Source organism: Calidithermus timidus DSM 17022, assembly GCF_000373205.1.
GTDB classification, from domain to species: domain Bacteria; phylum Deinococcota; class Deinococci; order Deinococcales; family Thermaceae; genus Calidithermus; species Calidithermus timidus.
In genome coordinates this window covers 530,596-640,033 of record NZ_KB890687.1, presented here as the reverse complement: position 1 = coordinate 640,033, position 109,438 = coordinate 530,596, and the positions used below count along the sequence as shown (strand labels likewise).

Genomic DNA, 109,438 nt, shown 5'->3' with positions numbered 1-109,438 from the left:
CACTCTTGGCCAGGGTAAAGCTACGGCCCTTGGTGCGGATGGAGGAACCGGATTTGTGGTAGTTGAGGTGGCGCTTGCCGGGCTTCTTGGCAATCACCTTGCCAGTGGCCGTGACCTTGACGCGGCCCTTGGCGCCCTTGTGGGTCTTCATCTTCGGCATCGTGCTTCTCCTTTTTCCCGGCGGGGTTCGCCGGCGGCTGCCTCGAGCGCCCGCGAGGGGTCTTGATGGCTCGGCAGCCTTGCGAGTATAGCACCGAGGGGAGTCCTCAGCCAAGCCCTCGAGCCCGTTTGCCGCCCTGGTAGGACAAAACAGGCCAGGCCTGGGATTTGGCGCGCTTGAGGGGGAAGCACTCTTAGCTGTGGGGGTTGGGATTGGAAGCTTGGGCCTGGGGCTGTGGCGAGGGCTTGGAGCCTGGGGCCATGACCATGTTCATGTCGCGACCCAGCATCTCCGGACGCATCTCCACGAAACCAATGCCCTCCAGGTCTTTGGCGACCCGCTCCAGGAGCTTGTAACCCAACTCGGGGTGGGCCATCTCGCGACCGCGGAACATGATGGTGATCTTGACCTTGTGGCCTTCCTCGAGAAAGCGCCGCACGTGCCCGACCTTCACGTTGTAGTCGTGGGTGTCAATCTTGGGGCGCAGCTTGATGCTCTTGACCTCGGTGCGCTTGGCCTTCTTGCGGGCTTCCTTTTCGGCTTGCTGCTGCTCGTAACGCCACTTGCCGTAGTCCAAGAGCCGGGCTACCGGCGGCACCGCCGTGGGCGAAACCAGCACCAGGTCGTACTCGCGCTCCCGGGCCATCTGCAGGGCCTCGCGGGTGTCTACGATGCCCACCTGCGTACCGTTTTCGTCGATCAGACGAACCTGCCGCACTCGAATTCGCTCGTTGATTGGAACGTCCCTTATACCTCACCTCCGGGCATACGCCCTGTCTTCGAGTCTACCATGCTGCTGAAGGGCAGAGGGCAGGAAAGTTGGAAAGCAAACCCGAACCCTATGCACAGCATCCCCCACCCCTCAACGCCCCGAGCAGCAACACCGCGGGCAAATGTGTAAGGATTGGGGCATGGTAACGAGCAGCGATCAAGATTCCATCCGAATCCTCACCCTCTCCGACCCCGAGCGACGCAACCCCCTCTCCCCTGCCATGGTCACCGGCCTGCTGGAAGCCCTGGAGCAGGCCGAAAAGGACAGCAACGTGCGCGCGGTCGTGCTCACCGGCGCGGGCCAGGCCTTCAGCGCGGGAGCCGACCTCGAGTTTCTCAAGAGCGTCACTCAGATGGGCGCCGAGGCCAACCTGGCCCACTCCCGCGAGCTGATGCGCCTCTTCCACCGCCTCTACACCTTCCCCAAGCCCACCGTGGCCGCCGTCAACGGCCCCGCCGTGGCCGGGGGCGCAGGCCTGGCGACGGCCTGCGACCTGGTGGTGATGAACGAGCAGGCCCGCATCGGCTACACCGAGGTCAAGATCGGCTTCGTGGCCGCGCTGGTGGGCGTGATCCTCATCCGCTCGGTGGGTGAGAAGCACGCGCGCGAACTGCTGCTCACCGGCAAGCTGGTCGGCGCGCAGGAAGCCTTCCGCATGGGCCTGGTCAACAAGGTGGTGCCCGCGGAGGGGGTGCTCGAGGAAGCCCTGGCCTTCGCCCGCGAGATCAGCGCCAACGCGCCCGCCTCGGTCTCGCTGACCAAGGAGCTGCTCAACGCGCTACCGGGGATGGGGCTCGAGGACGGCCTGCGCCTGGCCTCTATCGCCAACGCCTGGGTGCGCGAGACGGGCGACCTGGCCGAGGGCATCGCGGCCTTCTTCGAGAAGCGAGCGCCGCGCTTTGGCTAAGTACCCCACGGCGAGCGGAATTGAACCTATGGGTGTGGGGCGACAGTCCCCGACCAAACCGCCGTTGGGTTGGTCGGGGGTAGCTCGTGGTAGTTGACGCTTGATAGATTTGGGGTATGCCCGAGGAAAGCAAGCCCGCCGACGCCAAACCTGCACCCCAGGACAACCTCGTCATCAGCCGACACAGCGTCGGCATCGGTGATCAGAAGGTGAGCTACACCGCCACCTGCGGGACCATCGTGCTGAAGGAGGAGAGCGAGAAGGAGGGCACCAGCGAGGGCGAGAAGCCCAAGGCCAGCGTTTTCTTCATCGCCTACACCCGCGACGACGTGCCCGACAAGAGCCGCCGCCCCGTCACCTTCTCCTTCAACGGGGGACCGGGCTCCTCGTCGGTGTGGCTGCACCTGGGCCTGCTGGGCCCCCGGCGGGTGCTGATGGACGATGTCGGCAACCCACTCCCCCCACCCTACCGCTTAGTAGACAACGAACACTCCCTGCTCGACGTGAGCGACCTGGTGTTCATCGACCCGGTGGGCACGGGCTACAGCCGCATGGTGCCCGGCGAGAAGACCAAGGAGTACCACGGCTACAAGCGCGACGTCGAGAGCGTGGGCGAGTTCATCCGGCTCTACACCAGCCGCTACGGGCGCTGGACGAGCCCCAAGTTCCTCATCGGCGAGTCCTACGGCACCACCCGCGCCGCCGGACTCAGCGGCTACCTGCAGGAGCGCCACGGCATGTACCTCAACGGGATCATGCTCATCAGCAGCATCCTCGACTTCGCCACCGCCCGCTTCGCCCCCGGTCACGACCTACCCCACGTGCTCTTCCTGCCCACCTACGCCGCCACCGCGTGGTATCACAAGAAGTTGTCACCCGAGCTACAGAAGAAGCCCCTGCACGCTTTCCTGGAGGAGGTAGAGGCCTTCGCCGGTGGCGAGTACCTGAGAGCGCTGTTCAAGGGCAGCGCACTCCCCGAGGCCGAGCGCGAGGGGGTGCTCGAGAAGCTCTCGCGCTACAGCGGGCTATCGCGGGAGTACCTCGAGCAAACCAATCTACGCATCAACATCTACCGCTTCTGCAAGGAGTTGCTGCGCTCCGAGCGCAAGACGGTGGGTCGGCTGGATTCCCGCTTCACCGGGCACGACCGCGACGCGGCGGGCGAACACAGCGAGTACGACCCCAGCTACGCCACCATCCAGGGGCCCTATACCGCCACCTTCAACCAGTACGTGCGCGAGGAGCTGGGTTTCGAGAGCGACCTGCCCTATGAGGTGCTCACCGGGCTCTACCAGGACTGGAGCTACAAGGAGTACGAAAACCAGTACCTCAACGTAGCCGAGACCCTGCGCAAGGCCATGAACCTCAACCCCTACCTCAAGGTCTTTGTGGGCTCGGGCTATTACGACCTGGCCACGCCCTACTTTGCCACCGACTACACCTTCGCCCACCTGGGCTTAGAGCCCCACCTCCAGGCCAATATCCAGACCCGCTACTACGCGGCGGGCCACATGATGTATGTGCACCGGCCCAGCCTCGAGCAGATGAAGCAGGACCTCGCGGCCTTCGTGGCGGCAGCCGCGCCGGGCACGGCAAGCTCGAGTAAGGGCAAACCCCGGCCCTAAGGGCTCCCCCCGAGCAGGTCCCACGAATACCGCCTATGCACCGCGTGCAGCGTAAATGCGGGGAACGCAACGAGATCGCACACATCTTCAGCGAGCCAGGGGTGTATTCTGACGTTAGGTACGCGGACAGCTATTCGAAAGTGAGCGCCATGCACAGCCTCGAGACCGCCTGGGTAAAGCCACCTCGAGCCCCTCTGGAGCGCATTGATCGATGGCCTGGTCTCGAGAAACCCGCCGACCATTGGGGCGTGGGAGCCTGTTATACCAGATTCGGTCAGTTCGTTCCCATTCGGGAACGAACTGACCCGACCGAAGGGAGTGCTCTAGGATTCAAAAAGATAGCCTCTGAAGGTCTTTGGTTTGGGTGATTATCTTTTTGAATCCGGTATTAGGGGCAGTTGGGCAAACGCATGCGCTTGAGGCTGATCAAAAGCCGGTCTCCTCGAGCCGCCAACGTTGTTGAACGCCTCCGACAGGCGCTAAGGTAAGGCTCGTGGACGTGGCTTCGATTCTCCAACTCTACGCCCAGGGCTACTTCCTGATGGACAACGGCGACGGGCTACAGTGGTACTCCTCCCGCCGTCACGCGCTGATCCCGCTGGACGAGCGCTTCCACGTGCCCCGCAGCCTGCGCCGCGCGCTCAACTCGGGGGTCTTCGAGATTCGGATCAACCACGACTTCGCCGGGGTGGTCGAAGGCTGCGCCAGCGCACACCGGCGTGAGACCTGGATCTCCGACGAGCTGCGCCAGATCTACGCAGCCCTGCACCAAGCAGGCCACGCCCACAGCTTCGAGACCTGGTACGAGGGGCGGCTGGCCGGGGGTGTCCTGGGCGTCACCATTGGGGGAGCCTTCATCGGGGAGAGTATGTTCTACTACGTGCCCGAGGCCTCCAAGGTGGCGATGGTGCGCCTGGTGGAGCACCTGCGCAGGCGGGGCTTCGCGCTCTTCGACGCCCAGGTGCAGAACCCGCACCTCGAGCGCTTCGGGGCCTACGAGGTTTCCGAGGGGGAGTACCGGCGGCGGCTGCGCCAGGCGGTGAATCTGAAGGCGCGCTTCGCCTGAGCCCGAACCCCCCCCTAGGGCTGCCCTAACCGCCAACCACGCCCCTCTCGGCCTGCCGCCTGCCATCGGCGCTCGAGTCAAGCAGCACCGGTGGTCAGGAAGCCTGCAGCTCGAGCCCCTCCCCCTTCACCCCAATCCTCAGGTTCCCACCACCCTTGAGCGGCCCGAACAGGAGCAGGTCGGCCAGGGGTTTCTTGATGCGCTCTTGAATCAGGCGGGCCAGGGGGCGCGCCCCCATGAGGGGGTCGTAGCCCTTTTCGGCCAGCCATTGCCGGGCCTCGGGGGTGATGGCGAGGCGCACCTTGCGCTCTTTGAGCTGGGCCTCGAGGGCCCTGAGGTTCTTGTCCACGATCTGGCCCATGACCTCGGGAGAGAGGGGGGCGAAGTGCACGATGGCGTCGAGGCGGTTGCGAAACTCGGGGGTGAACAGCCGCCGGATGGCCTCGTCGGCGGCCTCGGCCTTGGACTCGCGGAAGAAGCCGATGCGGGCCTCGCTGGCCTCGGCGGCTCCGGCGTTGGTGGTCATGATGAGCACGGTGCTGCGGAAGTCCACGGTTTTGCCGTTGTGATCGGTAAGCTTGCCGTAATCCATGACCTGTAGGAGGATGGCGTAGAGGTCGGGGTGGGCCTTCTCGATCTCGTCCAAAAGCAGCACACAATGGGGGTTTTGCAGCACCGCGTCGGTGAGTAGGCCACCCTGCTCGAAGCCCACGTAGCCGGGAGGGGCGCCGATGAGGCGCGAGACGGTGTGCTTTTCCATGTACTCCGACATGTCGAAGCGGATCAGCGGCACGCCTAGCTTGAGGGCGAGCTGGCGGGAAAGCTCGGTCTTACCCACGCCCGTGGGCCCGGCGAAGAGGTAGGCCCCGATGGGTTTCTGCGGGTCGCGCAACCCGGCGCGGGCCATCTTGATGGCACCGGCCACCTCCTTCACGGCCCTTTCCTGCCCGTAGATCTCGGCGCAGAGCTCGGCCTCGAGGTTTTGCAGCAGCACCTGATCATCGCGCGAGAGGGACTTAGGGGGGATGCGGGCCATGCGGGCGACGGTGGCCTCCACCTCGGCCACCCCGATGCGGCTCCTGCGTTTGCCGGCGGGCTTGAGGGCCTCGCCGGCCCCGGCCTCGTCGAGCACGTCGAGGGCGCTGTCGGGCAGGCGGCGGTCGGAGAGGTGGCGGGCGGCGAGCTCGACGGCGCGCTCCAGGGCCTGACGGGTGTAGCCGAGCTTGTGATGGGCTTCGAGCTTGGGCCTGAGCCCCTCGAGGATCTGGATGGCTTCCTCGTGGGTGGGCTCGAGCACGTCGATCTTCTGGAAGCGCCGGGCGATGGCCCGGTCCTTCTCGAAGGACTTGTACTCGGCGAAGGTGGTGGCCCCGATGCACTTGAGCTTACCGGTGAGGGCAGGCTTGAGCAGGTTGGAGGCGTCGACGGTGGAGCCGGTGGTCGAGCCGGCCCCCACGATCATGTGGATCTCGTCGATGAAGAGGATGGCCCTGGGACGGGAAAAAAGCGCCTTGACCACCGCCTTGAGGCGCTCCTCGAAGTCGCCGCGGTAACGGGTTCCAGCCAGCAGGGCTCCCAGGTCCAGGGCGAAGATCTCGGCCTCGGCTAAGCCCTCGGGCACCTCGCCCCTCACGATGCGCTGGGCCAGACCCTCGACCAAAGCGGTCTTGCCCACGCCGGGATCGCCGACGAGCAGGGGGTTGTTCTTCTGGCGGCGCGAGAGCACGGTGAGGATGCGCTCGAGCTCGGCCCGCCGCCCCACCAACGGGTCGAGTTCCCCGGCGCGGGCGCGGGCGGTGAGGTCGGTGCAGTAGGCCTCGAGGGGGTTCTGCGCCACCCCGCCTTCTTCGAGTTCGGCGGGGATGCCCTCTTGGGGCTCCGGCTCGGTGCCGGTAGGTGGCGCCTCGCGCGAGATGGCGCTGGTGAGCTTGTAGCGCGAGAGCCCGAGGTCTTCGAGGATGCCGTAGACCCGCGACTGCCGCTCATCCATGATGCTCACCAGCACGTTAGCCCCGTTGGCCTGGTCCCGCCCGGCCGAGCGCATCTGGGCCACCGCCCGCTGCAACACCCGCTGGAAGGCGGTGGTGGGGACGGGCTGGACGCCGGGCAGGTTCTCCATCTCGGCCAGCACGGTCTCGAGCTGGCCCCGCAGGGCGGCGAGGTCCACCCCGCAGCGCAGCAGCACCCGCCTGGCGTCGGCGTCGTCGAGCAGGGCCAGCATGAGGTGCTCGAGCCCCGCGTACTCGTGCCCCCGGTCGAAGGCGCACTCGAGGGCGCGCTCGATGGATTTTTGCAGTTCGGAGGTGACCATAACAGCAGCGGCTTCCAGGCTACAGGATGTCAGCCCTCCCCCCGGCTGGCTAGGTACCCGTTCACCTTTCCCCTCACGCTGGTTCCATGATGCATTGCAGGGGATGGCCTTCCTCGGCGGCGGCCTGCATGACCTGGTTCACCTTGGTCTCGGCGATCTCGAAGGGGTAGACCCCACACACCCCCACCCCCTGGTGGTGCACCGCCAGCATGATGCGGGTGGCCTCGAGCTCGCTCTTGCGGAAGAAACGCATGAGCACGTCTACCACGAAGTCCATCGGGGTGTAGTCGTCGTTGAGGAGCAGCACCTTGTATAGCTGGGGCGTGCGGGTGTGGGTGTGGGTTTTGGTCTTGGTGTCGCCCGTGGTGCTCACAAGCTCGAGTTTAGCAAGGAGGAAGGCTCAATAGATTTTCTTCCCCAGCAGGCTGCTGGCGAGTTCGACCATGATGCGGGCGGTGCGGTTGGCGATGTCGAGGATGGGGTTGACCTCGACCAAGTCGAGGCTGGTCACCAAGCCGGTGTCGCAGAGGAGTTCCATGAGCAAATGGGCCTCGCGGTAGGTGAGGCCGCCGGGCACCGGGGTGCCCACACCGGGGGCGATCTCGGGGTCGAGCACGTCGGCGTCGAGGGAGACGTGGACACGCTCAAAGTTGCGGAACTTCTCGGCCACGGCCTGGGCGATGGCCGGGACGCGTAGGGTATCCACCTCCTTCATGGTGTAGACCATCACGCCGCGCTCGCGCAGCAGGCGCACCTCGCCGGGGTCGAGGCTACGGATGCCGATGAGCACTACGTCCTCCGGGCGCACCTTGGCCCCTTCCCAACCCAGGTTGATCAGGCGGGGATCACCCAGCCCGCATAGGTGAGCCAGCGGCATCCCGTGGATGTTGCCGCTGGGCGAGGTCGCGGGAGTGTTGAAGTCGGCGTGGGCATCTACCCAAACCACGCCAATACGCCGGTGGCGGCTGGCCCCGGTCACCGAGGCCATGGCTACGGAGTGATCGCCCCCCAGCAAGATGGGGAAGGTGCCCTCGGGCATGGTCTCGAGGTGGGCGATGGCATCCTGGCAGGCCCGGCGGATGGGCTCGAGGTAGCTCAGGCCGCCGCTTTCGCGCTCGTGGCGCAGGCTCTCAACGATGGGGATGCCCACGTCGCCGTAGTCGTGAACCTCGTGCCCCAGCTCCTCGAGCACCGCCTGCAACCGAGCATAGCGGATGGCGCTGGGGCCCATGTCCACCCCGCGCCTCCCCTGCCCCAAGTCCATGGGCATTCCCAGTACGCCTATGCGTTTCATGCCTCCATGCTATAGGCCAAAAACGCCGTTTGTATCTTGATTCATGCGTTATGCATAGTGCTTTGCATAAGCGTCAGTCTTTTCACCTTGACCCCGCCCCCGCCCGGTGCTAGGGTGGTTTGAATGGACTACGGTGAAATTCAAAGCATCAACCTGGCCCGCCTGCTGCGCGAGGGCGGCAGCACCGAGGCCAGGGGCCAGATCGCCGGCAAAATCGAGCTGGGCAACGACACCATCGTCTTGCAGGACGTGGTTTCGTGGAGGGTGAGCGTGACGGCGGTGGGCGAGAGCGAGCTGTGGCTCTCGGGCGAGATCGCCGGATACGCCATGATGGAGTGCCGCCGCTGCTTAGACCCCACTCCCACCCTGGTGCGGGCCTACTTTCAGCACATGCTGCGCTACCAACCGGGCCTGGAGCACCTCGAGGCCATCGAGGAGGACGACGAGGAGATTTTCCTCTTCGGCAAGCCCGACCTCGAGCTCTCCCCCTTCCTCTCCGAAGCCTTCGCCCTCGAGCTGCCCTACACTGCCCTCTGCCAGGAAGACTGCCCGGGCCTGTGTGAGTACTGCGGAGCCAACCTCAAACGCGCCCCCCAAGACTGCTGCCTCGAGCGCAGCCAAAAAGGCAGGGAGGGCAAGCTGGCCGTGCAGCTCAAGAAGCTCGACCTCGAGGGCATCGAATAAGAAGTTGACCAAATCGCCCCTGCCCAGTAGACTCGAGAGCGGTTTGCCTGGAGACCCCTGTCTCCACAATTGAAAGAGGTTCGCAATGGCGAAGCACCCTGTACCCAAGAAGAAGACCTCCAAGGCCCGGCGCGATTCCCGCCGCAGCCACTTTGCCCTCAAGGCTCCCACGCTGGGCGAATGCCCCGAGTGCAAGACCCTCATCCCTCCCCACACCGTTTGCAGCAACTGCGGCTACTACGCCGGACGCAAGGTACTCGAAGTCTGAGGCAGCACTGCTTGTGAACCCCCTCCTGTTGTGGAGGGGGTTTTCGTTTTGGGTAGCTGCGCAAAACGCCTTGTTCCCCTCTTATACCGGATGCAAAAAGATACTCTGCAAAACCAAAACCCAGAGCACACCCCTCCCTGACGGTCGACCGCCCCGCCAAGGCGGGGCGGCGTCATCTGGTATTGGCAAGGGGGGCTCCCGCGTGCGGGGAGGGCCGGGGTGGGGTCAACCTTTTCATCAGCTTGGGGTCTGGGGCGAGAGACCCCGACCAAACGGGAGTTTGGTCGGCGCTCCTTAGAGCGCGATACCCGCTCACCTCCTTCAAGGGTTGAGGGATTTGTGCCATACTGCGTTCGTGAAGCTCACCGCCAAGGTCAAGCTCCTGCCCACACCCGAACAGCGGGCGTACCTGCTGGACACCCTGCGGCGCTTCAACGCGACTTGCAACTACATCTCGGATGTAGCCTGGGAAACCCAAACCTTCAAACAGATTCCGTTGCATCACCTCCATTACCACGCCACCAAAGAGCGGTTCGGCCTCTCGTCGCAGATGGTGGTTCGGGCCAACGCCAAAGTGGTGGACGCCTACAAACTGGACAGGAAGGCCAAACGCTCCTTCCGCGAACTGGGGGCTATCACCTACGACGACCGGATACTTTCCTGGAACCTGACGGCCTCCAGGGTGTCCATCTGGACCGTGGCGGGACGGCAAAGCATCCCCTTTGCCGCTGGGGAATACCAGCGGAAGTTGCTCCAGACCCGGCAGGGCGAGACCGACCTGGCCTACGTAAGGGGCGAGTTTTACCTGTTCGCCACCGTCAACGTCGAGGAGCCTGACCCAGTAGAGGTCGAGGGGGTGCTGGGGGTTGACCTCGGTATCGTCCATATCGCCACCGACTCGGATGGCGAGGCATACAGCGGGAGGCGCCTGAACTCGGTGCGCCCTCGCCACCGGAGACTGAGGAGGAAGCTCCAGAGGAAGGGTACCAAGGGGGCCAAGCGGCGGCTGAGGAAGCTGTCGGGTAAAGAGCGGAGGTTTGCCCATGACGTGAACCACACCATCAGCAAGCGCATCGTGGAGAAGGCCCAACGCACGAATCGGGCGATTGCCCTGGAAGACGGTCAGGGTTAGACGGCCTCAGCGCTCCACGCTGCACGCTTGGGCTTTTCACGACTTGGCGCAGAAAATCGGCTACAAGGCCCAAAGGGCCGGGGTCCGGGTGGTGTGGGTTGACCCCCGAAACTCCAGCCGGGAATGCCCCCACTGTGGGCATACCGAGCGGGCCAACCGGCCCAACCAAAGCACCTTCCAATGCCGGGTCTGCGGGTTCGCTGACCATGTAGACAAGGTCGCAGCCTTGAACCTCTCGGTTCGGGGCTGGGCGGCTGTCAACCCGCCGAACGCGGGGGAAGCGAATCGTGCTCTGCATGGTTCTGTCCCTTGAGTACCGGCATCGCCGGGGGCCGGATGGCCCTTCACTGCAAGCTCTGGCCAGAACCCCTTAGGGTTTGGTCAGGGTAGTTGACTGAACACGGTTCACGACCGCACGGCGCCTCGAGCGGTAAACTTACAGGGTATGACTGCACACAGCACGACGTGCTTTGCCCGATGCGGAGGACAACCGTGAGCGTCGGCATACTGGCCCTTGGCACCTACGCGCCCCCCAGGGTGATGACCAATCACGACTTCGAGAAGTTCCTGGATACGACGGATGAGTGGATCACCACCCGCACCGGCATCAAGGAGCGACGCATCGCCGACGAGCACGAGTTCACCTCGGATCTGGCCTTTCGCGCGGTGGAGGACCTGATCCGGCGCCACGGAGAGAGCGCCCTCGAGGGCGTGGACCTGGTGATCGTGGCGACCAACACCCCCGACGCGCTCTTCCCGGCCACCGCCGCCCTGGTGCAGAACCGCTTCAAGCTCAAAGCCGGAGCCTACGACCTGCTGGCGGGCTGTCCTGGCTGGGGCTACGCCCTGGCCCAGGCCCACGCCATGGTCCGCAGCGGGCTTTCCAGGAAGGTGCTGGCCATCGGAGCCGAGGCGCTGACGAAGATCATCAACTGGCAGGACCGCTCTACGGCGGTGCTCTTCGGCGACGGGGCCGGGGCCGCGGTGGTGGGGCCAGTGCCCGAGGGCTATGGCTTCAAGTCCTTCGTGCTGGGTGCGGATGGCTCGGGTGCCAAGGAACTGGCCCTGGGCTGCCTCAACCCCCGACTGCCGGGCGACCTCCCCATGCCCAAGAGCATCTACATGAACGGACGCGAGGTCTTCAAGTTCGCGGTGCGGGTGATGAACGAGGCTTCGCTCGAAGCCATCCAGAAAGCTGGCCTCACCCCCGAGCAGATCAAGTTTTTCGTGCCCCACCAGGCCAATGCCCGCATCATCGAGTCGGCCAGGGAACGCCTGGGCCTGCCGGTCGAGCAGGTGTGGGTCAACGTGGACCGCTACGGCAACACCTCCACCGCTTCCATGCCCATCGCGCTGCAGGAGGCGCTGGACGCCGGGCAGATCCACGACGGGGACCACATCCTCTTCGTGACTTTCGGCGCGGGGCTGACTTGGGCCGCCAGCGTGATGACCTGGTGGCAACCGGATTGAAGCTGTGGGCTATGAGCCATCAACGATCGTTGATCGGCTCGTGTTAGCCTGCTTGCGATGCGCTTCTCCTCAGTTTGCCGTGGGCTAAACACAGCGGAGGTTTTGATGATCGCAGCCCTATTTCCCGGACAGGGATCACAAGAAATTGGTATGGGCAAAGCCCTTTACGAAGGCTCCAAGGCCGCACGCGACGTACTGGAACGCGCCGAGGCCACCTTGCCAGGGCTCTTGAAGCTGATGTGGGAAGGCCCCGAGGAAGAGCTCAAGCTCACCGCCAACCAGCAACCGGCCTTGCTGGCCGTGGGCTACGCGGCCTTTCAGGCTTACCTCGAGGCCGGCGGCACTCCCCCCAGCTTCGCCGCCGGGCACTCCCTGGGCGAGTGGACCGCCCACGTCGCAGCGGGTACGCTGTCGCTGGAGGACGGCCTGCGCCTGGTGCGCAAGCGCGGAGAGTACATGCAAGAAGCCGTTCCGGTGGGCCAAGGAGCCATGGCCGCCGTGCTGAAGATGCCGGCCCAGACCATCCAAGAGCTCATCGCGGGCCTCGACGGGGTGGAGGTGGCCAACTACAACTCCCCCGAGCAGACCGTGATCTCCGGCACCGCCCAGGGCGTGGCCCAGGCCTCCGAGCGGCTCAAGGAGCACCGGGCGCGGGTGGTGCCCCTGCCGGTCTCGGCCCCCTTCCACTCCTCGCTCATGCGCCCCGCCCGCGAGCGCCTGCACCACGACCTCTCCCAGGTCGAGCTGCGCGAGCCACGCTTCCCGGTCTTCTCCAACGTGCTGGCCCGGCCCGAGAAAGAGCCCGAGGCGATCCGGGAACTGCTGCTCGAGCAGATCACCCACCCGGTGCGCTGGGTCGAGATCCTGCAACACCTCCAAGAGCGGGGCGTAGCCCGCTTCCTCGAGTTCGGCTCAGGCAGGGTTCTCACCGGGCTGGTGGGGCGCACGCTAGAGGGCGTGGAAGCCCGGAGCCTGACCAATCCCGAGGAGATTGCCCAGAGCCTGAAGCTCGAGGCCTGAAGCCCCATCTCATGGCGTTCGACGGAGGTTCCATGCGTAAAGCACTCGTAACCGGCTCATCCCGTGGCATCGGTAAGGCAATCGCGCTCGAGCTGGCCTCCAGAGGCCACGCCCTAGCCATCCACTACGCCACCAACAAGGACGCCGCCGAGGCGGTGGCCGAGGAGGCCCGCGCAAAGGGCTCTCCCCAGGTCGTGGTCATCGGAGCCGACCTCAGCACCCCCCCAGCCGCCGCTGGGCTCGTGAGCGAGGCCAACGCCGCACTGGGAGGGCTGGAGATCCTGGTCAACAACGCCGGGATCACCCGCGACACCCTGCTCATCCGCATGAAGGACGAGGACTGGGAGGTGGTACTCCAGACCAACCTCTCGGCCATCTTCCACGCCACGCGCGAGGCAGTGAAGATCATGATGCGTGCGAAGTGGGGCCGCATCGTCAACATCAGCAGCGTGGTGGGCATCCTGGGCAACCCCGGCCAGGCCAACTACGTCGCGGCCAAGGCCGGGCTGATCGGCTTCACCAAGTCGGTGGCCAAGGAGTACGCCACCCGCGGCATCACCGTCAACGCCGTCGCACCAGGCTTTATCGAGTCGGACATGACCGCCAAGCTGCCCGAGAACGTGGTGGCCGAGTACCTCAAGCAGATCCCCGCAGGCCGCCTGGGTAAGCCCGAGGAGGTGGCCAAGGCGGTGGCCTTCCTGGTCTCCGACGACGCGGCCTACATCAACGGGCAGACCCTCTGCGTCGATGGGGGCATGACCCCCCACTGACCTCCCCGCTCGAGCGGCTTTGAAGAGCCCTTGTGGTAGAATCCCCCTTCGGAGGGTTTGAACCATGGATATCCTCGAGTCCGTTAAAGAAGTCATCATCGACAAACTCGGCGTGGAAGCCGAAAAAATCACCCCCGAGGCCCGCTTCATCGAAGACCTGGGCGCCGACAGCCTCGACACCGTCGAGCTCATCATGGGTCTGGAGGACAAGTTCGGGCTCGAGATCTCCGACGAAGAAGCCGAGAAGATCCGCACCGTCCAGGATGCAATTAACTTCATCCAGAGCAGGCAGTAGTTCCCAAATCAAGGCCCCCACCCGCAAAGGTGGGGGCTCGGCCCTTTTTGGGAGTTGCATCGCTCAACCAACTTCGTTGCCGAATGAGGACGCCACCCCGCCAAAGCGGGGCGGCCGACCGAAGGGAAGGCTCTAGGATTCCAAAAGATAGCCTCTGAAGGTCTTTGCTTTGGGGGATTATCTTTTCCGGTATCAATCCCGTAAAGAGCGCTATAGACTTGGCGGGCTAAGTGGGAAAAACCACTTCCCTGTTGGGGGGTGTGGAGTGTTGTGTGCAAACTCAAAACAACGGCAAAGGCTTGAAGTCGCCCATCAGCACGCTGCGGGCGTCGGCTTCGATCCAGCTCAGGGCCGAGGCATAGACGTTGCGGAAGTCGGTGCGGTACTTCAGGTCGCCGTCGTCGAGGTCCTCCAAGTCGGGCTCGCCGCCGTACAGCCCACCTTTGATGGCGCCCCCCAGCACCAGCATTAAGCCGCCCTTGCCGTGGTCGGTGCCATAGGAGGCGTTTTCCTCCACCCGGCGGCCAAACTCGCTGAAGACCATCACCATCACGTCCTTGTCGCGCCCGATGGCCCGCATGTCCTGGCGGAAAGCAGCCAGGGTCTGGGCCAGGTAGCCCAGCAATTCGGCCTGGCGGGGCGGCTGCGCGGCGTGGGTGTCCCAGCCGCCGAGGGTAGTGTAGTAAACCGAAGAGCCCAATCCCCCGGCGATCATGCGGGCCACGTCGGCCATGCTCTTGCCGAAGGCGTTGTCGGGATAGGCTACCTGGTTCTTCACCTCGCGCAACTGGCCGATCTTGTCGAGGGCTCCCCGCAAGCTCAGCATGGCCCGGCGCACCTCCTCGGCGGTGCCGCTGCGGGTCCGCCGGATCTCGCGGTTGAGCTCCTCCTCGAAGCCCCTGGGCAGTCGGATGCTGAAGGTTTCGATGCTGGAGATGGCCGGGGCCGTGCGCAGGTCGCCCTGAAGGGCCTGGGGCGAGGCCCCGCCGAGGAAGGTGTCGCAGAAGGGGTCGTCCTGGAGGTCGCCCCAGCGGCCCAGCCAGCCGTGCTCCTGCTTGCGGGTGGGGTCGGCGGTGTGCCAGATGGAGGTGGAGATGAAGTGGCTGCGGTTGGGGTTGGGGTAGCCCACCTGGGGCAGCAAGGCCAGCTCGCCGCTGTCCCATACGCTCATCAGGGGGCGCAGTTGCGGGTGCAGGCCGAGCTTCTCGCCGCGAGCCCCCAGCTCGAGCACCTCCTCACGCTTGATGGCGATGTTGGGCCGCTTGCGGTAGTACAGCTCGTTGCGGAAGGGTACGAGGGTGTTGAGCTGGTCGTTGCCCCCGAAGAGGTTGACCACCACCAGGATTCTGGACTTCGACTGCGCCGCCAGCGCGCTGCGCGAGAGCAAGGAGGGAGCCCCTTGGCCCAAAGCCAGCGCCAGCAGCGATTTCTTGATGAACTCACGGCGATCCATGCGCTTCCTCCTAGAGCAACTGGGCCTCGGGCCTGACCAGCGAAAGCGGCCCGCTGGCACCGTCCATGAAGACCTCGAGGTCCAATCCCACTTCCCTGCCTGCCAAGGCCCCGATGAGGTTGAGCCGGGCCAGGAAGGGCGACTCGGCCAACCAGCTCATGCCCCCGTCCCAGCCCTTGACATTGGGTGGGTCGAAGGGGATCTGGCCCATGGCGGCAAAGGCGGCAAGGGTGCGTCCCATGGCCTTCTCGTCGCCCTTGCCCAAAACGGGGTCGGTCTGGCGGGCAGCGTAGAGCAGGCCCACCACGTACTCGATGGGGCTCTTGACGATGGCACCCCGGTGCTGCGGGGCATAGAACGCCTCGTGGGTGAAGAGCCAGCGCAGCATCTCACGGGTACCACCCTCGCGCAAGACCCTGGCCCCCTCCTCCACCAGGGCTTGGGGAGGCTCGGGGGTGAGGTAGAAGGCCAGCAGCTTGCGCCCCACGAAGCGGTAGGTTTGGGGGTGGGCGATGAGGATGTCCAGTACGTCATCCCCGCTGCGGATACTGCGGCCCATGAAGGTCTTGGGGCCGGGGTCGTGCCACTCTGGGCGGAAAACGAATTCAAAGGGGACCGTGGCGGGCGCTTCCCTGAGCCGCTGGTTGCCCTTGAGCCGCACCGTCCAGCCGGTGAAGGCTCGAGCGGCCTCCTGGATGTCCTTCTCGGTGTAATTGCCGGGGCCGACGGTGTAGAGCTCCATCAGCTCGCGGGCCCAGTTCTCGTTGGGGTGTTCCTTGCGGCTTTCGGCGTTGTTGAGGTAGAGCAGCATCACCGGGTCTTTGGCGATGGCCCGCAGCAACTGGCCGTACGGACCGTAGCCCAGGGCGCGGAAGGTGGCAAGCTGATTGTAGAAGTCGATGCCCTGGGCCGCCCTGGTCTCGCGGTACTCCGAGGTGAGGTGCCCCTGCCAAAACAGCGCCAGCCGCTCGGCAGCCGGGGTGGGGGTGGTGAGCCAGTGGGAGAGCCACAACCGGGTGATCTGCTGAAGCTGCGGCCCCCGCTCGTTGCGGGTAAAGCTGGTGGTATAGGCCGGGGCCGGAACCGGATCGCGCAGCAGCGAGTCCACGGCGGCCTCAAGGCCCATCTCCGCCAGCTCCAGCGCCTCTTCCTTGCGCCCCCTGGCCGCAGCCCGGCGCAGCAGGTGGGTGGCCTCGCTGTAGCCAAAGCGAACAGGCATGTCTTCCCTCCTCGTTTGTCGAGGCTAAGGGATGTGCCTGAAACGAGGCTTAAGCGGATTCGGCTGCGTTCATGGTGGGAGCCCCCGCGCATGAACATCGAACTCAGCCTGAGGTGACCTCGAGGGCATCGGCCAGGTAGGCCAAGGCCAGCTTGTACGACAGCGCGCCGAAGCCGCTCACCAGCCCCTTGGCGGCGGCAGCCGTGAGGGAGTGGCGGCGGTATTCCTCACGGGCGTGGATGTTGGAGAGGTGCACCTCCACCACCGGCAGACTCTGGGCGCGTATCGCGTCCAGAAGGGCGATGGAATAGTGGGTCAGGGCTCCGGGGTTGAGCACGATAGCCTCGTAGCCCTCGCCCTGGGCCTGCTGGATCCACTCGATGATCTGTCCTTCGAAATTCGACTGGCGGCACACCACCTCCAGCCCCAGTTCTGCCCCCCAGCTCTGACACAGCTCCTCGAGCTCCTCCAGCGTCATGCGCCCGTAAACCTCGGGCTCGCGGGTGCCCAGCATGTTGAGGTTTGGCCCGTTCAACACCAGGATCATAGGATCTCCCCTTTGGCCCCAATCTAATGGGCGGGTAGGGCGAGATGCCAGGGGTGAGGTCAACCATAAGTCACAAGCTACGAGCCTCCCGCTGGCAGCTTAGATCGCTAGTAGACGGCATGCGATTTCGATAGCATGAACCCGATGAAGCGCTCCTGGATGGCTCTCACACTCGCGCTCGGGCTGGTTCTGGCCCAGAGCACCTATACTGTGCAGCCCGGCGACACGCTGTACTCCATCGCCAAGCGCTTCGGGACCACCGTGGAGGCCTTGCAGGCGCTCAACGGGCTCGAGGACCCCGGCAAGATCGCGGTGGGGCAGGTGCTCAAGCTCGATGGCCAACCCCCGGCTCCCGCACTCCAGCGGCTCAACGCGCCCTTCGGCACCCTCGAGCTGCCCCGCGAGGCCAGCCAGGGCCAGACCTTCCGGGTGCGTGTGCACAGCGACGCGGAGGTGACGGTGCGCTTCCTCAACCAGCGCTACGCACTGCAGGGCGACAGCCTGCTCATCGCCATCCCCCGACTGCAGGCGGCAGGGGTTTACACCATGGCCTTCGAGGCGGGGGGCTCGAGCTACTCGGCGAGGCTGCCGGTGCGGGCGGTCGAAAAGGGCCGCCAGGCCCTCACCCTCTCGCCGGACACCGCCGCTTTGCTCCAGCCGGAAAAGGTCGCCGCCGAGTTGGCCCGCCTGAGTGAGCTGTGCAAGAGCGGTCCCGCCAAGCAGCTCTGGCAGGGGGCTTGGAGAAAGCCCGTCGAATCCAACCGCATCACCACCATCTTCGGCATCCGCCGCAGCTACAACGGCGGTCCCTACCGCAGCTACCACGAGGGCCTGGACTACGCAGCCCCCACCGGAACCCCGGTCTTCGCCCCCGCTCCCGGCGTGGTGGGTCTAGCCGAGGCGCTGTTCGTGCGCGGCAACGCTGTCGTGCTCCAGCACGGGCTGGGGGTGTGCAGCGGCTACTGGCACCTCTCGAGCATCGCCGTCAAGCCGGGGCAGCAGGTCAGGGCCGGTGAGCTCATCGGCTACGTGGGCTCCACCGGGCTCTCCACCGGCCCTCACCTGCACTTCGAGGTGCGCGTTCACGGGGTTCCCACCGACCCGGCGGCCTGGCTGGTGCGGGCGCCGTGATGGGAGGGGGTTGGGGGGGATAAACCCTCCCCGAATCCTGGCTTTTGGCCGACGGCTCACCCCTTCTCGCTGCTGAGCCCGGCCAGCGCCTTGGCCCGCTCGAGCACCGCGTCGAACATGGGCGCGGTGAGCTTGCCGGTGTTGGTGTTCTGGCGCGAGACGTGGTAGCTGCTCAGGAGCACCCGCCCTCCCAGGTCGTGCTCGAGGCCGTGGGCAAAGGGGTAGGCCGCCTTACGCAGGCGGTGATGGGTCAGCAAGGCATCGTGGGCGATGCGGCCCAGCGCCAGGTAGACCCGCACTTGCCGCAAGAGCGACAGCTCGAGCTCGGTCCAGCTCGAGCAGCTGCGGATCTCCTCGGGCAGGGGCTGGTTGGCAGGCGGGGCGCAGCGCACCGCGGCGGTGATGTAGACGCCGTACAGCTCGAGGCCGTCCCCCCGGTGGCGGGAGAGGGGCTGGTTGGCGAGGCCAGCCCGGTAGAGCGCGGGGTAGAGAAAGTCGCCCGAGGCGTCGCCGGTGAAGGGCCGCCCGGTGCGGTTGGAGCCGTGGGCACCGGGGGCCAGGCCGAAGATCAGGATCTTTGCGTCGGGGTCGCCGAAGCCGGGAACGGGCTTGGCCCAATACTCCCACCCGCGGTAGGCCGCGCGCTTCTCCCGTCCCACCCGTTCGCGCCACTCGACCAAACGAGGACAGCGGTGGCACGTGACGAGTTCGGCGAGCGAAGCGGCTTGGGTGGATTCCACGCACAGCAGTGTATTACGCGCCTGCCATCCGAGGCGAAGGCGAACTCGAGGCCCTGCGCCGCTACGCCCGACGCAACCCCTTAGGCCGGGCCTCAGAGCGGGATGTTGCCGTGCTTCTTGTAGGGCCGCTCCTCCTGCTTGGTGGCGAGCATCTCGAGGTGCAGCGCCAGCAGGCGGCGGGTGTCGGTGGGGTCGATCACGTCGTCGATGTAGCCCCGTCCGGCGGCCACGTAGGGGTTGTCGAAGGCTTTTTTGTACTCCTCGATCTTGGCAGCGCGGGTGGCGGCGGGGTCGGGGGAGGACTGGATCTGCCTGCGGTAGATGATGTTGGCCGCCCCCTCGGCCCCCATCACCGCCACCGCGCCGGTGGGCCAGGCCAGCACCACGTCGGCGCCCATGTCCTTGGAATTCATCGCCAGGTAAGCCCCGCCGTAGGACTTGCGGGTGATGAGGGTGATCTTGGGCACCGTGGCCTCGGCATAGGCGTAGAGCATCTTAGCCCCGTGGCGAATGATGCCCTGGTGCTCTTGCCCCACCCCCGGCAGGAAGCCGGTCACGTCCACGAGGGTCAGGATGGGCACGTTGAAGCAATCGCAGGTGCGGATGAAGCGGGCGGCCTTGTCGGAGGCGTTGATGTCGAGGGCCCCGGCCATGAAGCGCGGGTTGTTGGCCACGATGCCCACGCTCTGCCCTCCCAGCCGCCCGAAGCCGATGATGATGTTCCTGGCGTAGGTGGGCTGAATCTCGAGGAATTCCCCGCCGTCGAGCAGGGTCCGAATGACCGCGTGCATGTTGTAGGGCTTCTTGGGGTCAGGGTTGACCATCTCGAGCAGCTCGGGCGTCTGCCGATCGATGGGGTCGCCGTTGGGCACGATGGGGGGCCGCTCTTTGGCGCTTTGCGGCAGGTAAGAGAGCAGTTGCTTGATCAGGTCCAGCACCGCCTCGTCGCCCTCGGCCTCGAGGTGGGCCACGCCGCTTCTGGCGGTGTGGACCTCCGAGCCGCCAAGCTGCTCGAAGCTCACCTCCTCGCGGGTCACGCTCTTGATGACCTCCGGTCCGGTGATGAACATGTAGCTCGTGCCCTTGCTCATGAGCACGAAGTCGGTCAGGGCCGGGCTATAGACCGCACCCCCCGCGCAGGGCCCTAAGATGGCCGAAATCTGCGGCACCACCCCGGAGTAGATGGCGTTGCGGTAGAAGACCTCGCCGTAGCCCGACAGCGAGTCCACGCCCTCCTGGATGCGGGCTCCCGCCGAGTCGTTGAGCCCGATGATGGGCGCGCCCACCTTGACCGCCATGTCCATCGTGCGGGCGATCTTCTGCCCATGGGTCTTGCCCAGGGAGCCGCCCAGGACGGTGAAGTCCTGGCTGAAGACGAACACCGTGCGACCGGCGATCTTGCCGTAGCCGGTGACCACCCCGTCCGCCGGGGCCTCCACCCCGGCCATGAGTCCGGTCTCGAGGTGTTCGGCGAAAGGCATGAGCTCGACGAAGCTACCCTCGTCGAGCAGGTAGTCGATGCGCTCACGGGCGGTCATCTTGCCGCCTTCATGCTGCTTCTTAATGCGCTCCGGGCCGCCTCCCAGCTCCACCGCCTTGCGGCGCTCCTCCATCTCGGCCAGGAGTTCCTCCATCAGCGCCCTGGTGTTGTCCGCCATAGTGAAGGCATCATACCCAAAGCTGAAGCGGAGCTTATCCCCGCGCGGATGCAACTCGAGGGGTTTTGGTGTTCAATGAAGCCGATGCCCCGTAGGCCCGCCAAGAAGTCCTGGCTCTCCAACCGCCGCGGCTGGTTGGTCGCCCTGGTGGTGGCCCTGGGCGGGTTGGTCATCTACCTCAACCCGAGCGCATCGCCCGCCCCGCGCAGCTCCCAACCGCCCCAGAGCGCCGCTCCCGCGACCCCCAATCGCGGGGTTCCTGTCGATCCCCAGCCCACGCCACCCCACCGCAGCACAAGCCCCCAGCGCACCTCCCCACCCGAGCCTCCCCCTGTCAGCAGAAAAAACACCCCTACCCCCCTGCCCCACTACCCCGAGGCCCGACCCCAACCCGCTGCCCCCTGGGCCGACCTGAAGGTCGCCAACGTCTTCGACCCCCGCATCGTGCGGCGGGTCAAGCCCGCCGGGGAGGCCAGGCCGGTGGCCCTGACCTTCGACGACGGACCCTGGCCCGGCACGACCCCGGCGGTGCTGGAGATCCTCGAGCGCAAGGGGATCAAGGCCACCTTCTTCTGGGTTGGGCGGCAGCTCGAGCGCTACCCCGACCTGGCCCGGCGGGTAGTGGCCGAAGGCCACGCCGTGGGCAACCACACCTACAGCCACCGCAGCGCCGCCAGCGAGCTCGAGGTCGCCGCCGACGAGCTCGAGCGCACCAACGCCCTCATCGAGCAGGTGACCGGGGTACGCACCACCCTCTTTCGGCCTCCGGGCGGGCACCTGGAAAACGGTCTGGCCAAGTACGCGCTCGAGCGGGGCTACGTGGTGGTGATGTGGTCGGCCCTCTCCGGCGATACCGACCCCAAGTACAGCGCGGCGGACATCGTGAACAACGTGCTCAGCCGCGTCCGTCCGGGCAGCATCGTCTTGCTGCACGACGGGGGCGGAGACCGCAGCCGCACCCTGGCCGCCCTGCCCGAGCTCATCGAGCGCCTGCAAGCCGAGGGCTACCGCTTCGTCACGGTGCCGCAGCTGCTGGAATCCGGCGAAGTCGATACCCACCCCTGGGCCACGACCGGCCCTTGAGGAAGCCTATGAGCCTTCGCCCGCAAGTGCTCGGAGCACCCGGCCACGACAACGCCCTCTTCGTCCGGGCGGACCTCGGCCACCGGCTCCAGCGCTTCCTCTTCGACTGCGGCCAGGACTGCACGGCGGATCTCCCCCTGGCCGAGGTCCAGGCCGTGGACTACCTGTGCTTTTCCCACCTACACATGGATCACATCGGCGGCTTCGACCCCTTCTTCCGCGCCACCTTCGAGCGGCCCCAGCCCATCACGGTCTGGGGCCCACCGGATACTGCCCGCATCCTGCACCACCGCTTCCAGGGCTACCTCTGGAACATGCCCGGCAACAGCAGCGGCTCCTGGTTGGTGCACGAGGTTCACCCTGGTCACTTGCACAGCTACCGCTTCGAGCTGCCCGAGGCTTTTACCATCGCCCACGACGAGGGCACCCGCCCCTCGCAGGGCACCCTGCTCGAGACCGAACAGCTCAGCCTCGAGGCCCTGGCCCTCGATCACCGCACCCCCTCGCTGGCCTACCTGCTGCGCGAGAAGCCCAAGCAGCACGTGGACGCGCGGAAGCTGCAAGCCCTGGGCCTGCCCTCGGGAGCCTGGATCAAACAGCTCAAAGAGCCCCTGCCGGGGCAGCGCAGCCTCGAGATCGAGGGCCGAAGCTACGACCTGCAGGCCCTCCGCGCCGAACTCCTGGTCAACGCCCCCGGCGACTCGGTGGCCTACCTGACCGACTTCCGGCTCGACGAAGCCGCCATGTGGCGATTGGTGCTCTGGCTCGAGGGGGTGCAAATCCTGGTCTGCGAGAGCCAGTACCGCCACGCCGACCTCGAGCTCGCCCGCAGGAACTACCACCTCACCAGCGTCCAGGCCGCCCTGCTCGCCAGGGAAGCCGGGGCGGGGGAACTCATCCTCTTCCACCTCTCCGACCGCTACGCCTCGAGGGAGCGCAGCCTGCTGCTACACGAGGCTCAGGCGATCTTCCCCAACACCCGCTTCCCCGAGCACTGGAAGCTCGCGCGGTAGAATTCCCCTTCATGGAGCGCCTCACGGCCATCTACCACCTCACCAGCAAGCCCGAGGACATCGAGGCTCGAGCAGTAGCCCTGGCGACCGAGCAGAGCCTCGAGATGCCCCTTTCAGCCTTGCGGAAAGACTGGGGGGTGCGGGATCTGCTGGGGCGGGTCGAGGGCATCGAGCCCCTGGGGGCAGGGCTTTTCCGGGTGCGGATCACGCTGGCCATCGCGACCACCGCCTTCGAAGCTGGGCAGCTGCTCAACATGCTCTTCGGCAACTGCGCCCTGCAGCAGGACGTCGAGCTCATCGACGTGGAGCTTCCGCCCGCGCTGCTGTCGGCTTTCCTGGGGCCCAGGTTTGGCATAGCCGGGCTGCGCGAACTCGTGGGAGCGCAGAACCGGCCTCTCACCTGCACCGCCCTCAAACCGCAGGGCCTGAGCCCAGCTCAGCTGGCCGAGCTGGCCCACACCTTCGCCCTGGCGGGCCTCGACTTCGTCAAGGACGACCACGGCCTGGGCAACCAACGCTTCGCCCCCTTCGCCCAGCGCGTGCAGGCGGTGAACAAAGCCGTGGAGAAGGCTAACCGGGTCAGCGGATACCGCACCTGCTACGTGCCCAACCTTCAGGGAGGCCCCAAGGAGGTGCTGAAGCAGGCCCGTATCGCCCGCGAAGAGGGCATCCGGGCCGTGATGGTCGAGCCCATGATCCTGGGTCTGCCCTTCTTCCACGAGCTGGTGGCGGAATTGGGCATGCCGGTGCTGGCCCACCCGGCTTTTGCCGGGCAGCGCATCGCGCCGGCGCTGCTGTTTGGTAAGCTGTTCCGCCTGTTCGGAGCCGACGCAGTGATCTACCCCAACTACGGCGGACGCTTCAGCTACAGCCGGCAGACCTGCTTGGAGCTCGCCGACAACGCCCGCAGGGCCTGGGGCCACCTGCGCCCGAGCTTGCCGGTCCCCGCCGGGGGGATGAGCCTCGAGCGGGTGGGCGAGATGAAGGAGGCCTACGGCCCCGACGCCATGCTCCTCATCGGCGGGGCGCTCTTATCGGCGGGGGAAAGGCTGCTCGAGCGCAGCCGGGAATTTGTCGAGAGGGTGGCTTCGCCGGGGTAAACTGTCCTTGGGATGATGGTCAGTAGCAAAGCCAAGCACAAAAGGGCCCACCTGGGCAACCAACGCTGGGACGGGGTGGAGGTGCTCGAGTACAAGGCCGAGGGGTCGGCGCCTTTTCGCGCCGTGACCCGCCAGGTGCTCTTCGAAGACCCCGAGCTGGCCGCGCAGTGGCGCTACTTCGAGGTGGCTCCGGGCGGGCACACCACGCTCGAGCGCCACCAACACGTCCACGCGGTGATGGTGATCCGGGGCCGGGGACGCTGCTTGGTGGGCGAGGAGATCCACGACCTGCAGCCGCACGACCTCATCTCCATCCCTCCCCTCACCTGGCACCAATTCCGCGCCACCGAGGACGAGCCGCTGGGCTTCTTGTGCCTGGTCAACGCCGAACGCGACCGGCCCCAACTGCCCAACGAGCAGGATTTGCTCGAGCTGCGCCGCCACCCCCACATCGCAGCCTTTATTCGCACGGGCGAGCTATAAGATCAAGCCCTCTGGCCCAGGGATAGGGCATGCCCCTGCTCCCGCAACCACTTCTACCCTGCACGGAGATAAAGGGCGCTCCGAGGCGTGTCCTCGCTGACGATTGCTCCCGTGGGCTACCGCTAGACTCAGGACGCCATGAGAGAACGCATGCACCCTCTCACCACGCCCGAGGAGGTGGATCGCTTCATCCACGACCACCCCGTGGCCGCCATCTTCAAGGCCGGAACCTGCCACAAGACCATGCAGGGTTGGGGCAACCTCGAGCGCATGTTGCGCGATCGCCCACAAATCCCGGTGGGCATCATCCGGGTCGTCGAACATCGCCCGGCTTCTAACCGCGTGGCCGAGCTCACCGGGATCACCCACCACTCCCCGCAGGTCATCGTATTCCGCGACGGCCAGCCAGTCTTCGATCTCGACAACTGGGACATCACCCTGGAAAAGCTCGAGCCCCTCTTCCAGCAACACCTCCCCGACGTGAAGGTCGAGCCGAGTCGGGGCCACGGCAGCAACCTCGAGCCCTACAAGCGCCTGCTCGACGCCTACCTCGGCGGTGCGGTGAGCGAGGCGCAGTTCCAGTGGGCCTACCTCAATATGTTCCGCGAGGACGCCTCGCTGCGCTCTCACGAAGAGTTCGATCTGCTCAACGCCCTCTTCGGCAACCCCGACGCACACCACGTTCACCCCGAGGGCGATCCCCTTCAGGACCGAGCAAGCCCGGCACACCGGAAGGCCATCCTGCAGCACGAGCAGCAGAACCCTCCGGCGCTTTCCCTCAGGGAACGGGCCGCGGCCTTGCGGGAGAAGCTAGAGGCGCTCGAGGCCTCAATGGCCGATAGCCGATAGCCGGTCGTACTTAGCCCTCGACCCCCAGCTGGGGGTTACCCAGCAGCCGTGCCGCAGCTTCCTCCGGGGTGAGTTCGCCACTGGCAACCTGGGCGATGAGGCCCTGGCCCTCGCGGGTGCGGCGGCGACCCCACTCCTGGATCACGCTCTCCACCTCGAAGCGGGCCCGCTCGAGCCGTCCTCCCTCCAGCAGGCCGTGCCCCTGGAGGTGGGCATAGTGTCGGTCGATGGCCTCCAGCACTTCGGTGATCCCCTCACCCCGCGAGCCCACCGCGCTCAGCACCGGGGGTTTCCAGCCGCCGGGTCGGGGGGGGGCGAGCTCGAGGGTGGTCTTGAGCTCCTGGATCACCCGCTCTCCGCCGGGGAGGTCGAACTTGTTGACCACGAACACGTCGGCGATCTCCATCACCCCCGCCTTGAAAGCCTGCACCGCGTCTCCGGCGGCAGGGGTCAGGACCAGCACGGTGGTGTCGGCCACGCGGGCGATGTCCACCTCGCTCTGGCCCACCCCCACGGTCTCGAGGAAGACCCGCTCGAAGCCGAAAGCCTCGAGCAGGGCCAGCGCCCCCACCACCGCTCCGGCCAGCCCGCCCAGCGCACCCCGGCTGGCCAGGGAGCGGATGAACACCCCCGAGTCGTGGTAGTGGCGCATCATGCGGATGCGGTCGCCCAGGATGGCCCCGCCGGTGAAAGGGCTGCTGGGGTCCACCGCCAGCACGGCCACCCGTTCGCCGCGCCTGCGGGCTTCCTCGATGAGCCGGTCGGTGAGGGTGCTCTTGCCCGCGCCAGGGCTGCCGGTGAGGCCAACCACGCGGCTGCTGCCCCGACCCCGCAGCTCGCGCAGAAGTTCGGCGCCCGCCGGGTGCCCCGACTCGACCCAGGTGATGGCCCTGGCCAGGGCCCGAAGGTCGCCGGAGATGAAGCGCTCGAGCATGGTCTGCGTATCCATCAGTGCGATTGTACCGTCCCCTCCTCCCATATGCGGGAAGGAAGGCACGCGTACGGCTTATCGCGGAAGCCTAGTAAATCCGCAGGTTCTCGAAGCCGTTGTCTCCCGCTCCCACCGAGCAGTCGTACAGCCCTACGCGGCCAACGCCGATGCGCTGCTCGTCGGCGGTGAGGGGGTGATAGAGGATGGGCTCGTCGCCCACCCACACCGCCACCCAGTCCCCGTCGCTCCAGAGGGTGGTGGCGTTGGTGGTACCGTGGCGAAGGGTGTCCTGCATGTTGATGCGCCGCCAGACGTACTCCGAGCGACCCGCGGGCTTGAGCCGTACCTCGACCTCGGTCGAATCCTCGCCCTGGCTGCCGTCGCGGAACTGCATGGCCACCAGGTAGCTGTCGGGAGGACCGGAACCGGCCCCACCGCTCAGGACTGCCGGGCCGGTGAAGGCGATGGTGTTGGGCGGGGTGCCCTGGTAGATGCTGGTCTCGAGCTGCACGGTGCTAGCGCTATGGGGTACGGCCTCCATCAGGCAGTCGGTGAGGGTGCTGCTGGCTTTGGCCCGACCCGAAGCCAGGCTGAAGGTCTGCGTACCGAAGACGTGCTCCCAGGTCTTGCCCGCGTTGCTGCGGCCCGGCAAGGAACCCGATCCGTCGAACTCATCGCTCCAGGTGGGGCTGCTGGCCTTGGGCGCGTTGGGGGAGTCGATCTTGAGCTTGGTGGGAATGGGCGCCTCGCGCTGGTGGGCGAAGAAGCGGCTCACCGCCGAGTCGCCGTCCCCCTCGAAGCCCAGGCCCACGTTCTTGAGGCTGCTGCGGGTGCCGTCGCGGGCGATGAGCGGATCGCGTCCCTCCAGCCAGGCCCAGATCTCGCTCCCCTCCAAGCGCACTTGCACGTCGTAGGTGCGGTTGGGCTCCAGGCTTTGCGAAGCGGTCTCGTTGAGCACGCTGAAGCTACCGCCGCTGACGCGGTAGATTTGCAAGCCACTTCTGGAAAAGCGTACGCCGTGGTAGTTGTTCGCGTCCTGAACGCGCAGCAAGAGGTCGACGCTCTTGGGGGCTCCCCCGGTCTTGATGCGGGCACCCAGCAAGTAGGGGGTGCTCGAGCCCACACTCACATATGCCCTGGCGGGGGCGCTCGAGAGCGCTTTGAGCCCATCGGCAGTGCGGGTGATCTCCCCGGTCAAGGGGTTCCACGGCTGGCCGGTGCTGGCGCTCCCACTCAGCACCCCCGAACCGGTGCCGGTCTCGGCCAAGAAGGCACTGAGCCACCAGTTACGGTAGCCCGAGTCGTCGATCTTGAGGCGGGGCACCACCAACGGGTGCGAGTAGCTGCCGTGGTTGTGCAAGCCAAAGTACATCTGCTGCCCGGTCCAGCCCGTACTCATCCCCAGCAAGCGCATGTTGGGATAGGCTACCCCGCCGGGCACCCCGCCCATGTCCACGGCGTAGAAGAAGGCCCCCATGTCGTTGACGATGGTGACAATCTGGCGGCGGGCATGGCGGAAGCTAACCCGGTCGCCCCGCAGCCCTCCGCCCACCCCGAGGTAGTAGCCCCCCAAGCCACGGCCCTCGTAGCCCAAGAACACGGCGTTGGAGTTGACGTAGGGGTTGGTGGGCGCCGAGGTGGAGAAAAAGCCCACAGCGAAGCCCTCGCCGACGTTGCTGGGCAACTGGATGTCCCCAGGGCTGAGGTCTACCACCGCCCCCAGACCGGTGACGCGCTCGAGGGCGCCCCGGCTGTAGCTCATGCGGCCCCAGCCCGCGCTTTCCGGTCGCGGCATCACCAGAAAGCTGTTGCGCTGCGCCATCTTGCCCTCAGCGTCGTTGCCCAGGACCTCACCCCCGATCACCGTTCCCGCCGCTTTATCGCTGTCGAAGCCCTCGTCCACCTTGCCGACGATGACGGTGGTCTCGGTCACGCTGAGGCTGGCCGAGCCCGCTTTGCCCAATTCGGCCTCACTGGCCCGAATCTGAGCCGTCCCCGGCGCAACTCCTGTCACAATCCCCGAGCTATTTACGCTGGCGATGGCCGTGTCCGAGGACGACCAGGTGAAGGCGAAGGCGGGGTCGTCGATCTGGCTGCCGGAGGCGGTTTTGGCTATGGCGAAAGCCTGGGTGACTTCGCCCGCTTCGATGGCGCTCTTGGCCAGGGTGACTTCGATGTGGTCGAGCACCTTCAGGCTCAGCTCGACCTGGTTCTTCTCCCCGGCGACGATCTGCTGTTGCGTGCTGCCCTTGGCCAGTACGCTGCCTTTCCCATCGGCCTGGTCGTAAGCCTTGGCCACGAACAGCGCCTGGCCCACCGGGGCCTTGATGCGGCCTTCGGCGGTGGGCTTGTTGAGGATCAGGGTGTCGTAGATGGCCTGGCTGTCGGCAGGCCGCACCGTCACCACGATGCTCTGGGCACTGGGGGGTATCTCCTGGGTCAGGGATTGGGGCCACAGCACGCGGATCAAGGCGGTAGCGGAGGGGGTTGGGGAAGTGCAGGCTGCGAATAAAAACACCAGCCCGGCCAGGGTCAGGCTGGTTTTGCGGCGGAATAGGAGGGCAGTGGTCCTCATGGGCCGCATTCTAGTGCGGCCATGGATGAGGGGAGCAGCAGAAATGGTTAAGCCCGGCCACCGCGCCCCCGCCCTGCCCGGAAGGCGATCGGTGTCAATGGCCCCCCTAGATCACGGCGATGCAGGCCACTTCCACCGCTACGTCGCGGGGCAGGCGGGCGGCCTGCACGGTCACGCGGGCTGGGTAGGGCTCGCTGAGGTACTGGCTGTAGACCTGGTTGAAGGCGGCGAAGTCGTTCATGTCGCGCAGGAAGCACGTGGCCGAGACCACCTTCGACAGCGAGGAGCCGGCGGCCTCGAGCACGGCCTTGAGGTTGCGCATGACCTGGTGGGTCTGGGCGGCGATATCGCCGTCCTCGAGGGTGCCATCGGGCCGCAGGGGGATCTGCCCCGAGCAAAACACCATCCCACCCGCCACGATGGCCTGGCTGTAGGGACCGACTGCCTGGGGAGCCTGATCGGTGTGTACTTTTTTCATGCCCCCTAGCTTACCTTCAACGCCTTGCGTTTAGCCATCAGCGGCTTCAGGACCTCAGGGAGCGCTCAGCCTACCCGACCCGAACTGGCTGTAGAGCACGTAGGCCAGCAGGCCACCCCACAGCAGCAGCAGTAGCCAGGTGCTCCAGCGCTGCCAAAAACCCCTGGGTCTTTCCGGCTCGATCACCTGGGTGGTGACCCCCTCGGGCTCCTGGCCCAGTTGCAGGCTAACCGGCCCCCCCTTGGCCGCCTCGACGGCCAGCGCATAAGGCCGCTGCTGCTGGGGGATGTGCGGCCCCACCGCCGCCACCACAACGCTGATGTTGTCGGGGCCGCCCCACTCGTTGGCCAGGGCGATGAGGCGGGGCACGGCCTGCTCGGGGGGGTAGTTGCGCAGAACCTCGGCGATGACGGGGTCGTCGAGCACGCTGGTCAGGCCATCGGAGCACAGCAAGAACAAGTCTCCGGGCTCGACCTTGAGGCCGATGAGGTCCACACGCACCTGAGGAAAGGAGCCCAGGGCGTTGGTGATGACGTTGCGCCAGCGGTGGTTGCGGGCTTCGGCCTCGGTGAGCACCCCCTGGCGCACCCGCTCGGCCACCCAGGAATGGTCGTTGGTGAGCTGGACCATCTCGCCCTTGCGGTAGAGGTAGGCTCTCGAGTCGCCCACGTGCCCCAAGAGGGCGTAGGGCAAATCGAGCCAGAGGGCGGTAGCAGTGGTGCCCATGCCGCGCGACTCGGGCGCTTGCCCGGCACTGTAGATCTCGCGGTTGGCAGCTTCAAAGGCCTTGACCAGGTTCTGCGGCGAGGGCAGGTCCTGGCGCAGGTTGACGGCAATGTGATCGACGGCCAGCCTCGAGGCCACCTCCCCGGTGCGGTGTCCCCCCATGCCATCGGCCACAACGAAGACCCCTCCGTAGGGGGTGAGCTCATAGAGGACGGCATCTTCGTTGAGGTCGCGCTTGCGTCCGGGATCGGTCTGGGCGGCTGCCAGCACCACCGGAGCGCTCTCGGGTCTCGCCATATCTATGGGGGATTATACGGTTGGGAGCGAGCGTCGTGGAGCGAATTTGAACGTCCGGCGACACCGCAGGGAGCAAGATAGCGCGTCGGGATGAGCGGTGAGCCCTAAGCAGTCAGCCACGGCTCGTGGTGAAAGGCCCCCCTCTCACCAATGGGAAGGGGGTATCCCCCAGCCCTCCTTGCCAAGGCGTCTTGCGTTCAGCCATCAATCGCATTTCATTCAACAAAAAATATTTTTCGCACACCATCTCGAGCCCGACTTCAAGGTGTAATCTGAAGCTTGGGAGAAAGCAAAATGATAACCGACCTAGAGCTGATCGAAGCACGGGCCAGGCTCTCGGCTGAAGAGCAAATCAGCCTGGAGGATCTGGAAAGCAAAGAATGGCTCGAGTCCCTGGAGTACGTGTTGCGCACCGCCGGGCGCGACCGGGTAGTGGCACTGGTGGAGGCCCTCGAGCGCTACGCCTACAAGCACGGGGTGATGCTGCCCTACAAGCTGCGTACCCCCTACATCAACACCATCCCCGCCGACCACGAACCCCCCTACCCCGGCGACCTCGAGCTCGAGCAGCGCATCGCCAACATCCTGCGCTGGAACACCATCGCCATCGTGCAGCAGGCCAACAAGAAGGCCGAGGGCATCGGGGGGCACATCGCCACCTACGCCTCCATCGCCGAGCTGATGGAAGTGGGCTTCAACCATTTCTTCCGCGGGCCCGACGCCGGGATGGACCGCGACCTGGTGTTCTACCAAGGCCACATGTCGCCCGGAATCTACGCCCGCAGCTTCCTGGAAGGGCGTTTCAGCGAGGATGACTTGGCCAAGTTCCGCCGCGACCTCACCCCGGGGCCGGGCCGCGTCGTCACCAGCTACCCCCACCCCTGGCTGATGCCCGACTACTGGGAGTTTCCCACCGTCTCGATGGGCCTGGGACCCTTGCAGGCCATCTATCAGGCTCGTTTCATGCGCTACCTGGAGGACCGGGGCCTCAAGCCCAGGTCCGACGCCAAGGTCTGGGCCTTCCTGGGTGACGGCGAACAGGACGAGGTGGAAACCCTGGGTGCGTTGCGGGTAGCTGCTACCGAGGAACTCGACAACCTGATCTTCGTCATCAACGCCAACCTCCAGCGTCTCGACGGCCCCGTGCGCGGCAACTCCAAGGTGATCCAGGAGCTCGAGTCGGTTTACCGGGGCAACGGCTGGAACGTGATCAAGGTGGTGTGGGGAAGTGCTTGGGACGAATTGCTGGCCAAAGACACCGAGGGTGTGCTCTTAGAGCGTTTCGAGCAGCTCGTCGACGGTGAGAGCCAACGCTACGCGGCCTACGGGGCCAAGGAGCTACGCGAGAAGTTCTTCAACACCCCCCAGCTCAAGGCCATGATCGAGGGCTATACCGACGAAGAGCTCGAGATCCTCACCCTCTCGCGCGGCGGGCACGATAAGAAGAAGGTCTACGCCGCTTACAAGGCGGCCACCGAGCACCGAGGCAGCCCCACCGTGATCATCGCCCGCACGGTCAAGGGCTATGGCCTAGGGCCTACCGCCCAAGCCAAGAACGTAGCCCACCAGGTCAAGAAGCTCACCCTCGAGGACCTGCGCGAGGCCCGCGACTTCCTGGGCATCCCCGTCTCGGACGAGGACCTCGAGAAAACCCCCTTCTACCACCCCGGCCCCGACTCGCCGGAAGTGCAGTACATGCTCGAGCGGCGCAAGGCCCTGGGCGGCCTGATCCCCGAGCGGCGGGTCAAGGCTGCCCCCTTAAACACCCCCGACGCCTCCTTCTTCGAGGAGTTCTACGCCGGGAGCGGGGGCCGCGAGATCTCCACCACCATGGCCTTCGTGCGCATGCTCACCAAGCTGGTGCGCCACCCCGAGGTGGGCAAGTTCATCGTGCCCATCGTGCCCGATGAGGCCCGCACCTTCGGCATGGAGGGCGTGATCTCCTCGGTGGGCATCTACAGCCCCAAGGGCCAGCTCTACGAGCCTGTAGACGCGGGAACCGTGACCGTCTACCGCGAGTCCAAGAGCGGTCAGCTTCTGCAGGAGGGCATCAACGAAGCCGGGGCCATGGCCAGCTTCATCGCCGCAGGTACCGCCTACGCCCACTACGGCATCCCCACCATTCCCTTCTACATCTACTACTCGATGTTCGGGCTGCAGCGGGTGGGCGACTTGGCCTGGGCCGCGGCCGACCAGCGCACCAAGGGCTTCTTGCTGGGGGCTACCGCCGGGCGCACCACCCTCAACGGCGAGGGGCTCCAGCACGAGGACGGCCACTCCCACGTGCAAGCCCTGCCTATCCCCAACCTGCTCGCCTACGACCCGGCCTTCGCCTACGAGCTGGCGGTGATCCTCGAGGACGGCATGCGGCGCATGTACAAGGAGGGCGAGGACATCTTCTACTACCTCACGCTGATGAACGAGAACTACCCTCAGCCCCCTATGCCCGAGCCGCGGGAGCAGACCCGCGAGGGCATTCTCAAGGGCCTTTATCTCTTCAAAAAGTCAGAGCTCAAGCGGCCCAAGGCCCGCGTGCAGCTGCTGGGCAGCGGCACCATCTTGAACGAGGTCATCAAGGCCGCCGAGGTGCTGGAGGGCTATGGCGTGGCCGCCGACGTGTGGAGCGTGACCAGCTACAAGGCGCTGTACTACGACGCCATCGAGACTGCCCGCCGCAACCGGCTCAACCCCCAGGGCATCGCGTCAGCGACCGGCAAAGCCGCAAGCCCCACAGCCAAGCCCGAGAAGCCCTACGCCGCCCAGATGCTCGACCCCACCGAGGGCCCTATCATCGCGGCCAGCGACTACATGAAGGCCCTGCCCGACCTGATCTCGGGCTACCTCGAGCGCCCCATCCACAGCCTGGGCACCGATGGCTTTGGCCGCAGCGACACCCGCGAGGCGTTGCGCGATTTCTTCGAGGTAGACGCCAAGTACATCAGCGCGGCTGCCCTCTCGGCCCTCAAGGACGAAGGAAAGCTCTCCGCCAAGGCCGTGAGCGAGGCCTTCAAGAAGCTCGGCATCGAAACCGACCGGGAGGCGCCGCACAAACGCTAAAGCAGCGCCCTACGCCTTAGGTCGTCTGCTCGAACCCAGGATACCTAAGACGTAGGGCATATGACGCGACTGAAAGGAGCACTATGGCTACCGAATTGAAATTACCCGAGCTGGGCGACAACGTTGCCTCCGCCGTGGTGGTGGGGGTGCTGGTCAAGGAAGGCGACAGGCTCGAGGCCGGAGCGCCCTTCCTCGAGCTCGAGACCGATAAAGCCGTCATGGAAGTGCCCGCCCCCTCCGGGGGCACGGTGGAGAAAGTGCTGGTCAAACCCGGTGACGAGGTCAAGAGCGGTCAGGTGGTGGTGATGCTGGGCGACGGCGCCTCGGCACCTGCCCCCACCCCCGCGCCCGAGGCGGCCAAGCCCGCCGCTGAAGAACCCAAACCCGTAGCCCCGGCCCCTCAACCCGCGCCCACCCCGACCCCGGCCAAACCCTCCAGCCCACAGGCTGTCCCTGCCCAGCCCGCCGCAACGCGCAGGCTGATTCCGGCCGCCCCCTCGGTACGCAGGCTGGCGCGGGAACTGGGCGTGGATCTGCTGCGGGTTGTCGGGTCAGGCCCGGCCTACCGCATCTCCGAAGGTGACGTGCGCCGCTACGCCGAAGGCGGCGCGGCCCCTGCGGCTTTAGCCGGTGCCCCCGTTACCGTCCCCGCCCCCACCCTACCCGACTTCAGCAAGTTCGGTCCTACCCGCCGCGAGGCCATGTCGGGCGTCCGCCGGGCCACGGTGCGCTCGATGACCCAAGCCTGGAGCACCATCCCCATGGTCACGCACTTCGACCAAGCCGACGTGAGCGAGATAGAAGCCCTGCGTAAGAAGTACGGGCCCAGGGCCGAGAAGAAGGGCGGCAAGCTGACCATGACCGCCATCCTGCTGAAAGTGGCGGCGGCAGCTCTCAAGGCCTTCCCCAAGTTCAACGCCTCCATCGACACCAGCGCCAACGAGGTGGTGTTCAAGGACTATATCCACATCGCCGTCGCCGTGGACACCCCCACGGGCCTGCTGGTGCCGGTGATCCGCGACGTGGACAAAAAGGGTGTGATCACGCTCGCCGTCGAGCTGGGCGAGGTCGCGGCCAAGGCTCGAGACCGCAAGCTCGCCCCCGAAGAGATGCAAGGCGCGAGCTTCACCATCTCCAACCTCGGTGGCATCGGCGGCAGCGGCTTCACCCCCATCGTCAACTGGCCCGAAGTCGCCATCATGGGCGTCTCCCGCTCGGAGATACGGCCGGTGTGGGACGCCGAAAAGGGCAGCTTCGAGCCCCGGCTGATCATGCCCTTCAGCCTCACCTACGACCACCGCCTCATCGACGGCGCCGACGCCGCCCGCTTCTGCCGCTTCGTCGCAGAGATGCTGGAAGACCCCTTCCTGCTGGGCTTTGAAGGCTGAGCCATCGGTGGATTCCCCTTGGAGCTGAACCCCAATGACAAGAGGGCGGCTGCGCTGCCCTCTTCCTCCTCGAGCAAGGCCGAATGGCGCAGGTGGGCCAAGAGAGCCCGCTCGAGGCTCTCCATCCCCGCGCTTTCCCAACAGATGAGCGCCCACCTGGCCGCGCTGTTGGCTCGGCACAAGGTGCAGCATGTCCTGCTCTACAGCGCTTTCGGCCACGAGCCCGACCCGGCTGGGGTAATGGAAGCTCACCCGGCGCGCTACTACCTGCCCCGCACCGAGGGATTGGAATTGCGGGTTCATCCCTTGCCCGCGCCGTTGGTCAAGCACCGCTACGGCTTCCTCGAGCCCTCCCCCACCGCTCCTCAGGTCGAGCCCGGCGTGCTCGAGGCGGTGGTGCTGCCGGGGTTGGCTTTCGATCTGCGGGGATATCGGCTGGGCTACGGGCAGGGGTTCTACGATCGCTTTTTGCCCACAGTCCCCCAAGCTCTCTGGATTGGATTCATTCCGCAGGATTTGATCGTAGCGGCGCTGCCTATCGACCCCTGGGACCTGCCCGCGCACTACCTGGTCAGCGAGCAGGGCGTAACCGCTTGTTAGCCCCGCATAAGCTAGGGCGACCCCCACGGCTTACATCGCTGAAGATACGCCCCAGACAATACAAGGGCAACACCCACAACCTATAGGTTGGCTGCCCCTCTCAAGCCCCAGCACTTGGGTAAGCCCCCTTACCAGATAACGCCTCCCCTTGTCAAATCTCACAGCGGGGGGTAATTGCGTGCCCCTAGACTGGCCTGGATGGTCATACGTGGCGTACTCTTCGATCGTGATGGGGTTCTGCTCGAGCCCAACGATGAAACCTACGACCACTTCGTGCACTGGCTGGCCAGCTACGGGCCCACCCCCAACCAGGTGATGCGCGAAGTCAGGCGGGTGTCGGAAAAGCAGCTCGAGAAGATCCGCAACCTAGAGATAACCACCCCCGAAGCCGAGAAGCAACACTGGCTGGAGTCTGCCCAGAGCCTGCTGGACAACCTGGACATCAGCTCCAAGGGGCCCACCCCACAGGAGATCGCGGTGCTGTGGCCGTACTACCGCTTCCTCAAGCCGGTGCGCGGCGTAGCGCGGGTGCTGCGGGAGCTACGCAGCCAGGGCCTGGTGCTGGGGGTGCTGTCCAACGCCCTGCCCTCGCTGCGGGAGAGCCTGGCCTACCACGGTCTGGACCTGAGCTTCCAGCACTTCTTCGCCTCCTGCCGCATGGGGGTCGCCAAGCCCGACCCCAGGGCCTTCGAGATGGCCGTAGCCCAGATGGGCCTGACCCTAGGCGAGGTGATCTACGTGGGGGATAACCCCCACCACGTTGAAACGGCACGGCGGCTGGGGATGCCGGCCTACTCGATGCAATCGCAGGGAATCCCCGATCCCCGCAACAGTCTTCACCTGCTGTGGCAGCTCGAGGACCTTTTGTCACTGGTTTCCTGATCGCCTCACGAATCGACGGGAGGCTGCCCAGCCTCCCGTCACGCTTTGCCGTGGCTTCAGGGCGAAGATCGGTCTGAGCTGAGGTCCACGGGTAACTCGGCTTCTTCCTTGTCGTCGGTCATGTAGATCTGGGTGTAGAAGACGGCCGCGATGGCGGTCCCCACCAATGGCCCCACCCAGTAAATCCAGTGGTCGGCCCAGCTCCCGCTGATGAGAGCCGGGCCCAGCACCCTAGCCGGGTTCATGGCCGCTCCCGAGATGGCCCCTCCGGCCATGATGGCCATGACGATGGTCAGGCCGATGGCGAAGGCCGCCACCGGCAGCTTCTGGTGCAGCGCTGTGGCGAAGATCACCAGCACCAAAAAGAAGGTCAGGACGATCTCGGCCACCAGGCCCTGCGGCGCGCTGAAGCCAAGCCCCACCGCCGGAGTGCCCTTGGCTACTGCCTCGCTGCCATACAGGCCCGCCAGCAAGGTTGCCGCAGCCAGCCCACCCAGGAACTGGCTGACCCAGTAAGCGATGGCCGGGCCAAGCTTGATGTTTCCCGTGATCAGCATGCCAAAGGTCACTGCCGGGTTGAAGTGCCCGCCCGAGGCGTGACCTACGGCCAGGATCATTAGGGCAATCGCCAGACCAGGGGCCAGGGCCACCACGATCAGCTCCCCACCCTCGGTAGCGTGAATGGCTCCAACCCCAGCGAAAACCAGAGCAAAAACCCCGATGAACTCCGCAATAAGCGCCTTCATCATCTCCTCCGGGTTAGTTCGTCACCGAATGGTGGCGAACTAACCGAATCTGGTATTACATCACAGCGGAACTATATCATGGGAGCGTGATCAGGCGATTCCGTCGGCTGATGCGAGCTTTTCTGCCCTCGCTGTGCCAGCCGGACGACGCCTGGGCACTCGAGCGCCTTTCCCCCGAGGAAGCCCCGCTCTACCGGGCCATGGACGCACGCGACCGCGAGCACGCCCTCGAGGTGGCGCAAACCCTGCTCTCCCGCCACCCCGACGCCCCGGACTACGCGGTGCGGGCCGCCCTGCTCCACGACAGCGGCAAGGCCTCGAGGCCCTACTACCCCCTCGAGCGCATCCTGGTGGGCCTCTACAGCCCGAAGGTCCCCGCCGAGCCCCTCAAGGGTGGCCTCTACGGCGCCTGGCAGGTGCGTCAGCACCACCCGGAGTACGCCGCGCGGCACATCCGCGACGAGCGGGTGGCCGCGATCGTGCTCGAGCACCACCGCCCCCAGAGCCTGTGGGGCAAGCGCCTGCACGAGGCCGACCAGGAATTCTAGAGCACTTCCCACGAATGCCGCCTACAGCGGCCTCGCGTGGTAAATGTGGGAGCGCAATAAGCGCCAATGGTCCATGGCTCGCGGCGTTTGGCGTGATCAGTAGCGCTCGGTGACGCTCTTCATCTGCAGGAAGTTGAGCAGGTAGTCGGGGCCGCCGGCCTTGGTGTCGGTGCCGGAGAGGTTGAAACCACCGAAGGGCTGCACGCCCACCAACGCACCGGTGATCTTGCGGTTGAAGTAGAGGTTGCCCACGTGGAACTCGCGGCGGGCCCGCTCGAGCCGCTCCCGGCTGCGCGAGTAGACCCCACCGGTGAGGCCGAAGCGGGTGCCATTGGCAACCTCGAGCGCGGCGTCGAAGTCGGGGACGCGGATCACCGAGAGCACCGGGCCAAAGATCTCCTCCTGGGCAATTCGGGCATCGGGGGATACGTGGTCGAAGACGGTGGGCTCGAAGAAGTAGCCGCTGCCCTCCAGGCGATGGCCGCCCAGCACCAGCTTACCCTCGTCCTGGCCGATTTCGAGGTACTTCCCGATGGTGTTTTCCTGCTGGGCGCTGGCGACGGGCCCCATGTCGGGGTTCTCCTCGGCGGGGCCCACCCTGAGCTTTTGGGCTCGTTCGACCACGCGCTCGACCATCAGGTCGGCCACCTTGTCCACCACGATCAGGCGGCTGGCCGCGCTGCACTTTTGCCCCTGGAAGCCGAAGGCGCTCTGCACGGTGCCCAGCGCGGCGGCCTCGAGGTCGGCGGTTTCGTCTACGATGATCCCATCCTTGCCGCCGAGCTCGAGGAAGACCCGCTTGAGCCAGATCTGGCCCGGCGCGAGCTTGGCGGCGGCCTCGTTGATCTTCAGGCCCACCTCGAGCGAGCCGGTGAAGTTGATGAAGCGGGTCTTGGGATGAGCCACCAGGTAAGCCCCCACCTCGGCCCCCTCACCCGGCAGGAAGTTGACCACCCCCGGCGGGAACCCGGCCTCCTCGAAGATCTCAAAGAGCTTGGCTGCGATGATCACAGTGTCCTCGGCGGGCTTGGCCACCACGGTGTTACCCACCGCCACCGGGCCCATGATCATGCCGCAGAGGATGGCGATGGGAAAGTTCCAGGGCGCAATCACCAAGCCCGCACCCAGGGGGATATAGAAGGCTTCGTTGTCCTCGCCGGGGAAGGGGGCCACGGGCGCGCCACCCGCGTATTTGAGCGCTTGGGTCGCGTAGTAGCGCAGGAAGTCGATGGCCTCGGCCACCTCGGCGGCGGCCTCGAGGTAGTTCTTGCCGATCTCGTAGACCAGCCAGGCCTCGAGTTCGCGCTGGCGACGCTTCATGATGTGTGCGGCCTTCATCAGCAGGCGGCTGCGGTCTTCCTGGGGCCACTTCTTCCAGCTTGCGAAGGCCCTCCAGGCGGCCTCGAGGGCGGCATCGGCCTCGGCGGCGGAAGCCATGGCCGTAGTGCCCACCACCTGCGCGGGGTCGGAGGGGTTGGTGGAGACTACCTTGCGCGCGGTGTCCACCTTCTGCCCACCGATGATGAGCGGGTAGTGGCGGCCCAGTTGGGCCTTCACCTCCACCAGCGCCTTGTGCATGGCGGCCAGGGGCTCGGGGGTCAGGAAGGTCTCTACGGGTTCGGGGCGGTAGGGTTCGGGGGTCATGATCAACTCCTTTGGGTCGTGTCGAGGGCTGAGGACCGAGGGTCAAGGCGTCTTTCGTCAGGCATCGCTCACCCCTGCACCAGGCTGCGGGCCACGAAGATCAGGTTCTCCGGGCGCTCGGCGATTCGGCGGGAGAGGTAGGGGTACCAGTCGGTGCCGTAGGGGACGTAGGCCCGTACGGTATACCCCTCGGCGGCGAGCCTCTTCTGTTCGTCGCGGCGCACGCCGTAGAGCAGCTGAAACTCGAAGCGCTCCTTGCCGATGCCTCGCTCAGCAGTCCAGCGCTTCATCTCGGCGATGATGCGGGGGTCGTGGCTGGCAATGGCGGTGTAAAGGCCGTGCTCGAGGGCCTTCTTGGCGAGCAATAGGTACTGGCTGTCGATGATGCGCTTGTCTTGGAAGGCCACCTCGGCGGGCTCCTTGTAAGCCCCCTTGACGATGCGCACGGCGGGCTTGAGCGGCAGCAGTTCCTCCAGGTCGCGCTCGGTGCGCTTGAGGTAGCTCTGCAACACCACCCCGGTGTTGTCGAAGCCCCCCTCACGCAGCCGTCGGTAGACCCGCAAGGTGGCATCGACGCGGGGGCTGTCCTCCATATCGATGCGCACGAAGCATTCGACCTTGCGGGCTTCGGCCAGGATATCGGCCATCAACGAAAAAGCTAGGTCTTCGGAGAGGTCGAGACCTAGCTGGGTGAGCTTGAGCGCCACGTAGCGCGGGTAAGGTCGAGCGCCCAAGGCCTGGACCAGCCGGATGATCTCGGCCTGGAAGCCGCGCGACTGTGCCTCGGAGGTGACCATCTCGCCCAGCAGGTCTAAGATGGCGTGCACACCGTCACGCTCGAGCGCATCCACCGCCGCCAGGGCTTCTTCGAGGGTATCCCCAGCCACGAAGCGGCGCGAGAAGTTCTTGCCGCGGGTCATGACGAGCTTCTTGAAGGTCTCGTTCTGGGCGATAGCCAACACGAACGAGCGGTAGCTTTGGGTTAGGTCCACTCTTTTCCTCCCTGCCGCTGGGCGGCCTCGAGCACGATCTCCATGAAGTAGAGCACGTGGGCCCGGGCAGCCCTTGCGGCTTGCTCGGCCTCGCGCTGCTGAAGGGCTTTGAGGATTTGATGGTGCTGCTCGCGGGTCTTGGGGTGCTGGGAGAGGGTCTGCTGGTGCGCGCGCACCAGCGCCAGCCCGGAACGCAGGTCCTGGTAGATCCGCGCCAACGTGCGGTTGTGGCTGGCCTCCATCAGCAGGCTGTGGAACTCGAAGTCCACGCGCATCTGCTCGGCGTACTCCTCGGCAGGGATGCGGTCGAGGGTTTGCAGCCGTTCTTCCAGGGCCTCGAGCTCGGCCCTCGTGGCGTTGAGGGCCGCCAGCCGGGCCCCCTCGGCCTCGAGCAAGGCCCGCACCTCGTAGACCTCGCGCACCTCCTGGGGCGTGATCACCCGCACACGGGCCCCCCGGCCCGGCGAGAGTTCGACCAGCCCCTCCTGGCTCAGGCGCTGCAGGGCCTCCCGCACCGGCGTGCGGCTGATGCCCAAGCTCTCGGCCAACCCCGGCTCGGAAATGCGTGTCCCCGGCGAGAGAATCCCGCTCAAGATGGACTCACGCAGGTGCAGGTAAGCCGCCTCGCGCACCGAGCTGGGACGCTGAAATTCGGTCACGTGTATACTGTATACACTTTTCGGGCGGAGCGCAAGCTCGTCGGTCTCGTGAACGCGCTTTCTCAGCCTCTGCCTAGGCTATCGGCCATCGACGTTTAGCGCCCCCTCAAAGCCGCGGCGACGGAACAGGCCGCTCACCCATTCCAGCGCCCGGCTCAAGGGGCCTCTGGGTGCAGTGCGCTGGGCCGAGAGGGTGGCCTCCTCCGCGCCGATGTCGTGGCCCAGGGCTTGCGAGAGGTAGTAGCGGTGATCGGAGACCCATAGGTAAAGGTCGGCTTCGTTGCGGCCAGGGAAATTCTTGAGCAGCTTCTGCTCGCGAATCTCCTGCACAGTAGGGGCGTAGAGCTTATCGTACCAGTCGACTACGGCCTCTTCCCAGGTCACGTGGCGCTTCTGGTCGAGGCCCATGAAGTACTGATGGGTGCGGATATGCTCGAGCAGCACGTCGTAGCGCCCAGCCTTGCTAAAGAGGATCGGCTCGTGGTCAGGGCGAAGCCGGTCGAGTTTGGTCTGCTCGAGGAAGTGGGCGTATTCGCCCTTGAGGATCACGTCCTTGAGGGTGTCTTCGGGGCTCAAGTCCACCGGCACGTCCAGGGCGATCACGTAAGCATCGATGTAGTGCTGCCCCTGGGCCTTAGCTAAAGCGGTGCGGTGGTTGCCATCCTTGACGAAGTAGGCCCCCCCCACCTGATAGACCTCGATGGGCGGGAACTCGGTGCCCTCGAGCTGGGCTTCGCGCAGGCGGGTCCAGCGCTCGATGGTGTGGGGCTCCTTGGGCAGAAAGTGCTCGTCGAAATCGCCGTAGCGGTCTACTGAGCCTACGATCTTGTCCACCTCGATGGTACGCAGGCCCAGGTAGTGCTCACCCTTGGGGCGCAGGCGGCTGACGGCGTCGAAGGGCAAAAGGTCGTTGGGCTGACCCCGCAGGCGGTGCAGGAAATCGTGAAAAAATACGCGCCGAGCCAGAGTCTCAGCCTCGCTGCTGGCCCGTTGCTTGGCGAAATTGTTGGGGTTAACAATTTCCCGCTCCACACGCCCAGTGTAGCCGGAGGCATGGGCGCAGAATGTAAGGGGTAGCCTCGCGCCGGATGGCCTAGACCAAACTTAGCTTGCCCGACGCCGTGGGGGGCTGGGCGATCCCCACCTAACGGGGGTTATCGAGACAAACACACCGTCACAGCTTAGCGATAAACCGGGCCGCGGTCTTGGCCCGCACCTCCTCCAGGCTCGCCCCCGGCATCAGCTCCAAAAGGGTGAGCTGCCCTTCCGGGTAACCAAACACCGCCAGCTCGGTGATCACCAAGTCCACCGCGTTGCGCGCGGTGAGGGGCAGGTCGCACTCGGGGACAATCTTGGGGGAGCCGTCGGGGTTGGTGTGGGTCATGGTGATGATGAGCTTCTTGGCCCCCGAGGCCAGATCCATTGCACCCCCTACCCCCAGCAAGGGCTTGCCCGGCACCGCCCAGTTGGCCAGGTTGGCCTGTTCATCTACCTGGAGCCCTCCCATGATGGCCACGTCCACGTGCCCGCCGCGGATCATGGCGAAGGAGTCGGCGCTGTCGAAGTAGCTGGCCCCGGGCAGGGCGGTGACGGGAATCTTCCCCGCGTTGACGGGGTAGTCCATGGCCCCGCCATCCTCCGGGGCCGGCCCCACCCCCAGCATGCCGTTCTCAGTGTGCAGGATGATGCCCATCTCGGGGGTGATCAGGTCGGCCACCAGGGTGGGAATCCCGATGCCCAGGTTGACCACGTCGCCCGGCTTGAGCTCCTGCAGGGCCCGGCGGGCCATGGCCAGGCGCTTGGGGTCGGCCTTTTTGCTCCCCTCCACCGAGGCCGAGGAGCCCAGCAGCTCCGGGGTCATCTTGGCCTCCACCAGGTAGTCCACGTAGCAGCCGGGGGTGTGGATGTGGTTGGGGTCCAGCGCGCCCACCGGCACAATCTGCTCCACCTCGGCGATGACCAAATCGGCGGCGGTGGCCATGGCCTTGTTGAAGTTCTGCTCGGTCATGCGGTAGACCAGGTTCCCCGCGGTATCGGCCTTCCAGGCCCGGATAAAGGCCACGTTGCCCCGGATGGGCTCGACGAAGACATATTCCTTCCCACCAATAACCCGGGTCTCGCGGCCTTTGGCCAGCAGGGTGCCAGCAGCGGTAGGGGTGTAAAACCCGCCAAGGCCCGCCCCCCCGGCCCGCAGGGCCTCGGCCAGGGAGCCCTGAGGTATGAGCTCCACCTCGAGCTCGCCCCGCAAGGCGGCCTGCACCGCCTCGGGGTTGGAGGTGAAGTAGGAGCCGATGGCCTTCTTGATCTGCCCGTTGCGCAAAAGCCGCCCTCCGCCCAGCCCGGCCTCGCCCACGTTGTTGGCCACGTAGACGAGGTTCTTCACCGGGCGCTCGGCTAAGGCGTGCAGCAGGTGCACCGGGTTGCCAGTCATGCCAAAGCCGCCCACCAGGAGCACATCGCCGTCCTTGACCATGGCGGCGGCCTCTTCGGGGGTAATCTGGGGTACCTTCTTCAAGCTTCCTCCCTGAGCAAATCCTGGGCCCAGGCCAGCACCCGCGCGGCAAAGTGCGGCCCGGCGCCCAGGTAGGCTTCTTCCCGGAACGAATCCCAAGGGAGGGGCACCTCGGCCCGCTCCCGCACCACCTCCACCAGGTGCCGCCCTTCGGCCCGGGCCACCCGCACTGCCTCGCGCAAGAGGGCCTTGGCCGGCTCCATCCCCAGGTGGGGGGCCAGGGCGAACTGCAGGGCCTCGGCCAGCAAGAGCCCCTGGGAGGCGGCCAGGTTGGCCCGCATCCGGGCCTCGTCCACCACCAGGTTTTGGCAGAGCTCGAGGGCCTGCTTCAAGGCGGCGGCGGCGTGGGCGAACATGGAGGGCAGAGTGAGCCACTCGAGCTGCCAGGCGTGGGTGGCCCGCTCGTGCTCGGCGATCTGGGCCTGGTGCAAGGCCGCCAAAAGCGCCGCGTTGGCCCGGGCCGCAGCCACCACCACCTCGCTTTGCACCGGGTTGCTCTTCTGCGGCAAGGTGGAGGAGCCGCCCCGCCCCTCCTGGGCGCTCTCGCGCACCTCGCCCACCTCGCTTTGGGCCAAAAGCAGGATGTCCTGGGCCATCTTGCCCAGGCTCCCGCTGAGCAAGGAGAGCCAGCCCGCCAGCTCGGCCAGGTTGTCGCGGGCGGTGTGCCAGGGGATGGGGGGCAGGCCCAGCCCCAGCCGCCGGGCCAGGGCCTCCTGCACCCGGGGCCCCTCCTCGCCCAAGGCGGCCAGGGTGCCCACCGCCCCCCCAAGCTGCACCACCAAAAGCCGCCCCTTTAGCTCCCCCAACCGCTCCAGGTGCCGCAGCAATGGGGCCATCCAGCCCGCCACCTTGAAGCCGAAGGGGATGGGCAGGGCCTGCTGGGCGTGGGTGCGCCCGGCCATGGGGGTGTGGAGGTGGCGCTGGGCCAGCTTTAGCAGGTGGCGAAGTACCCCGCGCAGGCGGCCCTCCAGAAGGGCCAGGGCCTCGCGCAGCCGCAGCACCAGGGCAGTGTCCAAGATGTCCTGGGTGGTGGCCCCGTAGTGCAGGTAGCGCTCGTAGGGGGCCCCCACCGCCCGCCGCAGCGCCGAGACCAGCCCAGCCACCGGCACCCCGTCGCGCTCGGTGGCCTGGGCCAGGGCCTCCCAGTCGGGGGTAAAGCCCGCGATGGCCCGCTCAATCGCCTGGGCGGCCTCCGGGGGAATCAGGCCCAGCTCGGCCTGGGCCCAGGCCAGGGCCCCTTCGACCTCGAGCATCGCCCCAAGCCCCCGCTCGTCCGAGAACAAGGCGGCCATCTCCGGATCGCCGAAGACCCGGCCCAAGAGTCGGCTTTCCTGGGGTAGGTAGGCCATACTAGAGGTCAAAGAAGATGGTCTCGTGCGGCCCCTGCAACCGGATGTCCCAGCGGTAGACCACGCCCGCGGGGGTGAGCTGGCGCTCGGCCACCAGGGTCTCCCGGCGCTCTGGGTCGAGGCTGGCGAAGAGGGGGTCTTGGGTGTTGTCGTGGTCGGAGAAGTAGACGCGGCTCACCGCGTGGATGAGCATCCCCCGGGCGAAGACCCGCACCGCGATGCAGGGCACCGGGCTGGGGGGCACCGGGCCGGGCTTGACGGTGCGGAACCAGAAGCCCCCCGAGGCGGTGCCCGAGCGGCCAAAGCCGCGGAAGTGGGGGTCGGCCAGGGCGTAGTTGGGGTCGGCGGGGTGGCGGAAGCGCCCCTGGGCGTCGGCCTGCCAGATCTCCACCAAGGCGTCGTCTACCGGTTGCTCGTCCCCATCCAGCACCTGCCCGCGCAGGAGGATGTGCTCGCCCTGGGTCTCCTCGTTCACCAGGATGTTGCCCCCCTCGCGCACCAGGGCGAAGGCGAAGAAGGGGCCCACGGTCTGACTGGGCGACTGGGGACGCATCAGTGCTCCTCCTCGAAGTAGGTGCGCTCAAAACCGGCCAGCACGATGTCGAAGCGGTAACCCAGGGCCCACTCGGGGCGGGTGGTCTCGAGGTCGAAGCTCGAGATGAGCCGCTCACGGGCCTTGATGTTCGGGATGCCCTGGTAGATGGGGTCGTACTTGAGCAAAGGATCGCCGGGGAAGTACATCTGGGTTACCAGCCGCTCGCTGAAGTTACGCCCAATCAGGGAAAAGTGGATGTGGGCGGGCCGCCAGGCGTTGTGGTGGTTGCGCCAGGGGTAGGCCCCCGGCTTGATGGTGATGAAGCGGTAGTAGCCCTGGTCGTCGGTCAGGGTGCGGCCGGCCCCCACGAAGTTGGGGTCGAGGGGGGCGTCGTGCTGGTCGTTCTTGTGGATGTAGCGACCGGCGGCGTTGGCCTGCCAGATCTCGATCAGAACCCCCGGCACCCCCCGGCCGCTCTCGTCGAGTACCCGGCCCGTCACGATGATCCGCTCACCCAAAGGTGCGCCGTTTTTGGCCGCGTTTTGGGTCAGGTCGTGGTCTAGAGGCCCGATATCCCCCTCGCCGTAGACCGGGCCGGTGCGCTCCAATAGCGAGGCCGGCAAGGGTACCAGAGGGTGGTGGGGGGCCCGGCGCACGGTGGCCACGTAGGGGCTGTAGAGGTAGGGGGGCTGGACGCTCCAGTCCAGCACGCGGCTTGGGCTCTCGTGGTGGCTCATATCTCCTCCTTCAAGACCTCCTTGGCAATGGCAAAGGCCCGGTTGGCCGCCGGGAGGCCGGCGTAGACCGCGACCTGCATGAACACCTCGCGCACCTCCTCGGGGCTCACCCCGGTGCGGGCGGTGGCCCTGAGGTGCATCTTTAGCTCGTGCTCGTGGCCCAAAGCCGCCAGCAGGGCCAGGGTGAGCAGGTGGCGGGTCTTGCGCGCCAGCCCCTCCCGCCCCCAGACCTCGCCCCAGGCGTACTCGGTGATGAAGCGCTGGAAATCGGCGTCGAAGGGGGTGGTGCGGGCCTGGGCCTGGTCCACGTACTCCGCCCCCAGCACCGCCCGGCGGTTGGCCAGCCCGCGTTCGTATTTATCGTCCACCGTAGACCTCCAAGAAGGCGCGGATCTCACTCAAGGTAGCCTCGGGCTGCTCGAGGCAGGGCAGGTGGGCGGCCCCCTCAATGAGCCGCAGGGGGGCCCTGAGCTCCTGGGCCAACGCCTCGGAGAGCGCGGGAGGGGTGGAGGGGTCCTGGGCCCCGCAGAGCACCAAGGCCGGGGCCCGCACCGCCCCTAGCTCCCCCCGAAAGTCGGCGTCGCGCAGGGCTGCGCAGGTGCCGATGTAGCCCTCCACCGGGGTGCGCGCGAGCATGTGGTAGTAGCCCTGGGCCGCGGCGGGCTTCTCTCGGAAGAAGGCCGGGGTGAACCAGCGGGCGATGACGCCCTTGGCCACCTCGGCCAGCGAGGCCTCCTCGATGGCCCGGATGCGCTCGTTCCAGCTCTCCACGCTCCCGATGCGGGCCCCGGTGTCCATCAGCACCAAAGCGCGGGTGCGCTCGGGGTAGGTGCGGGCGAAGTCGAGGGCGATCAGCCCCCCCACCGAGATGCCCACCAGGCTGACCTGCTCCAGGGCCAGGTGGTCGAGCAGGGCCTTGAGGTCCTGGGTGTGGTCGGCCAGGGCGTAGGGCGGGGGCGGGGCCTCGGAGAGGCCGTGGCCGCGCTTGTCGTAGCGCAGCACCTGGAAGTAGGGGACAAGCCCCTGGGCCTGGGCGTCCCAGATGCGCAGGTCGCTGCCCAGCGAGTTGATGAAGACCACCGGAGGGCCGGCCCCCTCGAGCCGGTAGTGCAGGACGATGCCGTTGACCTTAGCGAAGCGCGTCATAGCCACCTCTAGACCCCCAAAAGCGGCACCAGCGAGGCCGCAGCCTGGCGCAGCACCGGCAGCACCCGCTCGGCGAGCTCCTCCCGGCTCACCCGCCCGGCCTGCACCCCCACGTTCATGGCCGCCAGCACCCGGCCCCGGGCGTTGCGCACCGGCACCGCCACCGACCTGAGGCCGAGCTCGAGCTCCTGGTCTACCAGGGCGTACCCCTGCTGCCGCACCCGCTCCAGCTCCTGGCAGAGCCGGGCCGGGTCGGTGAGGGTGTGGGGGGTAAGGGGGCGCAGGGGGGTGCGGGCCAGGTAGGCCTCGAGGGCCTCCGGCTCCAGCGCCGCCAGCAAGACCCGCCCCATCGAGGTGCAGTAGGCCGGAAGGCGGCTGCCCACCCCCAGGCCCACCGAGATCACCCGTCGGGTGGCGGCCCGGGCGATGTAGACGATCTCCTCCCCGTCCAGGATGCTGGCCGAGCAGGACTCGTGCAGCTCGGCGCTCAGCTCCTCCAGCACCGGCTGGAGCAAACGGGGCAAAGGGGTGGAGGAAAGGTAGGCGTGGCCCAGGCTCAGGATCTTAGGAGTCAACCAGAACTGCTTGCCGTCGGTGGCCACGTAGCCCAGGGCGCTCAGCGTAAGGAGCGAGCGCCGAGCGGTGGCCCGGCTAAGGCCGGTGAGGCGGGCCACCTCGCTGATGGTCAGGCGCTCGTGGGCCTCGTCGAAGCAGCGGATCACCGCAAGCCCCCGGGCCAGGGCCTCCACGAAAAAGCCCTCCGCTTCGCTCCGGGCGGGCTCGGCCTCCAGGGTCGGGGCGTGGGCGTTCATGATGCTGCGCAGTGTAGCACAGTATGTTCGCTTTGTGAACATTGTGCGCTATACGCACAAAATGCCCCCTATCCTTCAGCGCCAATGAGGAGGGACTTAATCCGCAAGATGTGCTGGCTGATCAGGGCCACCGCCTCGGCCTGCCGCCCCTCGGCAATCAGGCGGCAGAGGGCCTGGTGCTCGGCAAAGCTCTGCTCGCGCCGGTCGGGGTACTTCTGGAAGATGCGCATGGCGATGCGGTAGAGCACCTCCTGCTGCCGCTCGAGGGCCTGCAAGATGGGCCGGTTGCCCCACAGGGCGGCCAGGAAGCGGTGAAAGGCCATATCCGCGCGCACCAGGGCCTGACGGGTGCTCTTGGGGTCGTGCACCACCCGGGCCTGTTCGGCGAGCTGGGCCTGCAGGGCCTCCGCCCGCTCGGGGCTGGGGGCTGTGGCCAGCCCCTTGACCACGAAGCTCTCCAGGGCCAGGCGGAAGTCTATGTAGTCCAGGATTTCCTCAAAGGTCAGGGCCAGTACCACGATGCCCTGTTGCGGTGAGACCCGCACATAGCCCTCGTGCTCGAGCCGGGCGATGGCCAGGCGTACCGGGGTCTTGCTCATGCCCAACTGCTCGGCCAGGGTGCGCTCGGAGAGGAAGCTGTTGGCCCGGATCTCCTCGTCGAGGATGAGCTGCTTGATGCGCAAATAGGCCTGCTCGCGCAGAGGGAGGGTCTCGAGGTCGGGGGAGCCGATCACAAAGCCAGTCTAGCTCAAATCGAACTGAGATGCCAGTTGAATTTTGAGTGGCACCTCGGTTATAGTGACCCTGCTTCTCTTACAACCAAGGCATCAGCTCCTGTAGGTCTTGCTGTAAGTGAAGAAGGGAGGAACGCGATGAAAAGGTGGTTTGCGCTGCTGGCAATTCTGGGGATGGTGCTGTTCGCGATAATGGGGATGGCGCAAAAATACCCTACCCGTCCCATCACCATGATCGTGCCCTGGTCGGCAGGAGGCTCCACGGACCTCACGGCCCGAGCCCTGGCCCCGGTGCTGGAGAAGTCCCTTGGCGTGCCGGTCCAGGTGGTCAACCGCACCGGTGGCGGTGGCGCGGTGGGACACGGAGCCATTGCCCAGGGGCGCCCGGACGGCTACACCATCGGCATCATCACCCTGGAGGTGGTGCTACCGCCCTGGGTAGCCCAGACCAAGATCGACGCCAGCGCCTTTGCCCCCATCTCCCTGCTGGTGCTCAATCCCGTGGCCATCGTAGTGCGCAAGGACGCCCCCTGGAAGACGGCCCAGGAACTCGTCGCCGACCTCAAGCAGAACCCCGGCAAGTACAAAGCCTCGGGTACGGCCAAGTGGGGCTCCTACGACTTCGCCCGCCTAGGTTTCCTCAAGAGCATCGGGCTCAAGGACACCGCGCTGCCCTGGGTGCCCACGCAGGGAGCGGCTGCCGCCTTACAAGAGCTGATCTCCGGTGGAATTAACGTGGCCTTCGTCTCCATCGGCGAGGCCAGCGCCCTGGTCAAGGCCGGCGAGGCCCGCTTTCTGGCCTTCATGACCGAAAAGCGCTTCGCGAATTTCCCGGACATCCCCACCCTGAAGGAGCTGGGCATCGACTGGACCTTCGCCTCCTTCCTGATGGCGGCGGCTCCCAAGTTTGCCCTGCCCTCTGTGGTAGACCAACTCGACAAAGCCTTCGCCAAGGCCGTGCAGGACCCAGAGTTCGTGCGCTTCATGAACAACGCCAACCTGGTCATCAACCACCTTGACCGCAAGGCCAGCCTGGCCTTCCTAGAGGAACGCACCAAGGCCATGCAGCAGATTGTGCAGCAGCTCGAGCTCAAGTTCTAAAAGGGGCTTGGTGTGAACGCAATGCAGGTCTGGGAACGGGTAGCAGCCCTGCTGGCAGCAGCCCTGGGCGTACTGGCCCTTCTCCTGAGCCGGGGTCTGCCCCAGATGGAGGGGGGCTATCCCGGCCCGGCCCTCTTCCCCAGCATTCTGGGCGTGGTGCTGCTTGTAAGCGGGCTGGGGCTTTTGTGGCAGGAACGGAGCAAGAAGGGCAAGCTGCAGGGGGGCGAGGGTCGGGTTCTGCTAGCCCTTCTAGCTCTGGCTCTGGCCCCTTGGCTCCTGGGCCAGCTTAGGCTGGCCCCAACCGCCGGCATATATACCTTGATGGGAGCCCTTTTGCTAGGAGTGCGCCCTGGGGTGGCTCTGCTCAGCGGCGGGGTGGTGACCTTTGTAGTCTACGTGCTCTTTCAGCGCTTCCTAGGAGTGTATGGATGAGCTTCCTGAGTCCAGAAGCCCTTCTGGCCCTCGTCTTGGGCTCGCTATACGGGGCCATCTTTGGGGCCATCCCCGGCCTCACCGCCACCTTGGCCATCAGCCTGGCCATCCCCGTTTTGCTGTTTTTAGGCCCCCAGGTAGCCCTAGCGGCCCTGATCGGTATCACCGCTACGGCCATCTTCGCCGGAGACATCGGCTCAGTACTGATGCGGATGCCCGGCACTCCGGCCTCGGCAGCCTATACCGAGGAGCTACACGAGGTGGCCAAGAAGCGCTCCCCGGCCTTCGCTCTGGGGCTTGCCTCTCTACCCTCCGCCGTCGGCAGCCTGATTGGGCTGGGGTTTTTGGTGGTGGGCTCGCTGGGGCTGGTGGCCTTGGCCAAGCAGTTTTCCTCCTTCGAGTACTTCTGGCTGGTGCTGCTGGGCATTCTAAGCGGCATCCTGGCGGTACCCCGGGTGCTCAAGGGGGCCATCGCCTTTGGTCTAGGAATGCTTCTGGCCACCATCGGCTATGATCCTGCCCTAGGCAACCCCCGCTTCACCTTCGGCCAGCCAAGCCTGCTGGGAGGCATAGACTTCATCGTGGCCCTGATCGCCTTTTTTGGAGTAAGCGAGGTCTTGCACCACCTGCTCCAGCAAAACCAAAGCCGCCCGCCCCAGGCTCAGGCCGAGGGGCTGGGGGGGAGGGCCATCTTCCGGGAATACTTCCAGGAAGCCGGTAAGTTCTGCTGGGAGGAGCGCATTTCGCTGCTGCGATCATCGGTCTTGGGCACCTTTGTGGGCTTTCTGCCGGGAGCCGGCTCAGACATTGCGGCCTGGATTTCCAGCAATCTGCGGCGCATGCAGAAGGGACGTCCGGAGCAGGTAGCCCTGGACGGAACCACCGCTAACAACGCCGCGGTGGCGGGAGCCTGGATCCCGGCCATGGCCCTGGGGCTGCCTGGCGATACCCTCACGGCTATTCTGCTGGGGATGTTCTTGGCAATGGGCATCACTCCTGGCCCCGAGCTTTTTAGCAAGCACGGCGCGTTGGTGGCCCAGATTTACCTGGCCTTTTTCCTGGTAAGCGCAGTTGTCATGCCCTTGGGCGGCTACCTGAGCGCTTTGATCGTGAACGCCTTGCTGAAAATTCCCACGCGGGTGCTCATGGGGGCGGTGCTGGGGCTGTGCGTGGTGGGGACCTATGCCGTCAACAGCAACCCCTTCGATCTCTACCTGTTGGCGGCATTGGGGGCTTTGGGCTTCGTGTTGCGGCAGGGAGATTTTCCCCTAGGGCTGGTGGTGCTAGGGATGGTGCTGGGGCCTTTGCTCGAGCAGCACTTCATGGTGAGCATGATCAAGACTCACTGGAGCTTCGCGAGCTTCTTCGAGCGTCCCGTGGCCATCCTTCTGGCTTTGGCCAACGTGCTCCTCGTTGCGTTGGTGCTAAGCATCCGCTACCGGCAGTGGCGCAAACTCAACCAGCTCAGGATGCTCGCCAGCCTGGCCAAGCCGGAGGAGTGAGCCCCATGCGCGCAGTAGTGCTCGAGGACTTTGGACGGCTGGTGGTACGCGAGCTCGAGCCCCCCCAGGAAGGGGAAGTGCTTTTGCGGGTCGCCGCCTGTGGCGTTTGCGGTAGTGACCTCAGCGTCTACAAGGGCACCTCCGCCATGCGGGCCCGCTGGAGCCCACCGCTGGTGCTGGGGCACGAGATCGCCGCCACGGTGCAAGAAGGCCCGCCGGAGTGGCTGGGCCGGGCAGTGACGGTGAACCCTTTGGTGGCTTGCGGACGCTGCGACCCTTGCCGCCGAGGGCTTTCCAACCTCTGCACCGAACGCGGCAACGTAGGCTTCCACTACCCCGGGGGCTTCGCCCAGCAGATCAGGCTGCCCCTGGCCCAGCTCTACCCCCTGCCCGAGGGGCTTCCCATCTGGAAAGGAGCGCTGTGCGAGCCGCTGGCCGTAGCGCTGCGGGCGGTGGAGCTGGCCGGGGGGATGTTGGGTCGCAACGTGCTGGTGATCGGGGGCGGGGCCATCGGAACCCTGGCGGCCTGGCTGGCCGCACGGGCCGGGGCGGAGGTCTGGGTGGTCGAGCGTAACCCCCTGCGGCGGGCCTGGCTGGAGGAGCTGGGCTTTGTGCGGGGGGTGCTCGAGGCCCCCAGCGGCTTCTACGACCTAGCCCTCGACTGCGTGGGCGCCCAAGCCACCCCTGACCTGGCCGCCTCGCACGTCCGACCCGGAGGACAAGTGGTGCTGGTCGGGCTGGAGGCGGTGGAGGCCGCCCTCCCCCTCCAGCGCCTGGTCTTGCAGGAGATCGGCCTCAAGGGGGCCTACGTCTTCACCCACGACGATTTTTCCCGCGCCACCCGCCTGCTGGCCGAGCTACCCGATGAGCTAGCGGTGGTGCGCCCCTTCACCCAAGTGCAGGAAACCTTCGACCTGCTGCTGAGCGGGCGGCTACCCCAGGCCAAGGCGGTGCTGCTCTGGTAGGGAGGAAGCATGCGCACATCCATCGCCACGGTATCTCTCAGCGGTGACCTGCGGAGCAAGCTCGAGGCCATCGCCGCGGCGGGCTTCGAAGGAGTGGAGCTCTTCGAGAACGATCTGCTGAGCTTCGAGGGCAGCCCCCGCGCGTTGGGAGCCTTCGCGCGCGAGTTGGGTCTAGAGATCGTGGCCTTCCAGCCCTTTCGCGACTTCGAAGGGATGCCCGAGCCCGAGCGCAGCCAGGCTCTGGAGCGGGCCGAGCGCAAGTTCGACCTGATGGAAGAGCTGGGCACGAATTTGCTCTTGGTGTGCTCGAACGTCTCCCCCCATAGCCAGGGGGGCCTCGAGCGGGCCGCCGAGGACCTCTACGAGCTGGGTGAGCGGGCCCGGCGACGGGGCCTGCGGGTGGGTTTTGAGGCTTTGGCCTGGGGCCGGCACATCCACGACTACCGCGACGCCTGGGAGGTGGTGCGCCGGGCCGACCACCCCGCGGTGGGCACCATCCTCGACAGCTTCCACATCCTCGCTCAGGATTTGCCGCTCTCGACGATCCCCCGCATCCCCAAGGAGAAGATCTTCTTGGTGCAAGTGGCCGACGCACCCCGGCTGGAGATGGGCCTGCTGCCCTGGAGCCGTCACTTCCGCAACCTCCCCGGACAGGGCCAGCTTCCCCTGGCGGAGTTCATGCAGGCGCTGGTCGCTACCCGCTACGCGGGCTTTGTCTCCCTGGAAATCTTCAACGACCAGTTCCGCTCCATCCCCCCACGGGAGGTAGCCTTGGACGGCTATCGCTCGCTGGTGTACCTGCGGGAGCTGGCCAATCCCCAAAGCCTGCCGCCGCCGCCGGAGTGCCGCGGGGTGGGCTTCATCGAGTTTTGCGCCAGCGAGGCAGAGGCGGTAGAGCTGGAAGAGTTTCTACGGCGCATGGGGTTTCGCCGCACCCGAAAGCACCGCTCCAGGCAGGTGAGCCTGTGGCAACAGGGGCGCATCAAGCTGGTGGTCAACGCCGAGAAGGAGGGCTTTGCCCACGCCTACAATCTGGTACACGGCACCTCGGTGTGCGCCTTGGCCCTCGAGGTCACCGCGCTGCAAGCAGCTCTGGCCAGGGCCGAGGCCTACCGCGCAGTCCCCACCGTACTGCCAGAGCAGCCCCTGCCCGCGCTGCGCGGCCTGGAGGGTAGCCTGCTGTACCTGTTGGAGTCCCATTCCTCTTGGGGCGAAGACCTCGAGCCACTGGAGACCGCGGGGCCAGGAGTGGGCCTGGAGGCGGTAGACCACGTAGCCCAGGTGATGCCCCCCGCCCGGCTCCTCTCCTGGAGGCTCTTCTACCGCACGGTGCTGGGCCTGGAGGCCTCCGACCTCACCGAGATTCCCGATCCCAGCGGCCTGATCCAGAGCCAAGCCATGCAAAACCCCCAACGCTCCTTGCGGCTGGTACTCAACGCCTCACAGAACACCGGCACCCTGGCCTCGCGCTTTCTGAGCGCCTATTACGGGGGCGGGGTGCAGCATATCGCCTTCGCCACCTCGGACATCTTCGCCACCCTGGCGGCGCTGGAGGCCAACGGGGTGAAGCTTCTGCCCATCCCAGAGAACTACTACCTCGACCTCGAGGCCCGCTACGCGCTGGAGAGCGAATTGCTGGAATCCATGCGTCGCTACAACGTGCTCTACGACCAAAGCACAGAGGGGGAGTTCTTTCACGCCTATACCCAAACCTTCGCCGACCTGTTCTTTTTCGAGATCACACAGCGGCGCAACTACGATGGCTTCGGCGCGGTGAACGCGCCCGTTCGTATAGCGGCTCAGGTACGTCAGATTCGTCAGGCGCTGCGCAGTCTGGAGGTAGAATTTTAGATAGATTCCATCAGTGTCGCCTAAGGGGCAAAACCGCGGTGCCCCGGTGGCGCTTTGTGGGCTCGCTTTATCCGAAGTTCATCTCGAGGAGACACACTGTACGAGGATGACCTTCGAGCGCTTCCTCGAGACAGCTTATCGCCTGTGGGACCAGATCCCCGAGCCCTTCAAGCGCGGCTTGCAGGGGATGCACGTCCTCGAGCGTTCCAAGCGCGACCCCGACGAGCCGGAGCTGTTCCGCCTGGGCGAGTACCTGAGCCCCGGCTACCCCACGGTGCTGGGCGGCTTCGAGGGCTTGGGTCGTCACATCGCGCTCTATTACGGCTCTTTCTGCGCCGTTGCTTACCCCGGCTTCGATTGGGAGGGAGAAATTTGGGAGACCCTCCTCCACGAGCTGCGCCACCACCTCGAGTTCTTGGCTGGGCGCGACGACCTGGTGGCAGAGGACCTCGAGTACCTGCGCCAGTACCGGCAGGGAAAGCGGTGAATGGGTGACCCCTCGTCATCGGCTATCCGCTCATCGCCGTCCGGCACTTCTCTAGCCCAACTCCACGCTCGACAGATCCCCCAGCACCAGCTTGTGGGCGCGGGGCAGGCCATTGCGGCTGCCCACCTTGGCGCCTACCCCCAGGATGCACTCGTGCAGCCGCAGGGGCACGTCTTCTAGCGTCGCAGCTTCCTCGAGGATGGAAAACTCCACCTCGGCCCGCCGCACCGTCGCCCCCGGCCCCACCGAGGTGAAGGGGCCGATGTAGGCACTCTCGACATGAGCTCCGGCGGCGATGTGGGCCGGCCCCAGGATGGTCGAATTGCGCACCACCGCCCCCTCCTCGACCACCACCCGCCCCGTGATCTGGCTGTCGCTGACATGGCCCTTGAGCACGGGAAGGGGGCTGGGCTGCTCCACCAGCAACAGGCGGTTGGCATCGAGCAGGTCGCCGGGCCGCCCGGTGTCCTTCCACCAGCCCTCGATCTCGCGGCCCAGCACCTCTCGGCCCCGGTCGATGAGGCCCTGGATGGCATCGGTGATCTCGTATTCTCCACGCGCGCTGGGCTTGAGGGCAGCGATGACCTCCATGATCTCCGGCCCGAACACGTAGACCCCGGCCACGGCCAGGTCGGAAGGAGGGTCCTTAGGCTTCTCCAGCAACCTCACGACGCGTCCCTGAGGGTCCAGCACCGCCACCCCGAACTGGCGGGGATCGGACACCTTGACCAGGGCGATCACCGCGCTCACCCCCGGCTGGAAAGCCTGGGTGAAGGGGGTGATGCCTCGCTGAAACAGGTTGTCCCCCAGGTAGAGCACAAAGGGGCTGCCATCCAGCCACTCCCGCGCCACCCCAACGGCGTGAGCCAACCCCAGCGCTTCCTCCTGCACGATGTACTCGAGGTCGATGCCGGGAAAGTCGTTGAGGGAGAGCTGGAAATCCTCCTTGTTGTAGGGGGAGACCACGATCCCTACCTCGCGAATCCCGGCTTCGCGGAGATTCTCGAGGGCGTAGTGAATAATCGGCTTGCCTGCAATGCGAAAAAGATGCTTGGGCCGGGTATGGGTCAGAGGGCGCAAGCGAGTACCGCGCCCGGCTGCGAGAACGAGGCCTTTCATGCTCATGCCCCTACGATACCAAGAGCTTGGCTTGGGGGGGTTGGAGGAGATTTCGTAAACGCTTTCGCATTCAAAATACGCCTCGAGATTTTGAACGAATTGCCATATCAAAGAACTCCCTTAATGAGGGGATTGACAATCATGGGTGGGCAGAATAAAGTACCAATCGTCGGTTTGTAAACGCTTACAAGTTCCATGAGTCGCAAGCGTATACCCACCATTCACGACGTGGCGCGCCTGGCCGGGGTATCCACCGGCACGGTGAGCCGGGCCCTCAACGCCCGTTCGGGGGTGCATCCGGTCACCCGCCAGCGGGTGATGGAGGCGGTTAACCAGCTGGGCTATGTCCCCTCGGTAGCCGCTAGGGAGCTCGCCGGGCGCATCGAGTCGGTGGGGGTGATGGTGACACCGAGGATCTGGAAATACTCGCCCTACTTCATCCTCATGTTCGAAGCCCTCAGCGAGGCTTTGTGGCAGGAGGGCTACCAACTCGTCGAGGTGTCCATGAGCCCCGCCGGAGAACCCCTCCAAGCGGCGGCGGGCTACATCGTGCTGGGAGCCCACGACCACGATCCCCGCCTCGAGCGCATGAGCCGAAATCACCCCAACAGCGTGCTGGTGGGGGTTCACCCGAACATGTTCTGGGTGGCCCCCGACGACCCCGGCGGGGCCTACGCCGCCACGCAGCACCTGCTCGAGCTGGGCCACCGGGAAATCGCCCACCTGGGTGCAGCCGGGCAGGTAGGGCGCGAGCGCTTCGAGGGTTATCGCCAGGCCCTCCAGGATTACGGGGTGCCCTACCGCCCCGAGCTGGTGCTCAACGGGGCCTTCACCATCCTTCCGGCCTATCGGGCGGTACGGCGGGCCTGGGAGGGTGGCCTGCGCTTCAGCGGCCTGTTCGCCGCCTCCGACGAGATGGCCCTGGGGGCCATTGCTGCGCTGGAAGATCTAGGCTTAGACGTCCCCCATGACGTCTCGGTGGTCGGCTTCGACGACCTGCCCGATCTCGAGCGCCCCCTCACCACCGTGCGCCAGGAAATTCCCGCCATCGCCTCCACCGCGGTGGCGCTGCTGAAAGAGGCCATCTCCCGTACCCCCCCCAGGGGGGTGCGGGTTGGAGTGCAGTTGGTGGTTCGGGAGACCACGGCCCGCAAGCGTTGACCGTGGTGAGGAGGAAGGGCATGAAGAAGTTGTGTTTGGCAGCATTGGCAGTAGCGGGGCTCAGCAGCGGGCTGGCCCAGACCGTGGTCAAACTGCAAGGCTTCGGCGGCAACGACACCGCGATCATGTCGAGCCTGGTGAGGGAGGTCGTGAACCCGGCGCTGGAAAAAGACGGCATCCGCGCCGAGTACCAGGGCATCGAGGGCGACTACAAGGCCGCTTTGCTCAACGCCCTGGCCGCCGGCACCGCAGGCGACTTGTTCTACGTCGACATCTTCTGGTCGGAGCCGGTGTTCGCCTCGGGCAAAGTCGAGCCGCTGGACGCCTACTTCAGCAAGCAGGAATTGGGCGTGTTCGTGCCCAGCCTGCTCAATGCCTTCAGCTTCAAGGGCAAGATCTACGGCCTGCCCAAGGACTTCAACACCCTGGCGCTACAGTTCAACAAGGACCTCTTCGACGAGGCCGGGGTGAAGTACCCCAACCAGGCCGACACCTGGGAGACCTTCAAGGCCAAGCTCCAGCAGGTGCAGAGCAAGCTGAAGGACGTAGCCGGCATGTGCGTGGTGGCCGACTTCGCTCGCTTTGGGGCCTTCGCCTATGCCACCGGCTGGAAGCCCTTCAACGCTCAGGGCAAGACCGTGCTGGATGCCAATTTCAAGCGAGCCTTCGAGTTTTACACCAGCCTGGTCAAGGATGGCGCGGGCAAGTACGCCCAGGACCTGGGTGAAGGCTGGACTGGAGGCTGCTTCGGCAGTGAGAAAGCCGCGGTGGCCATCGAAGGTAACTGGATCGGCGGCTTCCTCAAGGACAAGGCCCCCAACATGAAGTTCGGCACCACCTTCCTGCCCCTCGACCCCGTGACCAAGCAGCGCGGCAATTTCATCTACACCGTGTCCTGGAGCATGAACGCCGCCTCCAAGAACAAGCAGGCCGCGGCCAAGGTGCTCAGGGCCCTCGCCAGCCCCGAGGCCCAGAATTGGATCCTCTCTCGCGGCCTGGCCCTGCCCAGCCGCAGCGCGCTCGCCGGCAGCCCGGTGTTCCAGCGCGCCGACAAGTACGGCGAGCTCAGCCGGGTGGTCTTCAACGGCTCGACCCGGCAGGGCGGAAACGTGCTACCCTTCAAGTTCGGCTCCTACGATGGCGGCGACTGGATGCGGCCTATCAACGAGGCCCTGCAGGCGGTGATCACCGGCAAGAAGTCGGTAGATCAGGCCATCGCCGATGCCCAAACCGAGCTCAACAAGCTGGTGAAATAGGCCATGCAAAGCGCGAGGAGCGGGGACGAAGGCCCCAAAGGCCCCCTGCTCCTCGCGCCCAGTTCGGGGTGAACCATGCCGAGCTCCAAACGCACTGAGGCGCTGTACGCGCTGCTGTTCATATCCCCGTTTCTGCTGCACCTGCTGATTTTTTTTATCTTCGCTTTCGTCCGCACCATCTGGTTCAGCTTCACCGACAAAACCACCCTCAGGGATAGCTACAACTTCGTGGGGTTGCAAAACTTCATCAACCTGTTTGGCGAAGAGCGGTTTTTGCTGGCCCTGCAACACTCCATCGGCTTCATGCTGGTCGTGACCACCATCCAGACCTTCCTGGCCCTGGCCACGGCGGCGGTGCTCAACCAGCGCCTGCGCGGGATCACCTTCTTCCGCACGGTCTACTACATCCCCAGCGTGCTCTCCTCGGCCGCGGTGACGGTGATCGCCATCTGGTTTTTCCAGAAAACCGGCTTTCTCAACACCTTCATCGGCTGGGTGAGCGCCCATTCCCCGGTGATCCTGGCCCTGGTGGGTAGCTTCGTCCTGGCCCAGGCGGTGCAGGTGGGCCTCGAGCGCATGCGCGGCCTGCCGGTAGCCCCCACCGACCCTGCCCTGGCCGCCATCTCTGCGGTGGTGGCCATCGCCCTGACCTGGCTGCTGGGCGCTATGGGCCTGGTCGGGCCGCGCGAGGCGCGGCCCCCGGAGTTCACCTGGCTCACCAACCCCGACTCCTTCCTGGGGCTGCCCATCCCGCTGTGGAGCATCGTGATGCTCAACATCTTCACCACCATCCCCACCCTGATGCTGATCTTCTTGGCCGGGCTGCAGGACATTCCCAAAAGCGTCTACGAGGCGGCGGCCATCGACGGGGCCTCGCCTGTGCAGCAGTTCTTCTGGGTGACGGTGCCCATGCTGCGCCCGGTGACTTTTCTGGTGGTCACCCTCTCGCTCATCGGCACCCTACAGATGTTCGACCAGGTAGCCCTGATGGGCGACTCTGCCCCCCTCAACTCCATCATCGTGATGGCTTACTACGTCTACAACAGCGTCTTCAGCGGAGAGGGGCAGATCGGCATGGCTTCGGCAGCGGCCCTGGTCCTGGCCGTGCTGACCTTCGTGGTGGTCTTCCTGCAGCGGACTTTTGGCATCTCGGAGAAGGCCCACTAGGGGGTGAGCCATGGCGACGCAAGCGATGAAACCCCAAGGCAAACTGGACGAGCGTCACCTGGCAAGACAGCGCTGGGCCAGGGCAGGCTGGATCTACGGGGCCATGCTGGCGTTGGGCGTCTTTTTCGTCGGCCCCTTCTACGTAGCCTTCCTGGGCAGCCTCAAGGACAACCCCCTCGAGTGGCCCTTCCGCACCACCTTCGCCCAGGTGCTGCCCAAGAACTGGCTCGCCGCCTGGAAGCTGGGCCAGCAGGGGGCAGGCAACCCCTGGCTGGGCGGCTTCGCGCCGGGAGCCAACATTCCCTTCGAGGTCAGCTACTTCGTGCCCGAGGGCACCGAGCCCACGCCCCCCACCGTGACCGTCCCCGAGCGCCGGGCTGGGGCCGGCCTGGGGGCTATCTTCGACGAGGTGCAGGCCAGCCGCTACGCCCGGGTCTCGCCCGTAGAGGAGGTGAGTCGTCGCCCAGAGCGCATCGGCGATGAAGTTGGGCAGATCGTGACCTACCGCTTCACCATCAGCTACCCCAGGAGCGATGCCGCTCAGGAGCTCCCCACCGCTGCGCGCCTGCCGCTCGACGTCGAAGCTCCCCGTGGCCAGACCTTCCTCACCGCCACCCTCGACCCCAACCGCCTCGAGCGCCGCGGAAGGGTGGCAAGCTGGGACTCCGCCGCCCCGGGCTTCTTCGGCTATACCTTCAAGAACTACGTGCGGGTCTTCCGCGAGGCCCGCGACCCCAACACGGGCTCGAGCTTCTTCCTGCGCTGGACCGCCAACAGCTTCTTCGTCAGCCTGATGGCGGTGCTGATCAACCTGGTCTTCGCCTCGTTGGCCGGTTATGCCCTCGCCCGCATGTACCTGCCGGGCAAGGGCCTGCTCTTCGCGCTGATCATCCTGCTGATGGCGGTACCACAGCAGGCGATGTTCATCTCCAACTACCTGGTGCTGCGCGACCTGAGCCTCTTGGGCAGCCTGTGGGGCATGATCGTGTGGATCGGCATCGACATGGCCAAAGTGTTCTTGATGAAGCAGTTCTTCGAGTCCATCCCGCGCGAGATCGAGGAAGCGGCCCTCATCGACGGGGCCAACCCCATCACCACCTTCTTCCGCATCATCTTGCCCATGGCCACGCCCGCGCTGGGGGCCCTGACCATCATGACCTTCCAGGGGATCTGGAACGAGTTCTTCAAGGCCGCGGTGGTGCTGTCGGGCCAGCAGGGCAACTACACCCTGCCGCTGGGCCTGTCCTTCTTCCGCAGTGCCTACGGCGCGGCGGGCGACTGGGGCCTGATGCTGGCGAGCGCCTTCCTCTCGATGATCCCCATCGTCATCCTCTTCGTCGTGTTCCAGCGCTATTTCGTCGAGGGGGTTTCGACGAGTGCTTTGAAAGGCTGATGGTCAGCAGTAAAGCTGCGGGGCTACCGGCTATCCGCTGCAAATGAGGTTTTTTCATGCTGCCACTCAAAGAAGACGACACCTACGCCGTTTTGTCCGATCAAGGCATGATCGATGGCGGGGAGCGGGGGTTCTACCGCCACGACACCCGCTACCTCTCGCGCTACGTGTGGAGGCTGCCGGGGTTCAGCCTGCTGGTCTCCGAGACCCCCCGCCCCGACCGGCTGGTGCAGCACTGGAGCCACATCGAAGGACCCTCGCAGGTGGTGGGGCTACGCCGGGAGTTGGTGCTGGAGCGCGGGGGCTTTCGCGAGCGCCTCGAGCTGGAGAACACCTCGTTGCAGCCCCAGAGCGTGGAGATCGGCCTGGAAGCCGCCGCCGACTTCATGGACCTCTTCGAAGCGCGGGGCTGGCATCGCGCACAGCGCGCCGTGAGCGGCTTCACCTACACCGCCGAGGACGGCCTCGAGGTCGCCACCCGCCTCGACTTCACCCCCGACTCACCCAATCGCATCTGGCGCTTCGCCCTAAAGCCCAAGGAGCAGGCCCACGTCGAGGTCAGGGGCACTTTCGACAGCCCCTTCCACACCCACGGCCCCGAGCTGCCAAGCTACGAGGAGTGGGCCCGCCGCTTCCCGCTGCACCTCGAGGGCGGCCACAGCCAAAGGGTGCTCGAGCAGGCCATCCGCGATCTCAGGGCCTTGCTGTTCTCGCTGCCCGAGGGCTACTTCCCCGCCGCCGGCATCCCCTGGTTCGTCTGCCCCTTCGGGCGCGACTCGCTCATCAGCGCCTACATGCTGCTGCCCTGGGGTGCCGACGTGGCCAGGGGCGTGCTGAGCTACCTGGCCAAGCACCAGGGGCAGGTGGTAGACCCCTTCCGCGACGAGGAACCCGGCAAGATCCTGCACGAGGTGCGACAGGGAGAGCTCTCTCGCACTGGCAAAGTGCCCTTTGGCCGCTACTATGGCACCGTCGACGCCACTCCACTGTTCGTAATGCTGCTGCACGAGTACTGGTGCACCTGTGGGGACTTCGAGCTGGTGAAGGCGCTGAAGCCCAACTGGGAGGCGGCGCTGGAGTGGATGAGCACCTACGCCGACCCCGACGGCGACGGGCTGCTGGAGTTCTTCCCCAACGAGAGGGGCCTGACGGTGCAGTCGTGGAAGGACTCAGGCGACTCGCAAAGTCATCGCGACGGCTCGCTGGCCAAAGGGGCGCTCAGCGTTTGCGAGGTGCAGGGCTACGCCTACGCCGCCTATCAGGCCGCCGCGCAGTTCTACCGCGCCCTGGGCCAACCGAGCCAGGCCGAGCGCTGGCAGGCCCGGGCCGCGCGGCTGAGGGCGCTGTTCCATCAGAAGTTTTGGCTGGAGGAGCTGGGCACCTACGCCATGGCCCTCGACGGGGAGAAAAAGCCCCTCGAGGTGCTCTCCTCCAACCCCGGCCACCTGCTGTGGAGCGGCATCGTGCCCGAGGAGATAGCCCCCCGGCTGGTGCGCACGCTCTTTTCCGAAGCGCTGTGGAGCGGCTGGGGCCTGCGTACCCTGGGTGCGGGCGAAGTCCGCTACAACCCCCTCTCCTACCACAACGGCTCGGTCTGGCCTCACGACACCGCCATCTTCGCGGGGGGCTTGGCGCGTTATGGCTTCTACGACGAAGCCCTGAAGGTTTGTGAGGCCCTGTTCCGCCTGGCCATGACCCAGCCCGACCTGCGCCTGCCCGAGCTGGTCGGGGGTTACCCCAGGCACGAGGGCGAGCCCCCGGTCCCCTACCCCGCCGCCTGCCGCCCTCAGGCCTGGGACGCGGCCTCGGTGGTCTACCTGCTGCGGTTGGCGCTCGAGATCGGCAAGAAGCACCCGGTGCAAGGGCTGCTCGAGATCACGCCACCGACGAAAGGCTAGCAGCCCAAGGCGGTTGGCGTCCTACGGCTACGTAGGACGTACGAGCCACGCTGGACTATCGACGATCGACCAGCGACCAGTACTCTGTAATACCAGATTCGGTTAGTTCGTCACCGAATGGTGACGAACTAACCCGACCGAAGGGAGTGCTCTGGGATTCAAAAAGATAGCCTCTGGGTTTTGGTTTTGAAGAGTATCTTTTTGAATCTGGTATAACCGTTGGCGCCGACGATGAAAGACTACCGCGAAGTCATGCAACTGCTCGGTTTTCTACCCGACTTGTACCTGGTCGGAGGCGCAGTGCGCGACATCCTGTATGGCCACGAACCCGAAGACCTCGACTTCGCCACCTCGGCTCCCCCGGAGGAGACCCTGCGGCTGGCCAAGGCACACGGGCTCGAGGCCGTACCCACCGGGATTGAGCACGGCACCGTCACCGTGCTCATCGAACACCACCCCTTCGAGGTCACCACCTTTCGCCGCGACGTGGAGACCTACGGGCGCCGGGCCAAGGTGGCCTGGGGACGGAGCATCCTCGAGGACCTCTCCCGCCGTGACTTCACCATTGGGGCCATCGCCATGAGCGCTAAGGGGGAGGTGGTGGACCCCTTCGAGGGGCAGCGCGACTACGAGGCCGGGCTGATCCGAGCGGTGGGCGACCCACGCCAGCGCTTCCGTGAGGACTACCTGCGGGTGATCCGGGCTGGACGCTTTGCCGCCCGCTACGGCTTCGAGATCGAGGCCGAGACCCTCGAGGCCGCCCGCGAGGCCGCGCCCGAGGTGCTCAGCCACGTGGCGGTGGAGCGGGTCACCGCCGAACTCGACAAGGCCTTCAAGGACCCCACCCCCAGCCGCTTCCTGCGCTACCTCTACGACCTCGAGATCCTCCAGCGGCTCATCCCCGAGTTCGAGGACACCCACCTGCTGCGGCAGAACCCGCGCTGGCACCCCGAGGGCGACGTGTTCACCCACGTCATGCAGGTGGTGGACCGGGCCCCGCCCCCCTACCGCTGGCACGCCCTGCTGCACGACATCGGCAAGAAGGACACCGCGAAGTGGAAGGAGGAGGGCTGGTACAGCTTCCACGGCCACGAGCTCGTGGGCTCGAGGCTCATCCCCCGCATCGCCCGCGACCTGCGGCTGTCCACCGCCCTGCGCGACGAGCTGGTGATTACCACCGCGCTGCACATGGTCCCAGCCCTCACCAAGCCCACCCCCAAAGCCATCCGCCGCTTCCAGGCCGAGGCCGGGAGCCACCTGGCCGCACTCGAGGCCCTCTGCCGAGCCGACGCCGGCGAGCGCCGCCCCGAAGAAGCCTGGAAGTTTTTCGAGCCCCAGCCCGTACCCATCAAGCCCCTGCTACAAGGCCGCGACCTGATCGCACGGGGTCACCGCCCAGGCCCCGAATTCGGGCGTATCCTGCGGGCGGCTTACCAGTACCAGCTCGAATTCGGGGAAACCGATCTGGAGAAGCTCTACCAGGCGGGGCTCGAGGGCCTCACCCCACCAACCTCACGCCCTCGCCAAAGGGAAGGTTCTCGAGGTCCACACCACCCGGCGTAATGGCCCACAGCACCGGAAGCTCGGGGGGCTCAGGGGGGAAGTCGCCGTAGCCGTCGGTCAGGTAGACGCACACCCCGCCCAGGTAGTCCTCGTGGACCTCGTGTACGGCCTGGAAGAAGGGGCGAAAGTCGGTGCCGCCACCGCCTCGAGGGGTGGGGATGGGGTCGCCCGGACCCAGGACGTAGGGACCGTAGATGGCGGCATCGGCATAGTAAAGCCAGCACTCGAGCTGGGGATAAGCCCACAGGATGCCCTGCACCTCGGCCAGGAAAGCCCGCACCTGAGCGTCATCGACCGAAGCCGAGGTGTCTACGGCCAGGTAAAGGCGCAGTTTGTGGCCCTGCAAAGCGTCGAGGTAAAGCCCCCGACCGATGTAGCGCCGGTCGAAACCCTCGAAGTCGGTGGGGGTGGCGGTGAGGAAGCGCCAGAGCATGGCCCGCCAGTCTAGCCGGGGCGGGCTGGCCGCCGCCAGCAGGCGCTCGAGCCCCGCCGGGGTATCCCCTTTGTGCAGGCCCCGCGCCAAGGCGGCAGCCTGCTGGTTGGCCCGCGCCCAGTGGGCCTCGAGTCGGCTTTTCCTGGCCTCGCTCATCGAGTCATCGCCCAGTCCTCCGGCCCGCGAACGCCGGGATTCCTCCTCGGCCCCCTCGGCGTCGGCAGGAGCGGCCTCGAGCAGGTCCAGGCCAGGTAGCTCGTATTTTTGGCTGTGCTTGAGCAATAGGGCATAGACCTCCTCCACGCTGTAGCGCTCGAGGGCTGGGTCGAACAGCGCTCCTTGCGGCAGTTCGAAGCCATGATCGCGCAGGATGCCGTTGACCACGATATCGGCAGCGATGTTCCAGAGCTGGGGATTGCGCAGCGAGCGCCGGGTGACGTGCAGGTGAGCGGCGTGCAGGACCTCGTGCAGCAAGACCCCCTCGAGTTCGCGCTCGGAGAGCTTGTTCATGAAAGCCGGGTTGTAGTACACGTCGTGCCCGTCGGTGGCGGCAGTGATCACTTCGCGCGAGGGGCGAAAGCGGGCAAACAGCGCCAGGGTGGCGAAGAAGGGCGAGCGGCTGCGAATGCGCAACAGGGCTGCCGAGAGGCGGCGCTCTAGGGTGTCGCTCATGGGACCTCCTTGCTGCGCAGGCGCTCCCGTGCGGCCTGTCGCACGACCCGGTTACCGTCGAAGGTCGCCAGGTAGCGCAGGATCTCGAGCGGCGTGGAGGGGTTGGAGGCCAGCGCGTAGCGCACCAGCCACTCCCCCGCCGCCCAATTGCGCACCTTGCGCAGCTCGGCCACCGGGACCTCGGGGTGGGCCAGGGCTACCGCCCGGTTGAGGCTGTAGCGCGAGCGACAAGCCTCCCGCAGCAGGCGTTCCCGGCTGGCCCGGCGCAGGCTCTCGTCCGCGCGGGGGTTGCGCCAGGCGCTGCGCCGCACCAGCTCATCGGGATCAGATAGCAAGCCCTCGAGCGCCTCCCGCGCCACCGCAGGATGAGCGGCCACCGCCTGCCGCACGTCGCGGTCGGTATCGGTGGCCAGCGTGGCGAGGAGCTCGGGCGGGGTGGCGGGGTTGTGGGCTACGGCTTGGCGCACCCGCCAGTCGGTGTCACAGGCCAGTCGCTCCAACGCCGCCCGCGGCACCGACGGGTTGGCCGCGGCCAGGCGGCGGCAGTTGGCCGAGCCCCTGGCGAGTTGCTCGAGCACCATCGGCTCGAGCGGCTGCAGCGCCAGGGCCCGGCGGGCGAGCTCGAGGGTTCGGGAACAGAGGCTGGGATTGCGCCGCACGACCGCCTGCAGACTCTCGTCCTCGTCGAGCAGCAACCACAACTGGGCCTCCACGGGCAGGGCGGGGTTCTGGGCCGCTTTCCGGCGCACCTCGAGGTGCTCGTCGCGGGCCAGAGCCAGCAGCACCTCGCCGGGGGCCGAGGGGTGCAGGGCTACCCCCTGGCGTACGTCAGCGTCGCTATCCTGAGCCAGCAAGGCCAGCAGCTCCGCGGGCAGGGCGGGATTGTGGGTGAGGGCCTGGCGCACCCGCCAGTTCTCATCGGAGAGCAGCTCGAGCAGGGTTTGCAGGGGAGTGTCGGGGTGACGGGCCGCCAGCTGGCGGCTCCACTCCTCTCCCCGCCCCAGGTGGGCCAGCACCGCCGGATCCACGGGGGAGCGCTGAGCGCGGATGCGCCGGTAGAGCAGGGGAGCCGAGGGCAGGGCCTCCAGAAGCGGGGCAAACAGGGCCTGGATGGCCGAGAGGGGAAGGGCAGGGTTGTCCCCCGCCGCCTGCCGCACGTCGCGGTCGGCATCCTCGAAGAGCCGGCGCAGGACGTGGGGTGGGGTGGCGGGGTTCTGGGCCACGGCCTGGCGCACCATCCAGTGGGCGTCTTCGGCCATCCGCTCCAACAGCACCGGTGAAATCCCCGGGCGGCGGGCCACCCGGATGCGCACCTCGGGGTTTTCGTCCTGGGAGAGCGCGGCCAGGGTTTCAGGCGGCGTGCGCGGGTGCTGGGCCACCGCCTGGCGCACGTCGTGGTCGAGGTCGGCGCCCAGCAGGGCCAGAACCGAAGCCGGGGTATTGGGGTTGTGCGCCACCGCTTGCCGGATCTGCCACTCCGCGTCCTTAGCGCAGCTCTCCAGCACCCCCTCGGGCAGGGCCGGGTGGAGCGCCGCCCATCGCCGGGCCCAGGGCTTCTCCAGCGCCAAACGGGCCAGCAACTCGGGGCTCAGGCTGGGGTCGGCCCGGCGCAGGCGCTCGAGCCAGGCCAGGGTCTGGCGCGGCACCGCGGGATTGGAGAGAGCGGCCCGTCGCACCTCCTCGTCGCCGTCACACAGCAGGCGCTCGAGCAGGTCGGGAGGGGTCCTGGGGTTGGCGGCCACCGCCTGGCGCACGTCACGGTCGGGGTCCTGAGCCAGGCGGCGTAGCAAACGCCTGTCCAGATGGGGATTCCGCGCTACCGCCTGCCGTATGCGCCAGTCCTCGTCGAAGGCCAAGCCCTGCAGGGCCCTGGAGGGGAAGCTGGGGTGGGACAGGAGCAGCGGGCGCAACCCCGGAACTCGCTCGGACAGCTCGAGCAGCCGCTCGGGGGGTAGGGGTCGGCCTACCAGCAGGTCGTGGGCGAAGCGCCGGGCCGAGCGGGGGGTGCGGGGGTTCTCCGCCGCCGCCCGCCGCACCTCCTCCACCTCGTCCAGCAGCAACTGGGCCAGGGTCTCGGGTGGGGTCTGGGGGTGGGCAGCCACCGCCTGCCGCAGGGCGTAGTCCGGGGCCCGGGCGATACGTCCCAGCAACCACGGCGGCACCAGTCCCAGCGCCAGGGCATCGAAGAGCTGGGTGCCATCGGCCTCGGTGGACAGCTCGCGTAAAGCAAGCTCAGCAGGGACCTCCTCCCCCGAGAAAGCAAGGTGAAGGCGGGCGGCCTGCTGCACCTTCTCGCTGGGGTGGCTCCGCAGGGCCTCGAGCACTTCGGGCGAGAGCAAGGGGTTGCGGCACAGCGCCAGCAGCGCCTCCTCCTCTGCATACTTCAAGGCCCAGCGCACGAACTCAGGCCAGCAGGCCGGGCTGCCCAGCAGGCGGTCGCGGCTCTCCGGGCGCATCTCGGCCAACAAGTTGGGGTTCTCCAGCAGCAGCAGCTCGAGCACCGGGTTGCGCAGCACCTCCTCGGGGAAGTGCACCGCCAGCCGCAGCAGCACCTGGGTAGGGGTGTTGGGGTTGGCCGCCACCGCCCGGCGCACCTCGGCGGCAGGGTGGGTCGCCAGCTGAGCCAATCGCCGGGGAGGGGTGGTGGCCTGGGTGGCCTCGAGCAGCGCGTTCATCCTAAAACACCAGCTCGCGGAACTTGCTCAAGAACTCCCCGAGTTTCGGTTCAGCCTGGCGCAGCTGCGCCAGCTCGCCCAACCGCCCGCGCTGGCGCAACCGGTTAAACAGGTCGCAGGCGAACAGCTGCACCCACTCGGGCGGAGCAACCTCCACCATCCAGCGGAAAGCGTGCAGGGCCTGCTGGGCGTTCTCGGCCCGCAGGGTCAGGCCCAGGGTCAGGGCGTAGCGGGCAGAGGGCTCGGCGGGGAAGGTCTTGTCGCTGCGGCCCTCGAGGATGTCGGTGAGCTGTGGCAGCGCCGCATAGACCTGCTCAAAGGCCGCAAACTCGGCAGCGGCTCCCTGGCCCACCACCGGGGCGATGTCTAGCCCGGCTCTGAGCAACTGCGAGGCCATCTCCCAGCTACGCGGGCTGGGCCAGGCCGGGTTCTTGGGGTCGAGCTGGTGCAGCAGCGCCGGGCGGAAGGCCAAAAAAGCCAGGATGCGCTCGTGGATCCCGTTGCGGAAGGCATAGGCTTTGAAGCTCTCGAAGTCGGGTTCGACCTCGAGGTGCAAAAAGCGGTTGGCCAGGGGTGCGGGCATATCGAAGACGGCGGCCCGGTCTTCCTTACGGTTGCCCGCGGCCCACACGTACCACCCCTCCGGCAACTCGTATGAGCCCACCTTGCGGTCGAGGATGAGTTGCTGAGCGATGCCCTGCAGGGTGGGTGGGGCCATGTTTAGCTCGTCGAGGAAGAGCACCCCCTCCCCTTCGCGGGGTAGAAACTCCGGCGGAAACCAGCGCGAAACGCCACGCTCAGGCACCGGCAGCCCGCGCAGGTCGGTGGGGGCCAGTTGTGAAAGCCGCAGGTCGATGAAATCCAGCCCATGAGCCCTGGCCGTCTGGGCTACAATGCTCGACTTCCCCACCCCCGGCGGCCCCCACAGCATCACCGAGAGCTTGATCCCGTGCTGGATGAGACCCCGCAGGTAGTGCTCGAGCGCATTGGGTGTCACGCTTGCAAGGTGAGGTTACTCGGCTGTGGCTGCTGTATGCCAGGTCACCTTCTGGGTCGGATGCCATAAGCTAAAGGTCGAAGGCCATTGGAGCCTTTGCTTCGCCCATCAGCCATGGGGCCTTCTTGTTATGGATTTCTCATTTCGCCCGGCTTATACTTCGAGGCGACGCGAGCAAGCTTCCTGCGGTACAATGCCTTTGTTACCCAGGAACTCCAAGGCGCAGGGGGACCGGAGGTTATGCGTTTTTTTGTTTTAGGGGACGTCTCCGTAGATCTGATCTACTTTCTCGAACGAATTCCTGAACCCGGCGAGGAGGTGCCCTCGCAGCGGGCTCTGATGAAACCCGGCGGAGCCGGGGCAACGCTGGCGGCGCAGCTGGCCAGCCTGGGGCACAGGGTATACCTGGCCGGGCGGGTGGGCAAAGACCCCTTTCGCCAACTAGCCCTGAGCGAGCTCGAGCGCGTCGGGGTGGACCTGCGCCACTTGCAAGAAGACCCCGAGCGGCAGACCTCGAGCGTGCTGATCCTGGTGGTGCCCGGTGGCGAGCGCTCGATGATCTCGGCGGGCGGGGCCAGCCGCTACCTCGACGCCGCCGAGTTCAAGAGCAAGCACCTGGACCAGGTAGACGCCCTGGTGCTCTCGGCTTACGCCCTGGTGGGCGGCCCCCAGCGGGAATACGCCGTCAAGGCGCTGGATACTGCCCGCAAGCGAGGGCTGCCCATCTTCGTAGACCTCGGCACGGGTGCGGTGCGTTCGGTGGGAAAGCCGCTGCTGGAGTACGTGCGTGGCGTACCCTACATCACCATGAACCAACAGGAACTCTTGGCCCTCACCCAGACCGACTCCATCAGCGAGGGGGTCGAAGCCCTCAAGGGCTATGGCCTCGAGAACGTGGTGATCAAGGTAGGTGCTCTGGGCTCGATCGTGGTCACTGCCAAGCAGCAAGAACTCGTCGAACCCTTCCCGGTGGAGAACGTCGTGGACACTACCGGGTCCGGTGATGCCTTCACCGCCGCCTTCGCCCACGCGGTGATGGAAGGCCGGGATCTGGTCACGGCGGCGCGGCTGGGCAACCTGGCCGGAGCGCTGGCCGCGACCGCGGTGGGCGCGCAAGGACAGCTGGTGACGCTGCAAGACTTGTTGCAGACGAAGTCGCTCTTCGATGGCTGATCGCCAAAGCTAAGCACCGAAGGCTAGACGCTAAACCCTGGACCCCCTCATACCGGATTCAAGAGGCTATCTCTTTGAATCCCAGAGCCCTCGGCCGCCGAGGCGTCGGGAACGAACCGACCGAACCTGGTATCAAAGCCTCCCGAAGTACTCCTGGATGGCCCGCAGCAGGCTCAAGCCGCTGTCGCCGCTCTTTTCAGGGTGGAACTGGGGTGCTACCAGGTTGTCCCTGGCGTACACCGCCGTAAAGCGGGTTCCTTCATAGTCGGTGATGCCCACGCTACCCTCGACGAGGGGCGCGTAGTAGGAGTGTACGAAATAGAAATAGCGCCCCGACAGCGCCTGGAAAAGGCCCTGGTATTCGACCGTGTTCCAACCCATCTGGGGCACGCGGCGTGCCCTGAAGCGGGCCAAAACCCCCGGCACCAGCCCTAAGCCGGCCACCTCAGGGGCCTCCTCGGAGCCTTCGAAGAGGATTTGCATCCCCACGCAGATGCCCAAAAAGGGCTTCCCGCTGGCGATATGCTCACGCACCACGCCCTCGAAACCCGAGGCCCGGAACGAGCGCATGACCTGGCCGAAGTGGCCCTGGCCGGGCAGCACCAGCAGGTCGGCTTTTTTGGCCTCGGCGGGGTCGGAGGAAACCCGCACCGCGTAACCGGTGGCCTCGAGCGCCTTGGCTGCGCTGCGCAGATTGCCCGAGCCGTAGTCGATGAGCAGGGTCTTCATAGGGCTTCCTTGGTGCTGGGTAAGTCGTCTCGGGTGAGACGGGTGGCGGTGTAAAGGGCCCGCGCCAGCGCCTTGAAACTGGCCTCGAGCACGTGGTGGGCTTCCCGACCCGCCAGCAAGCGCAGGTGCAGCGTCATACCCGCGTGGTTGCACAGCCCCCGCAGGAACTCGCGCAGGTGGTAGGCGCTCATGCCCCCCGGAGAGCCGTCAATGGCGAGTTCCTCGGGCGCAAAGGCCAGATGGGGTCGTCCGGAGAGGTCGAGCACGGCCTGCACCAGCGTCTCATCCATGGGCACGCTGGCCTCGCCGTAGCGCTCGAGCCCCCGCCCCTCGCCGATAGCCTGCTTCAGCGCCTGTCCCAACACGATGCCGGTGTCCTCGACGAGGTGGTGGGGCTCGACCTCGAGGTCTCCCTTGGCCTCCAACACCAGGTGGAAGCGTCCGTGGCGCTGGAAGGCGGCGAGCATGTGGTCGAAGAAGGGCAGCCCCGTGGCGATCCTGCCCTCCACGGGACCATCGAGGCCCAGGGTGAGCCGGATCCAGGTCTCGGCGGTGGCCCGCTCGACCGTCGCGCTACGCATGCCCCACCTCGGCCAGGGCAAAGGCGGCTTCCAAAAAGGCGTCGTTCTCGGCGGGCGTACCCACGCTCACCCGCAGAAAGCCCTCGAGCCCGGCGTAATGGTCCTGCCGCCGCACCAACACCCCGCGCCCCAGCAGCCCCGCGAAGGCCGCGGCAGCGTCCGGGGTGCGGACGAGCAGGAAGTTGGTGTGGCTGGGGTAGACCTCCCAGGTGGGGTGCTCGAGCAGGGCTTGGTACACGCGCTCGCGCTCGCGCACGATAGCCTGGGCGCGCTCGAGGGCGTAAGCGGGCTGCTCGAGCACGGTGAGCAGGATGGCGGCGGTATGGGCGGGCAGACCGAAGGGTGGGATCAGGTTCTGCAGCACTGCCGCCACCTCCGGCGAGGCCAGCAAGTACCCAGCGCGGATGCCCCCCAACCCCCAAGCCTTGGAGAAGGTGCGCAGCAGGGCCACGTTGGGGTTGGCCCTGGCCAAAGAACGATAGTCGGTGCCGGAGAACTGGTGATAGGCTTCGTCGAGCACCAGCAGCCAATCCCTCCGGGCGGCCTGCTCGGCCAGCGCCTCCACCTCGGCTTGGGCGAAGAGGGTGCCGGTAGGCGCGTGGGGCAGCGGCAAAAACAGCACGCCGGGCTCCCCTTCCATGGCCTCCAGCAGCTCCTCCAACGGCAGCCCGAAGCGCTCACCCAGCCGCACGGCACGGTAGGGCGTCGCGGCGATCTGCGCGGAAAAAGCATAGTGCGGGAAAGCCGGAGCCGTGTCCAGAACACGATTACCCGCCTGAGCCAGGCCCTGGATGATCAAGTTGGAACCAGGGCTCATCACGATGCCTTCGAAGGGCCACTCCAGCCACTCGGCCAGCCTCACCCGCACCTCCTCGGCGTGCAGCTCGGGGTAGCGGTTCCAGGGCAAGGCCGCCAGCCGCTCGAGCGCCCGCCGCTTGAGGGCTGGGGGAAGGTCGAGGGGGCTCTCGTTCTGGTCGAGCTTGATGCGGGCTTCCACCTTCTTGTAAGGGTAGCTGGGCAGGCCGCGCAGGTGCGGCTTGAAGGCATTCACAAGCGCGATTTTACCTTAGGAACGCGGGGGGGTAGATGCCGGGAGCCTGTAAAGCCTTTGCCTGTACATCGGCGTTTGACAAGCCTGCCACGGAGTGAATTAAACTGACTGCGGGTCGCCAGACCCATTCCTTCAGGGCGGAGTGCAAGTCTCCACCGGCGGTACAGCCCGCGAAGCCTGGAAATCTGCGGCACATCCAGGCCCGATTCGGTGAAATTCCGAAGCCGACCGTGAAAGTCGGGATGGGAGAAGGAGTGAAGCTCGAGTCACCTGGCTCGAGCGCAGAGCATGTCCAATACCTCATAACGCAAACCCCACACAACGCATGGCTTAAGGTAGCGTCGGTCGGTTCGTGCCTGACCGGGTTTCGCTTGGGTTGCACGTGTGGACCTGAGGTTTGCTCGAATGAAAAAGTGGGTTTTCGTCGTCGCTGCGCTACTGCTCTCGCTGGCTCAAGCCGAGAAGTTGCGGGTGGGGTTGGGCTACCTACCCGACGTGCAATTTGCACCGTTCTACGCGGGGGTGGTGGAGGGGATTTACGGGAAGAAGGGCCTCGAGATCGAGTTCCAGCACGGTTTTGCCAGCGAGCTTTACCCTCTGCTCGCGCAGGGCAAGCTCGACTTCGTGGTCGCCGACGCCGAGGACGTGATCGCGCTGCGGGCGCAGGGCATCCCGCTGAAGTACGTCATGGCGCTCTACCAGTCGGTGCCCAACGCCCTGTTCTCGCTGGCCGAGAAGAACATCAAGTCGGTGCGTGACCTCAAGGGCAAGACCATCGGCATGCCGGGGATGTTCGGGGTTTCGCTGACCTCGCTCCAGGCCATCCTGCGGGCAGCCGGGCTCAAGGAAAGCGACGTGAGGATCGTCAACATCGGCTTTACCCAGGCCGAAGCGGTGGTGCAGAAGCGGGTGGACGTGGCCATGGGCTTCATCAACAACGAGCCGGTCTTCCTGCAGAGCCAGGGGGTCAAGCTCAACGTGATCCCCGCCGGGCCCTACAACCGCTCGCCGGGCAACGGCATCATCAGCACAGATAGGGTGCTCGAGAACGCCGACCTCGCCCGACGCTTCCTTAGCGCCTCGCAGGAGGCCATGGCCTTCACCATCAGCAACCCGCGCAAGGCTTTCGAAGCCGCCAAAAAGTACGTGCAGAACCTCGACGAGGTGCGCTATGCGGTGCTCACCACCTCCATCCGGCTCTACGAATCGCCCTACAGCCGCCAGATGGGGCTAGGCTTCTCCAACCCCCAGGCCTGGGCCAGCAGCCTGAGCCTGCTCAAGGCCACCGGGCGCGTGAACACCACCCTCCCGGCGAGCGAGTTTTACACCAACGCCTTCCTGACGCCCAATTTGCAAGCGAGAAAGTAGGTTCTCGAGGAGGCAACGGTGGGCCTGAAGGGGCCCACCGTTGCTCACTTCTGCCTAGAGGTAAGTTTTGAACCACTCGAGCGTCATGCGCCAGGCATCTTCGGCGGCGTCCTTCTTGTAGTTGGCCCCCGTATCGTTGTGGAAGGCGTGGTTGGCTCCCTCATAGATCTTGATCTGGTAGCGGATGTTGGCCTTCTTGAGGGCTTCCTCGAGCGCAGGAATCCCCGCGTTGATGCGGGTGTCGTTACCCCCGTAGATGCCCAGCACTGCCGCTTTGATGCCCGGCACCTTGGCCAGGTCGGGGGCCGGGCCGTAGAAGGGCACCGCGGCCTTGAGTTCGGGCGCTTCGGTGGCCAGCCGCCAGGTGAGGCCGCCGCCGAAGCAGAAGCCCACCACCCCCAGCCGATCGGCCTGGACTCCCGGGGTGGCCTTGAGCACCTTGAGGGCCTCGAGCAAGTTGGCGACGTGCTCATCGCCAGAGGTCTGGGCCAAGAAGCTGGAGATCTGCGCGGTGTCGGTGATCCGGGCCGTTCCCCCGATCCTGGAGACGAGGTCGGGAGCGAGGGCAATATAGCCTGCCTTGGCGACCCTGCGAGCGACGTCTTGGATGTGGGGCTGCAACCCCCGGTTCTCGTGGATCACCAGGATGCCCGGAGCCGCCGTGACCCCTTTAGGCCTGACCCGGTAAGCCATGTGGGTAAAGCCGCGGGCCTGGTACTCGATCATCTCAGCCTCGATGGCCGGATCGTTGGGGTCTACCAGCGGCTGGCCCTGTGGAGGGGTAGCCTGGGCCACGACCTCCTGGGCCTGGGCCAGCTCCGCCGGGCTGGCAGCCATACCCAGCGAGCCCAGCAGGGCCTGCGCCCCCCCGACCCCGCCCCCCAGCAGCACCATGCGGCGCAGGAACTCCCGGCGCTCGAGTTCGCCTTCACGGTAATCCTCGGCAAATTCCTCGACGACGTAGCGGTACAGGTCCTGACGTCCCGATTCCATGCCCTACCTCCTTTTCCTCGCCACAACCAGAGGTCATTCAACACCACCACCCCCCCTGTAGCGCTAGGGCACAGGTTGCATTTACCCCCGGCGGAGACCATGCCGGGTTCAAAGCGGTTCTGTGGGTTACTTCCGCTCCACCTGCATCGCCTTACGCTGCGCCTCCTCGAGCGCGGCTTTGGCGCCGATCCCCCCCTTGAGGGCCCGCTCGAGGGCGTCCTCGAGGAAGCTGTACCAAAGCACGAACTCAGGGTCCTGCAGCCACACGTCGGCGTTCTCGACCTGGGAGAAGGCCACCCGGCGGCGAGGATCGGCTTTGTACCAGTCCTCCAGCAGCGGCTGGGCTGCACGGCGCATGGGCATGTAGTAGGTGGCCTTGACCCACTTGGCGATGTTCTCCGGCTCCATCAGGTACTTCCAAAAGGCCACGATACCCCTGACCTGCTCGGGGGAAACCCCCTTGAAGGGGATCAGCACGCCCCCGGCCAGGGGCACCTTGCCACCGGCCTCGCGGGGCACCGCCGTGACGCCGAGCTTGAAGGGGATGGGAGCGCGGTCTTCGATGAGGGGCCAGATGGTGATGGGGGCGACGCCCATGAAGGCCTTGGTGCGCAGGAAATCGGCCACCGAGAACTGGGCCTCGGCGATGTTGCGGCTCTGGGCGACGCCCTTCTTTACCAAGTCCTGGAGGTACTCCAGCGATTCTACCACCTTGGCGTCGGTGAAGTTGGGCTTGCCGTCCTTGCTCACCAGGCTCCCGCCCCGGCTCATCACCAGCACGTTGAAGCTGTAGATGTCAGAGGAGACGATGTACCCCTTGGCGGCCCGGCTGGTGAGTTTCTGGGCTGCGCTGGCCACCTCCTCCCAGCTCGTCGGAGCCTTGAGGCCCTTAGCGCCGAACTGGTCGGCGTTGTAGAAAAACACCGGCACCGACAAGCCGATGGGCAGGCCATAGGTCTGACCCCGTACCTTGCCGGTCTCGAGGAAGCCCGGATAGAAGTCGCCTGGAATCCCCGTGAGGTAGCCGTCCAGCGCTACCCCCAGTCCCTCCTGCACGATGCGGCCCAGGAAGGAAATCTCCCCGTGGAAGAGGTTGGGGGCTCCACCCGAGCGCAGCGCAGCCAGCAGCTTGATCCCACCCTCGCGGTAGTCACCCACGTAGCGGTAGGTGATGCGATAGTCCTTCTGCTGGGCGTTGAACTCCTTGATGAAGCCCTCGAAAAGTTCCTGGGCGGGCGGACCCGCCGTATGCCAGAAGACGATCTCGGTGGGGCGCTGGGCTAAGGCCGGCAAAGCCAGCAAAAACACAAACAGCATCACAACACGACGCATCTAGCCTCCAAGTCTGCCATAGTGTGCCACAGCGGCAGATTAAAACTTTGGGCATGCGTCACCACAGTCCTATCAACCCTTGAGCCCTTCCTCGAAGGTCTCCACGATGCGCCGTTCGTAGATCAGGTAGACCACGATGAGGGGAAGGGTGGCCGCCAGCGCCGCCGCCGAGAGGGGCCCCCAGTCGGCGGGGTTCTGCCGCTGGAGGTCGGTGATCCAGGTCTGGACTGTCTTGAGCTGCTCACTCCCGGCCACGATGCGAGGGTAGAGTACTAGGTTCCAGTGGGCGGCGAAGCTCAGCACCCCGGCGGCGATGAGCTGGGGCCGCAGCAGGGGCAGCAGGATCGCGCTCAGGATCACCCGGTTGCCCGCCCCGTCCAGTCGGGCGGCCTCGAGCAGCTCCGCCGGTACGGTCTTCATGCCCTGGTAGAGCAGGTAGACGATGAAGGGGCTGGCCGCGAAGGGCAGCACCAACGCCCACACCGTATCCAAGATGCCCAGCCCCTGCAGCAGTCCATACAGCGGTACCAGCAGCAATTCGGCGGGGATGGTCAGCATCACCAGGAAGAAGGGCAGCAGCCGCGCCCCCTCCCGGATGGCGTAGGCCGCCAGGAATCCGGTGAACAGTTGCAGCAGGGTGACGCTCCCCGACAGCAGCACCGAAAACAGCAATCGCCCCCAGAAACCCTCCCAGAACACCCCCCTCGAGAGCACCGCGAAGTTGGCAAGGCTGAAGTGCAAGCCGAAGAACTCCCCGGCGAAGACCTGCTCAGGCGGGATAAAGGCCGCGTAGGCCATCCAGAGAAAGGGCAGGCCCACCAGGAAGGCCACGGTGAAGACGAAGAGGTGACGGATCATGCGGGCCTCCAGGAAGGCCCAACGCCCAACGCCAAGGGCCGCAAACCCTGACCCCGAGCCGCCGGCGTTTGGTGTATTGTCTCTGGCCTCTTGCGCATAACCCTACTCATGCTCCCCCCCGCGCAGCAGCCGGGCCTGGGCCAGGGCGAAGAACAACGTCAGGAGCAGGATGATCACCGTTACAGCCGCAGCGTAGCCCAGGCGGAAGTTCTCGAAGCCGGTTTCGTAGAGGTAGTAGCCCAGTACCCGCGTTCCCCCAAAGGGACCACCCCGCGTCAGCAGGAACACCGCGCTGTAGGACTGCAAGGAAAGCACCGTGCCGATGACCACCAAGAAGGTGATGGCCGGGCGCAGCAGGGGCAGGGTGATGTAGCGAAAGGCCTCGGCGGGCGAGGCCCCGTCCACGGCGGCGGCCTCGAGCAGGGCCCTGGGGATGCCCTTCAAGCGCGCTGAGACCACCAGCACCCCGTAGCCGATGTGTCGCCAAAGGGTGAACAGCGCGATCAGCACCAGCGCCCAGAACACCTCCTGGTCCCAACGCGGGATGGGAAGCAAGCTGGCCAGCGCCCCGTACTCCGGCGAGAACAGCGTATACCAGGCCACCGAAGCCCCGCCTAGCGTGACCAAGCCCGGCAGAAACAGTAGCGCCTTGATGGCCCGCTCGTAGCGCTGGCCGTCGAGCGCCAGAGCCAGCAGCACCGAGAGGACGATGAAGGGTGGCAGGGTCAGCAGGGCCAGCACCAGCGTGGTCACCAGGCTGCGCCCGAAGTCGGGATCGCTGAGGATGTCGCGGTAGTTTTGCAGCCCCACCGGTTTGGGCTCAGAGAGCCCCGACCAATCCCACGTCGAAAAGCGCAGCACGTCCAGGAAGGGATAGAGCAAAAACAGCACCAAAAGCCCTGCCGCGGGCAGGGCAAAGAGGTGCGCTGGATTAAAACGAAATCTCATGCAGAGGTGGTGCGGCCTCGAGCCCTACCACAGGTAAAGCGCCGAGAGCTTGAGCCAGTAGCGGTCGGTGAGGGCGATCTCGAGGGCGATGGGGTCGAGGTAAGCACGGAAGCCCACCCCGTAGGCCAGGCTGAAGCCACCCTGGTAGCCCAGCCCCACGTAGGCCGAGAGGGCGCTGCCGGGCAGCTCGAGGGTGGCTGTGGGCCCCAAGTGGGCGCCGAAGGAGGGAGCGGTTGCCCCGTTCTTGGCCGCGTAGCGCAGCTCCAGGCCCGCCCCCACCGACATCGAGAGGTCGCCCACCACCAACGCCGGGATCAGGTTGAGGCGGCTGAGCGTCCAGACCTCGACCCCTCCGGCAGCCAGGGGGTTGAGCTCGAGGTCGAGCCCGGTGTCGAGGCCCAGCAGCGGCAGGTTGAATCCAGCCTGTACGGTCAGGTTCTTGCCCACGGTGAAGCCCAGCCCGGCGGTGTTCTCGGGGTAAGCCGGAACCTGGGCGAAAACCAATCCGCATAGCAACGTGAGGAGTGGGAGAATTCGCTTCATCCTGGAGACCTCCAAAACCCACGCCATCATAACAGGGCTCGCGTGAACCCTTCGCAAGCCCTGAGGGGTTAGTCGGGTGCGACATCGGGTAAGGTATGGTCTGATGCACCACCCACTCTTCCTCCCCTCCGAAGCCGCTCCCGCCGGGGCCAGACCCCTCCCCGAGCTACCCCTGCTGGTGCTGGTGGGCCTCACCGGCGTGGGCAAGAGCAGCCTGCTCGAGGCCCTGGCCTACCCCACCCTGCCCGACCGGCGCGAGGTGGTCGATCGCTACGTGCTGCCGCTGTTCGGGGTCGAGGGCAAAACCCTCGACCGCGCCGAACGCTTCGCCCTGACCCGGCGCTTCCGCCAGACGCACCCCGGCGGGGTGGCCGAGGCCCTGAGCCAAGCCCGCACCCTGCCCACCTGGCCGCTGCTCTTCGACGGCCTGCGGGGGGAAGCCGAGGTGGCCTATGCGCTAGAGCACCTCCCCCTGGCCCACTTCGTGGTGCTCGAGGCCCGCGACCTGACCCGCCTCTCGCGCCTGCTGGGACGCGGAGACCACTTCGACCGGGTGAAGCTGGACTCCGCCGACGAGGGCGAGCTTCGCGCCACAGCTCAGGGGGTGTTCTCGGCGGAGGAGCTCGAGCAGGCCCTGGGGTGGGGGTTCCCCGCCCAGGAGTTGCTGACCAAGCTCAAGATCGTGGTCGAGGAGCGCAAGAACTACGACCCCGAGGGGCCCCGGCGCTTACTGGAGGGCCACCCCCGTGCTCTCTTCCTCGACACCGAGGCCCTGAGCGTCGCGGAGGAAGCGCGGCAGATCGAGGAGTTCGTAGGGAGGATCCATGCCCAGCATTGACGCCATCCGAGCCCGACCCTTCCGCATCCCTTTGCGCGGGAGGCTGCGCTGGGGCAAGACCAGCGAGATGGAGGCTATGGAGCACGTGCTGCTGGAGGTCACCCTCTCCGACGGCTCGGTAGGCCGGGCGGAAATCCCGCCGCGCCCTACCATCTACGGCGAAACCCAGGCCACCGTGCTGGCCGCGCTGGAGTACCTCGCCCCCCGGCTGTTGGGCCTGGAGGTGGAGGACGCCGAGGCCATCCAGGCGGTGCTGCGGAGCTTTCCCGGCCACCTCACCACCAAGGGCGGGCTGGACATCGCGCTGTGGGAGGCCTGGGCTCACTCGCAGGGCCAGGAGCTGTGGCAGGCCCTCGAGCCCCACCATTCCCGAGTGCGGGTGAGCTACATCCTGGGCATCGCCGAACCCGAGGAGATGCTGCGCGATGCCGAGACGGTCTGGGAGGCGGGGGTGCGGGTGTTCAAGGTCAAGGTCGGGCGCGACCTCGAGGGTGACCTCAGGCGCCTGGAGCTGCTCAAGGAGCACTTCCCCGAAGCCGATCTCTACGCCGACGCCAACGAAACCCTCGAGCCCGAGAGCGGCGAGCGCTACCTCAAGGCCTGGGCCGCCGCCGGGCTGTCGTACGTGGAGGAACCCCTGCCCGTCGAGGAGGTCAGGGCCCGCAAGGCCCTGCGCGAGAGGCGCTGGCTGCGCTTCATCGCCGACGACTCCTGCTTCACCCCCCGCGACCTGCGCCGCGAGCTGCAACTCGACACCTTCGACATCCTCAACGTCAAGCCCGCCCGCAGCGGCTACACCCAGAGCCTGGCCATGATGGGCCTGGCCCAGCAAGCGGGCAAGGGGGTGATGGTGGGCTCGCAGGCACTGTCGAGCTTCGGCACCTACCACAGCGCGCTGCTGGCTTTCCTCGAGCCCGTGACCGAGCCCTGCGAGCTGGCCTTCCACCTCAAGGCCCAGGGCAGCTTCCTGGAGTTCCCTCCTCTGCGCGAGGGCTGGCTACACTGGGAAGACCTCCGGGCCTGCCGCTTCGAGCCTGAAGCCTTCGAGGGGTACGCCCTCTAAAGGCCCAGGCCAGGGCCACGCGAAGCCGATCGAGGGGCTACTGCGGCAAAGATAGCCGACAGTCACCTGCGTCTAATACCGGATTCAAAAAGATCATCACCCAAAGCAAAGACCTTCAGAGGCTATCTTTTTGAATCCTAGAGCACACCCTTCGGTCGACCGCCCCGCCAAAACGGGACGGCGTCCCCGAATGGGGACGAACTGACCGAATCTGGTATAAGTGTCCTCCATTTGATTTTCCCTCATCTGGGGCCCCCGCGGGGGGCGTTGATCCGCGCGCCGATGGGAAAACTTGGTAGACGCCAAGCCAAGATGCGAAGCTTCCCGCGGGGTACTTAATCCCTACCCCTCCCGGTAAAAACGGCTGTTGAGGTAGTAATCCGTGAACAGAACCTTGACGAACGCCACCGTAGGCACCGCCAGCAGCGCTCCGGGGATGCCGAAGAGGCCGGCAAAGATCAGGATGGCCGAGATGGCGGTCACGGGGTGGATGTTGACCGCCTTACCCACGATCTGGGGGCCAAAGAGGTTGCCCTCGAGCTGGTTGGCGATCCACAGAACCAGCACGGTCAGCAGCGCCTTGATCAGGGGTGGGTCTTGGGTCAGGGCCAGCAGGATGGCCGGGACCGAGGAGATGATGATCCCCACGAAGGGGATGAAGTTGAAGATGAAGGCCAGGAAGCCCAGGCTAGCCGCCAGCGGGATCCCCACGATCCACAGCCCGACCCCCACCACCGTTCCCACACACAGCGCCACCAGGATTTGACCGCGCACGTATCCGCCCACCGCCCGGTCGAGCTTGCCGGCGATCTCCAGGGCCAGCGGCTGGTAGGGAAGGGGCACGGCCCGCAGCATGGTCTGCCCAATCTTGGGGAGGTCGTAGAGCAGGTAGATGGAGATGGTAAGCGCCGTGAAAAGCTGGAAGACCCCACCCAACACCGAGGCGAAGAAACCGATGGCGTTGCCCCCCTGTGACAGCAGGGCCCGCAAGGCGTTGAGGAGGGTTTGGGTGAAGCCCTGGAGCAGCGTCTGCAGCGAGACCGAGGCCTGTTGCAGGGCTTGCTCGAGGGCCGGGGGCAGCTGGATGCGCCCGATCTGCTCGGGTAGACCGCCGACCCAGTTGAAGAAGGGGGCCAGGATGGCGGGCAGGCTGGCGACGAAGGCGGAGAGCTGGGCCACCATGTCGGCCAGCAGCACCGAGGCCAACGCCAGGAACAGCCCCAGGCCCGCGTAGACCGCGATGACACCGATGAAGCGAGGCAGTCTGCGCCGCTCGAACCATCGCACGATGGGGCTGGTCAGGTAGGAGAACACGAAAGCCAGCATCAGCGTGGTGACGGCGCTCTGGATCCGGCCCAGGGCCTGAAACAGCGCGACGAGCAAGAGCACATAAACGACGAGCCGCAGCCAGGGACTGCTCCACACCTGCTGAAAGGTCTGAATCACGGCGTTATTCTAAGCCAAACCTCAGCTTAGCCTGCGCCGGTAGGGCTTCGCGCCGCATATCCTGTCCGAAAAACCTGTCCTTGTCGGGTTCTCCGTCCCACAGCTCGAAGAGCAGGCGGGCGCCCGCGCGGCTTTTCTGGGCCGCGGCCTGGGTGCCCGAGTTGCCAACCTTCCCGATGAATTCGCCTTTCCTGACCCGCACCCCCACCCGTATTCCCGGCGCGATCTCCGAGAGGTGAGCATAGACGCTGACGAAGCCTTCGGCGTGGCGTATCCAAACCTCGCGCCCGCGCAGGCGGTCCATCTGGGCGGGGCTGGCCCCGTTCGCCACCGCCTTGATCAGTTCGGCGAACTCGGCAGGGGTGTTCTCCTTGTAGACGCTCTCGGCCTTGATCACCTCACCGCTCCCGGCAGCCAGCACCCCCATGCCGTAGACGATGGGCACGCAGGAGTCACCGTCGACGAAGACAAAGCCGGGGTTGAGCCCTTTACGGTACTCGCGCGGCGCTCCGGGCCAGTTGTTCTGATTTTTGGGCAGGCAAGCACCGGGGATAGGGAAGCTGAAGCCTTCAGGTCCCTGCGCCAGCTTAGCCTCGAGCTTCTCGATCTCCTGCCGCAAAGCCGTGACCTGACGCCGGTTTTGGTTGAGGGCAACGGTTGCAAACAGGGCATAGAGTGCGACCAGGGCCAGCACGATCCAGCCCGGCTTGATCTGCATGGGCTTAACTTACCGCACTCCACTGAGAACACAAAGGTGGGGAGCGCTTCGATGGGTGTAATACCAAAGTCTGGGTGCCAACTTTGCTGGCGTAATGGGCGGACGTCGCGTTTCGCGGCGGGTTTTGGCTCACATGCTTCACGCCCATCGCGGGCGATTTGCCGGGCATAACGTGGGCGATAACGCTTCGAAGCAGAAAGCCCGCAGGCTCTTGGGCTACAATCTTCACGATGGAACTCGAGCCCGCCGCCCAGAAAGCCTTGCGCTTTCAGCGCTACGACCCCCAACCCGACATCGTGGGGGTCTTCTACCAGCCCCTGCGCAAGCACCGCTCGTTGGAGGGAAGCTTCATGGAGTACCTGCGCTTGCAGGGGGGCAGGATAGAGGGCCTGCCCATCGCCTTCGATACCGCACAGATCTCGCTTTCCTGGGCGGTACCGGGACGCATCAACGCCTTTCACCTTCACCCCAAGCGCCCCCAGGATGAGCTGTGGTGCGTACTCGAGGGCGAGCTGTTGGTGTGGCTGGTCGATGTGCGCGAGGCTTCGCCCAGCCAGGGGGCTCGCCGCAAGTACGTGCTCTCGAGCGAGGCCCCAGGCCTGCTGCACATCCCCACCGGCGTCGCCCACGGCTACAAGGCTGGCTGCCGGGGAGCGCTGCTGCTGTACGCGATGAACAGCCAGTTCGATCCCTCTGACCCCAATGAAGGCCGCCTACCGTGGGATCATTTTGGAACAGAGTTGTGGGAAGAGGATCGGGGGTAGCGTGGGGCCTCTCGCGAGGGTGCATACGGGTCGCTCCGGCTTTTTGTGCTCGAGGCGGCTATCAACCACCGGCATAGGATCACGGAGGTATCACAGTGTCGTTTAAGCGCGTGCTGATTACGGGTGGAGCAGGGTTCATCGGTTCAAATTACATCTACTACGCTCTCGAGAAACACCCCGACTGGCAGATCGTCGTGCTGGACAAGCTGACCTATGCGGGCAACCTGGAAAACCTCGAGCCCATCATGGACCGCATCAGCTTCATTCAGGGCGACATCGCCGACCCCGCGGACGTGAAGCGGGCCATGGAGGGAGCCGACGCGGTGCTCAACTTCGCCGCCGAGAGCCACGTGGATCGCTCGCTCATGGACCCTCGCCCCTTCGTCAAAACCAATGTCGAGGGCACCCTGGTGCTGCTCGAGCAGGCCCGCAGGCAGGGACTCGGGCGCTTCCTGCACGTCTCCACCGACGAGGTCTACGGCGACTTGTGGGGCGTGGAGGGGCACTCCCTCGAGACCGACCCCTTCCGCCCGCGCAGCCCCTACGCCGCCAGCAAGGCCGCCGCCGAGCACCTGGTGTTCAGCTACGGCGTCAGCTACGGGCTCGAGGTGGTGGTAACGCGGGGATCGAACACCTATGGCCCCTACCAGTACCCCGAGAAGATCATCCCGCTGTTCATCACCAACGCGCTGGAGGACAAACCCTTGCCGGTCTACGGTCAAGGCCAGGCCCTGCGCGACTACATGCACGCCTACGATCACGCTGCCGGCATCGACCTGGTACTCCACCGCGGCAACAGCGGGGAGGCCTACAACCTCGGCGCCCGCGAGCAGATCCCCGGCAGCGAAGTGGCCGAGCGGGTGCTCGAAGCGTTGGGCAAGCCCCGTAGCCTCATCAAGTTCGTCGAGGACCGCCCCGGCCACGACTACCGCTACTCCGTCGACCCCTCCAAGGCCGAGGCGCTGGGCTGGGTGCGCAAGTACCGCTTCCCCGAGGGCCTGGCCGAAACCATCCGCTGGTTCCAGGCCAACGAGGGTTGGTGGCGACGGGTGCGCGCGAAGAAGGAACACCAGGAGCTGATGCAGTCCTGGTATGCCGGGCGCTGACGAGGCCACGCCGGAGCAGGTCGTTGACTTGAAATATCGGCCCTCCCCGGCTAAAGTAGGGTTCGCGGAAGAGGTCAAATCCTCTTCAGCGCATTGGCATCGATAAAGTGGGGGCCGTTAGCTCAGCCCGGTAGAGCACTCGTCTCCAAAACGAGGTGTCGGAGGTTCGAATCCTTCACGGCCCGCCAGACTATCCCGCTTCCACCATCGGGAAGCAGATGATCTCTAGCCGCCAATGCCCACCATCACCCGCTCGCGCAGGTGGGGTAGGGTGTTACCAAAAGCGGGTTTGCGGTCGGTGGCCAGCAGGATGGCATCGACCAGGGCCTCGAGCGGGTTGGGGGCCTCGAAGGCCCAGGCGATGTCCATCTCGAGGTCGGTGAGCAGGCAGGGCCGCAGTTTCTTGTCGGAGGTCAGGCGCAAGCGGGAGCAATTGGAGCAGAAGGGCTCTGTCACCGGGTTGATGAAGCCGATGGTGCCCAGCGCGCCCGGAATCTGGTAGACCCGTGCCGGAGCGGTGGGATCGGTGTCGAGCTTTTTCAAGGGGCCGAAGTGCCGCTCGAGGACGGCTTTGGTTTCGCGCCCGGCGATAAAGCGCTGCCGGTAGACCTCGGGGTTGGAGTTGTCAAGGTGCATGTACTCGAGGAAGCGCACGTGCAGCGGCTTGTCCAGCGAGAGCGAGGCCAGCGGAATCACCTCACCCTCGTTCATGCCCCTGATCATCACCGCGTTGAGCTTGACGGGCTCGAGGCCCAACTCAAAGGCGGTGTCGATGGCCTCCCAAACCTTCCCAACCTCTCCCCCACGGGTCATGGCGCGGAAGACCTCGGGGGTCACCGAGTCCATGGAGAGGTTTATGCGCCTCAGTCCAGCAGCTTTGAGCTCTTTGGCCTTACGCCTCAAGAGCATGCCGTTGGTGGTGATGGCGATATCCCCGATCCCCAGGTCGCGGGCCGCGGCGATCATCTCGGGCAATTCCTTGCGCACCAGCGGCTCCCCGCCCGTAAAGCGCACCGACTCGAGCCCCAGCAGCTGCATGGCCTCCAAGAAGTTGCGCACGTCCTCGACGGTGACGGTGCCAGGAGGCTCGGTCATCTCCCATCCCAGCGGATGGCAGTACAGGCAGTGCAGGTTGCAACGCGGCGTCACGGAGATGCGCAGGTCCTTGATGATGCGGCCATACTTATCGAGTAGTTTCATGCCGACAGTCCCCGGATCGTGCTGCATGATACTGCAACACGCTTAGCTTAAGCAGCCGGGGGGTTACAAATATCCCTGAGGGGGCCGAGGGCTGATGGTCGAACGCGGGGAGAGGGATGCCCCACTTTCCCCCGCCCCAAGCCGCGCTAAGCTCGAGCCATGAAGACCATCGTGCTGTTCGACGGGGTGTGCAACCTCTGTAACGGCATAGTGCGCTTCATCGTCCGGTGCGACCCGCAGGGACGCTTCCGCTTTGCCTCGCAGCAATCCGAAGTGGGGAGGGAGCTTTTGCGAAAGCACGGTCTGCTCGAGGCCCAAAGCATAGTGGTGCTCGAGGGGGGGCGGGTTTACCTCGAGTCCGACGCGGCTTTGCACATCTTTTACCGGCTGGGTGGGGCCTGGCGGCTGCTTTGTGCCCTGCGGGTCATCCCCAAGCCGCTGCGCGACCGGGCGTACCGCTTCGTAGCCGGCAAGCGCTACCGCCTCTTCGGTAGGCTCGAACAGTGCGCGACACCCACCCCCGAGCTGAGGCGGCGCTGCTTGTAAAGGGCGATTCAGGAATCGCCCTTGCCCGTCTTGTCTTTGGGCCCAATCGCGCCCAGGCGGCTCTTGAGGAAGAGCATAAGGTCCTCGAGCTGCGCCCGCAGGGCACGCTGCTCGCGGATGAGGGCCTCGATGCGGTCTTCGGGGGCACTGAAGGTGAGGGTCTTGTAGAGCAGGGTGGTGTTGCCACACTTGGGGCAGGGAAGCCCGCTTGCCGAGACGCCCGGAGCGTAGAACAGGCGGGTGTTGTCGCGAGGGCACAGCAGGTATTTGGCCCCCACCGCTTCCCCCTTGCGGATGGCCTCGGAAAGTTCGCGGGCTTCGTCGCGGCTGAAACCCAGAAAGAAATCCCCCCCGATCTCCTCGATTCCGCCCACCACCTCGCGGGTCGCGGTGAGGTCGGCCTTGAAGCCGCGGGGCGCCACCCAGGTGATGCCGTTCCACTTGAAGTGACGCAGGTGGCGACGGCGGCTCTTGTCTTCTACCTCGACGATCAGGGTGACCTCGGGGTCTTTGGGGTAGTAGAAGAAGCGCACCGCGTTGACCCCCTCCAGGCTGCTGTCCTTGGGCAGGCTGTAGGAGAGGGGGCCATCGCTGCGTCCGGGAAAACCCACCAGCTCTTGCAGGTCGTACAGGGTCAGACCGGGGTGCTCGAGGTCGCCCTCGAGGATCGCTCGGACCTTCTCAAAAGCCCGCTCCAGCCCGGCGTCCACCATAAGACCAGTCTAGCACGGTCATACGTCACACGCCGAAGGCAAGCACAAAGAAAGGCGGCCAATGGCCGCCTAAAGGGTCGCGCGGTGGCGCTCAGGGCTTGGCAGGGGTGGCGGGCTTCTCCTCCGGCTTGGACTGCTTGGAATCGGCGGGCTTCTCTTCCTTCTTGACCGGGGGCGGGGTGAGCTGCTTGAGCACTTCTTGCAGCTTGTTCTCGATCTTGGCCGCTTTCTTGAGGCTCTCCACCCACTTGCTGCTGGCCTCGACCTTCTTGGTGCGAATCACGTTATCGCGGGCCTCCTGGGCCACTTCCTCGAAAGGCTTGAGCCGCTCGGGGGTGCGGGCCTTGATCAGGAGCACCTGGAAGCTGCCGTCTTCGAGCTTGATCACCTCGCTGACCTCGCCCAGGTTGCTCTTGGGGAAAGTGGCCTTGCTCTCGAAGACCAGCTTGTTGGAAACCGGAGGCAGGGTTCCCGAGGTCACCACGCCGTAGTCCTGCACATTACCGCCCTGGGCCTTGGCCAAATCCTCGAGCTTGCCGCCCTTGAGGGCTGCAGCACGGAAAGCCTTGGCTTTGGCCTCCTGGTCCTTGGTGAAGTTGACAGCGGTGACGGTGGCGGTAGCCGCTTCGGTGAAGAGCACCTTGTTCTCGTTGTAGTACTTGCGGGCCTCCTCATCGGTGGCGGTAACGTCGCGCGTGTGATAGCTCTCGGCCTGCTGGACGATGGAGTCCTTGGTGCCGAAGAAGGGCTGGCCCATCTTCTTGGCCTCCGCCAGCACCACCTCGCGGGTGATGAGCTGGTCGAGGGTCTGGGGCAGGAAAAACTGGATGGCCAGCTCGCCTAGGCCCTGAGCCACGAAGCTGGGGAACTGCGGGTTGGCGAAGGCCGGCTGCAGCACCTGCGAGAGCCGGATCTCGCTGTCGCCCACTTTGGCCACCACGGGGTCCTGGAGCTTGATGTTTGAGCCCTTGGCCGCTTCGACCTTGACCTTGGCCCGCACCTCTTCAATGTAGCGCTCGAGGGCCCCCTCCTTGAGCAGGCTCTTGACGTCCTCGGTAACGCGGTCCTTGACCTCCTCGAAGGAGGATTCGCCCGCCGGGAGGTACTGCTCGACCTTGACGATGTAGAAGCGGCCCGCCGACTCGATGGGCTGGGTGATGCCACCCTGCTTGAGCTTGAACACCGCCTCGCCCACCGGGGTGGGGAAGATCACCTTGGTCACCGGCTTGGGCTCGCTCTTACCGCTCTCGGCCCCCAGAGCTCCGGCCTGGTCGGCACCCACCTTGGAGTTTTTCCTGGCCAGTTCGGCGAAGTCGGCTCCGGCCTTGGCTTCCTCGTAGAGCTTCTGGGCGATGGCCTTGTCATCGACGACGATCTGGCGGGCGATGACCCGCTCCTCGTTGCGGTAGTTGGCCTTGTTGAGCTCGTAGTAGAGCTTGAGCTGTTCCTCGGTGGGCTTGACTTCGCCCTGAACCTGCTCGATGCGCTTGTTGATGCGGATCTGATCGCGCAGCTCGTTACGCACCTGGGTCTCGGTGTAACCGATGCGCTGGAGGGTCTGATCCCACTGCTCCTTGGTGCTGAGGCCCAGTTGCTGCTTGATCCGGTCGAGCTCCTTACGCAGTTCGTTGCTGGAGACCCGAATGCGCGAGGCGTCCTGGGTGACGGCCTGGTAGAGCACCAGGTTGTTGTAGAAGTTTTGCTCGGCTAAAACCTTGAGCAAGCCTTCTTGATCGGCGGTGGCCGAGAGGATCTGGTCGTTGGCGCGGAAGCGGACCAAATCGACTTCGTAAATCGGTTTGCCGTTGACGGTGAGTTCTACCTTACCCCTGGCCTGCTGCTGGCCCTGGGGAGTGAAGAGCAGGATAGCCCCGATGGCAAAAGCCACCACGAGCAACCCAAAGATGATTGCGACGACCCTTTTACTGATTCCAAACACTTGACTGCCTCCTTGAGCGGTGCTACCCTACATTTCTGCGTGCGCCCGTAGCTCAGCTGGATAGAGCGTTGGCCTCCGGAGCCAAAGGTCACAGGTTCGAGTCCTGTCGGGCGCGCCACTCCTTTTTTAACCGTCCTTGCTTAGGTCCGGATTAGTGTGTCGAGTGGACCACATGCAGTAGCGCAACCTCCGGGATTGTAGCACAAACCCCCAGCGCGGGAATTGCCCAGCTCACGAGCAATTCCTCAGATGGGTCATTTTGGGGGAGGGGTGGTAGGTCGAGAATAGTCCTTCGTTGACAATCCCAACCCCTCCTTCAGGGGTATGCTCGGTCCCATGCTGCCCTTACTGCTCTCGTGGCTGCACGCCACCAACGACCTCTTCGGGGCCTTTCTCACGCCTTTGTTGCCCAAGCTGCAGGCCGCTTTTGGAGTGAGCTACGGGGCAGTGTCGCTGCTGGTAGCGGTGTACTCCCTCAGCAGCAGCCTGCTGCAACCCGTAGCCGGCCTGATCGCCGATCGCTTCGACCGCCGTCTGCTGGCGGCCTTGGGACCGGTGCTGGTAGCGCTGGGCGGGGGGCTGATGGGCTTCTTCCCTACCCCGCTGGCCCTGGCCGTGGCACTGGGTATCTCGGGAATGGGATCGGCGCTGTTTCACTCGGCAGGAGCCGCGTTGGTAGGGCAATACGCCAGCCCGGAGCGGCGGGGCTTCTGGTTGAGCACCTTCGGCTCAGGGGGCTATCTGGGTCTGTCGCTAGGGCCCATCGTCTCGCTGGGTGTGGTCAATGCCGGCGGGCTCAGGGCATTGGCCTGGCTGATTCCCATCGTTCTAATCCCGGCCATCCTGCTGCTGCGGCAGGCTCCGCCCGCCACCCTCAAGGCAAAGCCCTCGAGCTTCACCGACTTGGCGCGAGTCTTCCGCGGACAGGTGGCCCGGCTGTGGGCAGTCTCGACGCTGCGCAGCATCACCTTCATGAGCTTCTCCACCACCATCCCCTTCTGGTTCGCCCAGCGTAACCTCTCCGACGCCCAGACCGCGCTGGCGCTGTCGGCCTATAGCTTCTCAGCCACCGCCGGGGCCTTCCTAGGCGGCACCCTCTCCGATCGCTTCGGTCGGCGCAACGTGCTGGTGGGGACCATGGCCTTCGCCATCCCGCTCTACGTGGGGCTGCTCACCCTCCCGCCCGAGAACCTGCTCTACGTGCCGCTGCTGGCCGTGACCGGCGCCCTGATGAACGCGGGAATCCCGGTGGCGGTGGCGATGGCGCAGGAGCACGAGCCCACCCAGATGGCCACCGTCTCCGGGCTGCTGATGGGCTTCACCTGGGGTTTCGCCGGGCTGCTGTACGGGGCGGTGGGGCCGATCATCGAGCGGGTGGGGGTCATCCCCAGCCTCGCCGCCCTGGGCCTGCTGCTGATTCCCGCCCTACTCCTCTCGCTGGCAGTACGGGAAGCTAGGCCCCGCTCTGCGCCGCTTGCCCAGGGAACGGGGACGTGAGGGATTACGACCCTTTAAGCTACACTGTGAAGCAAAAGCCTGAGTTTTCAACCCTCCCCGAGGCTCACGGCCTTCCGTCGGATACACCGCTCAGGTTACGAGGAGGTTTTGGGTATGACCTCGAGTGTGCGGCAGCTCATCCTGGCCAAAGGCAACCGGGTCCACACCATCAGCCCCGAGGCTACCGTGTTTGAAGCCCTCGAGCGCATGGCCATGTACGACATCGGGGCGCTGGTGGTGGTCGAGGGCGAGCGGGTGGTGGGCATCTTCTCCGAGCGCGACTACGCCCGCAAGGTGGTGCTGGTGGGCCGGGTCTCGCGCGAGACCAAGGTACGGGAGATCATGACCGACGAGGTCATCACGGTCAGCCCCGATACCACCGTGGGCGAGTGCATGGCGATCATGACCGGCAAGCGTGTGCGCCACCTGCCGGTGATGGAGGGGGAAAAGCTGGCGGGCCTGATCTCTATCGGCGACGTGGTCAAGGCCATCATGAGCGAGCAGGAGCTCATGATCGCCGAGCTCGAGTCCTATATCACCGGATCGCGCTAAGCTTCAGCGCAGAAGCAGGTTCAGCAAGTAGCTCACGACCGTCAGCAGCAAGGCCCCGACCACAGCGCCCACGAAGCCGCTGACGTTGAGCGAGGTCAGAGCGGCGACGATCAGCAGCACGACCGCGTTGACCACCAGCGTGAACAGTCCCAGGCTCAGAAAGTTGATGGGCAGGGTCAGCACGAGCAGCACGGGTCGAATGAAAGTGTTGACCAGACCCAGCACCAGCCCCGCCAACAGGTAGTCCCCCAGGCCGCTGCCGGGAGCAAAAGTGATCCCACCGTACAACGAGCTGACGACCCATAAAGCCACCGTGTTGATGATCAGGCGAATCAAGAAGTTGCGCATGGCCCTTAGAGTAATACGGTCTGCGCAAAAGGGGATAAAGGGCGAAAGGCTCGTGCTCAGCTATCGGATTCCCCTTCCAGGTATTCCCACAGCCGCCCGTCGCTGAAATCGTCGATCAGCAAGAAGGCCCCAGCCTCGAGCAGGCCCCGGGGGTCGTGACCGGTGGTCAGGCCGATGGTGCGAATCCCCGCTCCCACCGCCGAGCGCACCCCCGAGGGGGAATCCTCGAAGGCCAGGGCCTCGGCGGGGTCTAGCCCCAGCCGCCCCAGGGCAGTGCGGTAGGGCAGGGGATCGGGCTTTCCGGCGGCCAGTTCCTCGGCCAGCACCACCAGGTCGAATTCCGCGCCCAGGGCCTGGAGCACGTGCTCGGCGTTAGGGCGAGGGGCGTTGGTCACCAAGGCCAGCGTCAGGCCCCGCTCCCTGGCCCAGCGCCACAACCCTTCCAACCCCGGCAGGGCCTTCAGGCCCTGAGCCAGCTCGCGGAAACGCCGCTCCTTGACCTCGATCAACGCGGTGCGCTCGAGCGGGGGAAGGTGAGGCAGCAACCGGGATACGATCTCGGGGTTGAGGTGGCCGCTGATGTGCTGCTGGTAGAAGGCATGATCCCCCCGGATGCCGTAGGGGAGCAGGACCTCGAGCCAAGCCTGCTCGTGCAGGCGGTCGGTGTCGGCTAGGGTGCCATCGAGATCAAACAGCAAGGCGCGCATCGTACCTCCTGAGGCGGTGGATCAGGGTCAGCATGGCCAGACCGACCAGGAGCAGGCCCCAGGGAATCCCCGTAAGCGGCAGCAGGGCAAACAGCGCAGGGATCAAGGTGCTGCCGCTGGCTCCCGCATACAGCGCGTAGGCCACAGCACCGATACCCATCCGCCCCTGACCCAGGGCCATGAGGGTGGTGAAAATCGGGCCGATCAGCAGCCCCGCCAGGGGAAACAGCAGGGGCAGTGGGGGCAGGAAGAACAGCAGCGCCACCCCCACCGCTCCGCAGATCAGCCAGGTCAGGTAGCGCAGGGGGTCGCGGGCCACCCAATAGCTCAAGAGCAAGCGCCCCACAACGAAGGCCACCCAGTACAGCGAGAGCAGAACTCCGGCTAATGCCGCAGGGTAGCCCAGCTTGGTCAGGTAAGTTCCGGAGAAGGTGGCAAAGCCCTGCTCGAGACCCGCGTATAACCCGATGGTAAGCACCAGTAACCACAGCCAACCGTTGGAGTAGCCCCTATCCGGCGCTGGGGGGCTGCTGGCGGGGGCCTTCCACACCAACGCCGCACCCAGGAACGCCAGCACGGCAAAGGCCATCAACACCTCCCGCCAGGGGAAGAAACTCACCAAGAAGGGCGTGGCGATGGCGCCCACCCCGAAAGCCGCGTTGACCTGACTCAACACGATCATACGCCGCTCGGGAAAGAGGTCGCCGGGCAGGCTGTTGCCGCTGAGGTTGATCGCGCCCACACCTAGGCCCAGCGGAAAAGCCGCCCACAAAATAGCGTCGAAGCTCTGCGCCGAAGTCACCAGCAAGAGCCCCAGCCCCGCTAGCCCCAGCGCCAGTGAAAACCACGGATGGCGCGCAGGGGTGAGGCGGGCAAGGGTGAGCCCCGCCAACAGCCCGGCCAGATACAAGTTGAAGTAGAGTGAGAGCCTCGAGCCCACCTCGAAATCCTCCTGCCACTGGGGTAGAAGGCCGCCGGGACTGGCGGCGATGATGCCCGAAAGCAGCAAGGAAAGCGCACTCCCAAAGGTCAGGCGAAGACGCATCGCGCCATTTTACCGAGTAGGCTAAAGCCCAATGTGATCAAAGCCGAATCCCGGCTCACACCCCCGACCCGCTTAGATCGACTTCTCCCGCAGCTTTCCTTTCCGAGCGAAGAGGCTCACGCCGGCGACATGGCAAAATCTTTCGGATAGACTCTGGAATCAGATGCTTGCTCAAGTGCGAACCTATAGCCTTTACGGGCTCGAGGCCCAGCCCGTCACCGTGGAAGTCGACGTTTCGCCGGGAATGCCCAGCTACACCGTCGTCGGCCTGCCCGACAAGGCAGTTGAGGAATCACGTGAACGGGTGCGCTCGGCACTCAAGAACTCGGGTTTCCCCTACCCCCAGGGGCGGGTGGTGGTCAACTTAGCCCCCGCCGAATTGCGCAAGGAAGGCAGCCATTACGATCTGCCCATCGCCTTGGGGCTGCTGTGCGCCCAGGGGGTGGTATCGCAGACCAGCCTCGAGGGAATTGCGGCTGCCGGGGAGCTGGGGCTGAACGGGGAACTGAGGATCGTGCTGGGCGGGGTCAACCTGGCCCTGGGAGCGCTGGCCGAGGGCTTCAAGCTGCTGATGCCTTCCACGTCGGCCCGGGAAGCGGCCCTGATCGAGGGCATCGAGGTGTATGGTCCGGAAAGCCTGCGGCAGGCGGTCGAATTCCTCATCGGGGAGCACCCCCTCGAACCCACCTCGCCCCCCGATGCCGTGGAGGCGCTCGAGACCGGCCCCGATCTGCTCGACGTCAAGGGGCAGGCCAAAGCCAAGCGGGCGCTCGAAATTGCCGCCGCTGGGGGTCACCACCTGCTGATGGTAGGCACGCCGGGTTCGGGTAAGACCATGCTGGCCAAGCGAATGCCGAGATTGCTGCCCCTGTTGGGGCGGGAGGAGGCGCTCGAGGTCACCCGCATCCACTCGGCTGCGGGCAAGCTCGTGGGCGGGGGGCTCATCCGCACACCCCCCTACCGCGCACCCCACGCCACCATCTCCGACGTCGGGCTCATCGGCGGGGGCTCGGTGCCCAAGCCGGGCGAGATCTCACTGGCTCACCGCGGCGTGCTGTTCATGGACGAGTTCCCCGAGTTCTCGCGCGACGCGCTGGAAGTCCTGCGCCAACCCCTGGAAGATGGCGTGGTCACCATCTCCCGTGCCCGGGCCAGCTTCACCTATCCCGCTCGGTTCCTCCTGGTGGCGGCCATGAACCCCTGCCCGTGTGAGGTGCAATCTGCCCGAACCGGTAACGCACCTCAACCTCGACCTCTCCCTTTCCGGGCCGCACCGTCACCCCCTCCACCAACTCCCGTGCCACGGCTTGCTTCTCTTCCGGGGTAAGGCGGTCTATCCGATCACGCAGGCGGGCCGAGAGGCTCTCCAGGGAGTGGAGGGCTTCCTTGCGCTGGCGCTCGGCGATGGAGCGCTGCCGGGCTGCTTCCACGCTCACCTGGACTTCCCGGACGCGGGTGTCCAGATCTTCGAGGCGGGCGTAGTAGGTTTCCTTTTCCACCCCTCCCTCCAGATAAAGATCCAGCAGGCGGGCCCGGGCTTCGAGGAGGGCCTGCAAGCGTCTTTCCAGCAGGGAGACTTCATTGCTTTCCGGGGACTCCTCATTTATGAAAGCCTGCAAGGCCTCACCAGGGTTGAGCAGGAAGGAGCGGATGTCGTGCCAGATCCTCTCTTCCAGCTCTCCTCTGCGCACGTGCGGAGCGGTACATCTCATCTCGGGAATGGGAGACGCCTGACGGTTGGTTCGCCCCACGCACGCATAGTAGCCGGCTGATCCGACATAGGCGCGCCCACACATCCCGCAGCGGATGAGTCCCTTGAGCAGGTACACGCTGCGGGCGTTGCGCAGGGCGAACAGGGCGTTGCGGGATAGCTGCTCCTGGGCTGCCTCGAAGAGGACAGGCTCTACAAGGGGGGGTACCGGCACCGACACCAGTTCAGGCTGAGGTTTGCGGGTGCGCTTGCCGTAGACGTACTCACCGATATAGGTACGGTTCTTGAGGATGCGCAGCACCCCACCCCCGCGCCAGACCCCAGCGGTGCGTTTACCCCGTACCCCGCGCCCCTCGCGGCGGTACTTCGGGGGGATGCCCAGGCGGTTGAGTTCCTGGGCTACCCGCTCGGTGCTCCAGCCCCGTTCGGCCACCCAGGCGAACATCTGCTGCACCACCGCCGCCTCCTCGGGCAAAGGAGCCAGGCGACCGTCTTCGACGGTGTAGCCATAGGGCACGATGCCACCGAGGTACTTTCCCATCCGGGCGGCCTTGTGCATGCCCAGACGGCTGCGTTCGGCGAAGGTGTCCCGCTCCCACTCGGCGAAGACGGCCATGATCCCCAGCACCGCCTTACCGATGGAGGTGGTGGTATTGATATTCGGCTCGGAGTAGCTCATGAGTCCCACCCCGCACCGCTCCAACCGCTCGATGAGGTCGTAGGCCAGACGCACCTTGCGGGCCAGCCGGTCGAGCCGGTAGACCAGCACCACCGCAAAACGTCCCTCCTGTGCATCCGCGAGCAGACGGGTCAGAGCGGGCCGATCCTCCTGAGCTCCCGAGTAGCCGGGGTCGGTGTAGGTGTCAGCGACCTCGTACCCCAGCGCCCCTGCCCAGCGCTCCAGGACCTCGCGCTGGGCCTCGAGGGAGTAGCGCTCGACCTGCTCCTCGGTGGAGACGCGGGTGTAGAGGGCACAGCGCTTCATAACGAGCGAAACTCCCCGTGGACGACGCCCACTGGGACGGGATATATGGCGGCTTTCTTACCGGCGGGGAGCTGGAGGGCGCCGTCCGGCAGGAGCCAATACACCTCTCCTACCCCACTAACCGGCCTTACCAGACAGGGCTCAGTGGGCAGGCGGTACAGTAGAGGCCGCCGGGTACCCTCGATAAGGCTGAGCAGGACGATGCCCCGCTCTCTGGCAGGCCTACGCTCTACTACCAAAACCGAGCCCTCTTTGATTGATAAATCCTCGCTACAGAGGGCATCCCGCCCCAGCTTGGCCAGGAAGAAGTCGGTATAGCTGGAACGGGTAGGAAGGAACCGGGCATCAATGTGACCATGACCGGGCGCTGCCTCTCCAACGCAGGCTGGAAGCAGCGCTGGGTAGTAGGACAGCAAAGCAACGCCAGGAGTGGAGGGTGTGAACTCATTGGAATTGTCTTCGCTGAGCAGGAAATCCACTGAAGGGAGGTGGAGCGCCTGCAGCAGCGAATGCAATCGGCCCACGCTCACATCACGAATGTCGTGAACACCGCGCTCCAGCTTGGCTACGAGGGAAGGGGAAATGCCCGCAGCCAGGGCTAACCCCTCACGTGAAAGGCCGAGCTTTTCTCGTCTTGTCTGTAGGAGGCGTGCCCAGTTGGGGGTTGTGAGTGAGGGGGTGGTGGAGGTGCGAAAGCTTTTTTTTGCCATGAGGGGATTCTATTACAAAGAGTTACCAGTAACTCATTACTGGTAATGTATTGTTTACAAAAAATAATAACGTATTGTAAAGTGAGCGCATGGCAAATGTTGTGCGGCAATTGCGGGTTCAGGCGGGTTTAAGTCGGGAAGCGTTGGCAAGGGCTTCCGGAATTACGGTCTCATTGCTGACCAAATGGGAGCGGGGGGAGGTACGCAGTCCATCGCTCGTGTACAGCCGTCAGTTAGCGAGGGTGCTGGCAGGGCGTTTGGGTGTGAGCGAGGAGCGGTTGCTGCTCCAGATCGCGGAGGGATTTGAGTGCCCGCCCAGCCACGGCGCATAGCTTTGGTGCGCCGGTTTTCTACAAACGAGGGGGACTTGACGGCTCAGGTGCGGGCAGTCGGGATTGTCCTCGGCAGAGAATGGCGCGCGAGTGGGTTTGCAAACCAGAACCAGGGTGCGTGTGACGCACCAAAAGAGCAAAAGGCGGTTTCTCATAAATCAAAAAAGATGAGAAGCCTTGAGGCTACATTGGAACTATGACCGAGCGAGAATTTTTCTTGGCATCCCCGCGTGAGTGCGGCATCGCGATCTCGCTGCCTGTGGGGACGGTTGAGGGGTTGCGGCGCTTTGCCAGGGAAGTTCCGTTCCCCGCGGAAGGTCCCAGGCTCGAGGTCGCCTTTGAACTCGAGGGAATGGGAGTCCGGCTGCACCCGCTGTCATTGCTCCCTGACCGCCTTCAGGACGTGCTGGAGATGACCGGCAGGGCCCAGTGGACCTCCCGGGGCATCTGCGGCATGGAGGCGGGCGGGCGGCTGCTGGTGGGCGAGGGGCTGGCCTGGATCGAGGTCCAGGTCTGGCGGGGGGAGAGCCTGGAGACGCTCTCGCACGAACTGGAGGAGGAAGCCGATGACAGACGATGCCCTGACACGCTCCATCGAGAGGGTTGACCTCCCCGGCCTGGTGGCCCGGCTGTGGCCGGAGTCGGGGGCGAGAGCGGGGCGGGCCGGGGTCTGCCGCGCGGCGTGGCGGGGGGATCGGAATCCCTCGCTCTCGCTCTTCCGGGCCCGAGGGATGTGGTTCTGGAAGGACCACGCCACCGGGGAAAGCGGCAACGCCTTCCACCTGCTGCTCAGGGCGGGGCTCTCCAAGGAGCAGGCGGCGGCGCTGATCAAGGAGGCCGCTGAAGGGGGGCTGGTCCCCCCTGCCCCGCACGCCAGGGCAGATTCCCCCCGGGACGGCGGGGCCATACGCCTGGGGGCAGATTCCCTTCGGGACGACCCCTCCAGGGTCGTACGCCCAGGGGCAGATTCTTTATGGGGACGGGCTGCGCCCCTGCACCCGAGGGAAAAGGCCGCGCTCCGGGCGGCCCAGATGCGCCTTGACGGGGAAAGCATTCGGGGACGGGGGATCACCCTGGCCCAGGCCCGGCGGGTAGGGCTGGGCAGGAGCCGGGAGGGCGACCTGGTGATCCCCATCCTGGGGCCCTCGGGTGAGCTCCAGGCCATCAAGGTCCGGCTCCGGGAGCCCAGGGGTTACCGCTACCGCTACCTCACCCCAGGCCGGGGAGCCCCCGCGTGGCACTCCCCCGGCTTCGGGCAGCACCCCGGCCGTCCGGTCCTGGTGGTGGAGGGCGAGCTCAACGCCATCGCCGCCTGGTTCGCCCTCGGAGGGGGCGGTGATGTGCTCGGGATGCCCGGCGTGGAGGGTCACATCCCCTGGGAACGCCTGAAGGGGCGGCATGTCTATTTGCTGGCCGACGACGATGAGGCCGGGCGGGAGGCCCGCGACCTGGCCCTGAAGGTGAGCCATAGGGTAGACACCCTCGCGCCTGCTTCCTCTTCCGAGGAAAAGTCCGCGCCTCCGGGCAAGAAGGAGATACGGGAGCTCCGGGCACGGATGGACGAGGAGCGCGGGCGGATACTGCTGGAGGTGGAGAACCGGCTGGAGGAGGCCGAGGAGCTCATGCGGCGCTCGACGGAGAGCCGCATCGCGGCGCTGGAGTCGTGGGTGCGGCGGGTGAGCCGGTATCTTGGAATGGGTAAGAAAGGAGGACTGTTCGGAAGGTAAACCACCCCACGCCTAAAGGCGGGGGCTTTCCGAGGGAAGACGATGCAGAGAAGACACCCTCAGAATACGGGCCGGTTTACAACGGCCCATGCCCGTCGAGCCTGCTCTCCGGGCAATGTTGGTAGCGGCTACCCAGTCGGCGTTGTGCTGGAAGCCGCACGCCGTGCAGCGGAAGAGGGCCTGGCTCCGCCGGTTGCCCCGCTCGGTGTGGCCGCAGCGGGGGCACTCCTGGCTGGTGTGCCTCGGGTCCACCGCCACCACCCGCACCCCCCTCAGGGCCGCCTTATACTCCAGCAGCGAACGGAAGCGGGCGTAGGGCCAGAGGTGGTGCAGGTGCCTTTCCACGCTCCCCCGCTTGGCGGTGCGGCTTCTGAGGTGGGTCAGGTCCTCGATGGCCAGCGTGTCCCCGGGCTCCAGACCGTCCACGATGTGCTTTGCCAGGGTGTGCAGGGTGTGGCTCAGGAAGCGGGCTTCCCTTCCCGTAAGCCGTTCCCAGAGGCGCACGACGCCTCTGGTGCGTTCGGTGTCGAGCCTGCTCCGTACCTCGGCGCGCTTGTTGCGGAGGTGGATGCGCCGAGACTTCACGCCCCCGCCCGAGACCTGGATGCCGCTGGACAGGGTAGCCATGTAGCGCTGCCCCATGTCCAAACCAACCACTTTACCGCCGCCTGTGGGCGGGGTGGGGACTTCCAACCTGAGTATCAGGTTGATGTACCACTTGCCCTTCGGCCCCCTGGTGAGCACCCCGCCCTGGACGCTCCTGGCCCGCTTCAGCATCCCCCGCTGGTAGTTCCCGAGCTTCATCGGGACGATGAGCCGCCCCGCCGTGGTGGTCAGCGAGACGCTCTCGTCTTCCCTTCGCAGGGAGAGGGTGCGCTGGTCGAAGGCGCAGGAGGTGGGCTGGTAGAACCTGGCCCGGCTGCCCTTCTTGCGCCCCACGCGGGCTATCGCCTGGACCGCCAGGTTAGCCGAAAGCCCCATCGAACGGAGGTCGTTATAGACCAGGTGATGCAGCTTGAACCTACGGAACTCTCCGTGCTCCCTGGCAACCCGCAAAGCATGGTTGCAGCCCTCGGCGAACAGCCGCACCGTCTCTTCCAAAGCCGCCGCCTGTTCAGGAGTGGGCTTGAGGGTGCAGCGGAGCGTGAGGGTCTGCATAAAGGCATTATAGCACATCATGCGAAAGGAGGAGCGGCGCTCCTCCCCCGCCCCGCCGTGGCGGGGCGGGAAGGCAGGGGTATCCGCGCCGCGAGTTACTGATGAGAAAGCCTATTTTGATCGGACTGGTGATCGCGGCAATGGGTACGGGTTTGGGTCTGGCGCAGAGCAGCGATAGGGCTTTCCATGTAGCCCCGCCGGGCATCCCCCTACCCTTTGCCAAGCCCCTGGCAGAGGGCGCGTGCAAGGGGTTGCTGGATCGCGCCGTCAAGCTTGTGGGCGCGGGGCCAAAGGATGTGGGTTGCTACAGCTTCTCCCGGAGAAAGGGCGACACCCTGGTCAATCAACTCGCGAGCGGGTGGGCGCTTAGCCTTCCGGCCACGCCTCTGCGCCTGGTTGCTGCCTACGAGGTGGAGGGAATCTTCGTGGCGTCCTTCGTGGATACCCTGAACCCTTCGCGCGGCTACTACCTGGCGGCGGGTGAGGTTGACTCCACCGCTGAGGCTCAGGTGGTGATCTGGTCCACCCCCCGGTAGGGCGGCGAGGACGATCTCCTTCGGGACGGGCGATAGCCACACACCAATATGACTCTCGAGCACGTGGCATTGGTCTGGCAGTCCGGCGTGGGCTTCGGCTTCAAGGCGGGCCTTGGGGTGGGCCTCGTGGCGGGGCTGGGGCTGGCCTGGCTGTGGCGGTGGGTGCGTTCGCAGGCCGGGCGCTGAACGACGCGGGCCTCCTCGGGGACAGGGATGCCCAGCCAGACCTTGGGGTGGACGAACTGAGCCCCGGGCACGGCCAGCCGGGTGGTGAAGGAGGGGTGGACCCAGGCAAGCCCCTCGAGCAGTTCCCCGAAGCCAGCCTGGATGGGGCTCACTGACCACCCCGGGTGACAGACACCTTTCCTCCCGCCCGCCGTTGGAGTGTCAACGCGGCTTGAACCTCACCCGGGTGAAGCCCAGGGTCTCGCTGTCGAAGGAGTAGCCCCGGCTCAGGTCGGCCTCCGGCTGGCTGGGGTCAGCGAACGTCATCAGGTCGATCAACGGCTCCAGAGTTCGGTCCAGCAAGACCGTCAGGCCCAGCCACTCCTCCCGCGCCCGCTCGAAGGCCACACGGTTGAGCAGGAGCTGCTCGAGTCCCATCACCCCCGCCCGCAGTCGGACCAGGTCCTTCAGGTAGCGCAGGTAGGCCTCATCCATTAGTCCCGTTGGTCGAGCGGCAAGACCCAACAGCAGGGCATTGACTTGTCCGTTCAGCTCCGAGACAGCCTGGGTTACTGCGGCCGCGAGCTCGAGGCCTCCTGGGCCAGGCTCCCGAGCCAGACGGCTCAGCGCCTCGGCTGCCTCGAGTAGGCTCCCCCGCAGCGCCTCCAGGTCGGGGTCAGACATGGGCTGCATGTTGCCAGTATAGACCTGGGACCTGTGCATACCGCCCAGCAGTGAGCCCTTCCGGATGCGGGCCTTAATCCAGCGGGGCGGCCCTACATAACACCTAGCCCCCCTTGCGGGGGGCTTCGGTGTAGGAAGTAAAACCACGACAGCTAGGCTGTCTGGTGCCTTCGCAGGCAGGCTCAGTATACAACGCACTGCACTTTATTGATCGTACATGGTAATCTGTTCCCAGGAGGTAAAACCATGTACGACAGCATCCGGCTGATGGTCGGCGGCCTCGGGCTTTTGTCGCGGGAGATGGTCATGCGGAACTACATCGCTTACAAGCACGGGGATGGCCAGGCTTTCGAGGCCCTGGTAGCGCATTACGGCTATCTGGCGTTCGAGAAGGCCTTCCGGCTGTTCCACCGCCTTGGCGACGAGGCCCGTGACCTGGCCCAGGAGCTTTTGTGTGAAGTGGTGGAGGTGCTGAAGAAGCCCCTCCCCTCCGGCTCCAAGAACCTCACCTTCTGGGTGAACGTGGCCCTCGACCGCAAGGTCCGGGAGCGGCTGACCCAGGACGGCGTGGGCACGTACCGCGAGAACCGGCTTCTCAAGAAGCTGGTGGCGGTGCGGCTGGAACTGGAAGGGGAAAAGGGACGCGCCCCCACCCACCCCGAGCTGGCGCAGGCCCTCGGGGTAGATGAGGAGACCCTCGAGCGCCTGCTCTACCTGGAGGAGGCGAACCGGATCCTCTCGCTGTCGGCCCCGCACCCGGAAACGGGAAGCCGGCTGGAGGAGCTGGTGGCCGTGGCATCCGAGGAGGATGCTCTCGAGGAGCTCGAGGAGGCCCTGGAGAAAGCCCGGCTGGGGTTGAAGGGTCAAGACCTGGACACCCTCGACCGCTTCCTGGCGGGTGAGGAGGTGGACCAGGCTGCCCTGGACGCCCTGGCGGTGACGCTCAAGGCCCGCATGGCCGCATAGCAGGCAAGTTTTTGCCTTCCGAGGATAGTCCTTGTCTTCGGGAGGTTCTTTTTTGGGCTGGTGGCTAGTTCATCGGGCCGCGCTCGCGCAGGGACATCCTGATCAAGCCGTCGGGGGCCTGTTCCACCTGGGGGACGAGCTTCCCCTCCCGCACCGCGAGCATCCCTTCAACGACCAGCCTCCAGGCTTCCGGGGCGCTGGAGTAGTCAACGCTCACATAGTCAGAGCCAGCCTCGAAGCGAAGCTCCTCACCGGTTTTTGTGAAGACCAGGCGGAGGAAGCTCAGCACGTCATCGGGACTGGCTTCCGGGGCCAGGTCGAAGTAGGTGACTACGCGGGATTCGCGACGAACGATAGCTTTGGACATAGTTCCATTTTAACGCAGAATGGCCGGGAAGGCCCGGCCACTTGCGGTCAGGAGGGGAAAAAGGTGTCCCCTTCCACGAAACATGGTACTCGAGGGGGCTTGAAGCGGTCAAGATTTAGACAATACAATATTGATGTCAGGAGGTAACAAATGAAAAAGGTGCTTTTCTTCAAGGACGAGGTGGCTGTGCAGAACGCGGTTAAGCTCTTCAACGAGTTCTTTGTCAAAAACTCCTACAGGCTTTTTGACGATGGGGATGTCTTGTTGGAGACTTATGTCCCGTTCACGCTTTACAGCGACAATGGCTGGTCGAAGCCTGCCCTGAGCATCGAGTACCGCTCGGCTGAAACCGAGTCCTCGATACGCGGCTTCATCGCCTGCGTTCAGCCCGAGTTCGTCCTCAACTGACCCTTCCGTCCTTCTTTGCCTTCTGGGGATCGTCCTTTTCCTCAGGGGGTTCTTTTTTGCCTAGCGCAGCAGGCGTGGGTCGAGGAAGAGCGGCTGGGGCTGGCCGACCCTCACCTCGGGCATCGCGGGGTGGCGGGGGTTGAGCAGCAGGTTGAACTCGCTGGGGACCACCGCCGAGGGGACACGCAGGGCCAGGGAGCGCAGGCTCAGGGCCCACTCGCTGCCCAGCCTCTGGGTGGACTCGGGGTAGGGCTCGGGCAACTGCCGCCAGTCGGGGGGCAGTTCGCTCAGCGCCTCGACGTGGGGATCGGGGATCTCCACCTCGATGGCCACGAACGCGGCCAGGTGAGCCCGGTCGTCCACGTGAACCAGCACCTCCAGGATGCCGGTGGAGAGGTGTTCGGCCAGGTACACCACCGGGACGATCCCCTTCGGGACGCTCTGCGAGCGTACACCCAGGGGGACCCCGAAGCGGTTCCAGCGTCCGGGGCTCTTGGCTGCCCCTTCCCCGGTGAAGGCGGTGTGGGCGTAGCTGCGCGAGGCGATGCGCCAGGCCCTCACGTCACCAGGCCGTCCTCCAGGCGGCCCAGGAGGTGCTCCACCGCCTGGAAGCCAGGTTCAGTGTCCAGGTACGCGAGGGGGCTCGAGCCGTGCAGGAACACCTTGGGGCTGTTCATCCAGGAGGCCGCCAGCTGGGGCGAGCCGAAGAGCTCCTCGGCACGGCGCAGCAGGTAGATCACCCGGTACAGGCGGTTGGACTGCTCCCGGTTCAGGCGTCCCAGGCCCTTGTAGCGGTGGACGCTGCTGCGGGGGATGCCGGCGGCTTCCAGCACGTCGTGCTGGCTGAGGCCGTAGTGCCGGGCCACCTCGGTGATGAGTTCGACCGGCAACCCCTCCCGGACGCTCGCCACGTCAGTGGGTGAGCCGTCGAAGCGGAGGGGGAGCACTGTTCCCATATGGGACATTATGGCGTTCCATCTTGAACAAGTCAACGCTCCAGCCCCAGCCTCCTCGCCGCCCGCAGGGTGCGGGGGGCCTGGGAGAGATCGGCCTCGAGGTAGTCCCGCCCCCGGCGGAAGCGGGCGGCTTCACCGTAGCGCTTCGCCAGCGCCCGGAAGTAGTCCTCGCTGAAGCGGAGGAAGGCGGTAGCAGCCTCTCCCCGCAGGGTACAGGGCGGGTAGAGGCGGAAGCCGTTCTCTCCATAGCGGATATGGGGCTTCATGTTTCGATGGTAGCAGAAATGCGTGTGGGTGGGGTCTTCTTGCCCCCGTCGTGGGATGGGAGGGGCAAAAGGGGAGGCAAGAACCAGGGGGCCTAGCGGCCCCAGATCGAAAGGCAACAACCCGTAAGTCCTGACTGCGCGGCGCACAGGCAGGTCGTAGACCCCATGGCTGAAGCCAGGGGCTTGGAGCCCGTCTATGACGAGGCCAAGCGATGGAGCCCATGGACAAGGCGCTGATGTCGCTACGTTGCGAACAGGTTCAAGACCCACTCCGGGGTGCTTCCCCAGCCCCGGACCCTGGCAGTCCCGGTTGCAGACAAGCTTTGGGGTGTGCGCGAAACGGATCGGGACGTGCACCGGTTCGCAACATGGCCGAGGGGAGCGGTACGGGAGCGTCCGCCCATATCCGTCACCAGCCCCGTAAGGGGTCCCGAAAGGGAAGGAGAAAACATGGTTTTCGTGCTGGACAAAAGAAAAAAGCCGCTCATGCCTTGCAGCGAGAAGCGTGCTCGGTTCCTGCTCACCCGAGGCCGGGCGTTTGTAGTTCTACCTATATTGTTAAGAGTCCCGAGTCATCTAAATTCGAGGCTATGCTGGAAGTTAACCGCCGATGCAACAGCATCGAAGAGCTCAGGCATGACCCTGAGCTTCTTGATAGTCCAGTCGGTCGTGTTTTTCCGGGCGTGAATCATTCACTCCGGGCGGTTCGCCCCGACCTACCCCCAACTTCAGCAGATATCGTGATTATTGGAGGCGGGATTATTGGCAGCGGCATAGCCTGCCACCTCTGGCACGTACCCAGCCTGCGGCGCCGGATGATCCTGCTGGAGAAACACTCCTTCCTCGCTGGGCAGTTCTTCCAGGCCATGAACGCCACCGGGCAAAGGGTCATGCGCAGCCCCTACGAGCACCACATCGCCCCGGACGGCGACATGCAGATGCTAGACTTCGCTCGTCTTCACCTCGACCAGTTGACGTCGCTCGAGCGCGAGCAGGTCTGGCTGGGCCTCTCGGGCCAGCGCGCCGTAGTCCCGCTCGACGTGTTCATCGGCCACTCGACCCACATGATCGGGGTACATCAGCTCCGCAAGATCGCCTACCGCGCGCGGGTAATCTCGGTTAGACCTGACCCGGGGCGGGACGGATATCTGATCGCTACCGCCGAGGGGCCGGTCATCCGGGCCAAGACAGTCATCCTGGCAGCGGGCAACCGCGAGGCTGTGTGGCCGCAGGTTTTCTCGGAGGCTGCCCGCCGCTATCCCGCGCAGGTGTGTTCGGTATACGCGAAGCCAGCGCTCAACCCGGGCCAGACGATCGCCGTCGTCGGTAGTGGGCTCAGCGCGGCCCACACCATCCTCCGGGCGCTCGAGGCCGGAGCACGGCCCGTGTGGATCCTACGCCGCGAGGAGCGTTACCGGTGTGCCGATTTCGACACGGCTTATTTCCGAACGGAGGGTATTGCGCGGTTCCGGCGGCTGCCTAGCCTGGCCCGGAAGGTCGGTACGTTGCTGGAGGAATCCCGTGGCAGCATCATGCTGGAGTTCCTGCCGCGGCTGGGCAGCCTAGAAGAAGCGGGCGTCTTACGGGTTCACCGTCATGCCACGGTGTTGGCTGTCCGAGCATCAGCCAGCGGCCGCCTCGAACTCAACCTGTCATCGGGCGCCGATGAGCATGTGGACTTGGTGATTTTGGCGACCGGCCTATCCCCTGACACGCAGCTTCTGCCGGATGAGGTCGAGCTCCTCGCCGATCGTTACCCGGTCCTGGAGGACGGCACGCTTGAGGTCAGCGGCCACCCAGGCCTCTTCGCAGCCGGGCCACTGGCCTCTTTGACGCTTGGTCCCGCCGCCAAGAACGTGGATGGGGCTAGGCTGGCCGCACAAGTGATCATCCCGGCACTCATCGAAAAATTCAGTGGCAGCCGTCCAGCTTCCTTCACGGTTCGGGGGAATTTCGCCGTCAGTTTCCCGCTGAAGGCAGGTGTGCGATGACCCAGCACCGGTCAGGCGCTTACTACCTCCCCGAGGAAGAGTTGGAGCGCGCCATGGTACTCATGCGCTACGGAACGTCCGAGCTCCACGCGGTCTTCGGGCTCTGCCACGTCGCCCAGGATCTGACCGCACAGCTGTGCTGGATCGAACGCGCAAGCCATAGCGAGCGGGCTGCTGAGCTGTTGGAGGATCTGGAGGCAGAGGGGCAGCGCGAGGCCGACAGCCTGATCCAGCTCTTGAAGTCCGCAATCTGTGAGGAATGGGGCTACTGCAGGCGCCGTGTGACGGATGGGCTCGGCGATCCCCGCCGCCTGGTTCAAGAGCTTTCCCGCCTCATTTACAACTACTTATGCTTAGACGAAAAGGGGGTGAGAGCCGTAGATCGATCTTGGGTACTCCTGGCAGCGGTAGTGCTTGCGAGATCAGACTTGGGAAAACTCTGCCGCTGTGCGGGTTGAGAGGAGTTAGGGTCTAGGTTTCCTTGCAGACACGACGGAGGGAAAGATGCTGAGGTCGAAGGACTTGCACATGGCGGCTACCATCGACATGGAGAGCCGCACCATCATGGTCTCAGGGGCGATTGATGTCAACCGGGTCACTATCGTCATGCGGGTGCCGATCCCGGAGCCCGGGGAATACACGCTGGTCAAGGCGGAGACCAACCTGACCGATGAGCCCTGGCTGTGCTGGCAGATCACCCTCGGAGAAGGGGTTTCGCTCCCGCTGCAAAACCCTACGAATCTGCTGCTTTCGCGCCAATTCCGCAAGGCCAAGTACCTGGCGGACCGGGGCGCGATCCTTTTCTGGGATGGCGAGGTCCGTCCGGGCGACGCCATCTTCAAGATGGCGCGGCTGAACATCTCCGGCAACTACATGATCCTGTCGCATAACCGCGGGGGGTTAACCGACGGCATCTTTGACGAAGACGAGGACGAGTCCGACGATACCGGGCTTGAGCAGGACACCCCGCGGATCGACCTGCCCGGGGCCTTGGACCGCTACTACGAGCACATCACGAGGCACGGCTTCGGTGACGATCTGCCCAAGATTGAGGTCGAAACACCGGTAAGGATCGTGCAGCCTGGGGAAATCGACATCCTCTCCTTCACGAACCTCCCCCAAGCCCATTCGGGCGGCATCCGGCCGCGGGAGCGAGCCTGAAGGAGTGCTGGTGCCGTTCAGAGGAGGCCTTATGGCCTCCGCTTTTGTAGGATCAGCCGGCTTATGATTGTCCTGGAGGGGGTTTCCAAACGCTACCGGGTGCTCGAGCCCGGGCGTGGCCTCGGGGGCTTCGTGCGGAGCCTGGTGAAGCCGCGTTACCGGGAAATTACCGCCCTGGACAACATCAGCCTCACCGTCCCGCAGGGGCAGGTGGTCGGCTACATCGGACCCAACGGGGCAGGCAAGTCCACAACCATCAAGATCATCGCGGGGATCGTCCGCCCCTCGGCGGGTCGGGTTGTTGTGGCGGGCCGAGACCCGTTCCGCCAGCGCACCGCCCACCAGCTGGAACTCGGGGTGGTGATGGGCCACCGCACCCGGCTTTTCTGGGACCTGCCGGTGCTGGAGTCGCTCCGCTACCACGCCAAGGTGTATCGCCTCAGCCAGAGTGGATTGGATCAGCGCATCGGTGCCATGGCCCGGCAATTCGGCATCGAGGGGTTGCTCTCGCAGCCGGTACGCCAGCTGAGCCTTGGACAGCGCGTCCGGTGCGACTTGGCCCTCGCCTTCCTCCACCACCCCAGGGTGCTCCTGCTCGATGAGCCTACCATCGGCCTGGACTTCGACAGCAAGGCGTTGCTGCGGTCCGCTATCCGTCAGGTGGCCTCTGATCTACAGACGACCGTCATCCTGACGTCGCACGACTTGGACGATGTTGAAGCCTTGAGCGATCGTATCGTCCTGCTCGACGAGGGCCGAGTCCTCTACGACGGAACCCTCCGACAACTCCGAGCCCAGCACGGCGTACTCCCCGAGCTCCGGCTAAGGCTCGAAGCCGGGGCGGATCAGGTGCGCGCTTGGCTTGAGGGGCTGGGCGGAGTACGGGAGGTCTACACCCACGACGGCTGGGTGTGCGTCGCCCATGAGGGGGGAGGAGCCCCTGCGGCTGTGCTTGCGCGCCTTCTTCCACAAACCCCGGTCAGGGAGATGACCACCCACGAACCCTCGATCGAGGAGGTACTCCGGCGGGTCTACCGGGGAGCAAGGTAGAGATGATCCCTTATACCGCCAACCTCCGTGTCGGATTTCAGCTGGCCCTCGCATACCGTAGAGCGGCCGCGGTCTGGGTCGTCGGAGAGCTGGCGCTCCTGGTGGCATTTTACTTTTTGTGGCGCGCGGTTTTCCTTTCCGTACCCGCAGGGTCATTTGCGGATCGGGACTTCGCTGCTTTCTACTTGTACTTATTGACCGCGCGACTCGCAGCGCGATTCACCGGCGGGCCTGCCTGGGGGTTCTTTGCCCAGCGCGTCCGTGTGGGAACCGTTGTGTACGACTTGGTACAGCCGGTCGAACTGGAGTATGCCCTCCTAGCCCGGTGGTTAGGGCAGAAGGCCGGACAGTTGGTCATGGCGCTGCCGGCCTACGCCACCGCAGCGTTCGTCTCCGGGGCCTGGAGCGCTGGCGAGTGGCGGTTGGGGTGGTTCTTCCTGAGCCTGGTGGTGGGTTTTGCCTGTGCCTACTTTTTCGAGTTCTTGATGAGCCTCTCGGCTTTCTACACTAGCGCGCAGCAGGGGATCAACGAAGCCAAGGCCCTGGTCGTGGCGCTCCTGAGCGGGGCATTTTTCCCCATTGACCTGCTGCCGGATCGCTACGCCCTTCTAGCCAGTCTGCTGCCTTTCCAGGCCTTTATCTACCTTCCTGCGCGCATGCTGCAGCCGTCCATGCCGGAGAGCGAGATCTTCCGCGGACTGGCGGTGCAGCTGTTCTGGCTCCTGGTGCTTGCTGCAAGCTCCCGCTTCCTCCTCGGACGAGTACGCCAGCGGTTCAACGTGCAAGGAGGATAAATGACCCACTACCTCGCCCTCGCGCTGGCCGCCCTGAGGCTGCAATTCGCGACCTGGAAGCAGTACCGGGTGGACTATACCGCTGGCGTGCTCACCGTGCTCCTGGAGCAGGCCCTGACCCTGGTGCTTTTCTCCGTCATCTTCACACACGTGCCGCAAGTCCGCGGCTGGACCTTCCCCGAGATGCTCGTGCTTTACGGGTTGAACCGAATGGCGCTCGGCCTTGCCGACACTCTGGGGGAGAGCCTATGGTGGGTCGGCAGCTACGCCCAGGACGGCAGCCTGCTGCTCTACAAGCTCCGTCCGCTCGGGGTACTCTTCCAGCTCCTCACTGAGCGGATCC

Annotated in this window: 112 protein-coding genes, 2 tRNA genes, 1 pseudogene and 1 riboswitch (2 of these 116 running past the window's edge); of the genes and pseudogenes, 60 read left to right on the top strand and 55 right to left on the bottom strand. The window is 65.7% G+C overall.

Annotation, left to right across the window (positions count from 1 at the left end; translation table 11 throughout):
• A protein-coding gene (gene rpmI, locus B047_RS0103170) for a 50S ribosomal protein L35 (RefSeq protein ID WP_026234532.1) crosses the window boundary here: on the bottom strand, positions 1-160 show its 5' portion. Its footprint begins 41 nt before the window's first position; only the first 160 of its 201 coding nucleotides appear in the window; the start codon lies at positions 158-160; the stop codon falls past the left edge of the window.
• A gap of 193 nt (positions 161-353) precedes the next feature.
• Positions 354-911, bottom strand: coding sequence for a translation initiation factor IF-3 (gene infC / locus B047_RS0103165; RefSeq protein WP_026234531.1), 558 nt, complete (start codon positions 909-911; stop codon positions 354-356).
• 160 nt (positions 912-1,071) lie between these two features.
• On the opposite strand from infC, the gene B047_RS0103160 reads away from it, so the two are divergent.
• The 3 genes from B047_RS0103160 to aat all read left to right on the top strand — a co-directional run bounded on the left by B047_RS0103160 (position 1,072) and on the right by aat (position 4,530).
• Positions 1,072-1,839, top strand: a complete 768-nt coding sequence (locus B047_RS0103160; RefSeq protein ID WP_018465505.1) for an enoyl-CoA hydratase/isomerase family protein — start codon at positions 1,072-1,074, stop codon at positions 1,837-1,839.
• Positions 1,840-1,955: 116 nt separating this feature from the next.
• Entirely contained in the window at positions 1,956-3,464 is a 1,509-nt protein-coding gene (locus B047_RS0103155; RefSeq protein WP_018465504.1) for a S10 family peptidase, read from the top strand.
• Positions 3,465-3,963: 499 nt separating this feature from the next.
• Positions 3,964-4,530: a leucyl/phenylalanyl-tRNA--protein transferase gene (gene aat, locus B047_RS0103150; protein WP_245533681.1), complete on the top strand. Its 567-nt coding sequence runs from the start codon at positions 3,964-3,966 to the stop codon at positions 4,528-4,530.
• 94 nt (positions 4,531-4,624) lie between these two features.
• Here the strand turns inward: aat and B047_RS0103145 are convergent, their stop codons facing one another.
• The 3 genes from B047_RS0103145 to rocF all read right to left on the bottom strand — a co-directional run bounded on the left by B047_RS0103145 (position 4,625) and on the right by rocF (position 8,135).
• Complete coding sequence (locus B047_RS0103145; RefSeq protein WP_018465502.1) at positions 4,625-6,841, bottom strand: AAA family ATPase; 2,217 nt, start codon at positions 6,839-6,841, stop codon at positions 4,625-4,627.
• Between the two features lie 73 nt (positions 6,842-6,914).
• Positions 6,915-7,214, bottom strand: a complete 300-nt coding sequence (gene clpS / locus B047_RS16150) for an ATP-dependent Clp protease adapter ClpS (RefSeq protein ID WP_018465501.1) — start codon at positions 7,212-7,214, stop codon at positions 6,915-6,917.
• A gap of 27 nt (positions 7,215-7,241) precedes the next feature.
• Positions 7,242-8,135, bottom strand: coding sequence for an arginase (gene rocF / locus B047_RS0103135; RefSeq protein ID WP_018465500.1), 894 nt, complete (start codon positions 8,133-8,135; stop codon positions 7,242-7,244).
• Positions 8,136-8,258: 123 nt separating this feature from the next.
• On the opposite strand from rocF, the gene B047_RS0103130 reads away from it, so the two are divergent.
• The 8 genes from B047_RS0103130 to acpP all read left to right on the top strand — a co-directional run bounded on the left by B047_RS0103130 (position 8,259) and on the right by acpP (position 13,774).
• Positions 8,259-8,819, top strand: coding sequence for a YceD family protein (locus B047_RS0103130; protein WP_018465499.1), 561 nt, complete (start codon positions 8,259-8,261; stop codon positions 8,817-8,819).
• An 85-nt stretch (positions 8,820-8,904) separates the two neighbouring features.
• Positions 8,905-9,087, top strand: a complete 183-nt coding sequence (gene rpmF / locus B047_RS0103125) for a 50S ribosomal protein L32 (protein WP_018465498.1) — start codon at positions 8,905-8,907, stop codon at positions 9,085-9,087.
• Positions 9,088-9,442: 355 nt separating this feature from the next.
• Positions 9,443-10,219: a transposase gene (locus B047_RS16145; RefSeq protein WP_018465497.1), complete on the top strand. Its 777-nt coding sequence runs from the start codon at positions 9,443-9,445 to the stop codon at positions 10,217-10,219.
• A gap of 88 nt (positions 10,220-10,307) precedes the next feature.
• The gene (locus tag B047_RS18655; RefSeq protein ID WP_420805364.1) at positions 10,308-10,532 is read left to right on the top strand and encodes a zinc ribbon domain-containing protein; all 225 of its coding nucleotides are present in this window, start codon (positions 10,308-10,310) and stop codon (positions 10,530-10,532) included.
• Between the two features lie 179 nt (positions 10,533-10,711).
• A complete protein-coding gene (locus B047_RS0103115; RefSeq protein ID WP_026234530.1) occupies positions 10,712-11,689 on the top strand; it encodes a beta-ketoacyl-ACP synthase III in 978 nt (325 codons plus the stop codon).
• 105 nt (positions 11,690-11,794) lie between these two features.
• The gene (gene fabD, locus B047_RS0103110; RefSeq protein ID WP_026234529.1) at positions 11,795-12,709 is read left to right on the top strand and encodes an ACP S-malonyltransferase; all 915 of its coding nucleotides are present in this window, start codon (positions 11,795-11,797) and stop codon (positions 12,707-12,709) included.
• Between the two features lie 32 nt (positions 12,710-12,741).
• A complete protein-coding gene (gene fabG, locus B047_RS0103105; protein WP_026234528.1) occupies positions 12,742-13,479 on the top strand; it encodes a 3-oxoacyl-[acyl-carrier-protein] reductase in 738 nt (245 codons plus the stop codon).
• A gap of 64 nt (positions 13,480-13,543) precedes the next feature.
• On the top strand, positions 13,544-13,774 hold the full coding sequence (gene acpP, locus B047_RS0103100; protein WP_018465493.1) for an acyl carrier protein: 231 nt from the start codon (positions 13,544-13,546) through the stop codon (positions 13,772-13,774).
• A gap of 280 nt (positions 13,775-14,054) precedes the next feature.
• Here the strand turns inward: acpP and B047_RS0103095 are convergent, their stop codons facing one another.
• The 3 genes from B047_RS0103095 to aroQ form a co-directional block, all read right to left on the bottom strand.
• A complete protein-coding gene (locus tag B047_RS0103095) occupies positions 14,055-15,227 on the bottom strand; it encodes a DUF1501 domain-containing protein (protein ID WP_018465492.1) in 1,173 nt (390 codons plus the stop codon).
• Positions 15,228-15,237: 10 nt separating this feature from the next.
• Positions 15,238-16,446, bottom strand: coding sequence for a DUF1800 domain-containing protein (locus B047_RS0103090; protein ID WP_018465491.1), 1,209 nt, complete (start codon positions 16,444-16,446; stop codon positions 15,238-15,240).
• Positions 16,447-16,549: 103 nt separating this feature from the next.
• Positions 16,550-16,993, bottom strand: coding sequence for a type II 3-dehydroquinate dehydratase (gene aroQ, locus B047_RS0103085; protein WP_018465490.1), 444 nt, complete (start codon positions 16,991-16,993; stop codon positions 16,550-16,552).
• A gap of 144 nt (positions 16,994-17,137) precedes the next feature.
• Between aroQ and B047_RS0103080 the strand changes: the two genes are divergently transcribed.
• On the top strand, positions 17,138-18,124 hold the full coding sequence (locus tag B047_RS0103080) for a LysM peptidoglycan-binding domain-containing M23 family metallopeptidase (protein ID WP_018465489.1): 987 nt from the start codon (positions 17,138-17,140) through the stop codon (positions 18,122-18,124).
• Positions 18,125-18,180: 56 nt separating this feature from the next.
• Here B047_RS0103080 and B047_RS0103075 read toward each other — a convergent pair whose 3' ends face one another.
• Entirely contained in the window at positions 18,181-18,864 is a 684-nt protein-coding gene (locus B047_RS0103075; protein WP_018465488.1) for a uracil-DNA glycosylase, read from the bottom strand.
• A gap of 92 nt (positions 18,865-18,956) precedes the next feature.
• Positions 18,957-20,522: an acyl-CoA carboxylase subunit beta gene (locus tag B047_RS0103070; RefSeq protein ID WP_018465487.1), complete on the bottom strand. Its 1,566-nt coding sequence runs from the start codon at positions 20,520-20,522 to the stop codon at positions 18,957-18,959.
• Between the two features lie 84 nt (positions 20,523-20,606).
• Here B047_RS0103070 and B047_RS17145 point away from each other — a divergent pair, with 84 nt between their 5' ends.
• The 5 genes from B047_RS17145 (at position 20,607) to B047_RS0103045 (ending at position 25,050) form a co-directional block, all read left to right on the top strand.
• The gene (locus B047_RS17145) at positions 20,607-21,605 is read left to right on the top strand and encodes a polysaccharide deacetylase family protein (protein ID WP_018465486.1); all 999 of its coding nucleotides are present in this window, start codon (positions 20,607-20,609) and stop codon (positions 21,603-21,605) included.
• 8 nt (positions 21,606-21,613) lie between these two features.
• A complete protein-coding gene (locus B047_RS0103060) occupies positions 21,614-22,618 on the top strand; it encodes an MBL fold metallo-hydrolase (protein ID WP_018465485.1) in 1,005 nt (334 codons plus the stop codon).
• Between the two features lie 11 nt (positions 22,619-22,629).
• Positions 22,630-23,718, top strand: coding sequence for a RuBisCO large subunit C-terminal-like domain-containing protein (locus tag B047_RS0103055; protein ID WP_018465484.1), 1,089 nt, complete (start codon positions 22,630-22,632; stop codon positions 23,716-23,718).
• Between the two features lie 15 nt (positions 23,719-23,733).
• A complete protein-coding gene (locus B047_RS0103050; protein WP_026234527.1) occupies positions 23,734-24,201 on the top strand; it encodes a cupin domain-containing protein in 468 nt (155 codons plus the stop codon).
• 138 nt (positions 24,202-24,339) lie between these two features.
• Positions 24,340-25,050, top strand: a complete 711-nt coding sequence (locus tag B047_RS0103045; protein WP_040778874.1) for a thioredoxin family protein — start codon at positions 24,340-24,342, stop codon at positions 25,048-25,050.
• 10 nt (positions 25,051-25,060) lie between these two features.
• Here B047_RS0103045 and meaB read toward each other — a convergent pair whose 3' ends face one another.
• From meaB to B047_RS0103025, 4 genes are all read right to left on the bottom strand, one after another.
• Positions 25,061-25,999 carry a methylmalonyl Co-A mutase-associated GTPase MeaB gene (meaB, locus tag B047_RS0103040; RefSeq protein ID WP_018465481.1) on the bottom strand — a complete coding sequence of 313 codons (939 nt, stop codon included), beginning with the start codon at positions 25,997-25,999 and terminating at the stop codon, positions 25,061-25,063.
• Between the two features lie 70 nt (positions 26,000-26,069).
• A complete protein-coding gene (locus B047_RS17140) occupies positions 26,070-28,556 on the bottom strand; it encodes an Ig-like domain-containing protein (RefSeq protein ID WP_018465480.1) in 2,487 nt (828 codons plus the stop codon).
• A 106-nt stretch (positions 28,557-28,662) separates the two neighbouring features.
• Positions 28,663-29,034 (bottom strand): RidA family protein, encoded by a 372-nt coding sequence (locus B047_RS0103030; protein ID WP_018465479.1) that lies wholly within the window; start codon positions 29,032-29,034, stop codon positions 28,663-28,665.
• Positions 29,035-29,088: 54 nt separating this feature from the next.
• Positions 29,089-30,057, bottom strand: a complete 969-nt coding sequence (locus B047_RS0103025; RefSeq protein ID WP_018465478.1) for a Stp1/IreP family PP2C-type Ser/Thr phosphatase — start codon at positions 30,055-30,057, stop codon at positions 29,089-29,091.
• A gap of 294 nt (positions 30,058-30,351) precedes the next feature.
• Here B047_RS0103025 and aceE point away from each other — a divergent pair, with 294 nt between their 5' ends.
• The 4 genes from aceE (at position 30,352) to B047_RS16130 (ending at position 35,984) form a co-directional block, all read left to right on the top strand.
• Positions 30,352-33,114 carry a pyruvate dehydrogenase (acetyl-transferring), homodimeric type gene (gene aceE, locus B047_RS0103020; protein ID WP_018465477.1) on the top strand — a complete coding sequence of 921 codons (2,763 nt, stop codon included), beginning with the start codon at positions 30,352-30,354 and terminating at the stop codon, positions 33,112-33,114.
• An 83-nt stretch (positions 33,115-33,197) separates the two neighbouring features.
• Positions 33,198-34,502 (top strand): 2-oxo acid dehydrogenase subunit E2, encoded by a 1,305-nt coding sequence (locus B047_RS0103015; protein ID WP_018465476.1) that lies wholly within the window; start codon positions 33,198-33,200, stop codon positions 34,500-34,502.
• 18 nt (positions 34,503-34,520) lie between these two features.
• Entirely contained in the window at positions 34,521-35,102 is a 582-nt protein-coding gene (locus B047_RS0103010; RefSeq protein ID WP_018465475.1) for a 5-formyltetrahydrofolate cyclo-ligase, read from the top strand.
• Positions 35,103-35,300: 198 nt separating this feature from the next.
• The gene (locus tag B047_RS16130) at positions 35,301-35,984 is read left to right on the top strand and encodes an HAD family hydrolase (protein ID WP_018465474.1); all 684 of its coding nucleotides are present in this window, start codon (positions 35,301-35,303) and stop codon (positions 35,982-35,984) included.
• A 56-nt stretch (positions 35,985-36,040) separates the two neighbouring features.
• Here the strand turns inward: B047_RS16130 and B047_RS16125 are convergent, their stop codons facing one another.
• Positions 36,041-36,730 carry an MIP/aquaporin family protein gene (locus B047_RS16125; protein ID WP_157205787.1) on the bottom strand — a complete coding sequence of 230 codons (690 nt, stop codon included), beginning with the start codon at positions 36,728-36,730 and terminating at the stop codon, positions 36,041-36,043.
• Between the two features lie 110 nt (positions 36,731-36,840).
• Here B047_RS16125 and B047_RS0102995 point away from each other — a divergent pair, with 110 nt between their 5' ends.
• Entirely contained in the window at positions 36,841-37,278 is a 438-nt protein-coding gene (locus B047_RS0102995; RefSeq protein WP_018465472.1) for an HD domain-containing protein, read from the top strand.
• Between the two features lie 96 nt (positions 37,279-37,374).
• Here the strand turns inward: B047_RS0102995 and pruA are convergent, their stop codons facing one another.
• The 12 genes from pruA to B047_RS0102935 all read right to left on the bottom strand — a co-directional run bounded on the left by pruA (position 37,375) and on the right by B047_RS0102935 (position 48,398).
• The gene (gene pruA, locus B047_RS0102990) at positions 37,375-38,922 is read right to left on the bottom strand and encodes an L-glutamate gamma-semialdehyde dehydrogenase (protein WP_018465471.1); all 1,548 of its coding nucleotides are present in this window, start codon (positions 38,920-38,922) and stop codon (positions 37,375-37,377) included.
• Positions 38,923-38,990: 68 nt separating this feature from the next.
• On the bottom strand, positions 38,991-39,914 hold the full coding sequence (locus B047_RS0102985; RefSeq protein ID WP_018465470.1) for a proline dehydrogenase: 924 nt from the start codon (positions 39,912-39,914) through the stop codon (positions 38,991-38,993).
• Complete coding sequence (locus B047_RS0102980; RefSeq protein ID WP_018465469.1) at positions 39,905-40,573, bottom strand: GntR family transcriptional regulator; 669 nt, start codon at positions 40,571-40,573, stop codon at positions 39,905-39,907. The genes B047_RS0102985 and B047_RS0102980 overlap by 10 nt, the downstream gene beginning before the upstream one ends.
• A gap of 78 nt (positions 40,574-40,651) precedes the next feature.
• Positions 40,652-41,605: a DUF4032 domain-containing protein gene (locus tag B047_RS0102975; protein WP_018465468.1), complete on the bottom strand. Its 954-nt coding sequence runs from the start codon at positions 41,603-41,605 to the stop codon at positions 40,652-40,654.
• Positions 41,606-41,747: 142 nt separating this feature from the next.
• Positions 41,748-43,088, bottom strand: coding sequence for a 3-oxoacid CoA-transferase (locus B047_RS18510; RefSeq protein ID WP_018465467.1), 1,341 nt, complete (start codon positions 43,086-43,088; stop codon positions 41,748-41,750).
• Positions 43,085-44,434 (bottom strand): 3-carboxy-cis,cis-muconate cycloisomerase, encoded by a 1,350-nt coding sequence (gene pcaB / locus B047_RS0102965; RefSeq protein ID WP_018465466.1) that lies wholly within the window; start codon positions 44,432-44,434, stop codon positions 43,085-43,087. The genes B047_RS18510 and pcaB overlap by 4 nt, the downstream gene beginning before the upstream one ends.
• 1 nt (position 44,435) lies before the next feature.
• Entirely contained in the window at positions 44,436-44,987 is a 552-nt protein-coding gene (gene pcaG, locus B047_RS0102960; protein ID WP_018465465.1) for a protocatechuate 3,4-dioxygenase subunit alpha, read from the bottom strand.
• Positions 44,987-45,706, bottom strand: a complete 720-nt coding sequence (pcaH, locus tag B047_RS0102955) for a protocatechuate 3,4-dioxygenase subunit beta (protein WP_018465464.1) — start codon at positions 45,704-45,706, stop codon at positions 44,987-44,989. The genes pcaG and pcaH overlap by 1 nt, the downstream gene beginning before the upstream one ends.
• Entirely contained in the window at positions 45,703-46,074 is a 372-nt protein-coding gene (gene pcaC / locus B047_RS0102950) for a 4-carboxymuconolactone decarboxylase (protein ID WP_018465463.1), read from the bottom strand. Before pcaC ends, pcaH begins: the two co-directional genes overlap by 4 nt.
• The gene (gene pcaD, locus B047_RS0102945; RefSeq protein WP_018465462.1) at positions 46,064-46,852 is read right to left on the bottom strand and encodes a 3-oxoadipate enol-lactonase; all 789 of its coding nucleotides are present in this window, start codon (positions 46,850-46,852) and stop codon (positions 46,064-46,066) included. Before pcaD ends, pcaC begins: the two co-directional genes overlap by 11 nt.
• Positions 46,853-46,860: 8 nt before the next feature.
• Positions 46,861-47,664: an IclR family transcriptional regulator gene (locus B047_RS0102940; RefSeq protein WP_018465461.1), complete on the bottom strand. Its 804-nt coding sequence runs from the start codon at positions 47,662-47,664 to the stop codon at positions 46,861-46,863.
• A 68-nt stretch (positions 47,665-47,732) separates the two neighbouring features.
• The gene (locus tag B047_RS0102935) at positions 47,733-48,398 is read right to left on the bottom strand and encodes a GntR family transcriptional regulator (protein WP_018465460.1); all 666 of its coding nucleotides are present in this window, start codon (positions 48,396-48,398) and stop codon (positions 47,733-47,735) included.
• 138 nt (positions 48,399-48,536) lie between these two features.
• Between B047_RS0102935 and B047_RS0102930 the strand changes: the two genes are divergently transcribed.
• The 6 genes from B047_RS0102930 (at position 48,537) to B047_RS0102905 (ending at position 54,736) form a co-directional block, all read left to right on the top strand.
• Entirely contained in the window at positions 48,537-49,499 is a 963-nt protein-coding gene (locus tag B047_RS0102930; protein ID WP_026234522.1) for a tripartite tricarboxylate transporter substrate binding protein, read from the top strand.
• 21 nt (positions 49,500-49,520) lie between these two features.
• Positions 49,521-49,931, top strand: coding sequence for a tripartite tricarboxylate transporter TctB family protein (locus tag B047_RS0102925; protein WP_018465458.1), 411 nt, complete (start codon positions 49,521-49,523; stop codon positions 49,929-49,931).
• Complete coding sequence (locus B047_RS0102920) at positions 49,928-51,433, top strand: tripartite tricarboxylate transporter permease (protein ID WP_018465457.1); 1,506 nt, start codon at positions 49,928-49,930, stop codon at positions 51,431-51,433. Before B047_RS0102925 ends, B047_RS0102920 begins: the two co-directional genes overlap by 4 nt.
• A gap of 5 nt (positions 51,434-51,438) precedes the next feature.
• Positions 51,439-52,398 carry an alcohol dehydrogenase catalytic domain-containing protein gene (locus B047_RS0102915; protein WP_018465456.1) on the top strand — a complete coding sequence of 320 codons (960 nt, stop codon included), beginning with the start codon at positions 51,439-51,441 and terminating at the stop codon, positions 52,396-52,398.
• 9 nt (positions 52,399-52,407) lie between these two features.
• Positions 52,408-54,249: a bifunctional sugar phosphate isomerase/epimerase/4-hydroxyphenylpyruvate dioxygenase family protein gene (locus B047_RS0102910; protein ID WP_018465455.1), complete on the top strand. Its 1,842-nt coding sequence runs from the start codon at positions 52,408-52,410 to the stop codon at positions 54,247-54,249.
• Between the two features lie 106 nt (positions 54,250-54,355).
• Entirely contained in the window at positions 54,356-54,736 is a 381-nt protein-coding gene (locus tag B047_RS0102905) for a metallopeptidase family protein (protein WP_018465454.1), read from the top strand.
• 51 nt (positions 54,737-54,787) lie between these two features.
• Here the strand turns inward: B047_RS0102905 and B047_RS0102900 are convergent, their stop codons facing one another.
• The gene (locus B047_RS0102900; protein ID WP_026234520.1) at positions 54,788-55,855 is read right to left on the bottom strand and encodes a glucose-1-phosphate thymidylyltransferase; all 1,068 of its coding nucleotides are present in this window, start codon (positions 55,853-55,855) and stop codon (positions 54,788-54,790) included.
• Between the two features lie 195 nt (positions 55,856-56,050).
• Here B047_RS0102900 and B047_RS0102895 point away from each other — a divergent pair, with 195 nt between their 5' ends.
• The 6 genes from B047_RS0102895 (at position 56,051) to B047_RS0102870 (ending at position 64,293) form a co-directional block, all read left to right on the top strand.
• Complete coding sequence (locus B047_RS0102895) at positions 56,051-57,016, top strand: LacI family DNA-binding transcriptional regulator (protein WP_018465452.1); 966 nt, start codon at positions 56,051-56,053, stop codon at positions 57,014-57,016.
• Positions 57,017-57,036: 20 nt separating this feature from the next.
• Entirely contained in the window at positions 57,037-58,272 is a 1,236-nt protein-coding gene (locus B047_RS0102890; protein ID WP_018465451.1) for an extracellular solute-binding protein, read from the top strand.
• Positions 58,273-58,347: 75 nt separating this feature from the next.
• Positions 58,348-59,439: a carbohydrate ABC transporter permease gene (locus B047_RS0102885; protein ID WP_018465450.1), complete on the top strand. Its 1,092-nt coding sequence runs from the start codon at positions 58,348-58,350 to the stop codon at positions 59,437-59,439.
• Between the two features lie 10 nt (positions 59,440-59,449).
• On the top strand, positions 59,450-60,832 hold the full coding sequence (locus B047_RS0102880) for a carbohydrate ABC transporter permease (RefSeq protein ID WP_040778869.1): 1,383 nt from the start codon (positions 59,450-59,452) through the stop codon (positions 60,830-60,832).
• A gap of 56 nt (positions 60,833-60,888) precedes the next feature.
• Positions 60,889-62,730: an amylo-alpha-1,6-glucosidase gene (locus B047_RS0102875; protein WP_018465448.1), complete on the top strand. Its 1,842-nt coding sequence runs from the start codon at positions 60,889-60,891 to the stop codon at positions 62,728-62,730.
• 231 nt (positions 62,731-62,961) lie between these two features.
• Positions 62,962-64,293, top strand: coding sequence for a CCA tRNA nucleotidyltransferase (locus tag B047_RS0102870; RefSeq protein ID WP_018465447.1), 1,332 nt, complete (start codon positions 62,962-62,964; stop codon positions 64,291-64,293).
• Here the strand turns inward: B047_RS0102870 and B047_RS0102865 are convergent.
• From B047_RS0102865 to B047_RS0102855, 3 genes are read right to left on the bottom strand one after another with little or no spacing between them, the layout of a single operon-like run.
• On the bottom strand, positions 64,229-65,398 hold the full coding sequence (locus B047_RS0102865) for a vWA domain-containing protein (RefSeq protein WP_018465446.1): 1,170 nt from the start codon (positions 65,396-65,398) through the stop codon (positions 64,229-64,231). The genes B047_RS0102870 and B047_RS0102865 overlap by 65 nt on opposite strands.
• Entirely contained in the window at positions 65,395-68,073 is a 2,679-nt protein-coding gene (locus B047_RS0102860; protein ID WP_018465445.1) for a variant leucine-rich repeat-containing protein, read from the bottom strand. Before B047_RS0102860 ends, B047_RS0102865 begins: the two co-directional genes overlap by 4 nt.
• A gap of 1 nt (position 68,074) precedes the next feature.
• Positions 68,075-69,070: an ATP-binding protein gene (locus B047_RS0102855; RefSeq protein ID WP_018465444.1), complete on the bottom strand. Its 996-nt coding sequence runs from the start codon at positions 69,068-69,070 to the stop codon at positions 68,075-68,077.
• A 240-nt stretch (positions 69,071-69,310) separates the two neighbouring features.
• Between B047_RS0102855 and B047_RS0102850 the strand changes: the two genes are divergently transcribed.
• Entirely contained in the window at positions 69,311-70,243 is a 933-nt protein-coding gene (locus B047_RS0102850) for a carbohydrate kinase family protein (protein ID WP_018465443.1), read from the top strand.
• Between the two features lie 132 nt (positions 70,244-70,375).
• On the opposite strand, the gene hisH is transcribed toward B047_RS0102850, so the two are convergent.
• The 3 genes from hisH to B047_RS0102835 are packed head-to-tail and all read right to left on the bottom strand — an operon-like array spanning position 70,376 to position 72,604.
• Positions 70,376-70,972, bottom strand: coding sequence for an imidazole glycerol phosphate synthase subunit HisH (hisH, locus tag B047_RS0102845; protein ID WP_018465442.1), 597 nt, complete (start codon positions 70,970-70,972; stop codon positions 70,376-70,378).
• Positions 70,969-71,553 (bottom strand): imidazoleglycerol-phosphate dehydratase HisB, encoded by a 585-nt coding sequence (hisB, locus tag B047_RS0102840; protein WP_018465441.1) that lies wholly within the window; start codon positions 71,551-71,553, stop codon positions 70,969-70,971. The genes hisH and hisB overlap by 4 nt, the downstream gene beginning before the upstream one ends.
• Positions 71,546-72,604 carry a pyridoxal phosphate-dependent aminotransferase gene (locus tag B047_RS0102835; protein WP_018465440.1) on the bottom strand — a complete coding sequence of 353 codons (1,059 nt, stop codon included), beginning with the start codon at positions 72,602-72,604 and terminating at the stop codon, positions 71,546-71,548. Before B047_RS0102835 ends, hisB begins: the two co-directional genes overlap by 8 nt.
• 124 nt (positions 72,605-72,728) lie before the next feature.
• A riboswitch (FMN riboswitch) is annotated at positions 72,729-72,862 on the top strand.
• A gap of 147 nt (positions 72,863-73,009) precedes the next feature.
• Between B047_RS0102835 and B047_RS0102830 the strand changes: the two genes are divergently transcribed.
• Positions 73,010-73,972, top strand: coding sequence for an ABC transporter substrate-binding protein (locus B047_RS0102830; RefSeq protein WP_018465439.1), 963 nt, complete (start codon positions 73,010-73,012; stop codon positions 73,970-73,972).
• A gap of 54 nt (positions 73,973-74,026) precedes the next feature.
• Here B047_RS0102830 and B047_RS0102825 read toward each other — a convergent pair whose 3' ends face one another.
• The 5 genes from B047_RS0102825 to B047_RS0102805 form a co-directional block, all read right to left on the bottom strand.
• The gene (locus B047_RS0102825; protein ID WP_018465438.1) at positions 74,027-74,965 is read right to left on the bottom strand and encodes a dienelactone hydrolase family protein; all 939 of its coding nucleotides are present in this window, start codon (positions 74,963-74,965) and stop codon (positions 74,027-74,029) included.
• 126 nt (positions 74,966-75,091) lie between these two features.
• Positions 75,092-76,297, bottom strand: a complete 1,206-nt coding sequence (locus B047_RS0102820; RefSeq protein ID WP_040778866.1) for an ABC transporter substrate-binding protein — start codon at positions 76,295-76,297, stop codon at positions 75,092-75,094.
• A 72-nt stretch (positions 76,298-76,369) separates the two neighbouring features.
• Entirely contained in the window at positions 76,370-77,155 is a 786-nt protein-coding gene (locus tag B047_RS0102815) for a carbohydrate ABC transporter permease (RefSeq protein ID WP_018465436.1), read from the bottom strand.
• 102 nt (positions 77,156-77,257) lie between these two features.
• Positions 77,258-78,103 (bottom strand): carbohydrate ABC transporter permease, encoded by an 846-nt coding sequence (locus tag B047_RS0102810; RefSeq protein WP_018465435.1) that lies wholly within the window; start codon positions 78,101-78,103, stop codon positions 77,258-77,260.
• 24 nt (positions 78,104-78,127) lie between these two features.
• Positions 78,128-78,646: a hypothetical protein gene (locus B047_RS0102805; protein WP_026234518.1), complete on the bottom strand. Its 519-nt coding sequence runs from the start codon at positions 78,644-78,646 to the stop codon at positions 78,128-78,130.
• A gap of 103 nt (positions 78,647-78,749) precedes the next feature.
• On the opposite strand from B047_RS0102805, the gene B047_RS0102800 reads away from it, so the two are divergent.
• Complete coding sequence (locus B047_RS0102800; RefSeq protein WP_018465433.1) at positions 78,750-79,484, top strand: AAA family ATPase; 735 nt, start codon at positions 78,750-78,752, stop codon at positions 79,482-79,484.
• Positions 79,471-80,547, top strand: a complete 1,077-nt coding sequence (locus tag B047_RS0102795) for an enolase C-terminal domain-like protein (RefSeq protein WP_018465432.1) — start codon at positions 79,471-79,473, stop codon at positions 80,545-80,547. The genes B047_RS0102800 and B047_RS0102795 overlap by 14 nt, the downstream gene beginning before the upstream one ends.
• A gap of 342 nt (positions 80,548-80,889) precedes the next feature.
• Here B047_RS0102795 and B047_RS0102790 read toward each other — a convergent pair whose 3' ends face one another.
• Together B047_RS0102790 and B047_RS0102785 are read right to left on the bottom strand one after the other, a co-directional pair.
• Positions 80,890-81,993: an AI-2E family transporter gene (locus B047_RS0102790; RefSeq protein ID WP_018465431.1), complete on the bottom strand. Its 1,104-nt coding sequence runs from the start codon at positions 81,991-81,993 to the stop codon at positions 80,890-80,892.
• Positions 81,994-81,997: 4 nt separating this feature from the next.
• Positions 81,998-82,711 carry a M23 family metallopeptidase gene (locus B047_RS0102785; protein WP_018465430.1) on the bottom strand — a complete coding sequence of 238 codons (714 nt, stop codon included), beginning with the start codon at positions 82,709-82,711 and terminating at the stop codon, positions 81,998-82,000.
• Between the two features lie 230 nt (positions 82,712-82,941).
• On the opposite strand from B047_RS0102785, the gene B047_RS0102780 reads away from it, so the two are divergent.
• The 3 genes from B047_RS0102780 to B047_RS0102770 all read left to right on the top strand — a co-directional run bounded on the left by B047_RS0102780 (position 82,942) and on the right by B047_RS0102770 (position 84,769).
• Positions 82,942-83,475: a dTDP-4-dehydrorhamnose 3,5-epimerase family protein gene (locus B047_RS0102780; RefSeq protein ID WP_018465429.1), complete on the top strand. Its 534-nt coding sequence runs from the start codon at positions 82,942-82,944 to the stop codon at positions 83,473-83,475.
• A gap of 95 nt (positions 83,476-83,570) precedes the next feature.
• On the top strand, positions 83,571-84,581 hold the full coding sequence (gene rfbB / locus B047_RS0102775; protein ID WP_040778859.1) for a dTDP-glucose 4,6-dehydratase: 1,011 nt from the start codon (positions 83,571-83,573) through the stop codon (positions 84,579-84,581).
• A 111-nt stretch (positions 84,582-84,692) separates the two neighbouring features.
• Positions 84,693-84,769 (top strand) — tRNA-Trp (locus B047_RS0102770).
• Positions 84,770-84,806: 37 nt separating this feature from the next.
• Here the strand turns inward: B047_RS0102770 and moaA are convergent.
• Entirely contained in the window at positions 84,807-85,781 is a 975-nt protein-coding gene (gene moaA, locus B047_RS0102765) for a GTP 3',8-cyclase MoaA (protein WP_018465427.1), read from the bottom strand.
• 159 nt (positions 85,782-85,940) lie between these two features.
• Here moaA and B047_RS0102760 point away from each other — a divergent pair, with 159 nt between their 5' ends.
• Positions 85,941-86,327: a thiol-disulfide oxidoreductase DCC family protein gene (locus B047_RS0102760; protein ID WP_018465426.1), complete on the top strand. Its 387-nt coding sequence runs from the start codon at positions 85,941-85,943 to the stop codon at positions 86,325-86,327.
• Between the two features lie 8 nt (positions 86,328-86,335).
• Here the strand turns inward: B047_RS0102760 and B047_RS0102755 are convergent, their stop codons facing one another.
• Together B047_RS0102755 and B047_RS0102750 are read right to left on the bottom strand one after the other, a co-directional pair.
• The gene (locus tag B047_RS0102755; protein ID WP_018465425.1) at positions 86,336-87,040 is read right to left on the bottom strand and encodes a hypothetical protein; all 705 of its coding nucleotides are present in this window, start codon (positions 87,038-87,040) and stop codon (positions 86,336-86,338) included.
• Between the two features lie 91 nt (positions 87,041-87,131).
• The gene (locus tag B047_RS0102750) at positions 87,132-88,979 is read right to left on the bottom strand and encodes a peptidylprolyl isomerase (RefSeq protein WP_026234517.1); all 1,848 of its coding nucleotides are present in this window, start codon (positions 88,977-88,979) and stop codon (positions 87,132-87,134) included.
• A 41-nt stretch (positions 88,980-89,020) separates the two neighbouring features.
• Here B047_RS0102750 and B047_RS0102745 point away from each other — a divergent pair.
• The 3 genes from B047_RS0102745 to B047_RS0102735 all read left to right on the top strand — a co-directional run bounded on the left by B047_RS0102745 (position 89,021) and on the right by B047_RS0102735 (position 91,028).
• Positions 89,021-89,097 (top strand) — tRNA-Arg (locus B047_RS0102745).
• 218 nt (positions 89,098-89,315) lie between these two features.
• Positions 89,316-90,476, top strand: coding sequence for an MFS transporter (locus B047_RS0102740; protein ID WP_018465423.1), 1,161 nt, complete (start codon positions 89,316-89,318; stop codon positions 90,474-90,476).
• 114 nt (positions 90,477-90,590) lie between these two features.
• A complete protein-coding gene (locus B047_RS0102735; protein ID WP_026234516.1) occupies positions 90,591-91,028 on the top strand; it encodes a CBS domain-containing protein in 438 nt (145 codons plus the stop codon).
• Positions 91,029-91,031: 3 nt separating this feature from the next.
• Here the strand turns inward: B047_RS0102735 and B047_RS0102730 are convergent, their stop codons facing one another.
• From B047_RS0102730 to B047_RS16120, 3 genes are read right to left on the bottom strand one after another with little or no spacing between them, the layout of a single operon-like run.
• Positions 91,032-91,376, bottom strand: coding sequence for a phage holin family protein (locus tag B047_RS0102730; protein ID WP_018465421.1), 345 nt, complete (start codon positions 91,374-91,376; stop codon positions 91,032-91,034).
• Between the two features lie 56 nt (positions 91,377-91,432).
• Positions 91,433-92,083, bottom strand: coding sequence for an HAD family hydrolase (locus B047_RS0102725; RefSeq protein WP_018465420.1), 651 nt, complete (start codon positions 92,081-92,083; stop codon positions 91,433-91,435).
• Positions 92,064-93,128 carry an MFS transporter gene (locus tag B047_RS16120; RefSeq protein ID WP_018465419.1) on the bottom strand — a complete coding sequence of 355 codons (1,065 nt, stop codon included), beginning with the start codon at positions 93,126-93,128 and terminating at the stop codon, positions 92,064-92,066. The genes B047_RS0102725 and B047_RS16120 overlap by 20 nt, the downstream gene beginning before the upstream one ends.
• A gap of 163 nt (positions 93,129-93,291) precedes the next feature.
• On the opposite strand from B047_RS16120, the pseudogene B047_RS18275 reads away from it, so the two are divergent.
• A pseudogene (locus B047_RS18275) lies at positions 93,292-94,338 on the top strand (YifB family Mg chelatase-like AAA ATPase); the annotation flags it as partial.
• Here B047_RS18275 and B047_RS0102710 read toward each other — a convergent pair.
• Positions 94,286-95,824, bottom strand: coding sequence for a recombinase family protein (locus tag B047_RS0102710; RefSeq protein WP_018465417.1), 1,539 nt, complete (start codon positions 95,822-95,824; stop codon positions 94,286-94,288). The pseudogene B047_RS18275 and the gene B047_RS0102710 overlap by 53 nt on opposite strands.
• Positions 95,821-96,534 carry a helix-turn-helix domain-containing protein gene (locus B047_RS0102705; RefSeq protein WP_018465416.1) on the bottom strand — a complete coding sequence of 238 codons (714 nt, stop codon included), beginning with the start codon at positions 96,532-96,534 and terminating at the stop codon, positions 95,821-95,823. Before B047_RS0102705 ends, B047_RS0102710 begins: the two co-directional genes overlap by 4 nt.
• Before the next feature lie 89 nt (positions 96,535-96,623).
• On the opposite strand from B047_RS0102705, the gene B047_RS17440 reads away from it, so the two are divergent.
• The 3 genes from B047_RS17440 to B047_RS16115 all read left to right on the top strand — a co-directional run bounded on the left by B047_RS17440 (position 96,624) and on the right by B047_RS16115 (position 98,593).
• Positions 96,624-96,866, top strand: coding sequence for a helix-turn-helix transcriptional regulator (locus tag B047_RS17440; protein WP_084542116.1), 243 nt, complete (start codon positions 96,624-96,626; stop codon positions 96,864-96,866).
• Positions 96,867-97,062: 196 nt separating this feature from the next.
• On the top strand, positions 97,063-97,473 hold the full coding sequence (locus B047_RS0102700) for a hypothetical protein (RefSeq protein ID WP_018465415.1): 411 nt from the start codon (positions 97,063-97,065) through the stop codon (positions 97,471-97,473).
• A complete protein-coding gene (locus tag B047_RS16115) occupies positions 97,433-98,593 on the top strand; it encodes a hypothetical protein (protein WP_052605994.1) in 1,161 nt (386 codons plus the stop codon). Before B047_RS0102700 ends, B047_RS16115 begins: the two co-directional genes overlap by 41 nt.
• A gap of 12 nt (positions 98,594-98,605) precedes the next feature.
• Here B047_RS16115 and B047_RS0102690 read toward each other — a convergent pair whose 3' ends face one another.
• Positions 98,606-99,751, bottom strand: coding sequence for an RNA-guided endonuclease InsQ/TnpB family protein (locus B047_RS0102690; RefSeq protein ID WP_018465413.1), 1,146 nt, complete (start codon positions 99,749-99,751; stop codon positions 98,606-98,608).
• Positions 99,752-99,852: 101 nt separating this feature from the next.
• On the opposite strand from B047_RS0102690, the gene B047_RS0102685 reads away from it, so the two are divergent.
• The 3 genes from B047_RS0102685 to B047_RS18085 are packed head-to-tail and all read left to right on the top strand — an operon-like array spanning position 99,853 to position 100,628.
• On the top strand, positions 99,853-100,287 hold the full coding sequence (locus B047_RS0102685) for a hypothetical protein (protein ID WP_018465412.1): 435 nt from the start codon (positions 99,853-99,855) through the stop codon (positions 100,285-100,287).
• A 48-nt stretch (positions 100,288-100,335) separates the two neighbouring features.
• On the top strand, positions 100,336-100,473 hold the full coding sequence (locus B047_RS18090; RefSeq protein WP_018465411.1) for a hypothetical protein: 138 nt from the start codon (positions 100,336-100,338) through the stop codon (positions 100,471-100,473).
• Positions 100,446-100,628: a hypothetical protein gene (locus B047_RS18085; RefSeq protein ID WP_157413562.1), complete on the top strand. Its 183-nt coding sequence runs from the start codon at positions 100,446-100,448 to the stop codon at positions 100,626-100,628. The genes B047_RS18090 and B047_RS18085 overlap by 28 nt, the downstream gene beginning before the upstream one ends.
• Positions 100,629-100,674: 46 nt before the next feature.
• Here B047_RS18085 and B047_RS0102675 read toward each other — a convergent pair whose 3' ends face one another.
• Entirely contained in the window at positions 100,675-101,145 is a 471-nt protein-coding gene (locus B047_RS0102675; protein WP_018465410.1) for a hypothetical protein, read from the bottom strand.
• 237 nt (positions 101,146-101,382) lie between these two features.
• Here B047_RS0102675 and B047_RS0102670 point away from each other — a divergent pair, with 237 nt between their 5' ends.
• Positions 101,383-102,102: a sigma-70 domain-containing protein gene (locus B047_RS0102670; RefSeq protein ID WP_018465409.1), complete on the top strand. Its 720-nt coding sequence runs from the start codon at positions 101,383-101,385 to the stop codon at positions 102,100-102,102.
• 64 nt (positions 102,103-102,166) lie between these two features.
• Here the strand turns inward: B047_RS0102670 and B047_RS0102665 are convergent, their stop codons facing one another.
• Positions 102,167-102,469: a hypothetical protein gene (locus B047_RS0102665; RefSeq protein ID WP_018465408.1), complete on the bottom strand. Its 303-nt coding sequence runs from the start codon at positions 102,467-102,469 to the stop codon at positions 102,167-102,169.
• A gap of 150 nt (positions 102,470-102,619) precedes the next feature.
• Between B047_RS0102665 and B047_RS0102660 the strand changes: the two genes are divergently transcribed.
• Positions 102,620-102,877, top strand: coding sequence for a hypothetical protein (locus B047_RS0102660; protein ID WP_018465407.1), 258 nt, complete (start codon positions 102,620-102,622; stop codon positions 102,875-102,877).
• 60 nt (positions 102,878-102,937) lie between these two features.
• Here B047_RS0102660 and B047_RS0102655 read toward each other — a convergent pair whose 3' ends face one another.
• The 3 genes from B047_RS0102655 to B047_RS0102645 are packed head-to-tail and all read right to left on the bottom strand — an operon-like array spanning position 102,938 to position 104,099.
• Positions 102,938-103,438, bottom strand: coding sequence for an RES family NAD+ phosphorylase (locus B047_RS0102655; protein ID WP_018465406.1), 501 nt, complete (start codon positions 103,436-103,438; stop codon positions 102,938-102,940).
• Entirely contained in the window at positions 103,435-103,842 is a 408-nt protein-coding gene (gene parS, locus B047_RS0102650) for a type II RES/Xre toxin-antitoxin system antitoxin (RefSeq protein WP_013012839.1), read from the bottom strand. The genes B047_RS0102655 and parS overlap by 4 nt, the downstream gene beginning before the upstream one ends.
• 23 nt (positions 103,843-103,865) lie before the next feature.
• On the bottom strand, positions 103,866-104,099 hold the full coding sequence (locus B047_RS0102645) for a hypothetical protein (protein WP_018465405.1): 234 nt from the start codon (positions 104,097-104,099) through the stop codon (positions 103,866-103,868).
• A gap of 450 nt (positions 104,100-104,549) precedes the next feature.
• On the opposite strand from B047_RS0102645, the gene B047_RS18650 reads away from it, so the two are divergent.
• From B047_RS18650 to B047_RS0102615, 6 genes are all read left to right on the top strand, one after another.
• On the top strand, positions 104,550-104,786 hold the full coding sequence (locus B047_RS18650; protein WP_081439936.1) for an RRXRR domain-containing protein: 237 nt from the start codon (positions 104,550-104,552) through the stop codon (positions 104,784-104,786).
• Positions 104,690-106,090: an FAD-dependent oxidoreductase gene (locus B047_RS0102640; RefSeq protein ID WP_013012841.1), complete on the top strand. Its 1,401-nt coding sequence runs from the start codon at positions 104,690-104,692 to the stop codon at positions 106,088-106,090. Before B047_RS18650 ends, B047_RS0102640 begins: the two co-directional genes overlap by 97 nt.
• 528 nt (positions 106,091-106,618) lie before the next feature.
• Positions 106,619-107,251: a DUF6423 family protein gene (locus B047_RS0102630; RefSeq protein ID WP_244403988.1), complete on the top strand. Its 633-nt coding sequence runs from the start codon at positions 106,619-106,621 to the stop codon at positions 107,249-107,251.
• Positions 107,252-107,314: 63 nt separating this feature from the next.
• Positions 107,315-108,301, top strand: a complete 987-nt coding sequence (locus B047_RS0102625; RefSeq protein ID WP_013012844.1) for an ABC transporter ATP-binding protein — start codon at positions 107,315-107,317, stop codon at positions 108,299-108,301.
• A gap of 2 nt (positions 108,302-108,303) precedes the next feature.
• Positions 108,304-109,095: an ABC transporter permease gene (locus B047_RS0102620; protein ID WP_013012845.1), complete on the top strand. Its 792-nt coding sequence runs from the start codon at positions 108,304-108,306 to the stop codon at positions 109,093-109,095.
• Positions 109,096-109,438 carry the 5' portion of an ABC transporter permease gene (locus B047_RS0102615; RefSeq protein ID WP_013012846.1) on the top strand. Its footprint extends 455 nt past the window's final position, so only the first 343 of its 798 coding nucleotides appear in the window; the start codon lies at positions 109,096-109,098; its stop codon lies off the right edge, out of view.

Bases quoted from the DNA above. Each gene is read 5' to 3' on its own strand.
- B047_RS0103160 (WP_018465505.1), top strand. From the start codon at position 1,072: ATGGTAACGAGCAGCGATCAAGATTCCATCCGAATCCTCACCCTCTCC.
- B047_RS0103155 (WP_018465504.1), top strand. From the start codon at position 1,956: ATGCCCGAGGAAAGCAAGCCCGCCGACGCCAAACCTGCACCCCAGGAC.
- B047_RS0103145 (WP_018465502.1), bottom strand. From the start codon at position 6,841: ATGGTCACCTCCGAACTGCAAAAATCCATCGAGCGCGCCCTCGAGTGC.
- rocF (WP_018465500.1), bottom strand. From the start codon at position 8,135: ATGAAACGCATAGGCGTACTGGGAATGCCCATGGACTTGGGGCAGGGG.
- B047_RS0103130 (WP_018465499.1), top strand. From the start codon at position 8,259: ATGGACTACGGTGAAATTCAAAGCATCAACCTGGCCCGCCTGCTGCGC.
- rpmF (WP_018465498.1), top strand. From the start codon at position 8,905: ATGGCGAAGCACCCTGTACCCAAGAAGAAGACCTCCAAGGCCCGGCGC.
- fabD (WP_026234529.1), top strand. From the start codon at position 11,795: ATGATCGCAGCCCTATTTCCCGGACAGGGATCACAAGAAATTGGTATG.
- fabG (WP_026234528.1), top strand. From the start codon at position 12,742: ATGCGTAAAGCACTCGTAACCGGCTCATCCCGTGGCATCGGTAAGGCA.
- acpP (WP_018465493.1), top strand. From the start codon at position 13,544: ATGGATATCCTCGAGTCCGTTAAAGAAGTCATCATCGACAAACTCGGC.
- B047_RS0103095 (WP_018465492.1), bottom strand. From the start codon at position 15,227: ATGGATCGCCGTGAGTTCATCAAGAAATCGCTGCTGGCGCTGGCTTTG.
- B047_RS0103090 (WP_018465491.1), bottom strand. From the start codon at position 16,446: ATGCCTGTTCGCTTTGGCTACAGCGAGGCCACCCACCTGCTGCGCCGG.
- aroQ (WP_018465490.1), bottom strand. From the start codon at position 16,993: ATGATCCTGGTGTTGAACGGGCCAAACCTCAACATGCTGGGCACCCGC.
- B047_RS0103080 (WP_018465489.1), top strand. From the start codon at position 17,138: ATGAAGCGCTCCTGGATGGCTCTCACACTCGCGCTCGGGCTGGTTCTG.
- B047_RS0103070 (WP_018465487.1), bottom strand. From the start codon at position 20,522: ATGGCGGACAACACCAGGGCGCTGATGGAGGAACTCCTGGCCGAGATG.
- B047_RS17145 (WP_018465486.1), top strand. From the start codon at position 20,607: ATGCCCCGTAGGCCCGCCAAGAAGTCCTGGCTCTCCAACCGCCGCGGC.
- B047_RS0103060 (WP_018465485.1), top strand. From the start codon at position 21,614: ATGAGCCTTCGCCCGCAAGTGCTCGGAGCACCCGGCCACGACAACGCC.
- B047_RS0103055 (WP_018465484.1), top strand. From the start codon at position 22,630: ATGGAGCGCCTCACGGCCATCTACCACCTCACCAGCAAGCCCGAGGAC.
- B047_RS0103050 (WP_026234527.1), top strand. From the start codon at position 23,734: ATGGTCAGTAGCAAAGCCAAGCACAAAAGGGCCCACCTGGGCAACCAA.
- B047_RS0103045 (WP_040778874.1), top strand. From the start codon at position 24,340: ATGAGAGAACGCATGCACCCTCTCACCACGCCCGAGGAGGTGGATCGC.
- meaB (WP_018465481.1), bottom strand. From the start codon at position 25,999: ATGGATACGCAGACCATGCTCGAGCGCTTCATCTCCGGCGACCTTCGG.
- B047_RS17140 (WP_018465480.1), bottom strand. From the start codon at position 28,556: ATGAGGACCACTGCCCTCCTATTCCGCCGCAAAACCAGCCTGACCCTG.
- B047_RS0103030 (WP_018465479.1), bottom strand. From the start codon at position 29,034: ATGAAAAAAGTACACACCGATCAGGCTCCCCAGGCAGTCGGTCCCTAC.
- B047_RS0103025 (WP_018465478.1), bottom strand. From the start codon at position 30,057: ATGGCGAGACCCGAGAGCGCTCCGGTGGTGCTGGCAGCCGCCCAGACC.
- aceE (WP_018465477.1), top strand. From the start codon at position 30,352: ATGATAACCGACCTAGAGCTGATCGAAGCACGGGCCAGGCTCTCGGCT.
- B047_RS0103015 (WP_018465476.1), top strand. From the start codon at position 33,198: ATGGCTACCGAATTGAAATTACCCGAGCTGGGCGACAACGTTGCCTCC.
- B047_RS16130 (WP_018465474.1), top strand. From the start codon at position 35,301: ATGGTCATACGTGGCGTACTCTTCGATCGTGATGGGGTTCTGCTCGAG.
- B047_RS16125 (WP_157205787.1), bottom strand. From the start codon at position 36,730: ATGAAGGCGCTTATTGCGGAGTTCATCGGGGTTTTTGCTCTGGTTTTC.
- B047_RS0102995 (WP_018465472.1), top strand. From the start codon at position 36,841: ATGCGAGCTTTTCTGCCCTCGCTGTGCCAGCCGGACGACGCCTGGGCA.
- pruA (WP_018465471.1), bottom strand. From the start codon at position 38,922: ATGACCCCCGAACCCTACCGCCCCGAACCCGTAGAGACCTTCCTGACC.
- pcaB (WP_018465466.1), bottom strand. From the start codon at position 44,434: ATGGCCTACCTACCCCAGGAAAGCCGACTCTTGGGCCGGGTCTTCGGC.
- pcaG (WP_018465465.1), bottom strand. From the start codon at position 44,987: ATGCGTCCCCAGTCGCCCAGTCAGACCGTGGGCCCCTTCTTCGCCTTC.
- pcaH (WP_018465464.1), bottom strand. From the start codon at position 45,706: ATGAGCCACCACGAGAGCCCAAGCCGCGTGCTGGACTGGAGCGTCCAG.
- pcaD (WP_018465462.1), bottom strand. From the start codon at position 46,852: ATGACGCGCTTCGCTAAGGTCAACGGCATCGTCCTGCACTACCGGCTC.
- B047_RS0102940 (WP_018465461.1), bottom strand. From the start codon at position 47,664: ATGAACGCCCACGCCCCGACCCTGGAGGCCGAGCCCGCCCGGAGCGAA.
- B047_RS0102930 (WP_026234522.1), top strand. From the start codon at position 48,537: ATGAAAAGGTGGTTTGCGCTGCTGGCAATTCTGGGGATGGTGCTGTTC.
- B047_RS0102925 (WP_018465458.1), top strand. From the start codon at position 49,521: ATGCAGGTCTGGGAACGGGTAGCAGCCCTGCTGGCAGCAGCCCTGGGC.
- B047_RS0102920 (WP_018465457.1), top strand. From the start codon at position 49,928: ATGAGCTTCCTGAGTCCAGAAGCCCTTCTGGCCCTCGTCTTGGGCTCG.
- B047_RS0102915 (WP_018465456.1), top strand. From the start codon at position 51,439: ATGCGCGCAGTAGTGCTCGAGGACTTTGGACGGCTGGTGGTACGCGAG.
- B047_RS0102910 (WP_018465455.1), top strand. From the start codon at position 52,408: ATGCGCACATCCATCGCCACGGTATCTCTCAGCGGTGACCTGCGGAGC.
- B047_RS0102905 (WP_018465454.1), top strand. From the start codon at position 54,356: ATGACCTTCGAGCGCTTCCTCGAGACAGCTTATCGCCTGTGGGACCAG.
- B047_RS0102900 (WP_026234520.1), bottom strand. From the start codon at position 55,855: ATGAAAGGCCTCGTTCTCGCAGCCGGGCGCGGTACTCGCTTGCGCCCT.
- B047_RS0102895 (WP_018465452.1), top strand. From the start codon at position 56,051: ATGAGTCGCAAGCGTATACCCACCATTCACGACGTGGCGCGCCTGGCC.
- B047_RS0102890 (WP_018465451.1), top strand. From the start codon at position 57,037: ATGAAGAAGTTGTGTTTGGCAGCATTGGCAGTAGCGGGGCTCAGCAGC.
- B047_RS0102885 (WP_018465450.1), top strand. From the start codon at position 58,348: ATGCCGAGCTCCAAACGCACTGAGGCGCTGTACGCGCTGCTGTTCATA.
- B047_RS0102880 (WP_040778869.1), top strand. From the start codon at position 59,450: ATGGCGACGCAAGCGATGAAACCCCAAGGCAAACTGGACGAGCGTCAC.
- B047_RS0102875 (WP_018465448.1), top strand. From the start codon at position 60,889: ATGCTGCCACTCAAAGAAGACGACACCTACGCCGTTTTGTCCGATCAA.
- B047_RS0102870 (WP_018465447.1), top strand. From the start codon at position 62,962: ATGAAAGACTACCGCGAAGTCATGCAACTGCTCGGTTTTCTACCCGAC.
- B047_RS0102865 (WP_018465446.1), bottom strand. From the start codon at position 65,398: ATGAGCGACACCCTAGAGCGCCGCCTCTCGGCAGCCCTGTTGCGCATT.
- B047_RS0102860 (WP_018465445.1), bottom strand. From the start codon at position 68,073: ATGAACGCGCTGCTCGAGGCCACCCAGGCCACCACCCCTCCCCGGCGA.
- B047_RS0102850 (WP_018465443.1), top strand. From the start codon at position 69,311: ATGCGTTTTTTTGTTTTAGGGGACGTCTCCGTAGATCTGATCTACTTT.
- hisH (WP_018465442.1), bottom strand. From the start codon at position 70,972: ATGAAGACCCTGCTCATCGACTACGGCTCGGGCAATCTGCGCAGCGCA.
- hisB (WP_018465441.1), bottom strand. From the start codon at position 71,553: ATGCGTAGCGCGACGGTCGAGCGGGCCACCGCCGAGACCTGGATCCGG.
- B047_RS0102830 (WP_018465439.1), top strand. From the start codon at position 73,010: ATGAAAAAGTGGGTTTTCGTCGTCGCTGCGCTACTGCTCTCGCTGGCT.
- B047_RS0102825 (WP_018465438.1), bottom strand. From the start codon at position 74,965: ATGGAATCGGGACGTCAGGACCTGTACCGCTACGTCGTCGAGGAATTT.
- B047_RS0102820 (WP_040778866.1), bottom strand. From the start codon at position 76,297: ATGCGTCGTGTTGTGATGCTGTTTGTGTTTTTGCTGGCTTTGCCGGCC.
- B047_RS0102815 (WP_018465436.1), bottom strand. From the start codon at position 77,155: ATGATCCGTCACCTCTTCGTCTTCACCGTGGCCTTCCTGGTGGGCCTG.
- B047_RS0102810 (WP_018465435.1), bottom strand. From the start codon at position 78,103: ATGAGATTTCGTTTTAATCCAGCGCACCTCTTTGCCCTGCCCGCGGCA.
- B047_RS0102805 (WP_026234518.1), bottom strand. From the start codon at position 78,646: ATGAAGCGAATTCTCCCACTCCTCACGTTGCTATGCGGATTGGTTTTC.
- B047_RS0102800 (WP_018465433.1), top strand. From the start codon at position 78,750: ATGCACCACCCACTCTTCCTCCCCTCCGAAGCCGCTCCCGCCGGGGCC.
- B047_RS0102795 (WP_018465432.1), top strand. From the start codon at position 79,471: ATGCCCAGCATTGACGCCATCCGAGCCCGACCCTTCCGCATCCCTTTG.
- B047_RS0102785 (WP_018465430.1), bottom strand. From the start codon at position 82,711: ATGCAGATCAAGCCGGGCTGGATCGTGCTGGCCCTGGTCGCACTCTAT.
- B047_RS0102780 (WP_018465429.1), top strand. From the start codon at position 82,942: ATGGAACTCGAGCCCGCCGCCCAGAAAGCCTTGCGCTTTCAGCGCTAC.
- moaA (WP_018465427.1), bottom strand. From the start codon at position 85,781: ATGAAACTACTCGATAAGTATGGCCGCATCATCAAGGACCTGCGCATC.
- B047_RS0102760 (WP_018465426.1), top strand. From the start codon at position 85,941: ATGAAGACCATCGTGCTGTTCGACGGGGTGTGCAACCTCTGTAACGGC.
- B047_RS0102755 (WP_018465425.1), bottom strand. From the start codon at position 87,040: ATGGTGGACGCCGGGCTGGAGCGGGCTTTTGAGAAGGTCCGAGCGATC.
- B047_RS0102740 (WP_018465423.1), top strand. From the start codon at position 89,316: ATGCTGCCCTTACTGCTCTCGTGGCTGCACGCCACCAACGACCTCTTC.
- B047_RS0102735 (WP_026234516.1), top strand. From the start codon at position 90,591: ATGACCTCGAGTGTGCGGCAGCTCATCCTGGCCAAAGGCAACCGGGTC.
- B047_RS0102730 (WP_018465421.1), bottom strand. From the start codon at position 91,376: ATGCGCAACTTCTTGATTCGCCTGATCATCAACACGGTGGCTTTATGG.
- B047_RS0102725 (WP_018465420.1), bottom strand. From the start codon at position 92,083: ATGCGCGCCTTGCTGTTTGATCTCGATGGCACCCTAGCCGACACCGAC.
- B047_RS16120 (WP_018465419.1), bottom strand. From the start codon at position 93,128: ATGCGTCTTCGCCTGACCTTTGGGAGTGCGCTTTCCTTGCTGCTTTCG.
- B047_RS0102710 (WP_018465417.1), bottom strand. From the start codon at position 95,824: ATGAAGCGCTGTGCCCTCTACACCCGCGTCTCCACCGAGGAGCAGGTC.
- B047_RS0102705 (WP_018465416.1), bottom strand. From the start codon at position 96,534: ATGGCAAAAAAAAGCTTTCGCACCTCCACCACCCCCTCACTCACAACC.
- B047_RS17440 (WP_084542116.1), top strand. From the start codon at position 96,624: ATGGCAAATGTTGTGCGGCAATTGCGGGTTCAGGCGGGTTTAAGTCGG.
- B047_RS0102700 (WP_018465415.1), top strand. From the start codon at position 97,063: ATGACCGAGCGAGAATTTTTCTTGGCATCCCCGCGTGAGTGCGGCATC.
- B047_RS16115 (WP_052605994.1), top strand. From the start codon at position 97,433: ATGACAGACGATGCCCTGACACGCTCCATCGAGAGGGTTGACCTCCCC.
- B047_RS0102690 (WP_018465413.1), bottom strand. From the start codon at position 99,751: ATGCAGACCCTCACGCTCCGCTGCACCCTCAAGCCCACTCCTGAACAG.
- B047_RS0102685 (WP_018465412.1), top strand. From the start codon at position 99,853: ATGAGAAAGCCTATTTTGATCGGACTGGTGATCGCGGCAATGGGTACG.
- B047_RS18090 (WP_018465411.1), top strand. From the start codon at position 100,336: ATGACTCTCGAGCACGTGGCATTGGTCTGGCAGTCCGGCGTGGGCTTC.
- B047_RS0102675 (WP_018465410.1), bottom strand. From the start codon at position 101,145: ATGCAGCCCATGTCTGACCCCGACCTGGAGGCGCTGCGGGGGAGCCTA.
- B047_RS0102670 (WP_018465409.1), top strand. From the start codon at position 101,383: ATGTACGACAGCATCCGGCTGATGGTCGGCGGCCTCGGGCTTTTGTCG.
- B047_RS0102665 (WP_018465408.1), bottom strand. From the start codon at position 102,469: ATGTCCAAAGCTATCGTTCGTCGCGAATCCCGCGTAGTCACCTACTTC.
- B047_RS0102660 (WP_018465407.1), top strand. From the start codon at position 102,620: ATGAAAAAGGTGCTTTTCTTCAAGGACGAGGTGGCTGTGCAGAACGCG.
- parS (WP_013012839.1), bottom strand. From the start codon at position 103,842: ATGTCCCATATGGGAACAGTGCTCCCCCTCCGCTTCGACGGCTCACCC.
- B047_RS0102645 (WP_018465405.1), bottom strand. From the start codon at position 104,099: ATGAAGCCCCATATCCGCTATGGAGAGAACGGCTTCCGCCTCTACCCG.
- B047_RS18650 (WP_081439936.1), top strand. From the start codon at position 104,550: ATGGTTTTCGTGCTGGACAAAAGAAAAAAGCCGCTCATGCCTTGCAGC.
- B047_RS0102640 (WP_013012841.1), top strand. From the start codon at position 104,690: ATGCTGGAAGTTAACCGCCGATGCAACAGCATCGAAGAGCTCAGGCAT.
- B047_RS0102630 (WP_244403988.1), top strand. From the start codon at position 106,619: ATGGCGGCTACCATCGACATGGAGAGCCGCACCATCATGGTCTCAGGG.
- B047_RS0102625 (WP_013012844.1), top strand. From the start codon at position 107,315: ATGATTGTCCTGGAGGGGGTTTCCAAACGCTACCGGGTGCTCGAGCCC.
- B047_RS0102620 (WP_013012845.1), top strand. From the start codon at position 108,304: ATGATCCCTTATACCGCCAACCTCCGTGTCGGATTTCAGCTGGCCCTC.